The 115,343-nt window shown below is 72.8% G+C and carries 93 protein-coding genes and 1 riboswitch (1 of these 94 running past the window's edge); of the genes, 23 read left to right on the top strand and 70 right to left on the bottom strand.

Annotated elements, in window-relative coordinates; genetic code table 11:
- The 6 genes from ACFY8W_RS22110 to ureA all read right to left on the bottom strand — a co-directional run.
- Positions 1 to 865 carry the 5' portion of an MFS transporter gene (locus ACFY8W_RS22110; RefSeq protein WP_391107748.1) on the bottom strand. Its footprint begins 488 nt before the window's first position, so the window shows 865 of its 1,353 coding nt (coding positions 1-865); it begins with the start codon at positions 863 to 865; its stop codon lies beyond the left edge, outside the window.
- 81 nt (positions 866 to 946) lie between these two features.
- Positions 947 to 1,486 (bottom strand): TetR family transcriptional regulator C-terminal domain-containing protein, encoded by a 540-nt coding sequence (locus tag ACFY8W_RS22105; RefSeq protein WP_391108281.1) that lies wholly within the window; start codon positions 1,484 to 1,486, stop codon positions 947 to 949.
- 119 nt (positions 1,487 to 1,605) lie between these two features.
- Positions 1,606 to 2,049, bottom strand: coding sequence for a hypothetical protein (locus ACFY8W_RS22100; RefSeq protein WP_391107745.1), 444 nt, complete (start codon positions 2,047 to 2,049; stop codon positions 1,606 to 1,608).
- Positions 2,050 to 2,094: 45 nt separating this feature from the next.
- Entirely contained in the window at positions 2,095 to 3,114 is a 1,020-nt protein-coding gene (locus tag ACFY8W_RS22095; protein ID WP_391107742.1) for an agmatine deiminase family protein, read from the bottom strand.
- 20 nt (positions 3,115 to 3,134) lie between these two features.
- Positions 3,135 to 4,817, bottom strand: a complete 1,683-nt coding sequence (locus tag ACFY8W_RS22090) for an urease subunit alpha (RefSeq protein WP_391107739.1) — start codon at positions 4,815 to 4,817, stop codon at positions 3,135 to 3,137.
- Positions 4,817 to 5,515 (bottom strand): urease subunit gamma, encoded by a 699-nt coding sequence (gene ureA / locus ACFY8W_RS22085; protein WP_391107736.1) that lies wholly within the window; start codon positions 5,513 to 5,515, stop codon positions 4,817 to 4,819. The genes ACFY8W_RS22090 and ureA overlap by 1 nt, the downstream gene beginning before the upstream one ends.
- 193 nt (positions 5,516 to 5,708) lie before the next feature.
- On the opposite strand from ureA, the gene ACFY8W_RS22080 reads away from it, so the two are divergent.
- Positions 5,709 to 7,163 (top strand): cytosine permease, encoded by a 1,455-nt coding sequence (locus tag ACFY8W_RS22080; RefSeq protein WP_391107733.1) that lies wholly within the window; start codon positions 5,709 to 5,711, stop codon positions 7,161 to 7,163.
- A gap of 14 nt (positions 7,164 to 7,177) precedes the next feature.
- On the opposite strand, the gene ACFY8W_RS22075 is transcribed toward ACFY8W_RS22080, so the two are convergent.
- The 4 genes from ACFY8W_RS22075 to ACFY8W_RS22060 form a co-directional block, all read right to left on the bottom strand.
- Positions 7,178 to 8,269, bottom strand: a complete 1,092-nt coding sequence (locus tag ACFY8W_RS22075; protein ID WP_391107730.1) for a branched-chain amino acid aminotransferase — start codon at positions 8,267 to 8,269, stop codon at positions 7,178 to 7,180.
- A 252-nt stretch (positions 8,270 to 8,521) separates the two neighbouring features.
- Entirely contained in the window at positions 8,522 to 9,562 is a 1,041-nt protein-coding gene (locus tag ACFY8W_RS22070) for a 3-isopropylmalate dehydrogenase (RefSeq protein ID WP_391107727.1), read from the bottom strand.
- Positions 9,563 to 9,639: 77 nt separating this feature from the next.
- Entirely contained in the window at positions 9,640 to 9,765 is a 126-nt protein-coding gene (locus ACFY8W_RS22065; RefSeq protein WP_391107724.1) for a hypothetical protein, read from the bottom strand.
- Positions 9,766 to 9,999: 234 nt separating this feature from the next.
- Entirely contained in the window at positions 10,000 to 10,887 is an 888-nt protein-coding gene (locus tag ACFY8W_RS22060) for a LysR substrate-binding domain-containing protein (protein WP_391107721.1), read from the bottom strand.
- A gap of 101 nt (positions 10,888 to 10,988) precedes the next feature.
- Here ACFY8W_RS22060 and ACFY8W_RS22055 point away from each other — a divergent pair, with 101 nt between their 5' ends.
- A complete protein-coding gene (locus tag ACFY8W_RS22055; protein ID WP_391107718.1) occupies positions 10,989 to 12,008 on the top strand; it encodes a zinc-binding dehydrogenase in 1,020 nt (339 codons plus the stop codon).
- A 33-nt stretch (positions 12,009 to 12,041) separates the two neighbouring features.
- On the opposite strand, the gene ACFY8W_RS22050 is transcribed toward ACFY8W_RS22055, so the two are convergent.
- Positions 12,042 to 12,581 (bottom strand): GNAT family N-acetyltransferase, encoded by a 540-nt coding sequence (locus tag ACFY8W_RS22050; protein ID WP_391107715.1) that lies wholly within the window; start codon positions 12,579 to 12,581, stop codon positions 12,042 to 12,044.
- A gap of 101 nt (positions 12,582 to 12,682) precedes the next feature.
- Here ACFY8W_RS22050 and ACFY8W_RS22045 point away from each other — a divergent pair, with 101 nt between their 5' ends.
- Positions 12,683 to 13,573 (top strand): alpha/beta fold hydrolase, encoded by an 891-nt coding sequence (locus ACFY8W_RS22045; protein WP_391107712.1) that lies wholly within the window; start codon positions 12,683 to 12,685, stop codon positions 13,571 to 13,573.
- A 107-nt stretch (positions 13,574 to 13,680) separates the two neighbouring features.
- On the opposite strand, the gene pruA is transcribed toward ACFY8W_RS22045, so the two are convergent.
- Together pruA and ACFY8W_RS22035 are read right to left on the bottom strand one after the other, a co-directional pair.
- Positions 13,681 to 15,312 (bottom strand): L-glutamate gamma-semialdehyde dehydrogenase, encoded by a 1,632-nt coding sequence (gene pruA / locus ACFY8W_RS22040; RefSeq protein ID WP_391107709.1) that lies wholly within the window; start codon positions 15,310 to 15,312, stop codon positions 13,681 to 13,683.
- Between the two features lie 33 nt (positions 15,313 to 15,345).
- Positions 15,346 to 16,272 carry a proline dehydrogenase family protein gene (locus tag ACFY8W_RS22035; protein WP_391107706.1) on the bottom strand — a complete coding sequence of 309 codons (927 nt, stop codon included), beginning with the start codon at positions 16,270 to 16,272 and terminating at the stop codon, positions 15,346 to 15,348.
- Between the two features lie 193 nt (positions 16,273 to 16,465).
- Here ACFY8W_RS22035 and ACFY8W_RS22030 point away from each other — a divergent pair, with 193 nt between their 5' ends.
- On the top strand, positions 16,466 to 17,794 hold the full coding sequence (locus tag ACFY8W_RS22030) for a helix-turn-helix domain-containing protein (protein ID WP_391107703.1): 1,329 nt from the start codon (positions 16,466 to 16,468) through the stop codon (positions 17,792 to 17,794).
- 45 nt (positions 17,795 to 17,839) lie between these two features.
- On the opposite strand, the gene ACFY8W_RS22025 is transcribed toward ACFY8W_RS22030, so the two are convergent.
- The 9 genes from ACFY8W_RS22025 to ACFY8W_RS21985 form a co-directional block, all read right to left on the bottom strand.
- A complete protein-coding gene (locus ACFY8W_RS22025; RefSeq protein ID WP_391107700.1) occupies positions 17,840 to 19,018 on the bottom strand; it encodes a hypothetical protein in 1,179 nt (392 codons plus the stop codon).
- Between the two features lie 4 nt (positions 19,019 to 19,022).
- Positions 19,023 to 19,973, bottom strand: coding sequence for a hypothetical protein (locus ACFY8W_RS22020; protein ID WP_391107697.1), 951 nt, complete (start codon positions 19,971 to 19,973; stop codon positions 19,023 to 19,025).
- Positions 19,974 to 20,375: 402 nt separating this feature from the next.
- Positions 20,376 to 20,954: a TetR family transcriptional regulator gene (locus ACFY8W_RS22015; RefSeq protein WP_391107694.1), complete on the bottom strand. Its 579-nt coding sequence runs from the start codon at positions 20,952 to 20,954 to the stop codon at positions 20,376 to 20,378.
- Positions 20,955 to 21,034: 80 nt separating this feature from the next.
- Positions 21,035 to 22,624 carry a phosphoglycerate dehydrogenase gene (gene serA, locus ACFY8W_RS22010; protein ID WP_391107692.1) on the bottom strand — a complete coding sequence of 530 codons (1,590 nt, stop codon included), beginning with the start codon at positions 22,622 to 22,624 and terminating at the stop codon, positions 21,035 to 21,037.
- Between the two features lie 235 nt (positions 22,625 to 22,859).
- Positions 22,860 to 23,861: a ketol-acid reductoisomerase gene (gene ilvC / locus ACFY8W_RS22005; protein WP_391107689.1), complete on the bottom strand. Its 1,002-nt coding sequence runs from the start codon at positions 23,859 to 23,861 to the stop codon at positions 22,860 to 22,862.
- 125 nt (positions 23,862 to 23,986) lie between these two features.
- On the bottom strand, positions 23,987 to 24,514 hold the full coding sequence (gene ilvN / locus ACFY8W_RS22000) for an acetolactate synthase small subunit (protein WP_128978596.1): 528 nt from the start codon (positions 24,512 to 24,514) through the stop codon (positions 23,987 to 23,989).
- A gap of 29 nt (positions 24,515 to 24,543) precedes the next feature.
- Complete coding sequence (locus tag ACFY8W_RS21995) at positions 24,544 to 26,397, bottom strand: acetolactate synthase large subunit (RefSeq protein ID WP_391107686.1); 1,854 nt, start codon at positions 26,395 to 26,397, stop codon at positions 24,544 to 24,546.
- A gap of 241 nt (positions 26,398 to 26,638) precedes the next feature.
- Positions 26,639 to 29,392 (bottom strand): EAL domain-containing protein, encoded by a 2,754-nt coding sequence (locus ACFY8W_RS21990; RefSeq protein ID WP_391108278.1) that lies wholly within the window; start codon positions 29,390 to 29,392, stop codon positions 26,639 to 26,641.
- Between the two features lie 731 nt (positions 29,393 to 30,123).
- Positions 30,124 to 31,086, bottom strand: a complete 963-nt coding sequence (locus tag ACFY8W_RS21985; RefSeq protein WP_391107683.1) for an NAD(P)-dependent oxidoreductase — start codon at positions 31,084 to 31,086, stop codon at positions 30,124 to 30,126.
- Between the two features lie 74 nt (positions 31,087 to 31,160).
- On the opposite strand from ACFY8W_RS21985, the gene ACFY8W_RS21980 reads away from it, so the two are divergent.
- The 3 genes from ACFY8W_RS21980 (at position 31,161) to ACFY8W_RS21970 (ending at position 33,803) form a co-directional block, all read left to right on the top strand.
- Positions 31,161 to 32,162, top strand: coding sequence for an aldo/keto reductase (locus ACFY8W_RS21980; RefSeq protein WP_391107681.1), 1,002 nt, complete (start codon positions 31,161 to 31,163; stop codon positions 32,160 to 32,162).
- 121 nt (positions 32,163 to 32,283) lie between these two features.
- Complete coding sequence (locus tag ACFY8W_RS21975; protein WP_391107678.1) at positions 32,284 to 33,447, top strand: PQQ-dependent sugar dehydrogenase; 1,164 nt, start codon at positions 32,284 to 32,286, stop codon at positions 33,445 to 33,447.
- Positions 33,448 to 33,506: 59 nt separating this feature from the next.
- Positions 33,507 to 33,803 (top strand): DUF6191 domain-containing protein, encoded by a 297-nt coding sequence (locus tag ACFY8W_RS21970; protein WP_391108275.1) that lies wholly within the window; start codon positions 33,507 to 33,509, stop codon positions 33,801 to 33,803.
- On the opposite strand, the gene ACFY8W_RS21965 is transcribed toward ACFY8W_RS21970, so the two are convergent.
- The 18 genes from ACFY8W_RS21965 to ACFY8W_RS21880 all read right to left on the bottom strand — a co-directional run bounded on the left by ACFY8W_RS21965 (position 33,687) and on the right by ACFY8W_RS21880 (position 58,248).
- Positions 33,687 to 36,728, bottom strand: coding sequence for an AAA family ATPase (locus ACFY8W_RS21965; protein WP_391107675.1), 3,042 nt, complete (start codon positions 36,726 to 36,728; stop codon positions 33,687 to 33,689). The genes ACFY8W_RS21970 and ACFY8W_RS21965 overlap by 117 nt on opposite strands.
- 48 nt (positions 36,729 to 36,776) lie before the next feature.
- Positions 36,777 to 36,950 (bottom strand): hypothetical protein, encoded by a 174-nt coding sequence (locus ACFY8W_RS21960; RefSeq protein WP_391107672.1) that lies wholly within the window; start codon positions 36,948 to 36,950, stop codon positions 36,777 to 36,779.
- Positions 36,951 to 37,125: 175 nt separating this feature from the next.
- Positions 37,126 to 37,707 carry a GNAT family N-acetyltransferase gene (locus tag ACFY8W_RS21955; protein WP_391107669.1) on the bottom strand — a complete coding sequence of 194 codons (582 nt, stop codon included), beginning with the start codon at positions 37,705 to 37,707 and terminating at the stop codon, positions 37,126 to 37,128.
- Positions 37,685 to 39,934 (bottom strand): MMPL family transporter, encoded by a 2,250-nt coding sequence (locus tag ACFY8W_RS21950; RefSeq protein ID WP_391107666.1) that lies wholly within the window; start codon positions 39,932 to 39,934, stop codon positions 37,685 to 37,687. Before ACFY8W_RS21950 ends, ACFY8W_RS21955 begins: the two co-directional genes overlap by 23 nt.
- A gap of 162 nt (positions 39,935 to 40,096) precedes the next feature.
- On the bottom strand, positions 40,097 to 42,208 hold the full coding sequence (locus tag ACFY8W_RS21945) for a phosphocholine-specific phospholipase C (protein ID WP_391107663.1): 2,112 nt from the start codon (positions 42,206 to 42,208) through the stop codon (positions 40,097 to 40,099).
- Between the two features lie 124 nt (positions 42,209 to 42,332).
- Positions 42,333 to 44,021 (bottom strand): TROVE domain-containing protein, encoded by a 1,689-nt coding sequence (locus ACFY8W_RS21940; protein ID WP_391107660.1) that lies wholly within the window; start codon positions 44,019 to 44,021, stop codon positions 42,333 to 42,335.
- A gap of 400 nt (positions 44,022 to 44,421) precedes the next feature.
- Positions 44,422 to 45,933, bottom strand: coding sequence for an Asp-tRNA(Asn)/Glu-tRNA(Gln) amidotransferase subunit GatB (gene gatB, locus ACFY8W_RS21935; RefSeq protein ID WP_391107658.1), 1,512 nt, complete (start codon positions 45,931 to 45,933; stop codon positions 44,422 to 44,424).
- 15 nt (positions 45,934 to 45,948) lie between these two features.
- A complete protein-coding gene (locus tag ACFY8W_RS21930; protein WP_391107655.1) occupies positions 45,949 to 46,194 on the bottom strand; it encodes a hypothetical protein in 246 nt (81 codons plus the stop codon).
- Positions 46,191 to 47,693, bottom strand: coding sequence for an Asp-tRNA(Asn)/Glu-tRNA(Gln) amidotransferase subunit GatA (gene gatA / locus ACFY8W_RS21925; protein WP_391107652.1), 1,503 nt, complete (start codon positions 47,691 to 47,693; stop codon positions 46,191 to 46,193). The genes ACFY8W_RS21930 and gatA overlap by 4 nt, the downstream gene beginning before the upstream one ends.
- A gap of 6 nt (positions 47,694 to 47,699) precedes the next feature.
- The gene (gatC, locus tag ACFY8W_RS21920; protein WP_007266718.1) at positions 47,700 to 47,996 is read right to left on the bottom strand and encodes an Asp-tRNA(Asn)/Glu-tRNA(Gln) amidotransferase subunit GatC; all 297 of its coding nucleotides are present in this window, start codon (positions 47,994 to 47,996) and stop codon (positions 47,700 to 47,702) included.
- A 73-nt stretch (positions 47,997 to 48,069) separates the two neighbouring features.
- On the bottom strand, positions 48,070 to 50,193 hold the full coding sequence (locus ACFY8W_RS21915) for an EAL domain-containing protein (RefSeq protein ID WP_391107649.1): 2,124 nt from the start codon (positions 50,191 to 50,193) through the stop codon (positions 48,070 to 48,072).
- 355 nt (positions 50,194 to 50,548) lie between these two features.
- On the bottom strand, positions 50,549 to 52,726 hold the full coding sequence (gene ligA / locus ACFY8W_RS21910) for an NAD-dependent DNA ligase LigA (protein WP_391107646.1): 2,178 nt from the start codon (positions 52,724 to 52,726) through the stop codon (positions 50,549 to 50,551).
- 32 nt (positions 52,727 to 52,758) lie between these two features.
- On the bottom strand, positions 52,759 to 53,772 hold the full coding sequence (locus ACFY8W_RS21905; RefSeq protein ID WP_391107644.1) for a methionine synthase: 1,014 nt from the start codon (positions 53,770 to 53,772) through the stop codon (positions 52,759 to 52,761).
- 250 nt (positions 53,773 to 54,022) lie between these two features.
- On the bottom strand, positions 54,023 to 54,721 hold the full coding sequence (locus ACFY8W_RS21900; protein ID WP_391107641.1) for an SDR family oxidoreductase: 699 nt from the start codon (positions 54,719 to 54,721) through the stop codon (positions 54,023 to 54,025).
- 15 nt (positions 54,722 to 54,736) lie between these two features.
- The gene (locus ACFY8W_RS21895; RefSeq protein ID WP_391107638.1) at positions 54,737 to 55,213 is read right to left on the bottom strand and encodes a hypothetical protein; all 477 of its coding nucleotides are present in this window, start codon (positions 55,211 to 55,213) and stop codon (positions 54,737 to 54,739) included.
- A 101-nt stretch (positions 55,214 to 55,314) separates the two neighbouring features.
- The gene (locus ACFY8W_RS21890; RefSeq protein ID WP_391107635.1) at positions 55,315 to 57,114 is read right to left on the bottom strand and encodes an alpha/beta hydrolase; all 1,800 of its coding nucleotides are present in this window, start codon (positions 57,112 to 57,114) and stop codon (positions 55,315 to 55,317) included.
- Complete coding sequence (locus ACFY8W_RS21885; protein WP_391107633.1) at positions 57,111 to 57,530, bottom strand: hypothetical protein; 420 nt, start codon at positions 57,528 to 57,530, stop codon at positions 57,111 to 57,113. The genes ACFY8W_RS21890 and ACFY8W_RS21885 overlap by 4 nt, the downstream gene beginning before the upstream one ends.
- A gap of 184 nt (positions 57,531 to 57,714) precedes the next feature.
- Positions 57,715 to 58,248 carry a TIGR00730 family Rossman fold protein gene (locus ACFY8W_RS21880; protein ID WP_391107631.1) on the bottom strand — a complete coding sequence of 178 codons (534 nt, stop codon included), beginning with the start codon at positions 58,246 to 58,248 and terminating at the stop codon, positions 57,715 to 57,717.
- A 120-nt stretch (positions 58,249 to 58,368) separates the two neighbouring features.
- On the opposite strand from ACFY8W_RS21880, the gene ACFY8W_RS21875 reads away from it, so the two are divergent.
- Positions 58,369 to 59,184 (top strand): alpha/beta fold hydrolase, encoded by an 816-nt coding sequence (locus ACFY8W_RS21875; protein WP_391107628.1) that lies wholly within the window; start codon positions 58,369 to 58,371, stop codon positions 59,182 to 59,184.
- A gap of 215 nt (positions 59,185 to 59,399) precedes the next feature.
- Here the strand turns inward: ACFY8W_RS21875 and mnmA are convergent, their stop codons facing one another.
- Positions 59,400 to 60,560 carry a tRNA 2-thiouridine(34) synthase MnmA gene (gene mnmA / locus ACFY8W_RS21870; protein WP_391107625.1) on the bottom strand — a complete coding sequence of 387 codons (1,161 nt, stop codon included), beginning with the start codon at positions 60,558 to 60,560 and terminating at the stop codon, positions 59,400 to 59,402.
- A gap of 60 nt (positions 60,561 to 60,620) precedes the next feature.
- Between mnmA and ACFY8W_RS21865 the strand changes: the two genes are divergently transcribed.
- Entirely contained in the window at positions 60,621 to 61,361 is a 741-nt protein-coding gene (locus tag ACFY8W_RS21865; RefSeq protein WP_391107622.1) for an N-acetylmuramoyl-L-alanine amidase, read from the top strand.
- Positions 61,362 to 61,668: 307 nt separating this feature from the next.
- On the opposite strand, the gene ACFY8W_RS21860 is transcribed toward ACFY8W_RS21865, so the two are convergent.
- From ACFY8W_RS21860 to ACFY8W_RS21805, 12 genes are all read right to left on the bottom strand, one after another.
- The gene (locus ACFY8W_RS21860; RefSeq protein WP_391107619.1) at positions 61,669 to 62,832 is read right to left on the bottom strand and encodes an aminotransferase class V-fold PLP-dependent enzyme; all 1,164 of its coding nucleotides are present in this window, start codon (positions 62,830 to 62,832) and stop codon (positions 61,669 to 61,671) included.
- 68 nt (positions 62,833 to 62,900) lie between these two features.
- Positions 62,901 to 63,098, bottom strand: a complete 198-nt coding sequence (locus ACFY8W_RS21855) for a hypothetical protein (RefSeq protein ID WP_391107616.1) — start codon at positions 63,096 to 63,098, stop codon at positions 62,901 to 62,903.
- 45 nt (positions 63,099 to 63,143) lie between these two features.
- On the bottom strand, positions 63,144 to 64,001 hold the full coding sequence (locus ACFY8W_RS21850; protein WP_391107613.1) for an acyl-CoA thioesterase domain-containing protein: 858 nt from the start codon (positions 63,999 to 64,001) through the stop codon (positions 63,144 to 63,146).
- A gap of 23 nt (positions 64,002 to 64,024) precedes the next feature.
- Entirely contained in the window at positions 64,025 to 64,702 is a 678-nt protein-coding gene (locus ACFY8W_RS21845; RefSeq protein WP_391107611.1) for a TRIC cation channel family protein, read from the bottom strand.
- A 109-nt stretch (positions 64,703 to 64,811) separates the two neighbouring features.
- Complete coding sequence (locus ACFY8W_RS21840) at positions 64,812 to 66,125, bottom strand: oligopeptide/dipeptide ABC transporter ATP-binding protein (RefSeq protein WP_391107608.1); 1,314 nt, start codon at positions 66,123 to 66,125, stop codon at positions 64,812 to 64,814.
- On the bottom strand, positions 66,122 to 67,114 hold the full coding sequence (locus ACFY8W_RS21835) for an oligopeptide/dipeptide ABC transporter ATP-binding protein (RefSeq protein WP_391107605.1): 993 nt from the start codon (positions 67,112 to 67,114) through the stop codon (positions 66,122 to 66,124). The genes ACFY8W_RS21840 and ACFY8W_RS21835 overlap by 4 nt, the downstream gene beginning before the upstream one ends.
- Positions 67,115 to 67,116: 2 nt before the next feature.
- Positions 67,117 to 68,079, bottom strand: coding sequence for an ABC transporter permease subunit (locus tag ACFY8W_RS21830; protein WP_391107602.1), 963 nt, complete (start codon positions 68,077 to 68,079; stop codon positions 67,117 to 67,119).
- Complete coding sequence (locus ACFY8W_RS21825) at positions 68,079 to 69,083, bottom strand: ABC transporter permease subunit (RefSeq protein ID WP_391107600.1); 1,005 nt, start codon at positions 69,081 to 69,083, stop codon at positions 68,079 to 68,081. Before ACFY8W_RS21825 ends, ACFY8W_RS21830 begins: the two co-directional genes overlap by 1 nt.
- A gap of 93 nt (positions 69,084 to 69,176) precedes the next feature.
- Positions 69,177 to 70,847 (bottom strand): ABC transporter substrate-binding protein, encoded by a 1,671-nt coding sequence (locus tag ACFY8W_RS21820; RefSeq protein WP_391107598.1) that lies wholly within the window; start codon positions 70,845 to 70,847, stop codon positions 69,177 to 69,179.
- 226 nt (positions 70,848 to 71,073) lie between these two features.
- Positions 71,074 to 71,865, bottom strand: coding sequence for an enhanced serine sensitivity protein SseB C-terminal domain-containing protein (locus ACFY8W_RS21815; protein ID WP_391107595.1), 792 nt, complete (start codon positions 71,863 to 71,865; stop codon positions 71,074 to 71,076).
- Positions 71,866 to 71,979: 114 nt separating this feature from the next.
- Positions 71,980 to 72,717 carry an enhanced serine sensitivity protein SseB C-terminal domain-containing protein gene (locus ACFY8W_RS21810; RefSeq protein WP_391107592.1) on the bottom strand — a complete coding sequence of 246 codons (738 nt, stop codon included), beginning with the start codon at positions 72,715 to 72,717 and terminating at the stop codon, positions 71,980 to 71,982.
- A gap of 130 nt (positions 72,718 to 72,847) precedes the next feature.
- Positions 72,848 to 73,540: an AAA family ATPase gene (locus ACFY8W_RS21805; protein WP_391107590.1), complete on the bottom strand. Its 693-nt coding sequence runs from the start codon at positions 73,538 to 73,540 to the stop codon at positions 72,848 to 72,850.
- Between the two features lie 152 nt (positions 73,541 to 73,692).
- Positions 73,693 to 73,804, top strand: a riboswitch (glycine riboswitch).
- 159 nt (positions 73,805 to 73,963) lie between these two features.
- On the opposite strand from ACFY8W_RS21805, the gene gcvT reads away from it, so the two are divergent.
- The 4 genes from gcvT (at position 73,964) to ACFY8W_RS21785 (ending at position 78,438) form a co-directional block, all read left to right on the top strand.
- A complete protein-coding gene (gcvT, locus tag ACFY8W_RS21800) occupies positions 73,964 to 75,103 on the top strand; it encodes a glycine cleavage system aminomethyltransferase GcvT (RefSeq protein WP_391107588.1) in 1,140 nt (379 codons plus the stop codon).
- A 124-nt stretch (positions 75,104 to 75,227) separates the two neighbouring features.
- Positions 75,228 to 75,605 carry a glycine cleavage system protein GcvH gene (gene gcvH, locus ACFY8W_RS21795; protein ID WP_391107585.1) on the top strand — a complete coding sequence of 126 codons (378 nt, stop codon included), beginning with the start codon at positions 75,228 to 75,230 and terminating at the stop codon, positions 75,603 to 75,605.
- 24 nt (positions 75,606 to 75,629) lie between these two features.
- Positions 75,630 to 76,889, top strand: a complete 1,260-nt coding sequence (gene glyA / locus ACFY8W_RS21790) for a serine hydroxymethyltransferase (protein WP_384413395.1) — start codon at positions 75,630 to 75,632, stop codon at positions 76,887 to 76,889.
- Positions 76,890 to 77,067: 178 nt separating this feature from the next.
- Positions 77,068 to 78,438, top strand: a complete 1,371-nt coding sequence (locus tag ACFY8W_RS21785) for an L-serine ammonia-lyase (RefSeq protein WP_391107582.1) — start codon at positions 77,068 to 77,070, stop codon at positions 78,436 to 78,438.
- Positions 78,439 to 78,458: 20 nt separating this feature from the next.
- Here ACFY8W_RS21785 and ACFY8W_RS21780 read toward each other — a convergent pair whose 3' ends face one another.
- The 4 genes from ACFY8W_RS21780 to ACFY8W_RS21765 form a co-directional block, all read right to left on the bottom strand.
- Positions 78,459 to 79,100, bottom strand: coding sequence for a hypothetical protein (locus ACFY8W_RS21780; protein WP_391107579.1), 642 nt, complete (start codon positions 79,098 to 79,100; stop codon positions 78,459 to 78,461).
- Entirely contained in the window at positions 79,097 to 80,515 is a 1,419-nt protein-coding gene (locus tag ACFY8W_RS21775) for a hypothetical protein (RefSeq protein WP_391107576.1), read from the bottom strand. Before ACFY8W_RS21775 ends, ACFY8W_RS21780 begins: the two co-directional genes overlap by 4 nt.
- Before the next feature lie 116 nt (positions 80,516 to 80,631).
- Positions 80,632 to 81,543 carry a CopD family protein gene (locus ACFY8W_RS21770; protein ID WP_391107573.1) on the bottom strand — a complete coding sequence of 304 codons (912 nt, stop codon included), beginning with the start codon at positions 81,541 to 81,543 and terminating at the stop codon, positions 80,632 to 80,634.
- A gap of 99 nt (positions 81,544 to 81,642) precedes the next feature.
- Positions 81,643 to 81,858, bottom strand: coding sequence for an EF-hand domain-containing protein (locus ACFY8W_RS21765; RefSeq protein WP_391107571.1), 216 nt, complete (start codon positions 81,856 to 81,858; stop codon positions 81,643 to 81,645).
- A 73-nt stretch (positions 81,859 to 81,931) separates the two neighbouring features.
- Between ACFY8W_RS21765 and ACFY8W_RS21760 the strand changes: the two genes are divergently transcribed.
- Positions 81,932 to 82,570, top strand: a complete 639-nt coding sequence (locus tag ACFY8W_RS21760) for a GNAT family N-acetyltransferase (RefSeq protein ID WP_391107568.1) — start codon at positions 81,932 to 81,934, stop codon at positions 82,568 to 82,570.
- A gap of 12 nt (positions 82,571 to 82,582) precedes the next feature.
- Here ACFY8W_RS21760 and ACFY8W_RS21755 read toward each other — a convergent pair whose 3' ends face one another.
- The 6 genes from ACFY8W_RS21755 to ACFY8W_RS21730 all read right to left on the bottom strand — a co-directional run bounded on the left by ACFY8W_RS21755 (position 82,583) and on the right by ACFY8W_RS21730 (position 89,219).
- The gene (locus ACFY8W_RS21755) at positions 82,583 to 83,839 is read right to left on the bottom strand and encodes a YncE family protein (protein WP_391107565.1); all 1,257 of its coding nucleotides are present in this window, start codon (positions 83,837 to 83,839) and stop codon (positions 82,583 to 82,585) included.
- Positions 83,839 to 84,600: a polysaccharide deacetylase family protein gene (locus ACFY8W_RS21750; RefSeq protein ID WP_391107563.1), complete on the bottom strand. Its 762-nt coding sequence runs from the start codon at positions 84,598 to 84,600 to the stop codon at positions 83,839 to 83,841. The genes ACFY8W_RS21755 and ACFY8W_RS21750 overlap by 1 nt, the downstream gene beginning before the upstream one ends.
- A 424-nt stretch (positions 84,601 to 85,024) precedes the next feature.
- Positions 85,025 to 85,528, bottom strand: coding sequence for an ATP-binding protein (locus ACFY8W_RS21745; RefSeq protein ID WP_391107560.1), 504 nt, complete (start codon positions 85,526 to 85,528; stop codon positions 85,025 to 85,027).
- Between the two features lie 141 nt (positions 85,529 to 85,669).
- Positions 85,670 to 86,437, bottom strand: coding sequence for an enoyl-CoA hydratase-related protein (locus tag ACFY8W_RS21740; RefSeq protein ID WP_391107558.1), 768 nt, complete (start codon positions 86,435 to 86,437; stop codon positions 85,670 to 85,672).
- An 86-nt stretch (positions 86,438 to 86,523) separates the two neighbouring features.
- On the bottom strand, positions 86,524 to 87,771 hold the full coding sequence (locus ACFY8W_RS21735) for an Ig-like domain-containing protein (protein WP_391107555.1): 1,248 nt from the start codon (positions 87,769 to 87,771) through the stop codon (positions 86,524 to 86,526).
- Between the two features lie 230 nt (positions 87,772 to 88,001).
- A complete protein-coding gene (locus ACFY8W_RS21730; protein ID WP_391107553.1) occupies positions 88,002 to 89,219 on the bottom strand; it encodes an Ig-like domain-containing protein in 1,218 nt (405 codons plus the stop codon).
- A gap of 154 nt (positions 89,220 to 89,373) precedes the next feature.
- Between ACFY8W_RS21730 and glgX the strand changes: the two genes are divergently transcribed.
- The 3 genes from glgX (at position 89,374) to ACFY8W_RS21715 (ending at position 95,636) form a co-directional block, all read left to right on the top strand.
- Positions 89,374 to 91,686, top strand: a complete 2,313-nt coding sequence (gene glgX, locus ACFY8W_RS21725) for a glycogen debranching protein GlgX (protein WP_391107551.1) — start codon at positions 89,374 to 89,376, stop codon at positions 91,684 to 91,686.
- Between the two features lie 141 nt (positions 91,687 to 91,827).
- Positions 91,828 to 93,657, top strand: coding sequence for an ABC transporter transmembrane domain-containing protein (locus ACFY8W_RS21720; protein ID WP_391107548.1), 1,830 nt, complete (start codon positions 91,828 to 91,830; stop codon positions 93,655 to 93,657).
- On the top strand, positions 93,654 to 95,636 hold the full coding sequence (locus ACFY8W_RS21715) for an ATP-binding cassette domain-containing protein (RefSeq protein WP_391107545.1): 1,983 nt from the start codon (positions 93,654 to 93,656) through the stop codon (positions 95,634 to 95,636). The genes ACFY8W_RS21720 and ACFY8W_RS21715 overlap by 4 nt, the downstream gene beginning before the upstream one ends.
- Positions 95,637 to 95,870: 234 nt before the next feature.
- Here ACFY8W_RS21715 and ACFY8W_RS21710 read toward each other — a convergent pair whose 3' ends face one another.
- Positions 95,871 to 97,328, bottom strand: coding sequence for an MFS transporter (locus tag ACFY8W_RS21710; protein ID WP_391108272.1), 1,458 nt, complete (start codon positions 97,326 to 97,328; stop codon positions 95,871 to 95,873).
- Between the two features lie 303 nt (positions 97,329 to 97,631).
- On the opposite strand from ACFY8W_RS21710, the gene ACFY8W_RS21705 reads away from it, so the two are divergent.
- From ACFY8W_RS21705 to ACFY8W_RS21685, 5 genes are all read left to right on the top strand, one after another.
- Positions 97,632 to 98,531: a TetR/AcrR family transcriptional regulator C-terminal domain-containing protein gene (locus ACFY8W_RS21705; RefSeq protein ID WP_391107542.1), complete on the top strand. Its 900-nt coding sequence runs from the start codon at positions 97,632 to 97,634 to the stop codon at positions 98,529 to 98,531.
- 206 nt (positions 98,532 to 98,737) lie between these two features.
- Positions 98,738 to 100,759: a M4 family metallopeptidase gene (locus ACFY8W_RS21700; protein WP_391107539.1), complete on the top strand. Its 2,022-nt coding sequence runs from the start codon at positions 98,738 to 98,740 to the stop codon at positions 100,757 to 100,759.
- Between the two features lie 99 nt (positions 100,760 to 100,858).
- Entirely contained in the window at positions 100,859 to 102,364 is a 1,506-nt protein-coding gene (locus ACFY8W_RS21695; RefSeq protein ID WP_391107536.1) for a protein kinase, read from the top strand.
- Positions 102,365 to 102,419: 55 nt separating this feature from the next.
- On the top strand, positions 102,420 to 103,076 hold the full coding sequence (locus ACFY8W_RS21690) for a response regulator (RefSeq protein ID WP_391107534.1): 657 nt from the start codon (positions 102,420 to 102,422) through the stop codon (positions 103,074 to 103,076).
- Positions 103,069 to 104,652 (top strand): histidine kinase, encoded by a 1,584-nt coding sequence (locus tag ACFY8W_RS21685; RefSeq protein ID WP_391107531.1) that lies wholly within the window; start codon positions 103,069 to 103,071, stop codon positions 104,650 to 104,652. The genes ACFY8W_RS21690 and ACFY8W_RS21685 overlap by 8 nt, the downstream gene beginning before the upstream one ends.
- 159 nt (positions 104,653 to 104,811) lie before the next feature.
- Here ACFY8W_RS21685 and glgP read toward each other — a convergent pair whose 3' ends face one another.
- The 6 genes from glgP to ACFY8W_RS21655 all read right to left on the bottom strand — a co-directional run bounded on the left by glgP (position 104,812) and on the right by ACFY8W_RS21655 (position 114,024).
- The gene (gene glgP, locus ACFY8W_RS21680) at positions 104,812 to 107,385 is read right to left on the bottom strand and encodes an alpha-glucan family phosphorylase (protein WP_391107528.1); all 2,574 of its coding nucleotides are present in this window, start codon (positions 107,383 to 107,385) and stop codon (positions 104,812 to 104,814) included.
- 76 nt (positions 107,386 to 107,461) lie between these two features.
- Positions 107,462 to 108,790 carry an FAD-dependent monooxygenase gene (locus tag ACFY8W_RS21675; protein WP_391107525.1) on the bottom strand — a complete coding sequence of 443 codons (1,329 nt, stop codon included), beginning with the start codon at positions 108,788 to 108,790 and terminating at the stop codon, positions 107,462 to 107,464.
- A gap of 15 nt (positions 108,791 to 108,805) precedes the next feature.
- Positions 108,806 to 109,903, bottom strand: a complete 1,098-nt coding sequence (locus ACFY8W_RS21670; protein WP_391107522.1) for a monodechloroaminopyrrolnitrin synthase PrnB family protein — start codon at positions 109,901 to 109,903, stop codon at positions 108,806 to 108,808.
- Between the two features lie 62 nt (positions 109,904 to 109,965).
- On the bottom strand, positions 109,966 to 111,417 hold the full coding sequence (locus ACFY8W_RS21665; protein ID WP_391107520.1) for an MFS transporter: 1,452 nt from the start codon (positions 111,415 to 111,417) through the stop codon (positions 109,966 to 109,968).
- A complete protein-coding gene (locus ACFY8W_RS21660) occupies positions 111,414 to 112,844 on the bottom strand; it encodes a 4-hydroxyphenylacetate 3-hydroxylase N-terminal domain-containing protein (RefSeq protein WP_391107517.1) in 1,431 nt (476 codons plus the stop codon). The genes ACFY8W_RS21665 and ACFY8W_RS21660 overlap by 4 nt, the downstream gene beginning before the upstream one ends.
- 175 nt (positions 112,845 to 113,019) lie before the next feature.
- A complete protein-coding gene (locus ACFY8W_RS21655) occupies positions 113,020 to 114,024 on the bottom strand; it encodes a cupin domain-containing protein (protein WP_391108270.1) in 1,005 nt (334 codons plus the stop codon).
- A 127-nt stretch (positions 114,025 to 114,151) separates the two neighbouring features.
- Here ACFY8W_RS21655 and ACFY8W_RS21650 point away from each other — a divergent pair, with 127 nt between their 5' ends.
- The gene (locus tag ACFY8W_RS21650) at positions 114,152 to 115,081 is read left to right on the top strand and encodes an NmrA family NAD(P)-binding protein (protein WP_391107514.1); all 930 of its coding nucleotides are present in this window, start codon (positions 114,152 to 114,154) and stop codon (positions 115,079 to 115,081) included.
- Positions 115,082 to 115,343: the final 262 nt, after the last annotated feature.

Here is a 115,343-nt window from a genome sequence, read left to right as displayed (position 1 = left end):
CGAGCGGCTGGAGGCAGGCGAAGACGATCAGCGCGCAGAAGGAGACCAGGGTCGCGGTCTGCTTGGGCAGTCCGGCGGAGTTGGACAGGTATTTGGTGAGGTAGGTGGTGTACGTGTAGTAGGCCACCGTGCCGCCCATGGTGAGCGCGATGACGAGGAAGGCCTCGCGCCGGTGCGCCCACAGGGCCTTCACGGTGCCCTTGTCGCCGCTCGCGACGCCGGCGTCCGCGGTCTCCTCGTACACCTCCGTCTCCAGCATCGTGCGCCGCAGGTAGAAGACGACGGCCGCGCCGAGGGCGCCGACGATGAAGGGGATGCGCCAGCCCCAGCTGTGCAGAGCCTCGGTGGACATGGTCCGCTGGAGCACGATCTGCAGGCCGAGGCCGAGGACCTGACCGGCCGTCATCGACACGTACTGGAAGCTGGAGGCGAAGCCGCGGTGCTTCGGCGCGGAGGCCTCGGTGAGATAGGTGGCGCTGGCGGCGTACTCGCCGCCGACGGAGAGGCCCTGGAGGAGACGGGCGACGAGGAGGACCGCGGCGCCGCCGTATCCGGCGACGGCGTAGGTCGGGGCGACGGCGATGAGCAGCGCCGAGGCCGACATCAGCGTCACGGTGAGGGTCAGGGCCGCCTTGCGGCCCTTGCGGTCACCGACCCGGCCGAGCAGCCAGCCGCCGACCGGGCGCATGAAGAAGCCGACGGCGAAGATGCCGGCGGTGTTCATGAGCTTGGCGGTGTCGTTGCCCTCGGGGAAGAACGCCCCCGCGAAGTAGGTCGCGAAGCTCGCGTAGACGAACCAGTCGAACCACTCGACCATGTTGCCGGCCGACCCGACCCAGATCTTCTTCCAGTGTTCTCGTCCCATGGCCTCGAACCGTGCCGGAGGCGGCCGGGCGGCAACAAGGGTGCACGGGGCAACGATCAGGAGTACTTACGTGCCTAACGGTCACAGAAGCAGGGTTTCGGCGACGAACTCCCTGACGTGGGCGAGGACTTGATCGCGCCCAGTGCCCGGGATGCCGACGGCGACGTGCACGCTGAAGCCGTCGAGCAGAGCGCGCATCCGGTGTGCGAAGCGGTCCGGGTCGACGGGCCGGAACTCGCCGCGCGAGACGCCCTCGGCGAGGATCGCGACGAGGTCGCGGTGCCAGGCGCCCTCGATGGCGGCCTGCCGGGCGCGGGCGTCGTCGTCGGCGTTCTGCGAGCGGTTCCAGACCTCGAGCCACAGCGTCCAGTGCGGGTCGCGCGGCCCGTCCGGCACGTACACGTCGACGTATCCGTCGAGCCGCTCCCGCGCGGTGCCGGGAGCGGACAGCAGCGCGCTCCGCTCGGCCCCGAGCCGGCCCTCGCTCCACTCGAGCGTCTGCAGCAGCAGCTCGTCCTTGGTGCCGAAGTAGTAGAGCAGGTGCCCGCTGCTCATGCCGACCTGCCGTCCGAGCCCGGCCATGGTCAGCCCGTCGAGCCCGCGCTCGGCGATGGTGTCCATGGCCGCGGCGAGCACGTCCTCGCGGGGCGGGGCGGCCTGGTTGCGGCGGCGCGGGTGGGGGGCCGGGCTCGGGGTCGGGGTCGGGTCGCTGCTCTGACTCACTCGTACGTTCTACAGGATCAGCCGTTGTCCGGTATCTCGCCGCCGGGCCCGCGCCCGAAGGCGTGCAGCATCACGTCGGCCAGGTCGGCCTCGGGCACCCGGGCGCGCAGCCCGGCGAGCACGGGCGGCAGGTCCTCGTCGTCGATCACGCCCAGGTGCTCCTGCCGCAGTTCGTGGATGACCTCGACGATCTCGGGCCGGAGCTCCATCCAGTCCCGGGAGGTGCGGATCTCCTCGGCGACCTCGTCCATGAACCAGCGCAGGACGTCGTACGGGATCTCGCGCTCGCCCCCGCGTGCGTCGAACCAGACGCTCGGCTCGCGCGCCGGGTCCTCGTCCGGCACGGTCGCCACCACGAGCATCCGCTGTCCGGCCGCCTCGTCGAGTTCCAGGTACCAGGCGTCGTCGGCGACGGAGTACAGCCGGGTGATCGTGTACCGGCCGGAGGCGTGGGTGCTCATGGCCGCACGCTGTCACACGGCGTGCGGCCACGACCAGCGGGTTTCTCAGACCGCCGGCTGCTGCTGGGTGATGCAGTGGATGCCGCCGCCGCCCGCGAAGATCGGCCGCGCGTCGACCAGGACGACCTCGCGCTCCGGGAAGAGGCGGCGGAAGATCTCCGCGGCGACCTCGTCGTGGGGGTCGTCGAAGCCGCAGAGGACCACGCCGCCGTTGCACAGGTAGTGGTTGATGTACGAGTAGTCGACCCAGTCGCCCTCCTCGTCCTTCAGGACGGTCGGCGCCGGGACCTCGATGACCTCCAGGGGGCGGCCCTGGGCGTCGGTCTGGCCGCGGAGGAGGTTGACGTAGAGGCGGGAGCGCTCGTAGTCGGGGTGGTGCGGGTTCTGCTGGCTGTGGACCAGGACGGTGCCCGGGCGGGCGAAGGCGGCGACGATGTCGACGTGGCCCTGGGTGCCGAAGAGTCCGTAGTCGCCGGCCAGGCCGTGCGGGAGCCAGATCGCCTTGGTGGTGCCGAGCCTGGCGTGGATCTCGGCCTCGACCTCCTGGCGGTTCCACTCGGGGTTGCGGCCCGCACCGAGCTGCACGGTGTCCGTGAGCAGGACGGTGCCCTCGCCGTCCACGTGGATCGCGCCGCCCTCGTTCACCAGGGCGCTGCTCACCACCGGGACGCCCGCCGCGTCCGCCACATGGCGGGCGATCTTGGAGTCGTGCTCCCAGCGGGCCCAGTCCTGCGCGCCCCAGCCGTTGAACACCCAGTCCACGGCGGCCAGCCGGCCCTCCTCGTCCTTCACGAAGGTGGGTCCGATGTCGCGCATCCAGGCGTCGTCGAGCTCCCGCTCCAGGAGTTCCACGCCGTCGCCGAGGAGGGCGCGGGCGGAGTCCGCGTCGCCGGGCGCGACCACCATCGTCACCGGCTCGAAGCGGCGCACGGCGCGGGCCACGGTAGCCCACGCCTCGCGGGCCTCGGCCAGCTCCTCCTCGTTGGTGAAGGTGGGGTTGGTGCTGGGCCAGGCCATCCAGGTGCGCTCGTGCGGCGTCCACTCGGCGGGCATGCGGTACGTCATGGGATCAGGTCCTAGCGGGGTCAGAGGAAGTAGAGGCGGTTGAGGGAGACGGAATCGGCCGCCTCGGAGCGGATCGGCGAGCCGTCCAGCGAGACGAGGCCGGTGTGGCCGTCGACCTGGACGTCGCCGATGCGCGAGTTGAGCAGCAGGTCGGCGGGGCCGATGCCGCGGGTGCCGCGCACGGGGACGCGACGGCGCCGGGTCGGCATGCGGTCGGAGCCGAGGTCGACGGCGGCCTGGGCGACGAACGCGACCGAGATGTCGGCGGCGGTCGCGCCGTGCCCGCCGAACAGCGGACCGAGGACGAGCGGTTCGCAGGTGTCGGTGGCCGCGTTCGGATCGCCCACGACCCCCCACGCGGGGAAGCCGGACTTCAGCACCAGCTGCGGCTTGGCGCCGAAGAACTCCGGCCGCCACAGCACGACGTCGGCCAGCTTGCCGACCTCGATCGAGCCGATCTCGTGCGCGAGGCCGTGGGCGATCGCCGGGTTGATGGTGAGCTTGGCCATGTAACGCAGGACGCGCGCGTTGTCGTCGTGCGCGCCGTCGCCCTCCATGGGCCCGAGCTCGGCCTTCATCTTCCCGGCCATGGCGAAGGTCCGGCGTACGGTCTCGCCGGCCCTTCCCATCCCCTGCGCGTCGGACGACGTGATGCCGATCGCGCCGAGGTCGTGCAGGACGTCCTCCGCCCCCATCGTCCCGGCCCTGATCCGGTCCCGCGCCATCGCGGCGTCGCCGGGCAGGTCCGTCTTCAGGTCGTGGACGGACACGATCATGCCGTAGTGCTCGGCGACCGCGTCCCGCCCGAAGGGCAGGGTCGGGTTGGTGGAGGAGCCGATCACGTTCGGCACGCCCGCCATCTTCAGCACGTTCGGCACGTGTCCGCCGCCACAGCCCTCGATGTGGAAGGCGTGGATCGTCCGCCCCTCCAGGACCGCGAGGGTGTCCTCCACGGACAGGCACTCGTTCAACCCGTCACTGTGCAGGGCGACCTGCACGTCGTGCTCCTCGGCGACCCGCAGCGCGGTGTCCAGGGCCCGGGTGTGGGCGCCCATGTCCTCGTGGACCTTGAAACCGGACGCGCCGCCCTCGGCGAGCGCCTCCACCAGCGGCGCCGGGTCGGAGGAGGAACCGCGGCCGAGGAAACCGACGTTGACCGGCCACGCGTCGAAGGCGTTGAAGGCGTGGCGCAGGGCCCACGGCGAGTTGACGCCGACGCCCCAGACGGGGCCGAACTCCTGGCCGATGACGGTCGTCACGCCGCTGGCGAGGGACGCCTCCATGATCCGCGGCGACAGCAGGTGCACGTGGGTGTCGACGGCTCCGGCGGTGGCGATCAGGCCCTCGCCGGAGACGATCGAGGTGCCGGTGCCGACGACGACGTCGACGCCGTCGAGGGTGTCGGGGTTGCCGGCCCTGCCGATGGCGTGGATGCGGCCCTCACGGATGCCGATCGACGTCTTGCGGATGCCCTGGACGGCGTCGATCACGAGGACGTTGCTGATCACGACGTCACAAGTCTCGCGGACGGCGGCGGCCTTCAGGTGGAGCCCGTCGCGGGCCGTCTTGCCGAAGCCGGCGAGGAACTCGTCGCCGGGCTTCTGGGAGTCGGACTCGACGCGGACGACGAGGCCGGAGTCTCCGAGGACCACCCGGTCACCGGCGCGCGGGCCGTGTACGGAGGCGTACTCGTAGGGGTCCATCACTCACTCTCCTTCGGGGCGTCGGCGCCGAGATATCCGCAGGCCACGGCCCTGCGCAGGGCCTCCTCGCGCGCCCCGGGGGCGTCCAGCGGGCCGTCGACGAGGCCCGCGAAGCCGATGGCGACCCGGGCGCCGCCGATGGGCACGAGGCCGATCTCGGCCTCGCCGCCCGGGTCGAAGCGGAACGAGGCGCCGGCCGGGATCGCGAGCCGCATGCCGTAGGCGGCGGCGCGGTCGAAGTCCAGGCGCGGATTGGCCTCGAAGAAGTGGAAGTGCGAGGTCACGCTGACCGGCACGGCGGCGGTGTTGCGCACGGTCAGCGTGACCGCCGGCGCGGTCTCCTCGTACGCGGGCCCGGGCAGCAGCGCGCCGGGCGCGCCCGGTCCGAGGGTGCCCCCGCCGATGGGGTCGGAGACCACCGCGAGCCGGGACCCGTCGTCGAAGACCGCCTCGACGTGGACCTCGGTGACGACGTCGGCGACGCCGGGCAGCACGTCCTCGGGTCCGAGGACGGAGCGGGCCGCCTCGATCGCCTCGGCGAGTCGCTTGCCGTCGCGGGCCGCCTCGCAGACCGTGTCCGCGACGAGGGCCGTCGCCTCGGGCACGTTGAGCCGAAGGCCGCGGGCCCGGCGGGCCCGGGCGAGCTCGGCGGCACCGAAGAGCAGCAGCCGGTCGCGTTCCGTGGGGGTCAGTCGCACTTCCGTACACCTCCTGTTTGAGCGACACTCTAAATGTTGTCGCGGCATCTTCCAAGCATTGACGTGGCCGACAGGGATGAGTCACATTGGCTGACATTGAGCGGCACTCTAAATGGATCACGCACACGGCGGATCTCGCTCAGGAACCCCCCACTCCCCCGCCCCGCCCCCACCCCAGCCCCCGGGAGTCCCCATGGCGATAGAACAGCGCGGAGTCGACACCATCCCCGAGGTGGAACGCACCAGCGGCCCCCGCGACCTCGTCTCGATCCTGCTCGGCTCGAACCTCTGCCTCGGCGTGATCGTCTTCGGCTGGCTGCCGGTCTCCTTCGGTCTCGGCCTGTGGGCCTCGGTGACCTCCGTCGTCGCCGGCACCCTGGTCGGCGTCGCCGTCACCGCCCCGCTCGCGCTGATCTCGCTGCGCACCGCCACCAACCTGTCCACCTCCTCCGGCGCCTTCTTCGGCGTACGCGGCCGGCTGGTCGGCTCCGTCGTCGGCCTGCTGCTCTCCCTCGGCTACACCGCGCTGACCCTCTGGATCGGCGGCGACGTGATGGTCGGCACGCTGGAGCGGCTGGTCGGGCTGCCCACGGGCGGCGCGGCGCACGCCGCCGTGTACGCGCTGCTCGCCGCGCTCACCGTGGTCGGCGCCGTCTACGGCTACCGGCTCCTGCTCAAGCTGAGCCAGGCCCTGGCGATCGGCATGACCGTGCTGCTCGCGATCGGTCTCGTCGCGTACGCCGGGGACTTCACCACCGCGGCCGTGCCGGACACCCCGTACCTGCTCGGCTCGTTCTGGCCGACCTGGCTGCTCTCCGCGGTCGCCGCCGGGCTCAGCGGCCCGGTCGCCTTCATCACCCTGCTCGGCGACTACACCCGCTACATCTCGCCGGAGAAGCACAGCCCGAAGAAGGTCTGGCGGGCCACCTGTCTCGGCCTGCTCGTCGGCCTGCTCGTGCCCCAGCTCTTCGGCACCTTCACCGCGCTCGCGGCCGGCGCCGGCGCCGACTACGCCGGACCGCTGGTCGCGGCCTCGCCCGTCTGGTACCTGGTCCCGCTGCTGCTGGCGGCCACCGCCGGCTCCGTCGGCAACGCCGGGCTGATGCTCTACTCGATGGGCCTCGACCTCGACGCGATCCTGCCGAAGGCCACCCGGGCCCGCGCCACCCTGGTCGTCGCGGCCGTCGCCACCGCCTTCGTGTTCCTCGGCCACTTCGCCTCGGACGCGCAGACCGCGATGACCTCCTTCGTGCTGCTGCTCACCGCGATCGGCACGCCGTGGGCGGTCATCACGCTGATCGGGCACCGCCGTTGCCGTGGTACGTACGACGCCGAGGCGCTCCAGGTCTACAACCGGCGCTCGCGCGGCGGCGTCTACTGGTTCTCGGCCGGCTGGCACCCGCGCGCCACCGTCTCCTGGGTGATCGGCGCGGCGGTCGGCCTGGCCGCCGTCTCCACCCCGCTCTACGAGGGCCCGCTGCTCGCGCTCACCGGCGGCATCGACTGCAGCTTCGTGCTCTCCGGGATCGTCGGCGGCGTGCTGTACGCGGTGCTGACGCCGGCGCCGAAGGCCGCGGAGGACGCCCACGACGCGGAAGCGCCCGGGACGGTGACCGTCCCGGGCGCCCTGGTGGACTCGGAGTCGTGACTCCGGAACCCTGACTACCGGCCCAGCTCGTGCATCCAGCCGTGGACGTCCTCGGCCGTCCCGGTCTGGATGGCGAGCAGCGCCTCGCGCAGCTTCATCGTGACCTCACCGGGCTCGCCGCCCGACTGCTGCCACTCGCCCCGGGCGGACTTGACCGTGCCGACCGGGGTGATGACGGCGGCGGTGCCGCAGGCGAAGACCTCGGTGAGCGTGCCGTTCTCGGTGTCGGCCTGCCACTGGTCGATGGAGACGCGCGACTCCTCGGACTCGTAGCCGAGGTCCTTGGCGACCTGGAGCAGCGAGTCGCGGGTGATGCCCTCCAGGATCGAGCCGCTGAGGGTCGGGGTGACGATCCTGTTCCCGTACACGAAGTACAGGTTCATGCCGCCGAGTTCCTCGACCCACTTGTGCTCGACCGCGTCGAGGTAGCAGACCTGGTCGCAGCCCTTCTCCGCCGCCTCGGCCTGCGCGAGCAGGGAGGCCGCGTAGTTGCCGCCGGTCTTGGCGTCGCCCATGCCGCCGGGGACGGCGCGGACGCGGTCCTCGGAGGCCCAGATGGAGACGGGCTTCACGCCGCCCGGGAAGTACGGGCCGGCCGGCGAGGCGATGACGACGAAGAGGTACTCGTTGGCCGGGCGGACGCCCAGGCCGACCTCCGTCGCGATCATGAACGGGCGCAGGTAGAGCGAGGCCTCGCCGCCGTGCTCCGGGACCCAGGCCTCGTCCTGGCGGACCAGCGCGTCACAGGCCTCGATGAAGGTCTCGACCGGCAGCTCGGGCATGCCGAGCCGGTGCGCGGAGCGCTGGAAGCGGCGGGCGTTGGCGTCGGGGCGGAAGCTGGCGACGGAACCGTCGGGACGGCGGTAGGCCTTCAGGCCCTCGAAGATCTCCTGGGCGTAGTGCAGGACGTTGGTCGCCGGGTCGAGGGAGAGCGGGCCGTAGGGCACGAGCTGGCCGTCGTGCCAGCCGCGGCCCTCGGTCCAGCGGATGGTGACCATGTGGTCGGTGAAGTGCCGGCCGAATCCCGGGTTGGCCAGGATCGCCTCCCGCTCCGCGTCGGACAGCGGGCTGGAGGAGGGCTTGAGCTCGATGGTGGGCGTCGTCATGAGTGCTTGTCCTTCACCGGTTGTGTGGGTCGGACCGCGCTCACGCCGCTCCGCAGTCACGCAAGTCACTGCTAGGACGTCCGAGCTTTCCCGCATGCCGCGGCCCCACGTTCGATTATCGCGCGTGGGGGCCGGTGCACGAAACGGTGTGTACGCGGTCCAGGGTTCGATGGTGGCACCCCGCGACCGCACAGGTACAGCCGCCGGGTGCGAAGTGCGACCCGGCGGCTGGGTGAGAAGTTCAGCGGCGGGTCAGCTCGCTACTCGTACCGCGAGCGCGTCGCCGATCTCGTCCGTGCTGCGGACCGTGTCGCCGCGCTCGGTGAGGTCGGCGGCGACGGCCGCCTCGATCCTGGCGGCCTCGGACTCGTATCCGAGGTGGCGCAGGAGGAGGGCGACGGAGAGGACCGTGGCCGTCGGGTCCGCCTTGCCCTGGCCCGCGATGTCCGGCGCGGAGCCGTGGACCGGCTCGAACATGGACGGGAACTCGCCGCTCGGGTTGATGTTGCCCGAGGCGGCGACGCCGATGCCGCCGGAGACGGCCGCGGCGAGGTCCGTGATGATGTCGCCGAAGAGGTTGTCGGTGACGATGACGTCGAAGCGGGCCGGGTCGGTGACGAGGAAGATCGTCGCGGCGTCGACGTGCAGGTAGTCGGTCGTGACCTCGGGGAACTCGGCCGCGACCTTGTTGAAGATGTTCGTCCACAGGTGGCCCGCGAAGGTCAGCACGTTGTTCTTGTGGACCAGCGTCAGCTTCTTGCGGGGGCGGGCCTGGGCGCGGGCGAAGGCGTCCCGGACCACGCGCTCGACACCGTAGGCCGTGTTGACGGAGACCTCGGTGGCGACCTCGTGCTCGGTGCCCTTGCGGATGGTGCCGCCGTTGCCGGTGTACGGGCCCTCGGTGCCCTCGCGGACCACGACGAAGTCGATCTCGGGCTGGCCGGCGAGCGGGGTCGCGACGCCGGGGAGCAGCTTCGAGGGACGCAGGTTGACGTGGTGGTCGAACGCGAAGCGCAGCTTCAGGAGGAAGCCGCGCTCCAGGACGCCGGACGGGACCGACGGGTCGCCGATCGCGCCGAGCAGGATCGCGTCGTGCTGCTTGAGGGCGTCGAGGTCGGCGTCGGTGAGGGTCTCACCGGTGGCGTGGTAGCGCTTGGCGCCGAAGTCGTACTCCTTCGTCTCCAGCTTCACGTCCTGGGGAAGCGCGGCCGCGAGGACCTTGAGGCCCTGGGCCACGACCTCCTGGCCGATGCCGTCGCCGGGAATGACTGCGAGATCGATGCTGTGAGACATGTCGGCACCCTACTCTTCGTCCCATCGTCTGACACGCTCCGTCCACCATGTGGACGAACGGACAGCCGTACGGCGGATCAGTGGCCGGTGGAGCCGCCGTTGTCACGGCGGTCGAGGGAGCGCTGGAGGGCGGCGGCGGCGTTCTTGCGGGCCTCGTCGCTCGCGGCGGAGTGACGGACGCGGCGGGTGGTCTGAGCGGCCATGAGGGGTCGACTCCTTGAGATCAGTACTCCGGACGTGCGGGTACGGAGTGGCGTGGTGATCGAAGGCGCCGGAAAGGGGCGGGGAGCGCCGCCGCAGGGGTTGCCTGCCTGGGGGCGTCGCGCTCGCGTCCGCCTGCGCTCGATGGAGCGGGACGTTCGGCTCCTACAAAGCTAGGCGAGAACCCCGCATCTGTCTCCACAATTACTCGGACTTCCTACTATCTGAGACGGCGATCAGTCCGCCCGGCCGCGCAGCTCGCGGATCAGTGCCCGCACGGCGAGGGATCGCGCCAGCTCAGGGGTGGTGACATAGCCGACCGAGCGGGTGGGGCGGTCCGGTCCGAGGTCGGTGATCTCCACCGAGGGCGGTGATCCGATCAGGGACAGCTCCGGCATCACGGCCATGCCGAAGCCACTGCTCACCATCGAGAGCACCGCTCCGTCGTCCTCGGCCTCCACCGTCGCCGCCGGCAGCCACTCCTGGGCGGCCCACCACTCCCGGGTGTACGAGGTGCAGTTCTCCGCCCAGTCGACCAGCGGCAGCGAGCGGGGCGCCGGATGCCCGGCCGGGTGGACCAGCGCGTACCCCTCCTCCAGGAGGACACCCCCCACGAGTCCGGGCGGCACGGGCGAGGTGGTGCCGATGGTCGCGATGCCGATGTCGGCCCGCCCGTCGAGGACTTCGCCGGCGGTGCCGGGCCCCACCTCCCGGACGATCCGCACCTCGGGCACGAGCTCCGGGTGGCGGGCCGTCAGGCGCGCCAGGGCGCCCGGCAGCAGACGCAGGGCCGCGCTGCGGAAGGCGGCGATCCGCAGCGGCCCGGCGACGGCCCCGCTCCCGCCGCCGGCCGCGGCGCCCCGCACCTCCGCCGCCATCACGTCCAACAGCCGCAGCACCCGCCGGGCGTGCGCGAGCGCCCGCTCCCCGGCCATGGTCGGGGTCGCCCCGGTGCGGCCCCGGTCGAAGAGGACGGCCCCGAGCTTGCGCTCGCTCCCGCGGACGGAGTGGGAGACGGCGGACTGCGTCATGCCGAGCGCGGCCGCGGCGGCGGAGAAGCCGCCCTCGCGCCCGACGGCGAGCAGGACGCGCAGTTCGCCCGGGCCCGGGTAGGGGTCTGTCATCTCGGCTCTCACCTCGGAGTATGAGCAGGTTTCATGGATCGGCCTGTGCCATCGACGCAACCTACTGCCCGGCCGCCGGATTCCTTCCTACGGTCTGCGGCATGACGAACGAGACCATGATCACCGTCCAGCAGACCGCCCGCCCCGACGGCTTCCCCACCTCCGACCTCTTCCGATTCGTCGAGTCCCCGGTGCCCGCGCCCGAGCCGGGCACGGCCCTGGTCGAGAACCTGCTCTGGTCCGTGGACCCGTATCACCGCGAGGCGATGGACAGCGACGTCCTGTGGACCCTGAACGCGCCCATGGAGGGCCGCACCCTCGGCCGGGTCCTGGACTCCCGGGATCCTGCGCTGCGCCCCGGCGACCTCGTGCTGCACCGCGAGGGCTGGCGGACCCATGCGCTGGTCACGCGCACCGAGGTCCGCCCGGTGCCGGACCTCGGCCCCGGCGTCCCGCTCGCCGCGCACCTGAGCCTGCTCGGCGGCACGGGCCTCTCCGCGTACGTGGGCCTGACCCGGATCGCCCGGCTGCAGCCCGGCGAGGACCTGTTCGTGTCGGCGGCGGCCGGCGGGGTCGGCACGGCGGCCGGCCGCTTCGCGCGGCTGCTCGGCGCCGGACGGGTCGTCGGCAGCGCGGGCTCGGCGCGGAAGGTCGCGCACCTCACCGAGCGGATCGGCTTCGACGCGGCCTTCGACTACCACGACGGGCCGGTCGCCGAACTCCTGGCGAAGGCCGCGCCGGACGGTCTCGACGCGGTCCTCGACGGGGTGGGCGGCGATCACCTGGAGGCGTCGATCGCCTCCCTGCGCGAGTACGGCCGGATCGCCTGGGTCGGCGCGGTCGCCCAGTACCACTCCGCGGCCACTCCACCGCCGGCCCCGCGCAACCTCTTCGAGCTGGTGGAGAAGAGCATCCGTCTGGAGGGCTTCCTCGTGCGGAACCACAGGGACGCCCAGGAGGAGCTCCACGACTTCGCCGTGCCCCACCTCCGCTCCGGGCGGCTGGAGCTCGACACCACGGTCGTCGAGGGCTTCGAGCACATCGTGACGGCGTTCCTGGGGATGCTGCGCGGCGAGAACACCGGCAAGATGCTGGTCGCGCAGTCCAGCCGGCTCAACTGACCGGATCGGCCGGGAAATCGGCCCGGCACGGCCTCACAGCACGTCGCCGTTCCGCCAGTCGAAGACGAGCGGGTCGGCGGGGTCCGGAAGCGGGTGCCAGGCGGCCGGAAGGAGGTAGGTGGAGCCCTCCTCGTCGGGAAGCCGGACGATCCCGTCCGGGCTCAGCGTCTCGATCCGCCCTTCCCACGCCCGCCAGCCGCAGGCCGTGTAGAGCGCGGCCCCGTCGTCGGAGGCGGAGAGCGCCCCGAACGCGTACGCCCCGTCGATCACCCGCTCCAGCTCCACCATCACCGTGCCCCCGAGCCCTTGGCGCCGCACGTCGGCCCGGACGGCGACGCCTTCCACGTACCCGACGCGGTACGAGTGCCCCCGGTGCAGCACGCGCCGCTGGGTGACGGCCCCGTGCGCGACGAGGCCGCCCCGGTCGTCCTCGATCAGGACGTGGACGCCGCCGAGGGTGTGGTCCCAGTCCTCGTCCTCGAAGTCGCCCTCGAAGGCGACGTCGAGAAGGTCCCGGACGGCACGGAGCTGGTCGACGTCGAGTTCATGGGTGGGCACGGTCCACAGCTTCATCCACCCAGTCTCACACCTAACCCCCAATGATTTATTGACAGGTTAGTCACGGGACGCTTGACTCTCCCCATAACCACTCATCCTCACGCAAGGGGTTAGAGATGACGTCCCTGCTCCCGGTCCGCCACCGCACCGTCACCGTCCACGGCCACGAGATCCATTACCGGGAGGCGGGCCCCGCCGACGCGCCCGTGCTGCTCCTGCTGCACGGCTTCCCGACCAGCTCGCACATGTTCCGGGACCTGATGCCGCGGCTCTCCGGGACCTACCGCCTCATCGCCCCTGACCACCTGGGCTTCGGCCGCAGCGCCGCGCCCGACGCCGCCGACTTCGACTACACCTTCGCCGCGCTGGCCGCGCTCACCGACGCGTTCACCCGCGCACTGGGCCTCGACCGGTTCGCCCTCTACATCCAGGACTACGGCGCCCCCATCGGCCTGCGCCTCGCCCTCGCCCACCCCGAGCGGGTCACCGCGATCATCAGCCAGAACGGCAACGCCTACGAGGAGGGTCTCGGCGCCGAGGCCTGGGCCCCCGTCCTCGCCCTGATCGCCGAGCGCACCCCCGAGACCGAGGAGGCCGTCCGCGCCATCCGCTCCCCCGACGGCATCCGCTGGCAGTACGAGACGGGCGTTCCCGACGAGTACCGCGAGCTGCTCAGCCCCGACGCCTGGCACCACGACGCCGCCCTGATGGCCCGTCCGGGCCAGGACGAGATCCAGACCCGCCTGATCGCGGACTACGGCTCCAACTTCGCCCTGTACCCCGCCTTCCAGGAGTACTTCCGCAGCTCCCGGGTCCCGCTCCTCGCCGTCTGGGGCGAGGGTGACGAGGTCTTCGTCCCGGCCGGCGCCGAGGCCTTCCGCCGCGACCTCCCGGACGCCGAGGTCCACCTCCTGCCCACCGGCCACTTCGCCCTGGAGACCCACGCCCCGCGGATCGCCTCGCTGATCGACGACTTCCTCGCCCGGCGCGTGGTGAAGGGGGAATGAGCACCCCGGGGCGAACCGCCGGACATGAGAACCGCCCCCGTCCTCAGTTGGGGGACCGAGGAGGGGGGCGGTGATCAGGGCCGCCTCTGCGAGGCGGGGCGGAGGCGTCAGCCCATGTGCGGGTAGCCGTACTCCGTCGGCGGGACCAGCGTCTCCTTGATGGCGCGGGTCAGCGTCCAGCGCATCAGGTTCTGCGGGGCGCCCGCCTTGTCGTTGGTGCCGGAGGCGCGGCCGCCGCCGAAGGGCTGCTGGCCGACGACGGCGCCGGTCGACTTGTCGTTGATGTAGAAGTTGCCCGCCGCGAAGCGCAGCTTCTCCATGGTGTACGCGGCGGCGGCACGGTCGTTCGAGATGACCGAGCCGGTGAGCGCGTAGTCCGAGACCGACTCCATCTGGGCCAGCATCTCGTCGTACTTCTCGTCGTCGTAGACGTACACGGCGAGGATCGGGCCGAAGTACTCGGTCGTGAAGACCTCGTTCTCCGGGTCGGTGCACTCGATGACGGTCGGGCGGACGAACCAGCCCTCGGAGTCGTCGTAGGTGCCGCCGGCGACGATCGTGCAGCTGGCGTCGGCCTTGGCGCGGTCGATCGCGGCCTTGTTCTTGGCGAAGGCACGCTCGTCGATGACGGCGCCGATGAAGTTCGACAGGTCGGTGACGTCACCCATCTTGATGCCGTCGACCTCGGCCGCGAACTCCTCCTTGAAGCCCGAGTTCCAGATGGAGGCCGGGATGTACGCACGCGAGGACGCGGAGCACTTCTGGCCCTGGAACTCGAAGGAGCCGCGGGTCAGCGCGGTCTTCAGGACGGCGCGGTCGGCGCTCGGGTGCGCGACGACGAAGTCCTTGCCGCCGGTCTCGCCGACGATCCGCGGGTAGGAACGGTACGACTCGATGTTGTTGCCGACCGTCTTCCACAGGTGCTGGAAGGTCTTGGTCGAGCCGGTGAAGTGGATGCCGGCCAGGTCTCGGTGGTTCAGCGCCACCTCGGAGACGGCGATGCCGTCGCCGGTCACCAGGTTGATGACGCCCTTCGGCAGGCCGGCCTCCTCCAGGAGCTCCATGAGGAGCACGGCGGAGTGGGTCTGGGTCGGGGACGGCTTCCAGACCACCACGTTGCCCATGAGGGCGGGGGCGGTGGGCAGGTTGCCCGCGATGGCCGTGAAGTTGAACGGCGTGATCGCGTAGACGAAGCCCTCGAGCGGGCGGTGGTCCAGACGGTTCCACACGCCGGGGGAGTTCGCCGGCGGCTGCTCGGCGAGGATCTGGCGGGCGTAGGCCACGTTGAAGCGCCAGAAGTCGACGAGCTCGCACGGGGTGTCGATCTCGGCCTGCTGGGCGGTCTTCGACTGGCCGAGCATGGTGGAGGCGGCCAGCGTCTCGCGCCACGGGCCGGCGAGCAGCTCGGCGGCGCGCAGGATGATCGCGGCACGGTCGTCGAAGGACATCGCGCGCCAGGCCGGGGCGGCGGCCAGGGCCGCGTCGATCGCGTCCTGGGCGTCGGCCTGGGTGGCACCGCGGAAGGTGCCGATGACGGCCTTGTGGTTGTGCGGCTGGACGACCTTGAACTCCTCGCCGCCGCCCATGCGCTTCTCACCGCCGATGGTCATCGGCAGGTCGCGCGGGTTGTCGGCCAGCTCCTTGAGCTTGGCCTCCAGACGGGTGCGCTCGGCGGAGCCGGGGGCGTAGCCGTGCACCGGCTCGTTGACGGGAGTGGGGACCTGGGTCACAGCGTCCATGGTTCTCAAAACTCCTTCTGAGGGGTGTGGGGCTCAGCCCTTGGTGAGGATCGAGCGGACGAAGAAGAGCAGGTTGGCCGGCTTCTCCGCGAGGCGGCGCATGAAGTAGCCGTACCAGTCGGTGCCGTAGGCCGTGTAGACGCGCATCCGGTGGCCCTCGGCCGCGAGCCGGTTCTGCTCCTCGGTACGGATGCCGTAGAGCATCTGGAACTCGTACTCGTCCAGCTTGCGGCCGGCGCGGCGGGCCAGCTCCTGGCCGACGGCGATGAGACGCGGGTCGTGGGAACCGATCATCGGGTAGCCCTCGCCGTCCATGAGGATCTTCATGATCCGGACGTAGGCCTTGTCGATCTCGGGCTTGTCCTGGATGGCGACGGAGGCGGGCTCCTTGTAGGCGCCCTTCACGATCCGCACGCGCGAGCCGTTGGCGGCGAGGCGGCGGGCGTCCTCCTCGGTGCGGAAGAGGTACGCCTGGATGACGCAGCCGGTCTGCGGGAAGTCCTTCCGCAGCTCCTCGTGGATGGCGAACATCGAGTCCAGGGTGGTGTGGTCCTCGGCGTCGAGGGTGACCGTGGTGCCGATCCCGGCGGCGGCCGCGACGACCGGGCGGACGTTCGCCAGGGCCAGCTCGTGGCCGTTCTCCAGGGACTGGCCGAACATCGACAGCTTGACCGACATCTCGGCGCGCTCGCCGAGCCCGAGCTCCTCGAGGCGCCCGATCAGCTCCAGGTACGCGTCGCGGGCGGCGTAGGACTGCTCGACGGTGGTGATGTCCTCACCGACGACGTCGAGGGTGACCTCCAGGCCGCGGGCGGCCAGGTCCTGCACGATCGGGACGACGTCGTTCACCGTCTCGCCGGCGATGAAACGCGCCACGACCTGCTTGGTCCCGGGGGCGGCCGACACGAAACGGCGCATCTTGTCGCTGCGCGACGCGGCGAGGATCACGGGACCCAGCACGGGGACCTCCAGAGGGCAGGGCGACGAAAGGTGCGTACCCGGATTTTCGTAACCAACCGGGAACAGCACGGATAACCACCGTGAAACCTAAGGATCGCTCCGATCGTCCGCCATCTACAGCTGTCACGCATCCGTGGCCGCGCTCTCAGACATCTGTCTGAAGGATCGGCGGGATCGGTGCGAGAATGGCGCCGTGAAGGGCGATTACCAGGAGCTGGTCGACGAGATCTCGGCACTGCTCGGCACCCCGGCGACCCTGGAGAACCGCGACTTCGGGCTGATCGCCTTCGGCGCGCACGACAGCGACGACGACGAGGCCATGGACCCGGTGCGCACGCGCTCGATCCTGACCCGGAAGTCGACCCCGGCGGTGCGGTCCTGGTTCGAGGGCTTCGGCATCACCCGCGCGACCGGCCCGGTCCGCATCCCGGCCGCCCCGGAGGCGGGCGTGTTCCGGGCACGGATCTGCCTGCCCGTACGCCATCGGGGCATCGTGCTCGGGTACGTCTGGCTGCTCGACGCCGAGCCCGGGCCCTCGCACGAACGGCTGGGCGCCGCCATGGACGTCGCCGCGCGGATCGGCGAGCTGCTCGCCGACGAGGAGCGCGCCGGCGCCGACCTCTCCCGCGAGCTGCGGGCCACCCTGACGGCGGAACGCGGCTGGCAGTACGACATGGCCGTCGCCGCCCTGCGCACCGCCCTCGGCCCGGACGCCGACGGTCTCCACGCGCTGGTCTGCCTCGCGCCCTGGCCCGGCGAGGAAGCCCCGTCCCCGCGCGCGGTGCCGGCCGCGGCGGCCCTGTGCGCCGTGCCGTGGCGCCCGCAGGCCACCCCGGGCGCCGCGGTCACGGGCGGCCAGGACCCGGGCCGGGGTGCGGGCCCGGCCCGACGCCGGGGCCCGGCCCCGGCGTCCGCTGCGGGCGCCGGCTCCGGCCCGGCGGCCGCTGCGGGCGCGGTCCCGGGCGCCCCGGCCCCGTACGCCCCGGGCTCCGTCCCCGCCGGCGGCGAGGGCGGCGCGCACCGGGCGCTCGCCGTGCTCGTGCGGCTGCGGTCGGGCGACAACCTCTCCCCCGCCACCACCGCGGCCGGCCGCCTGCGCGGCACGGCGGGCCCCGCGGCCGTCGCCGGGATCGCCGCGCCCCGCCGCGGGCTCGCGGACCTCGACGCGTCCTGGCGCGAGGCCTCGTCGGCCGCCCGCGCGGCGACCGCGCAGCCGCATCTGGGGCCGCTCGCGGAGTGGGCCGCCATCGGCCCGTACCGGATGCTCACCGCGCTGCCCCCGGCCGAGCCGGACCCGGCCGTACGCGCCCTGCTCGCCCCGGCCCAGGCCGAACTGGCCCGCACGGCCGAGGTGTTCCTCGACCACGCGGGCCAGGCGGGGCGCACGGCCACCGCTCTCGGCATCCACCGCCAGACGCTCTACTACCGTCTCTCCCGCGTCGAACAGCTCACCGGCCTGGACCTGGACGCGGGCGAGGACCGCCTGCTGCTGCACATGGCCCTGAAGGCGGCGAAGCTGTAGGCGGTGGAGATCCCGGCCGCCGTCGGCGTTCCGCCGCCCGCCGGATCAGCGCCATTCGAGGAGCAGGCTCTGACCGTTCAGGGCCTCGGCCGGCACCTTCGCGGACGGCGCGCCCGGCTCCGTCCCCGCCACCCGGAAGCCGCGGAATCCCGCGTACGGGTCACCGGGCGGGTGCTCGACGAGGAGGAAGCGACTGCCGTCCGGGGAGACGACGAGCCCCTCGTTCCCGCCTCCGCCGGCCGCCGGCAGTGCGGGCCCCGGCGCGGCGCCCGGGGCGGTGCCGAAGGTCCTGAACGTGCCCTCCCGCGTGCGGCACAGCAGCCGGTCGGGGCCCGCCCAGCCGACCGCGTGCAGGCACTCCCCCAGGCTCGCGGCCCGCTCGGCGGCGGCCTCCGTCAGCGCCGTGGACCCCGCGGGGACGTCGAGCAGGACCTGGCCGCGGTCCTCGGTCGACGCCGTCGTCCGGCGCCCGTCCGGCGACACGTGCACCATCTCCGCCTGGACGGCGCGGGGCGGCCCGTCCAGGACCACGAGCGGCAGGTTCGCGGCGGCGGCCGGCCCCTCGTCGCGCAGGGCGGCGCTGCCGGTGACGGCGCGACTGCCGATGCGGGCGCGTCCGTCGGGCGCCTCGTACGTGAACCAGACGCGGCTCCCGTCGGGCGCGAAGACGGCGTTCTGCTCCCGTCGGCTCGCCCCGGGGCGACCGTCCCTCGCGGTGAGGTCGGTCAGTCCCTTCTCGTCCACGAAGCCGACGTGCGTCCCCTTGCCGTCGGGGGCCCGCAGGACCACGGCCATCCTGGTGAAGTCCCGGTCGAAGAGGGCCCGCACGCGGGGCACGACGCGTTCGAGGGCGTCGGACGTGTACACGGCGTCCGAGGGGTTCTCCCGGCAGAGGTCGAACAGCGGCGTCAGCACCGCCTCCCGTCCCGGCTCCTGCCAGAAGACGACGGACTCGGGGACGTCGAACGACCGCTCCGCGACCGGCTTCCAGGGACCCGGGTCCCATGACCGGACGCTGACCGCGACGAACCGGCCGCCCTTCATGCAGTCCGCGGACACCACCCGGTCCCGCCCCCAGGGGCCGGGCGCCGGCCGGGGCGAGGGGCTGTACGAAGGTGTGCGGGCGGAGTCAGGGGCGCGGCCCCGGCCCTCCTGGCTGCATCCCGCCAGGGCGAGGAGAGCGACGAGGGCGCCGAGCGCCGCCCTCACGCGTGTCGAGGCCATGCGGTCATCCCTCCGAGGCGGAGGCGTCGGCCGCGCGGCCCTCCCGCCAGGCCCGGCAGCTGGTGTCCTCCGGCCGGTCGTGGCAGGGCACCCACTGCTCCGCGTCCGGCTTGGACGCGTCCATGATCCAGAGCTGCTCCGGCCGGGCCGGGGTGGCCTCCGCGGCGAACGGCTTCTCGCCGTCCTTGAGCGTCACCGTGCCGAAACCCTGGTACGCGTCACGGTACTTGGCCTTGATCTCCCACGTGCAGGACCGCCCGCGGGTGAGTGCCTCGACCCGCAGCCCGCCGGGCGAGGCGCCGCCGCCCAGGTCGATCTTCCTGACCCCGAAGTAGGGCGCGCCCTGGTCGTCCCCCTCGTCGGTGATGACCGGAGTGGCGCCCGGAGTCGTCAGGTCGAAGAGCACGCCCTCGTAGGCGGCGCCGCCCTGGGACTGCCAGACGACGACCGTCTTCGCCGTGGGCGCGTGGCAGGAGACGTCGACGGCCTCCATGGACGTGATCGTCAGCTGGGCCTGCCGCTTGCTGAACAGATTGAGGTGGAGGGCGGTCGCGTCGGCCCCGGTGTACTTCATCGCCAGGTCCGTACGGTCCTCGAAACCCGACGGGTAGCGGATGGTGCGCCCGCCGAGCGACAGGAGATAGGCCCGCGCCTTCTCCGGGTCCCTCCTGGCGGCGAGTCCCTGTCGTTCCGCCTCGGTCAGGAGCCGGTCGAGGGCGACCTTCCAGCCCTGGGGCGGGGTCTGGTCGTAGTCGACGCCGACGGTGAACGGCGCTTCCTGCTTGTCCAGCGCGTCCTGGGCCTCCTGCTCCGACTTCGTCACGGCCGGCTGGGACATCACCTGCCATGACGTGGCCGCCACGGCAGCGACCACGGCGAGCCCGACACCGACGGCCACGCGCACGCCGATCGTCCGCCGCCGCTTGGCGGCCGGCAGATGGAGGGTGTTCGGCACCAGGGACTCGGCGACGAGGGCACCGACGGACGGCTCGGGCGGCTGCGAGGGCGCGGCTGCGGGTGCGGGGGACGGCGGGGGAGGCGCGGGCGCCTGTGCAGGAGGCCGGGGCGACGCGGGGGCGGGCGACGCGGGGGCGGGCGACGCGGACTGCGCGGGGGCGGGCGCCTCGGACTGCGCGGGAGCAGGCCCAGGCGCCGAGGCCGGCGCGTCGGCGGGCGTCCGGTCCGGCGGTGTCGGCGCCTGCGGTGTCGGTGCCTGATCCGGGTCCGGCGGAGTTCCCTGCGGTGGCGTCGCCGGCATGCGAGGCCTCTCTGTCGACGGGTCGGGGACGAGGAGCGGTGACGCCCCTCAGCCTAGACAAACGCCCGGGCAACTCCCGAGTGCCGCCCACGGGTTGACTCAGTCCCGCTCCCCCATCAGTACCCTGAGGCCTGCGGTGAGGTCGTCCGCCGTCGGGGCCGTGTCCGGGTCGACGACCCACTGGATCATCACCCCGGTCGCGAGGGCCTGGAGGAGCAGCCCGGCGACCCGGGCCTTCTCGGGCTCCGCCTCCGGGTCGACGCCGATCATGCCCTCGGCCATGCCGAGCCGGCCTTCCCGCTGCGGCTCCTTGATCGCCTCGCGGAGCTTCTCGTCGTCGTCGAGACGGGTGACGACCTCGGTCTGCAGCTTCCAGACGGGGCGGCTGGCCTCGGCGGCTCCGATCAGCGGCTCCCAGACGGCGCGGAAGCGCTCGTACGGATCGTCGGGAAGGCTCCCGGCCCCCTCGGCGTCGGCCCCGCCGACCCGGTCGCCCCACTCCTCCGTCAGTGCCAGGAAGGCCTGCTGGAGCAGGGCGTCCTTGGAGCCGTAGTGGTAGCCGATGGAGGCGAGGTTGGTGCCCGAGGCGGCCACCACGTCACGGGCGGTGGTGCGGGCGTAGCCCTTCTCCAGGAGGCAGCGCTTGGCGCCCTCCAGCAGGTCTTCCTTGTGTCCCATGACAGCACTGTACCCGGCCGATAAACGTCCGTGTAAGACGGATGTCTATCGACCGGGTACGAGGCGTGGAGCGGACCGGATCAGACCAGGTTGACGGAGCGGGCCGAGGCCGCGCCGATCTCCTCGGCGATCTCCGACAGGACGTTCGCCGGGACGGTCTCGTCGACGGTCAGCACGACCACCGCCTCGCCGCCCTCGTTCGTCCGGGAGACCTGCATGCCCGCGATGTTCAGACCGGCCTCGCCGAGGATCCGGCCGACCGTGCCGACGACACCCGGTCGGTCCTCGTACCGCAGCACCACCATGTGGTCGGCGAGCGCCAGGTCCACGTCGTAGTCGCCGACCGCGACGATCTTCTGCAGGTGCTTCGGGCCCGCGAGCGTGCCGGAGACCGAGACCTCCTGGCCGCTGGAGAGCGTGCCGCGCACGGTGACCATGTTGCGGTGGTCGGGCGACTCGGAGCTGGTCGTCAGACGCACCTCGACGCCGCGCTCCTGCGCGAACAGCGGGGCGTTGACGTACGACACGGTCTCGTCGACCACGTCCTCGAACACGCCCTTGAGCGCGGAGAGTTCGAGCACCTTCACGTCGTGCTGGGTGATCTCGCCGTACACCTCGACGTCGAGACGGGCCGCGACCTCGCCGGCCAGCGCGGTGAAGATCCGGCCGAGCTTCTCGGCCAGCGGCAGACCCGGCTTCACGTCCTCGGCGATGACGCCGCCCTGGACGTTGACCGCGTCCGGGACCAGCTCGCCCGCGAGCGCCAGGCGCACCGACCGGGCGACCGCGATACCGGCCTTCTCCTGGGCCTCGTCCGTGGAGGCGCCCAGGTGCGGGGTGCAGACGACCTCGTCGAGCTCGAAGAGCGGGGAGTCCGTGCAGGGCTCCTTCGCGTACACGTCGAGGCCCGCGCCGGCGACCCGGCCCTCCTTCAGCGCCGAGTACAGCGCGGCCTCGTCCACGATCCCGCCGCGCGCGGCGTTCACGATCCGGACGGACGGCTTGACCTTGTGCAGCGCCTCGTCGCCGATGAGACCGAGGGTCTCCGGGGTCTTGGGCAGGTGGACGGTGATGAAGTCGGCGACCTCGAGCAGCTCGTCCAGGGCCAGCAGCTTCACGCCCATCTGGGCGGCGCGGGCCGGCTGCACGTAGGGGTCGTACGCGACGATCTTCATGCCGAAGGCGGACATGCGCTGCGCGACCAGGACGCCGATGCGGCCGAGGCCGACGACGCCGAGGGTCTTCTCGCTGAGCTCGACGCCCGTGTACTTCGAGCGCTTCCACTCGCCGTTCTTCAGCGCGGTGTTGGCCTGCGGGATGTTGCGCGCGGTGGCGACGAGCAGGCCGCAGGCGAGCTCGGCGGCGGTGACGATGTTGGAGGTCGGGGCGTTCACGACCATCACGCCGGCCTTGGTGGCGGCGGAGACGTCGACGTTGTCCAGGCCGACACCGGCACGGGCGACGACCCGGAGCTTCTTCGCGGCGGCGATGGCCTCCGCGTCGACCTTCGTCGCCGAGCGGATCAGGATGGCGTCGACGTCGGCGATCGCGGGAAGCAGCTCGGCGCGGTCGGCGCCGTTGCAGTGCCGGATCTCGAAGTCCGGTCCCAGTGCGTCGACGGTGGCGGGCGACAGCTCTTCAGCGATGAGTACGACGGGTTTCGAGCTCACGTGAGTCCTCACAAAGGCAGTGCGGACGGCCGTCCCGACGGCCGCAGCGGTGGAGGGGGCTTGCCGCGTGAAAGCGCACGACGCTGTGGGCCAGACGCGATGTTGTTGAGCAGTGTAGTGGTGCGTCGACACGAGTCGTACGCCTCGTTGGAAGGATCACCCGTCCGTGGTTGGACGGGGTGTCCAACGATGTGGCGCGGGGCCGGACACCCTGCCCGGCCCCGCGCCGAGGGGCTTACGCCTCCTCGTCGTTCACCCAGCTCATGAGCTTGCGCAGCTCCTTGCCGGTGGTCTCCAGGAGGTGCTTCTCGTCCTGGGTCTTGTACTCGTTGTACTTCTTCAGACCGCCGTGGTACTCGTCCATCCAGTTCTGGGCGAAGGTGCCGTCCTGGATCTCCGCGAGGACCTTCTTCATCTCGGCCTTGGTGGCGTCGGTGATGACGCGCGGGCCGGTGATGTAGTCGCCCCACTCGGCGGTCTCGGAGACGGACCAGCGCATCTTCTCCAGGCCGCCCTCGTACATGAGGTCCACGATCAGCTTCAGCTCGTGGAGGCACTCGAAGTACGCGATCTCCGGCTGGTAGCCGGCCTCGACCAGGGTCTCGAAGCCCGCCTTCACCAGGGCGCTGGCGCCACCGCAGAGGACGGCCTGCTCGCCGAAGAGGTCGGTCTCGGTCTCCTCGGTGAAGGTCGTCTTGATGACACCGGCACGGGTGCCGCCGATGGCCTTGGCGTACGACAGGGCGAGCGCGAAGGCGTTGCCGGTGGCGTCCTGCTCGACGGCCGCGATCGCCGGGACGCCGCGACCCTCCTCGTACTGGCGGCGGACCAGGTGGCCCGGGCCCTTCGGGGCGACCAGGGCGACGTCGACACCGGCCGGGGGCTTGATGAAGCCGAAGCGGATGTTGAAGCCGTGGGCGAAGAAGAGGGCGTCGCCGTCCTTCAGGTTCGGGGCGATCGACTCCTCGTAGACCTTGGCCTGGATCGGGTCCGGGATCAGGATCATGATGAGGTCGGCCTCGGCGGCGGCCTCGGCGGGCGAGACCACGCGCAGGCCCTGCTCCTCGGCCTTGGCCTTGGACTTGGAGCCCTCGTGCAGACCGACACGCACGTCGACACCCGAGTCACGGAGCGACAGCGCGTGGGCGTGGCCCTGGCTGCCGTAACCGATCACCGCGACCTTGCGGCCCTGGATGATGGACAGGTCGGCGTCGGCGTCGTAGAAGAGCTCGGCCACTGGGAATCTCCTTGAGGTGCTGGTGTTGCTCCCACCGTACGGCGGGGTGCGGGAGGGAAGTTTTCGGGTCTCGACAGGCGGACCGGGGCGTGGACCCGTGGTCCGCCGTCGCCTGCGGACTGCTGTCAGGCGCTGCGGTCGAGGGCGCGCAGCGAACGGTCCGTGATGGACCGGGCGCCACGCCCTATGGCGATCGTGCCGGACTGGACGAGCTCCTTGATGCCGAACTGCTCCAGCATCTTGAGCATCGCCTCCAGCTTGTCACTCGATCCGGTGGCCTCGATGGTGACGGCCTCGGGCGAGACGTCCACGGTCTTGGCGCGGAACAGCTGGACGATCTCGACGATCTGGGAGCGGGTCTCGTTGTCGGCGCGGACCTTCACCAGGACGAGCTCGCGCTGGATCGCAGCACTGGGCTCGAGTTCGACGATCTTCAGGACGTTGACCAGCTTGTTGAGCTGCTTGGTCACCTGCTCCAGCGGCAGGTCCTCGACACTGACCACGATGGTGATGCGGGAGATGTCGGGGTGCTCGGTCACACCGACGGCGAGCGAGTCGATGTTGAAGCCGCGACGGGAGAAGAGGGCGGCGATCCTGGCGAGGATGCCGGGCGTGTTCTCGACCAGGACGGAGAGCGTGTGCTTGGTGGACATGGTGTGGGTCTCTTCCTTCGCTCTTCGTCTCAGTCGTCTTCGCCGTCGCCGAAGTCGGGGCGGACGCCCCGGGCGGCCATGACCTCGTCGTTCGAGGTGCCCGCGGCGACCATCGGCCAGACCTGGGCGTCCTCGTGGACGATGAAGTCGATCACGACCGGGCGGTCGTTGATGGCGTTGGCCTCCTCGATGACCTTGTCGAGGTCGGCCGGGTCCTCGCAGCGCAGGGCGACGCAGCCCATGGCCTCGGACAGCTTGACGAAGTCCGGGATGCGGGTGCCCCGCGCGTCCGGGTTGACGTCGTCCGGACCGGAGTGCAGCACCGTGTTGGAGTAGCGCTGGTTGTAGAACAGGGTCTGCCACTGGCGGACCATGCCGAGGGCGCCGTTGTTGATGATGGCGACCTTGATCGGGATGTTGTTCAGGGCGCAGGTGACCAGTTCCTGGTTGGTCATCTGGAAGCAGCCGTCGCCGTCGATCGCCCAGACCGTGCGGTCCGGCATGCCGGCCTTGGCGCCCATCGCGGCGGGGACCGCGTAGCCCATCGTTCCGGCGCCGCCCGAGTTGAGCCAGGTGGCGGGGCGCTCGTAGTCGATGAAGTGGGCGGCCCACATCTGGTGCTGGCCGACGCCGGCGGCGAAGATCGTGCCCTCGGGCGCCAGCTGGCCGACCCGCTGGATGACCTGCTGGGGCGACAGGCTGCCGTCCTCCGGCAGGTCGTAGCCGAGCGGGTAGGTCTCGCGCCAGCGGTTCAGGTCGCTCCACCAGGCGGTGTAGTCGCCCGTGTTGCCCTCGCTGTGCTCGGCCTGGACGGCCTGGACCAGGTCGGCGATGACCTCGCGGGCGTCCCCGACGATCGGGACGTCGGCGGTGCGGTTCTTGCCGATCTCGGCCGGGTCGATGTCGGCGTGGACGATCTTGGCGTACGGGGCGAAGCTGTCCAGCTTGCCGGTGACGCGGTCGTCGAAGCGGGCTCCGAGGGCGACGATCAGGTCGGCCTTCTGCAGCGCGGTGACGGCGGTGACCGCACCGTGCATGCCCGGCATGCCCACGTGCAGCGGGTGGCTGTCGGGGAACGCGCCCAGGGCCATCAGGGTGGTGGTGACCGGGGCGCCGGTGAGCTCCGCGAGGACCTTCAGCTCGGCGGTGGCGCCGGCCTTGATGACGCCGCCGCCGACGTACAGGACGGGCCGCTTGGCGGCGGTGATCAGCCTGGCGGCCTCGCGGATCTGCTTGGCGTGCGGCTTGGTGACCGGGCGGTAGCCGGGCAGGTCCGTCTGCGGGGGCCAGCTGAAGGTGGTCTTGGCCTGGAGGGCGTCCTTGGCGATGTCGACCAGGACCGGGCCGGGGCGGCCGGTGGAGGCGATGTGGAAGGCCTCGGCGATCGTCCGCGGGATGTCCTCGGCCTTGGTGACCAGGAAGTTGTGCTTGGTGATCGGCATCGTGATGCCGCAGATGTCCGCCTCCTGGAAGGCGTCCGTACCGATCGCCTTGGACGCGACCTGGCCGGTGATCGCGACCAGCGGAACGGAGTCCATGTGGGCGTCGGCGATCGGGGTGACCAGGTTGGTGGCGCCCGGTCCCGAGGTCGCCATACAGACGCCGACCTTGCCGGTGGCCTGCGCGTAGCCGGTGGCGGCGTGCCCCGCGCCCTGCTCGTGGCGGACCAGGATGTGGCGCACGCGCTTCGAGTCCATCATCGGGTCGTACGCCGGGAGGATCGCGCCGCCCGGGATGCCGAAGACGGTGTCGGCGCCCACTTCCTCGAGAGAGCGAATGAGGGACTGCGCACCCGTGACGTGCTCGACGGTGGTGGCGGGCTGTGCGCCGCTACGGGTCCGCGGCTGCGGATGGTGCCCGGTGGCCTGCTCGGTCATCAGCATTCTCTTCTCGAAGCAGAGGGTTTGTGCGAGGTGGTGTGCGAGGCGTTTTACGAGGGTTTAAGTCGATTTTGCGTTGATCCGGTGCAACAAAAAACCCCTCGTGCCGGGAGGCAAGCGAGGGGAGCGCGTCGGGTGCGTTTCAGGCGGGCCTTCTACCGGGCCTGCCTCAGCCGACGCGCTTTCCAAGTACGAGAATTCGGGTGCGCATGGCACTGACCCTCTCCCCGACGGACGGTCAGTGTCAAGTGGGTGGGACGGGAGTCTCAGAATGTGAGCGGGACGGGGGACGGTTTCCGCCGGTCAGCGCCACCTCGCCCGGCAGCGGGTACTCGTCCCGCACCAGCGCCCGGCGCAGCCGGTACTCGTCGAGCGGGCCCGAGAAGGCCATGCCCTGCCCGTGGGTGCAGCCCATGGAACGCAGGGCGAGCACCTGCTCGGGCATGTCCACGCCGTCGGCGACGGACTGCATCCCGAGGTCACCGGCGATGCGCAGCAGCCCGCTGGTGATCTTCCGCAGTCTGGCCGATTCCACGATGCCCTCGACCAGTCCGCGGTCCAGCTTCAGTATGTCGACGGGAAGCCGCCGAAGGGCGTTGATCGCGGCATGTCCGCTGCCGAATCCGTCGAGGGCGATCTTGACGCCCAGCCGGCGCAGGGCGGCCAGCCGCTGCTCCAGCTCGTCGAAGGAGACCCTCGGGTCCCGGGGGTCGCTGTCGGCCAGCTCGACGACCAGGGAGCCGGAGGGCAGCCCGTGCCGGGTGAGCAGCGACTCGACGGAGCCGAGCGGCATGGAGCGGTCGAGCAGGCGGCGCGCGGAGAGCCGGACGGTCACCGGCGTGCGATGGCCGAGACCGGCCCGCTCGGCGGCCTGCTCGACGGCCTCCTCCAGGAGCCAGCGGCCCAGCTCGGCGGTGCGCTCGTTGTCGTCGGCGACCCGCAGGAACTCGGCCGGCGTGAAGAGGATGCCCTGGGCGGAGCGCCAGCGGGCCTGCGCGGCGACGGCGGAGATCCGGCCGGTGTTCAGGTCCACCACCGGCTGGTGCAGCAGGGCGAACTCGCCGTCGTGCAGCGCCGTGCGCAGCCGGGCGGCCAGCTCCGTGCGGCGGACCACCTCGGCCTGCATCTGCGGGGCGTAGAGCTCGACCCGGTCCTTGCCGCCGGCCTTGGCCCGGTACATGGCGAGGTCGGCGTTGCGCAGCAGGTCGCCCGCGGTGATGCCGGGCTCGGCGAAGGCGACGCCGATGGAGGCCGCGACCCGCACCTCGCCGCCGTCGACGCGGTACGGCTGGGAGAGCCTGCCCCGCAGCCGGTCGGCGATCTCGTGCACCCGGCGCTCCCGCTCCGCCCGGTCGCGGGTGCCGTCGCCGAGGATGAGCGCGGCGAACTCGTCGCCGCCGAGCCGGGCGGCGGTGTCCCCCGCCCGTACCGAGTCGTGGAGCCGGCGGGCGGCCTGGACGAGCAGCTCGTCGCCCGCCTGGTGGCCGAGCCGGTCGTTGACGGCCTTGAAGCCGTCCAGGTCGATGAAGAGCACGGCGGTGCCCGGGTCGGAGGCCCGGCGGCCGCTCAGGGCGCCGCGCACCCGCTCGGTGAACAGCGCCCGGTTGGGCAGGTCGGTGAGCGGGTCGTGCTCCGCGTTGTGCCGCAACTGGGCCTGGAGACGGACGCGTTCGGTCACGTCACGGCTGTTGAAGATCAGCCCGCCCTGGTGGCGGTTGACGGTCGACTCGACGTTGAGCCAGTCGCCGCGGCCGGAACGGAAGCGGCACTCGATCCGGGTGGTGGGCTCCTCGGACGGCGACGCGGCCAGGAAGCGGCGCACCTCGTGGACGACGGCGCCCAGGTCCTCGGGATGGATCAGCGAGGCGAGCTCGGACCCGATCAGGTCCTCCGCCTCGCGGCCGTACACGCCGGACGCGGCGGGACTGACGTAGCGGAGTATCCCGGTGGGGGCGGCGATCATGATGACGTCGCTCGAACCCTGCACGAGGGACCTGAAGTGGTTCTCCTTCTGGGCCAGTTCATGGGTGAGGGCGATGTTGTCGAGCAGCATGATGCCCTGCCGGACGACCAGCGCGAGCACGACCGTGCAGCCGGTGAGGACGACGACGCGGTCCACTCTGCGCCCCTGGACGACGTTGTACAGGATGCCGAGCGTGCAGACGGCGGCCGCGAGGTACGGGGTGAGGGCGGCGAGCGACCCGGCGAGGGGGCGGCTGTGCGGCTGCCGGGCGCGCACGGCGGCGGGCGGCGCGTCGACGGGCCGGCGCACGCCCCAGGGCGCGTAGGCGAGCAGCAGCGAACCCGCGAACCAGCCGGCGTCGAGGAGCTGGCCCGAGCTGTAGTGCTCGCGCAGCAGCGGCGAGGTGAACAGCGCGTCGCACAGCACGGTGAGCGCGAGGGCGGCGATGGCCGTGTTGATCGCCGAGCGGTTGATGTGGGAGCGGCGGAAGTGCAGCGCGAGCACCATGCTGACGAGGACGATGTCGAGCAGGGGATACGCGAGGGAGAGCGCCGCCCGGGCCACGCTCTCCCCCGGCACGTACGCGGTGTGGGCGAGGGCGAGGCTCCAGGAGAGGGTCAGCAGGGAGCCGCCGATCAGCCAGGCGTCGAGGCCGAGGCAGACCCAGCCGGCCCGGGTGACGGGCTTCTTGGCGAGGACGAGCAGGCCGACGATGGCGGGCGGCGCGAAGAGCAGGAAGCACAGGTCGGCGACGGACGGGCTCGGCACCGCCTGGCCGAGCACGACCTCGTACCAGCCCCAGACGGCGTTGCCGGCCGCGGCCATGAAGGACGAGAAGGCGAAGAGGTACCAGGCGGGGCGGAAGCTGTGCCCGTGGCCCCGGGCATAGCGGAAGCAGGAGACGGCGGCGGCGAGCGCGGCGACGCTCAGGCCGAAGTCACCCATGACGAGGGCGAGTTGCTGCGAGCCCCAGCCGAGGGCGGCACCGGTGGCGTATCCGCCGCAGACGAGCCCGAGGCCGATCTGGGCGAGCACCCCGCCCGTGCCGGGGCCCTTCCGCTCGGACCCGGGCGCACCCGCGCGGGCCCGCGGCCCGGCTCCGCCGGCCAGGGGCCGTCGCCGGGCGAGCGTGCCGGTCGTCACCGCTTCCTCCGGCGCTTCGCCGGGGTGCTCGTGCGCGGGCTGCACGCCGATCCCGTTGCGCGACCGGTCCGGCTCGGCCACCTCGTGCCCGCCGCAGCCGCCGGAGACGTCGTCGTGCCCGCCGCAGAGGGTGTCGGTCGGGGAACCGCCCGGCGCGGGGTTGACGGCGGCCGCTCTTCCCGCGTCCGTGCCGATGTCCCAGCCGCCGTCCGCGCCGGGCGGGCCGTCGGCCGCGCGGGGGGCGGGGACGGCCACGGTGACCTGATCGGCGGGCCGGCGCACGGTGCCGGGCGCGGTCGGCGGCGGGCCGTCGGGCCCGGCGGCGCGGTCGGGCTGGTCTGGGACCGCCCGGCCCGGCAGGGCGGCTGTGAGGCGCGCGGGGATGGCCGGCGGCACCGCCGCGTCGGATCGTCGGTCACTCGGCCGTGCTTCACCCGTCGCCCCCCTCGGAATCTGATGTCCCGTCACTTCGCTCCCCAGCGTCTGCCCGTTCTCGACGCAGTCCCCCGCTCCGGGACCATACACCAGGATCGTCACTCAGGGACAGGGCCGCAGTACTCTCCGTGACGGCCAAGGGGCTTGTGAGGAGCGCATTCGGGGGGCGCACGCCGTCCGGTGCCGGGTCAGGTGGTCAGCACCACGTTCGCCGGCTCCTCGCCCCCGGCGAACCGGGTGACCTGCGCGGCGATCAGCCGCTTGGCCCGCGGCATGAACGCCGAGGTGGAGCCGCCCACATGGGGGCTGATCAGCACACCCGGAGCGTGCCACAGCGGGTGTCCGGCCGGCAGCGGTTCCGGGTCGGTGACGTCGAGTGCCGCGGTGATCCGGCCGGTCTCCACCTCCTTCAGGAGCGCGGCGGTGTCCACCACGGGGCCGCGCGCCACGTTGACCAGCAGGGCGCCGTCCTTCATCCGGGCGAGGAACCCGGCGTCGGCCAGGTGCCGGGTCTGCGGGGTGAGGGGGGTGGAGAGCACGACCACGTCGGCCTCGGGCAGCAGCGCGGGCAGCTCCGTGAGCGGGTGGACCGGACCGCGTCCGGTGGTGCGCGCCGAGCGCGCGACGCGTGACACCCGCGCGCACTCGAAGGGTGCGAGCCGGTCCTCGATGGCGGCGCCGATCGATCCGTACCCCACGATCAGCACGGACTTGTCGGCGAGCGCCGGGTAGAAGCCCGCCCGCCACTCCTCGGCGTCCTGGCCGCGCACGAAGCCGGGGACACCGCGCAGCGAGGCGAGGATCAGGGTGAGCGTCAGCTCGGCGGTGCTGGCCTCGTGCACGCCCCTGGCGTTGCACAGCCGCACGCCGGGGCGCAGCAGGCCGAGGCCGGGCGTGACGTGGTCGACGCCCGCGGAGAGCGTCTGCACGACCCGTAGCGAGGACATCCCGGCGAGCGGCCGTACGGCGATCTCCTCGCCCTTCATGTACGGCACGACGTAGAAGGCGCAGCGGGCGGGATCGGCCGGGAACTCCGGTCCGCCGTCCCAGAAACGGTAGTTCAGGCCGGACGCGCCCGGCGCGGGAAGTCCGTCGATCTCGTCCGCGGGAATCGGAAGCCACACGTCAGCGGCCGTGTCATCGAGTGTCATGACCGGGAGGCTATGCGAAGAACCCCGCGCGCCATTGGTTACTTTGGGGGCTGCACAGGGAGGGGTACCGGCAGGTGGAGCGCAGGACGATCGGGGCGGCGGCGCTCGGTGTGGGTGCGGTGGGCCTCGGATGCATGCCGATGAGCTGGGCGTACAGCGCTTCGCAGCGGCGGGGCGACCGCTCGCTGCGGACGGTGCACGCGGCCCTGGACGCCGGGGTGAACCTGCTCGACACCGCCGACATGTACGGTCCCTTCACCAACGAGCTGCTGCTCGGGCGGGTGTTGAAGGAGCGCCGGGCGGACGCCTTCGTGTCGACGAAGTGCGGGCTGCTCGTGGGCGACGGGCACGTGGTGGCCAACGGGCGCCCCTCGTACGTCCGCAGGGCCTGTGACGCCTCGCTGCGGCGGCTGCAGACCGATGTGATCGACCTGTACCAGCTGCACCGGGCCGACCCCGAGGTGCCGGTGGAGGAGACCTGGGGCGCGATGGCGGACCTGGTGCGGGCCGGCAAGGTCCGGGCGCTCGGTCTGTGCGCCGTGGGTGCCCGGTCGGCCCGGCGGGGCGCGCCGGGCGGCGGCTATGAGGGAACGATCCGGCAGCTGGAGCGGATGCAGCAGGTCTTCCCGGTGAGCGCGGTCGAGGCGGAGTTGTCCGTGTGGTCGCCCGAGGCCCTGGAGCGGCTGCTCCCGTGGTGCGCGGCACGCGGAGTCGGCTTCCTGGCCGCGATGCCGCTGGGCAGCGGGTTCCTGACCGGGACGCTGACCCCTGGCGGGGGTTTCGAGGCGGACGACCCGCGCGCCCGGCACCCGCGCTTCACGGCCGAGATGATGGCGGCCAACCAGCCGCTGGTGGCGGGGCTGCGCCGGATCGCGGCCCGGCACGGCGCCGACGTCACCCCGGCGCAGGTCGCGCTGGCCTGGGTGCTGTCCCGGGGTCCGCACGTGATCCCGGTCCCCGGCGCGAAGCGGGAACGGTGGGCGGTGGAGAACGCGGGGGCGGCGGGCCTGCGGCTCGACGCGGCCGACCTCGCGGAGATCGCGGCGCTGCCGGCGGCCAGGGGATCCTGGGACTAGGCGGTTCGGATCCGGCCAGGATCCGGAAGAAACGGCCTGGGGCCCGCCGGTGAGGGCGGGAACCTGATCGGGACGAGCGGTGTATCAAGAGTGGAGATCGCCGCTGGAAGGGGTCGGGAGCATGGGTCGAGACCGAGTGCGAGGCCGGGTCCGGATTCGGGGCCGGGTCGCCGTGGGAGGCGTGGCGGGTGCCGCCGCGCTGCTGCTGGTCGCCGGGTGTTCGTCGTCCTCGGGCGGGGACGGCGGACGGACGGCGACACCGCCCGCCACGTCGGCCCCGCCCGTCACGTCGACGGCGCCGGCGCCCGCCGCGGGCACGGCGCGGGTCGCGGGCACGCTGACCGAGGGACTGAGGTCGCCGTGGGGGCTCGCCGAGCTGTCCGGAGGTGACCTCCTCGTCTCCTCGCGCGACGAGCGGACGATCACCCGGGTCGACGGGCGGACGGGGCGGCAGACCTCGCTGGGCGAGGTGCCCGGGGTGGTGCCGGGCGGCGAGGGCGGCCTGATGGGCCTGGCCGTGCGGGACGGCTGGGTGTACGCGTATCTGACGGCGGCCGAGGACAACCGGATCGTCCGCATGCGGTACGGGGGCGGGGCGGGCGACCGGCTCGGGGCGCCCGAGCCGGTCCTGACGGGCATCCCGAAGGGCTTCGTCCACAACGGCGGCCGGATCGCGTTCGGACCGGACGGGATGCTGTACGCGGGGACGGGCGAGACGGGCCGGTCCGGGCTCGCCCAGGACAAGGGCTCGCTCGGCGGGAAGATCCTGCGGATGACACCGGAGGGCCGCCCGGCACCGGGCAACCCGTTCCCGGACTCCGTCGTCTACTCCTACGGCCACCGCAATGTGCAGGGCCTCGCCTGGGACGGGGACGGGCGGCTGTGGGCGGCCGAGTTCGGGCAGGACACGTGGGACGAGCTGAACCGCATCGAGCCCGGGCGGAACTACGGGTGGCCGGAGGCGGAGGGCCGGGCCGGCCGGACCGGGTTCACGGACCCGGTGGCCCAGTGGCGGACCGAGGAGGCCTCGCCCAGCGGCATCGCCTTCGCCCGCGGCGCGATCTGGATGGCCGGCCTGCGGGGCGAGCGACTGTGGCGGATCCCGTTCTCCGGGGCGGAACGATCCGGAGAGCCCAAGGCGTTCCTGAAGGGTGAGTACGGGCGGCTGCGCACGGTCCTGGCGACCGGCGACGGCTCCCGGCTGTGGCTGGTGACCAGCGAGACCGACACCCGGGGCACCCCGGAGTCAGGCGACGACCGGATCCTCCGGCTGGAGCTCGGTTAGGCCCCCGTCCGGGAGGGGCGGGGGCACCTCAGAGGGAGGCGGAGCACGTGTTCAACCTGATGGAAGAGCTCTTCGCGCCGGGCCGCAAGCACACCGAGGACGAGCGGCAGCGGCTCGCCCTGACCCGGGAGGACCTGGGCGACGGCGATCCGCACCGGGGCCCGATAGACCTGTCCTCGGGCAAGGTGACGATACGCGTACCGGCCCCTGCCCAGGACGCCTCCGCGCCGGCCTCGGCGTCAGACCGGGGCGTCGAGGAGCCGGAGGCGGTGGGCGAGGGCGGCGGCCTCGCCGCGGCCGGCGACGCCGAGCTTGGCGAGGATGTTGGAGACGTGGACGCTCGCGGTCTTCGGTGAGATGAACAGCTCCTCGGCGATCTGGCGGTTGGTGCGGCCCTCGGCGACCAGACGCAGGACGTCCTGCTCGCGCGGGGTGAGGCCGAAGGCGTCGTCCTCGGGCCCGGCGGTCTCCACCTGCGCCGCCGGGTCGGCGGTCAGCGGGGCGAGCCGGGCGCGGGCCGCGAGCAGTTCGACGTCCTCGCGCAGCGGGTGGGCGCCGAGCCGGGCGGCGGTGGCGTGGGCCGCGCGGAGCAGGGCGGCGGCCTCCTCGCGCCGGCCGCCCTCGGCGAGGAGGGCGTCGGCGAGCCGGTGCCGGACCCGGGCCAGGTCGTAGGGGCGGTCGAGGGCTTCGAAGGCGGTGACGACCTCGGTCCAGCGTTCGGCGGTGGCGCGGTCCTCGGCGCGGGCCAGCTCGGCGGACACGTACAGCGCGTAGGCCCGCCAGACGGGCGCGGGGGTGGCCAGGCCGCGGGTGTGGCGGCGTACCAGGTCGAGGGCGGCGGGGCGGCCCTCGGAGGCGGCCGGGAGGCCGCGGGCGTCGGCCTCCGCGGTGACGGCGGCGAGCATCAGCGGCCAGCCGTAGCGGTGGGTGCCGGGCGGGAAGCCCGCCTCGGCCGCGGCGGCGGCCTCGGTGCGTACGTCGGCGAGGCGGCCTTCGGCGGCGGCGACGAGCACGGCGGTCTCGGCCATCGGCAGGGTGTACTGCGGCATGGGGTCGCGGGCGGTGCCGTAGCGGGCGCCGGCCTCGGCGAGACGGGCGGCGGCCGTGGCCGGCTCGCCGCGGGTGACGGCGAGGACGGCGAGCAGCAGCAGGGCCGTGCCGCCGGGCTTGGTGCCGGCGGCTCCGGAGCGGAGCAGCAGTTCGGCCTCGTCCCTGGCCCGGTCCCACTCGCCGAGGGAGTGCAGCGATTCGGCGAGGTTGGCGCGGATCCAGCCGGCGCTGTCGGCGAGGCCGCGGACGCGGCACATCTCGATGCCCGCGGAGGCGACCTCCACGGCCTCGCGGGAGCGGCCGAGGCCTTCGAGGCAGGAGGAGAGGTTCACATGGGTGCGGGACGCCTCGTGGAACTGGCCGAGGGCCGTGGTCCGTTCGCGGACAGCGTGCAGCTCGGCGAGGCCGCGCTCGGTGTCGCCGGCGGCCACCATGATGGTGCCGAGGGTGCCGCGGGCGGTGAGTTCGATCGACTCCGCCTTGACCAGGCGGGCGTATTCCACGGCCCGTTCGGCCGCGGCGATGGCCTCGGGGCCGGGGTTGCGGAGCATGCCCCAGCCGGCGGAGACGGCGAGGACCACGGCGTGGACGGCGGACGGCGGAAGGCCGCGGACGAGTTCCTCGGCGCGGGCGATCTCGGGCCAGCCGTTCCCGCGGCCCAGGTTGGACTGGATGCGGGCGCGTTCGACGTAGAACCAGGCGGCGCGCAGCGGGTCGGGCTCCTCGTCGCCCTCGAGGATCCGCAGCGCGGTCTTGCCGATCTTCAGGGCGCGTTCGCGTTCGCCGCACAGCCGGGCGGCGACGGCGGCCTCGGCGAGCAGGTCGAGGAAGCGCAGCGGCGTGGTCTCGGGGTCGCAGCCGCAGGCGGGGTAGGCCTCGGCGTAGTCGATGGGGCGCAGCGCGCCGCGGACCTCGTCGGGGACCTTGTCCCAGAGTTCCATGGCCCGTTCGAGGAGCCGGAGCTGTTCGGCGTGGGCGTGGCGCTTGCGGGTCTCGACGGAGGCGCGCAGCACGGCGGGCAGGGCGCGGGCGGCGTCGTGGGCGTGGTACCAGTACGTGGCGAGCCGGTTGGCGCGCTCGTCGGGCCGGACGAGGCCGGGGTCCGCCTCCAGGGCTTCGGCGTAGCGCCGGTTGAGGCGGGAGCGTTCGCCGGGGAGCAGGTCGTCGCTGACGGCCTCGCGGACCAGGGAGTGGCGGAAGCGGTAGCCGTCGCCGTCGGGTGCGGCGAGCAGGATGTTGGCGCCGACCGCGGCGCGCAGGGCCTCGATGAGTTCGTCCTCGGAGAGCCGGGCGACGGCGGCGAGCAGGTCGAACTCGACGGTGGAGCCGCCCTCGGCGACGGTCCTGACGACCCGCTGGGCCGCTTCGGGGAGGGTCTCGACGCGGACCAGGAGGAGGTCGCGGAGGGAGTCGCTGAGGTGGGCGGCGGCGCAGCCGGACTCGTGGGAGGCGACGAGTTCCTCGACGAAGAAGGCGTTGCCGTCGGAGCGTTCGAAGACCTCCTCGAGGAGGCCGGGGTCGGGTTCGGCGGCGAGGATGCCGGTGAGCTGTCGGTGCACCTCGCCGCGGGTGAAGCGGGCGAGTTCGATGCGGCGGACGGAGCGCAGCCGGTCGAGTTCGGCGAGCAGCGGGCGCAGCGGGTGACGGCGGTGGATGTCGTCGGCGCGGTAGGTGGCGACGACGGTGACGCGGCCGTCGCGCAGGGTGCGGAAGAGGTAGGCGAGGAGGTGCCGGGTGGAGGCGTCGGCCCAGTGCAGGTCCTCCAGGACGAGGGCGACGGGGCGGTCGGCGGCGACGCGCTCCAGGAGCCGCACGGTCAGCTCGAAGAGCCGGGCGGTGGCGTCCTCGGCGGCGGGTTCGTGGCCGAGGGGGTCGCCGAGTTCGGGCAGGAGGCGGGAGAGTTCGCCTTCCTGTCCGTCGACGGCGGCGGTGAACTCCTCGGGGAGTTCACGGCGCAGGGCGCGCAGGGCGGCGGAGAAGGGCGCGAAGGGCAGTCCGTCGGCGCCGATCTCGACGCAGCCGCCGAGGGCGACCACGGTGCCCGCCGCGCGGGCGCGGGCGGTGAACTCCTCGACGAGGCGGGTCTTGCCGACTCCGGCCTCGCCGCCGACGAGAAGGGCCTGGGGCTCTCCCGCGCCCGCGCGGGAGAGCGCCTCGGTGAGGGCGGTGAGTTCGCCGGCCCGGCCGACGAAGACGGGGCTGACTGACCTGGTCTCCACGGCGCCGAGCATCGCACAGGCATCCGCCCTGCCGCTCGTACGGGGGTCCCGCATGCGGGTTCACGCGGCCCGGACGAAGCGGTGCTTCGCGGCGCTCACCCGCCCTTCCGGATCCTGGCGACGGCTCGCCCGGCGGATCTTGGCGATCCGGCCCGCCTCGCGGGAGAGGCGGTCGGTGGCGGCCTCGCGGACCAGCTCGGCGTGGCGGGCCTGGTGCAGCTCGTACTCGAACATGTCGTGCTCCCTCTGGGGTTTCGGTATCGCTCCTTGCGATGCCTCTACCTTCGTCTCCCAGAGGGGTGGGGCACATGGGGAGACTGCCTCATGTTCGGCGTACGGAGGGCCTTAGGCGTCTCCGTGAGGTCCTTAGGCCCTGTCCGGACAGGGCCTGGGCGGCGTCGACGGTGGCTCAGGACGGGGTCGCGGCGGTCCCGGGGACGTCCTTCGCGGCCCGCCACTCGGGGGCCAGGACGGACCAGATCTCCGTGTCGGCGCGCTTGCCGCGGTACGGGTAGTTCTCGCGGAGCACGCCCTCCCTGGTCATGCCGAGGCGGCGGGCGACGGCGATGCTGGGCGTGTTCTCGGGGGCGACGTGCCATTCGACGCGGTGGATGCCGCGGCGCTCGACGGCCCAGTCGACGATGGCCCGGCAGGCCCGGGTGACCAGGCCCCGCCCCGCGTATCCGGGCTCGATCCAGCAGCCGGCCTCGGCGACCCCGCTCGTGGTGTCGAAGTGGACGAAGAGGACGCCGCCGACGAGCAGTCCGCCGACGCGGATGCCGTAGAGGTAACCGGCGTCCCGTGCGGCCTTGTCGGCGTAGCGGACGAGGTGGGCGCGGGCCGTGTCGAGGTCGGTGACGATGTCGGGCAGTCCGACGTGGGCGCCGATGAACTCGCGGCCGCGGTCGATGTGGGCGAGGAACTCCCCGGCCTGCCAGGGCGCCAGCGGCGTCAGCTCGGCTCCGTCGTCACCCAGCGATATCGCGAACATCCTCGTTCTCCTCTGCCTGTCCGATGACCACTCGCTGCACGGGTATCTTCGCGGCGATCTTCGCACGGGCGTCGGCGGCGACCCGGGACTCGGGCGGCTCGATGCTGATCCGGGGCAGTCGCCGGTCGAGCCAGCGGGGCAGCCACCAGTTGGCGCCGCCGAGCATGTGCATGAGGGCGGGGACGAGGAGGGTGCGCAGGACGAAGGCGTCCAGGGCGACGGCGGCGGCCAGGGCGATGCCGAACATCGCGATGACCCGGTCGCCGGAGAGGACGAAGGCGAGGAAGACGGAGATCATGATGACCGCCGCCGAGTTGATCACCCGGCTGGTCTCGGCGAGGCCGACCCGGACCGCCCGTCGGTTGTCGCCGGTCTCCAGCCACTCCTCGTACATCCGGCTGACCAGGAAGACCTGGTAGTCCATGGAGAGCCCGAAGAGCACCGAGACCATGATCACGGGCAGGAAGGGTTCGATGGGCCCGGCGCTGCCGAGGCCGAGCAGCTCGCTGCCCCAGCCCCACTGGAAGATCGCGACGACGACGCCGAAGGCGGAGGCGACGGCGGCGACGTTCATCAGCGCGGCCTTGAGCGGGATGCCGATCGAGCGGAAGGCGAGGAGCAGCAGCACGCAGCCGAGGGCGATCACGACGCCGACGAAGAGCGGCAGCTTGCCGATGATGATCTCGGCGAAGTCGTCGTAGGAGGCGGTGACGCCGCCGACGTGGACCTGGAGCGAGGTGCCGTCCGCGGCCGTCGGCAGGACGTCGTCGCGGAGCCGGTCGACGAGCTCGCTGGTGGCCTTCGACTGGGGCGAGGAGTCGGGGACGACGGTGAGGACGGCGGTGTCGCCGCCGCTGTTGTACGTGACCGGCGAGACGGACTCGACGCCCTTGGTGTGCGCGAGCTCGGCCGGGAGCGCGTCGAGGGCGACCCGGTCGTCGGCGCCGTCGAGCTGGGCGACGAGGGTGAGCGGCCCGTTGACGCCGGGCCCGAAGCCGTCGGCGATCAGGTCGTACGCCTGGCGGGTGGTCGCGGTGGCCGGGTTGTTGCCCTGGTCGGAGGTGCCGAGGTGGAGGGCGAAGGTCGGCAGGGCGAGGACGGCCATGACGACGGCGGCGACCGCGCCGAGCAGCTTGGGGTGCCGCTCGACGAAGGCGGACCAGCGGGCGGCGAAGCCGGTGGGCAGCTCGGGCTGCGGCCCGTGCTCGGCGAGCCGGCGCCGCTCGCGGCGGCTGAGGGCCCGCATCCCGATGAGGGAGAGCAGCGCGGGCAGCAGGGTGACGGAGGCGGCGACGGTGAGGACGACGGTCAGGGAGGCGGCGATGGCGACGCCGTTGAGGAAGCTGAGCCGCAGGATCAGCATGCCGAGCAGCGCGATGCAGACGGTGGCGCCGGCGAAGACCACGGCGCGTCCGGTGGTGGCGACGGCGATCCGGGCGGCCTCGGCGACCGGCAGGCCGCGTTTGAGGCCCTTGCGGTGTCTGGTGACGATGAACAGCGCGTAGTCGATGCCGACGCCGAGGCCGATGAGCATGCCCAGCATGGGCGCGAAGTCGGCGACGGTCATGACGTGGCCGAGGAGCACGATCCCGGAGTAGGCGATGCCCACGCTGACCAGGGCGGTCGCGATGGGAAGCAGGGAGGCGGCGAGCGAGCCGAAGGCGAGGAAGAGGACGACGGCGGCGACGGCCACGCCGACGGCCTCGGCGATGTGCCCGCCGGGTGCCTCGGTGAGGGCGACGGCGCCGCCGCCGAGCTCCACCTGGAGCCGGTCCGTGGCGGCGGCCTTGGCGGTGTCGACGAGGGCCTGGGCCTGGGTCTCCGGGATGTCGTCGGCCTGGGCGTCGAAGGTGACGGCGGCGTAGGCGGTGCGGCCGTCCTCGCTGATCTGGCCCGGGGCGGAGCCGTAGGGGGAGGTGACGGAGGCGATGCCGGGCAGCGCCTCGACCTTCTTGAGCACGGCGGACATCCGCTGCTCGACGTCGGCGGCGCGCACGCTGCCGCGATCGGTGTGCCAGACGATGGTGTCGGTGTCGCCGCCGGCGCCGTGGAAGCCCTTGTCGAGGAGCGCCGTGGCGCGGCCCGACTCGGTGCCGGGGACCTCGTAGTCGTTGGAATACGCGCTTCCCGCGAGGGCCGCTCCGGTGACGACCCCGCCGAGGGCGAGGAGCCAGAGAAGGACGGCTACGAGGCGGTGCTTGACGCACCACCGGGCGATGGCTGCCAAAGGACGTGCTCCCTGGGTGGTTCGGTGCTCCGCCCACTGGAGTGGCCCGGCGCTCCGCCCACTGTCGCAGCCAAACGTGATCGTTTGCCCGTTTCGTGGCGATCCTCACAGAGATGCCCGGGAGGTCGGGACCGGAGTCCCGGCCTCCCGCGGACGGTGGACCTATCCGGAGACGCTGGGGCGCCCGTTCTCGATGTGGCCCATGAGGCGGCGGCGGAAGCCGTCGGGACCGGTCACCTCGACGTCGTACCAGCCGTGCGCGTCGGCGGCGGAGTGGACGACGGTACGGCTCTTCCCGGGCTTCACGGTCAGGGTGCGGGTCCACCGGCCGTGCTCGCCGAGGTCCTCGGGGTCGACGTAGCCGAGCGGCCTGACGGTGAAGACGGCCGGGGCCGTGGAGTCGTTGCGTACGGTGAGGTGCAGGTCACGGTCGTGGTGGTCGACGCGCGAGGCCAGCTCGGCGCCGCCGGCCGCCGGGCCCTCGAACTCGCGGCGGAAGCCGTTGGGGCCGGTGATCGTGAAGCGGTAACGATCACGCGTAAGGGGGACCGTCCACCGTCCCGTGCCCCTGACGTCCTGGTGCTGCGGGACGGCGAACTCCCCCGCGTAGGGGTAGAGCGCGAAGTGCGCGCTCGCCTTGCCGGTGTTCCTGAGGTCCACGGTGAGCGTCCCGTCGCCGACGGTGGCCACGGCGTCCGGCTGGTACGGCAGCGGCCGGGCGGGGCGGGTGCCGGGCTCCTGCTCGGGCATCGACTGGACCGCCGGGGGCTGCGGCCGCCAGCGGCCGGTGAAGGGCGGGATCGGGCCGGGCTGCTCGACGGGCGGCTGCCGCCGGGTCCGGCGGAAGTCGAAGGCGGAGGTCAGGTCGCCGGTGACGGCCCGGCGCCAGGCGGTGATGTTGGGCTCCTCGACGCCGGTCAGCTCCTCCAGGAAGCGGATCACGGAGGTGTGGTCGAAGGTCTCGGAGCAGACGTAGCCGCCGACCGACCAGGGCGAGATCACGAGCAGCGGGACCCGGATGCCGAGGCCGGTGGGCAGGCCCTTCCAGCGCTCCTCCGTGGTGCCGGCCGGCGGGACCGGCGGCGGCACGTGGTCGAAGAACCCGTCGTTCTCGTCGTAGTTGATCAGCACGACGGTGTGGCGCCAGACGTCCGGGTGCGAGCCGAGGGCGTCGAGCACCTGGTAGACGAGCGTGGCGGAGGCGACCGGCGAGGAGGAGCCGGGGTGCTCGGAGTCGACCGCCGAGGGGACGAGGTAGGAGACCTCGGGCAGCGCCCCGGCGGCCACGTCGGCACGGAAGGCCTCGGCGAGCGTGCCGGTCTCGACCCGGCGCAGGCCCCGCTCGAAGAGGGAGCGCTCGGCCGGGGCGAGGGTCGCGACGCCCTCTTCGAGGAGTCCGAGGAGCCGGGTCCGCTCGGCGGTGTCGGAGGTGTCCCGGACGGCCGCGTAGAAGGACTCCATGAAGGTGTGCGCCGTCCCGGCCCCTCCGGTCCTCGCGAGCGCCTTGCGGGCGATCTTCTTGAAGCTGGTGAAGAACTCGATGTTGTTGTCCGTGAAGTTCTCCCACTCCGTGTACGTCTTCCAGCTCCGCCCGGCGGCCTCGAGCCGCTCGGCGTAGGTGGACCAGCCGTAGCCGGGATGGGTGGCCTCGGCGTAGGCGGCGTTGGTGACGGCGCGGCTGCCGTCGGCCTCGTAGCCCGTCCAGCCGGACCACAGGTGGTTGCGGTTGGGACTGGTGGAGGTGTGGGTGGAGGAGTGGTAGGCGTCGCAGATGGTGAAGGTGTCGGCGAGTTCGTAGTGCAGCGGGATGTCGCGCCGGTCGTAGTAGGCCATGGTGGCGGCGGTCTTCGCGGAAACCCAGCCGTCCATCCAGCCCTCGCGCCAGGCCTTGGCGCCGCCGCTCCAGGAGTGGTCGAGGTCGCCGATGTACTGGAGGTCCTTCTGCTGCGTCTCGGCGGCTCCGCGGATCGGGAACGGGAGCACGGTCCGGCCGGGGGCGGCGGGCTGCTCGAAGACGGACGTGCCGGAGGGCAGCTCGATGGCGTTGCGGTCGCCGAAGCCGCGGACTCCGCGCAGGGTGCCGAAGTAGTGGTCGAAGGAACGGTTCTCCTGCATCAGGATCACGACGTGCTTCACCGCCGCCATCCCGCCGGCCGGCGGCTCGGCGGCCATCGCCTCCTGCAGCGACGGCGGCAGCAGCGATCCGGTGGCGGCGACGCCGAACGCGCCTCCGCCGAGTGCGAGCAGCCTTCTGCGCGAAATCTCCGGTGCCACGGCCCCGACCCTCCAGTCGACGGCCCACGGCTCGCCCTCGAGCCATGGGATCGGTACGGCGGGGACGCTAATCAGGCCGGATGACCGCGAGACGACCCGGTGAGGGCGGAACGGTGAACGGCAGTCACGCCCCGCGGCCGGCGCCGCCGGCCTCCCACGGCCAGGCCGCCGCGGCACCGGACTCGATGAGCGGTACGAGGCGGAAGGCGGCGTCGCCGAGCCCGCCGAAGGTGTGGCGGTGGGGGCCGGCGCCGGTGTGGCCGAGGGAGTAGCCGGCGAGGTTCCAGGTGTAGACGGGGACGTGCTCGGGGACCACGCCGAGCGGGTCGACGCGGGGCGTCCAGAAGGCCTGTTCGTCGGTGACGACGACGACGCGGTCGTGCCCGTCGTAGTGCCGCTGGACGGCCCCGGCGGTGTTGGTGCCACCGAGGTCGTGGAACCGGTCGAGGGCGCGCAGCACGGACTCACCGGGGGCGAGGGGCACGGCCTGGCTGGAGGTGCCGAACTCGACCAGGTCGGCGTGCTCGGCGCGCAGGGCGAGGGCGGTGCCGAAGATGGCGGCGGAGTCGGCCCGGTTGAGCCGGCTCCGCGCGCTCGGCTCGTCGAACATCGAGCCGGACCGGTCGACGAGGACGAGCGTACGGCCGGGGAGCTCGGGCACCTGCGACAGGGAGTGCTGCAGGGCCGCCTCCAGGGCCTCGTGCCAGCGCGCGGAGGGCGCGTTGCGGTGCGCGGCGAGGTAGCGGAAGGGGAACTGGCGGGAGCGGCGCACCTCGCCCGCGTCGGAGATCCGGCGGGCGACGTCGGCGGCGGCGCGGTCGCCGACCCCGGCGAGATCGAAGTTGCGCAGGTTCCGTACGAGGGCCATGGCGCCCATCGAGGGGATCAGCGCCTCCCAGACGGCGGCGTCCAGGGGTCCCTGGAGCCAGCCGGCGACCGACTCCCAGGTCATCCCGGCCTCCCGCAGCCGCTCGGCGCCGCCGGCCCCGGTCACCAGGGCGTGCCGCTCGGCGACCGGCACGGCGAGCAGGGCGTGGTGGGCGCCGAGGAGCGCGTCACCGGCAGGCGGCGCGGCACGGTCGGGGCGGTGCCGGCGGTCGAGCGCGTAGCGGAACAGCTCGCCCTGCCACGGGTGCGCGGGCGCGGGATGGGTCAGTTCGAGGACGTCGCCGAAGCGGAAGGCGCGACTGCCGGTGTCGTACTTGAGCAGGGCGCGGCCGGTGTAGAGGCGGCGCACGGCGTCGGCGACCCCGCGCCGCAGCGGCTGCGGCAGCCGCCGCCCGTAGCGGGCGGTCCAGTAGGCGAGCAACTCGCCCGGCTCGTCCGGCCGTTGCAGTACGGCGTCGACGGCCTGCCGGGAGAACCCGACGGCCCGCGCCTCGGTACGCGCCCGGACGAACTCGGCGGCACCGATGACGGAGGCGGTCCGCATGTGTGCCTCGGTCCGCAGCCAGCGCAGCAGCCCCAGCGTCCAGACCGGGTCACTGACCGCGAGCTGCCGCACCAGCCGCTCGTAGCGGAGGTCCCGCAGCGCGGCTCCCTCGTAGAAGCTCTCCTGCCCGGCCATGTGGCTGACGGCGAGCAGGAACAGCTCCTGCTTCGGCGTCCGGGCGAACCCGGCACCGCTCTCGTGGTTGCGGAGCACGGAAGACGGGAAGACGGTCAGCTTCCGCACGCTCCCGGGGGAGGTCGTCGTCCACTCCCCGTGCGTGGACAGCGGCAGCGTCACGCCCCGCCTGGTCAACCCCGGAACCTCGGTCTCGATCTCGTGTCGCGCTTCGACCTTGGCCCGCTGACGGTTGAACCGGGTCATGCAGAGAATCCCCCTGATTGGGAAACAGAAGTCAAAGATGAAGAGAGAAGAGAAAGGAGAGGGCAGAAGTCGGAGAACCGGCAGACACGACGACCGAAGGGACGTCTCCCGGGATCAGAGGTGTGCCACGGTGTGAGTTTTTGTCAGAAGTAACCGGGGCACGGCGCATCGGGAGACGTCATGGAGGACGCTACACGGGCGGCCCGGGCCGTGCATCCGAATTAACGGCGACCCTCCAGGAGGGCGAGTCCCAGGTCGGTGACCGAATGGAGCGTCGCGTTGCGGTGGCGTCGGCTGGACACCAGGCCGCGCGCGCCCGCCCCGCACGCACCCGCACGAAGGCGGCCCCGCACCGGAACTCCGGTGCGGGGCCGCCCTCTTGAGCTGTACGAGCAGAGGATCAGCCCTCGCTGACGCCCAGCTTCTCCAGGATCAGGTCCTTGACCTTCGCCGCGTCGGCCTGGCCACGCGTGGCCTTCATGACCGCGCCGACCAGGGCGCCGACCGCCGCGACCTTGCCGCCGCGGATCTTGTCGGCGATGGCCGCGTTGCCGGCGATGGCCTCGTCGACGGCCGCACCGAGCGCGCTGTCGTCGGAGACGACCTTCAGACCGCGCTTCTCGACGACCTCGTCCGGGGTGCCCTCGCCCGCGAGGACGCCCTCGATGACCTGACGGGCCAGCTTGTCGTTCAGGTCGCCGGAGGCGACCAGGGCCGACACGCGGGCGACGTCCGCCGGGGTGATCGGGAGCTCCTCCAGGGAGACGCCCTGCTCGTTGGCGTTACGGGCCAGCTCGCCCATCCACCACTTGCGGGCGGAGGCGGCGTCCGCGCCCGCCTCGGTCGTGGCGACGATGGCGTCGACCGCACCCGCGTTGAGGATGGCCTGCATGTCCAGCTCGGACACGCCCCACTCCTCGCGCAGCCGGTTGCGGCGCACGCGCGGCAGCTCCGGGAGGCCCTTGCGCAGTTCCTCGACCCACTCGCGGGCGGGGGCCACCGGCACCAGGTCCGGCTCGGGGAAGTAGCGGTAGTCCTCGGCGTTGTCCTTGATGCGGCCGGCGGTGGTGGTGCCGTCGTCCTCGTGGAAGTGCCGGGTCTCCTGGACGACCGAACCGCCGGCCTCCAGGATCGCCGCGTGGCGCTGGATCTCGAAGCGCGCCGCACGCTCGACCGAGCGGAGCGAGTTCACGTTCTTCGTCTCCGAGCGCGTGCCGAACTCCGTCGCGCCCTTCCGCATCAGCGACAGGTTGACGTCGCAGCGCATCTGGCCCTTGTCCATGCGCGCCTCGGAGACGCCCAGGGCGCGGATCAGCTCGCGCAGCTCGGCCACGTACGCCTTGGCGACCTCCGGGGCACGCTCGCCGGCACCGACGATCGGCTTGGTGACGATCTCGATGAGCGGGATGCCGGCCCGGTTGTAGTCGAGCAGCGAGTGCGAGGCGCCGTGGATGCGGCCGGTCGCGCCACCGATGTGGGTGGACTTGCCGGTGTCCTCCTCCATGTGGGCGCGCTCGATCTCCACGCGGAAGACCTCGCCGTCCTCCAGCTGGACGTCCAGGTAGCCGTTGAAGGCGATCGGCTCGTCGTACTGGGAGGTCTGGAAGTTCTTCGGCATGTCCGGATAGAAGTAGTTCTTCCGGGCGAAGCGGCACCACTCGGCGATCTCGCAGTTCAGCGCGAGGCCGATCTTGATGGCCGACTCGACGCCGACGGCGTTGACGACCGGCAGTGCGCCGGGCAGGCCGAGGCAGGTCGGGCAGGTCTGCGCGTTGGCGTCCTGGCCGAGCTCGGTGGAGCAGGCGCAGAACATCTTGGTCTTCGTGCCGAGCTCGACATGGACCTCCAGGCCCATGACGGGGTCGTACTCGGCGAGCGCCGCCTCGTACGACAGCAGTTCAGTGACAGTCACGGTGGAACTTCCCTCTCAGCCCAGCAGGACGTCGTCGTCGCCGAGGCGCTTCAGCTCGCGGTACAGGATCGCGAGGCCGGTGACGATGGCGGCGGCGGACACGACGGCGTCGACGAGCTTCAGCGTGTCGTGCTCGGCGCGCGCCTTCTTGATCTGCTTGGCCACGGTGATGGCGCCGAATGCGGTGGTGCCCATGGACAGGTACGTACCGGTCTTGGACTTCTTGAAGCCCTTGGCCTTCTGCAGTGCACTGGTACTCACAGCGACGGAGCCTCCTCGAGCAGCGGGTGGCCCCACTTTTCCACGAAGGCTGCCTCGACGGCGGCACCGACCTTGTAGAGGCGGTCGTCCTTCAGGGCGGGGGCGATGATCTGCAGACCGACGGGCAGACCGTCCTCCGGCGCGAGGCCGCAGGGCAGCGACATGGCGGAGTTGCCCGCCAGGTTGGTCGGGATGGTGCACAGGTCCGCGAGGTACATCGCCATCGGGTCGTCGGCGCGCTCGCCGATCGGGAAGGCGGTGGTGGGCGTGGTCGGCGACACGATGACGTCGACCTGCTCGAAGGCCTTCTCGAACTCGCGGGTGATGAGGGTGCGGACCTTCTGCGCCGAGCCGAACCAGGCGTCGTAGTAGCCGGAGCTCAGGGCGTAGGTGCCGAGGATGATGCGGCGCTTGACCTCGGGGCCGAAGCCGGCCTCGCGGGTGAGCGCGGTGACGTCCTCGGCGGACCGGGTGCCGTCGTCGCCGCTGCGCAGGCCGTAGCGCAGGCCGTCGAAGCGGGCCAGGTTCGAGGAGCACTCGGACGGCGCGACGATGTAGTACGCGGAGAGCGCGAGGTCGAAGGACGGGCAGTCCAGCTCGACGATCTCGGCCCCGAGCGACTTGAGCAGCTCCACGGACTCGTCGAAGCGCTGCACGACGCCGGCCTGGTAGCCCTCGCCGCGGAACTGCTTCACGATGCCGACGCGCATCCCGGCCACGGAGCCGTTGCGGGCGGCCTCGACGACCGGCGGGACCGGCGCGTCGATGGAGGTCGAGTCGAGCGGGTCGTGCCCGGCGATGGCCTCGTGCAGCAGGGCCGCGTCGAGGACCGTACGGGCACAGGGGCCGCCCTGGTCGAGCGAGGAGGAGAAGGCCACCATGCCGTAGCGGGAGACCGCGCCGTAGGTCGGCTTGACGCCGACGGTGCCGGTGACGGCGGCGGGCTGGCGGATCGAGCCGCCGGTGTCCGTGCCGATGGCGAGCGGGGCCTCGTACGCGGCGAGGGCGGCCGAGGAGCCACCGCCGGAGCCGCCCGGGATGCGGGTGAGGTCCCACGGGTTGCCGGTCGGGCCGTAGGCGCTGTTCTCGGTGGAGGAGCCCATCGCGAACTCGTCCATGTTGGTCTTGCCCAGGATGACCACGTCGGCGGCCTTGAGCTTCTTGACCAGGGTGGCGTCGTACGGCGGGATCCAGCCCTCGAGCATCTTCGAGCCGACCGTCGTGGGCACGCCCATGGTCGTGAAGATGTCCTTGAGCGCGAGCGGCACACCGGCCAGCGGGCCCAGCTTCTCGCCGCGGGCGCGCTTCTCGTCCACGGCACGGGCCTGGGCGAGGGCGCCCTCGCGGTCGACGTGCAGGAAGGCGTGGACCTTCTCGTCGACGGCCTCGATGCGGGCGAGGTGGGCCTCGGTCACCTGCACGGCGGTGAGCTCGCCGGAGGCGATCTTCGCCGCGATGTCGGCGGCGGTGAGCTTGATGATGGTGCTGTTGTCCGTCATGACGTTCTAGTCCTCCCCCAGGATCTGCGGCACCTTGAAACGCTGCTGCTCCTGGGCCGGGGCGCCGGAGAGCGCCTGCTCGGGGGTGAGCGACGGACGGACCTCGTCCGCGCGCATGACATTGGTCAGCGGCAGCGGGTGGGAGGTCGGCGGTACGTCTTGGTCGGCGACCTCGGAGACGCGGGCGACCGCGCCGATGATGTCGTCGAGCTGACCGGCGAAGTGGTCGAGTTCTTCGCTCTTCAGCTCCAGACGCGCCAGCCGTGCGAGGTGTGCGACCTCCTCGCGCGTGATGCCAGGCATGCGGATCCTCACGGGGTGAGTTTGATGGTGTTGGCCCAATCCTATGGGGCCTGCACCGCTACCCGTGAAACGGTTACTGCACCACGTGGCCGGAGGGGTGGTCCACCTCGGCGATCGCGGCGCTCGCGGCGATCTCCGACGGTCGGCGCCAGCCGTGCTCGCCGCGGGCGCGGAGCCAGGCCGTGGTCTCGGCGGGCGGCATGGCGGCGGCGACCAGCCAGCCCTGGACGGCGTCGCAGCCCAGGTCACGCAGGCGTTCCCAGGTCTCGTCGTCCTCGACGCCCTCGGCGACCACGAGCAGGCCGAGCGAGTGGGCGAGGTCGACGGTGCAGCGGACGATCTCGGCGTCCTCGGTGTCGACGGCGAGCCGGGCGACGAAGGACCGGTCGATCTTCAGCTCGCTCACCGGGAGGCGGCGCAGGTGTACGAGGGAGGAGTAGCCGGTGCCGAAGTCGTCGAGGGACATCTTGACGCCGTGGCCGGTGAGGCCCGCCATGGTGTCGGCGGCCCGCTGCGGGTCCTCCAGGAGCACGTGCTCCGTTATCTCCAGCTGGAGCGCGCCGGCCGGGACGCCGTGCCGGGCGAGGCGGGCGGCGACGGCACCGGCGAAGCCGGGCGTGTGGACGTCGCGCGGGGAGACGTTGACGGCGACGGGCACGTCGAGGCCCTGGGCACGCCAGCGGGCCACCTGGGCGAGGGCCGTCTCCAGGACGTACTCGGTGAGGTGCGGCATGAGGCCGGAGGACTCGGCGATGGCGATGAACTCGTCCGGCGGAACCTTCCCTCGCTCGGGATGGACCCAGCGGACCAGGGCCTCCAGGCCGGCGACCTGGCCGTCGAAGCGGACCTTGGGCTGGTAGTGCAGCTCCACCTCGCCGGCGTCGAGGGCGCGGCGCAGGTCGCCGAGCAGGCCGAGGCGGTCGGGCGTGTTCGAGTCGCGCTTGGACTCGTACACCTCGACGCCGGTGCGGTCCCGCTTGGCCTGGTACATCGCCACGTCGGCGCGGCGCAGCAGGCCCTCGGCGTCCAGGGCGTGGTCGGGGAAGACGGCGACGCCGGCGCTGGCCTCCAGGACGAGGGTGAGCCCGTCGAGGTCGAGCGGGGAGGACAGCTCGGCGACGAGGTGGCGGGCGACGCGCTGGGCGCTGGTGGTGGAGTCGGCGGTGGGCAGCAGGACGGCGAACTCGTCGCCGCCGAGCCGGGCGGCCTCGGCGCCGCGCGGCAGGGCGAGCCGGAGCCGCTCGGCGATCTGGAGGAGCAGCCGGTCGCCGGCGAGGTGCCCGAGGGTGTCGTTGACGGAGCGGAAGCGGTCGAGGTCGATCAGGACGAGCGCGGAGCGGACGCCCTCGCCCTCGGCCTCCTCCAGGGCGGTCCAGGTGCGCTCCAGGAGCCACTGGCGGTTGGGCAGCCCGGTGAGCGGGTCGCGCAGCTGCTCCTCGGCGCGGGCCCGGGCGATCCACAGGGTGGAGTCGAGGGCGATGAGCGGGACGGCGAAGAGCGGCAGGAGCGGCGGCCGGGAGGCGGCGACGACGCAGATGAGCGGGGCGATGCCGAGCAGCGCGACGGCGACCAGGCCCTGGCGGAGCAGGGCGGTGCGGGCGGCGGTGGGCAGTCCGCCGCCGTGCGGGGCGAGGGCGTACCACAGCAGGAGCCGGGTCGCCACGAGGTAGGCGACGGCGGCGAGCATCACTTCCGGTACGTCGGCGATCCCCCAGTCGAGGGGCTGCCAGGGTTCCGCGACGGTGGGGACGTCGCCGAAGGTGGCGAGCACGAGGGCGGCGGCGCCCGCGCCGATGACGTCCACGGCGCCGTGCAGCAGGCCCTGGCGCCAGCGGTGCCGACGGGCGGCGGCGACGAGGACGACGACGGTGAGGGAGACCAGGCAGGCCGGCACCCAGCCGTACAGGAGCAGGACGGCGAGGGTGAGGGCGGCGCCGGAGCCGGTGCCGCCCCACCAGCGGTCGCGGCCGAGCGCGACCAGGTGGCCGACGATGAGGCCGGTGAGGACGGCGAGGGACCAGCCGGCGGCACCGCCGGGGAAGAGGCCCTGACCGGTGCTCAGCGTCCGGTAGAGACCGGCGGTGAGCACGACGGCGGCGATGCCCACGAGCACTCCGGGCAGCCCGGACGTGATGCCCACGAACGCCGCACGGCCCTGGGGCCGTGCGACCGGGGCGGCACTCTCGGTCGGTTTCATTCCCGTCCCTCTCACAGCCGGCGGTGCCGTCGCAACGCGGGGGCCGTCGTGATGCCACTGTCATGCCACTGGTGTCATGCCACTGGTTCGTCGTGCCGTCGCGTGTCGTACCGCGTGTCCTGCTCCTGCGCGTCGGCAGGGGCCCTCACACGGCCGTGCGCGACGGACGCACGGTCACCACACTAGGCCGCGGAGGGCTGCTACGGGCAGCGCTCTCCATCTCTTGCCCGAATGCGACCCGGCCACCCGTAACGATCTGGTATGCGCCGAACGGGTGAACCTTCGCGGCCTTTTCGCGCCCCCCGCGCGCCCCTTCCGCGCCCGCCGCCGGCCCCCCGGGGCGGCGGGCCGACGGCTACTCAGGGACCGGCAGAGCGGCCTCCTGAGCGGCTTCGGGACCTTGTTCGAGCAGGATCACGAAGCCGTCCTCGTCGAGAACCGGAACCTTCAGCTGCATCGCCTTGTCGTACTTGGAGCCCGGGTTGTCACCGACCACGACGAAGGCGGTCTTCTTCGAAACGGAACCGGCGACCTTGGCTCCTCGGGATTGCAGCGACTCTTTTGCGCCATCCCGCGTGTAGTTCTGCAGGGTGCCCGTCACCACCACGGTGAGGCCCTCCAGCGGACGCGGACCCTGCTCCTCGCCGGCGCCCTCGTCCTCGAAACTCACCCCGGCCGCACGCCACTTGCGCACGATCTCCCGGTGCCACTCCTCGGCGAACCACTGCTTCACGGCGGCGGCGATGATCCCGCCGACGCCGTCGACCGCCGCCAGCTCCTCCTCCGTCGCCTGCTCGATCCGCTCCAGGGAGCGGAACTCGCGGGCCAGCGCCTCGGCGGCAACCGGGCCGACGTGACGGATCGACAGTCCGTTGAGGAACCGGGCCAGCGGACGCGTCTTCGCCGCCGCGATGTTCTCCAGCATCGCGAGCGCGTTCTTCTTCGGCTCGCCCTTCTGGTTGGCGAAGACGGAGACGATCTTCTCCTCGCCGGTCTTCGGGTCCCGCCTGGGCAGACCGCTGTCGGGGTCCAGGACGTACGCCCGGATCGGCAGCAGCTGCTCGATCGTCAGGTCGAAGAGGTCGCCCTCATCGAGGAGCGGCGGCTCCGCCGGCTCCAGGGGGCGGGTCAGCGCCGCCGCCGCGACCATGCCAAAGTTCTCGATGTCCAGGCACTGGCGGCCCGCCAGGAAGAACAGCCGCTCCCGCAGCTGGGCCGGACACGACTGCGCGTTGGGGCAGCGCAGGTCGATGTCCCCCTCCTTCATCGGCTTCAGCGGCGTCCCGCACTCCGGGCACTCGGCCGGCATCACGAACTCGCGCTCGGTGCCGTCCCGCAGGTCCGCCACCGGGCCCAGGATCTCCGGAATCACGTCACCGGCCTTGCGCAGCACGACCGTGTCACCGATCAGCACGCCCTTGGCCTTCACCACGTCCTGGTTGTGCAGGGTGGCGAACTCGACCTCGGAACCGGCCACCGTCACCGGCTCCACCTGCGCGTACGGCGTGACGCGGCCCGTCCGGCCGACGCCGACCTTGATGTCGACCAGCTTGGTGTTGACCTCCTCCGGCGCGTACTTCCACGCGATGGCCCAGCGCGGCGCGCGCGCCGTGGAGCCGAGCCGGCCCTGGAGCGCGATCTCGTCGAGCTTGACGACGACGCCGTCGATCTCGTGCTCCACCGAGTGCCGGTTCTCGCCGAAGTACGTGATGAACTCCCGCACGCCGTCCAGGGAGTCCACGACCCTGTTGTGCCGGGCGGTGGGCAGACCCCACTCGTGCAGCAGCTCGTACGTCTCCGAGAGCCGCGAGATGTCGAAGCCCTCGCGGGCGCCGATCCCGTGCACCACCATGTGCAGGGGGCGGGTCGCCGTCACCTTCGGGTCCTTCTGGCGCAGCGAACCGGCCGCCGCGTTGCGCGGATTGGCGAAAGGCTTGTCGCCGGCCTCCACCAGGCGCGCGTTCAGCCCCTCGAAGGCCTCCATCGGGAAGTAGACCTCGCCGCGGATCTCCACGAGCGCCGGGATCCGGTCGCCGCGCAGCCGCTCCGGGATGTCGGCGATCGTCCGCACGTTCGACGTGATGTCCTCGCCCGTACGGCCGTCGCCACGGGTCGCCGCCCGGGTCAGCCGGCCGTGCTCGTACGTGAGGTTCACCGCGAGGCCGTCGACCTTGAGCTCGCACAGGAAGTGGTGGTCGGAGGTGCCGACGTCCTTGGCGACCCGCTCGGCCCAGGCCGACAGCTCCGCGTCGTCGAACGCGTTGTCCAGCGAGAGCATCCGCTCCCGGTGCTCCACGGAGGTGAAGTCCGTCTCGTACGAACCCGCGACCTTCTGGGTCGGCGAATCCGGCGTCCGCAGCTCCGGATACTCCTCCTCCAGGGACTCCAGCGACCGCAGGAGCCTGTCGAACTCCGCGTCGCTGATGACCGGCTGGTCCTTCACGTAGTACCGGAAGCGGTGCTCCTCGACCTGCTCCGCCAGCTCGGCGTGCTTCTCCCGCGCCTCGGCGGGGGCCCCCTGTTCGACTGCCACCGTTCCTCGTCCTCCCGTGTCCTGAAACCCGGTCACTCTGGGTTGTCCGCGAGCGATCTCGCCGCCCGGGCGCAGTGCGCGAGCGCCTTGCGGGCGTACGCCGGCGAGGCACCCGCGAGACCACAGGTGGGAGTGACCACGACGGACTCGGCGAGAGTCCCCGGATTCAGCCCCAGCCTGCGCCACAGCGTCCTGACACCCATGACGCTACCTCCCGGGTCCGACAATGCCCCCGAGGCCGGGTCCGTGGACGGCACCACACCGGCGAAGAGCTTCGTCCCGGCCTCCACGGCCTCCCCGATCGGCTCCTCGTCACGCTCGGTGAGCAGGGAGAAGTCGAACGACACACCCGCGGCCCCGGCCCGCCGCAGCAGCCCGAAGGGCACGCCCGGCGCGCACGAGTGCACGACCACGGGCCCGTCGTGGACCGCGATCACGTCCCGCAGCGCGCTCTCCACGACCTGCCGGTCCACGGCCCGGTGAGTGCGGTAGCCGCTGGCCGTGCGGACCTGGCCGAGCAGGACCGCGGTCAGCGAGGGCTCGTCCAGCTGGAGCACGATCCGGGCGCCGGGCACGCGCTTGCCGAGCTCGGCGAGGTGCTGCCGCAGCCCCTCGGCGAGCGAACCGGCCAGGTCGCGGCAGGCCCCCGGGTCACTGAGCGCCGCCTCGCCGCCGCGCAGCTCCAGCGCCGCGGCCAGTGTCCACGGCCCCACGGCCTGCACCTTCAGCGCGCCCTCGTACCCCTGGGTGAACTCCTCCAGGGCGTCCAGGTCCTCCCCGAGCCACGACCGGGCCCGCCGGGTGTCCCGTCCGGGCCGTTCGCTGATCCGCCAGCCGCTCGGCTCCACGTGCGCGTACAGCTCGACGAGCATCCCGGCGGTCCGCCCGATCATGTCCGCGCCGGGCCCGCGGGCGGGCAGCTCCGCGAGGTACGGGAAGTCCTCGAAGGACCCGGTCACGGTCTTGGCGGCCTCCCGGGCGTCGCCGCCGGGCATGGACCCGACGCCGGTGGCGGGGCCCCAGGGAAAGTCGTTCTTCTCGCTCACTCCCGCAGGGTACGTGCCGGGCGCTCGAGGACGGCGCGGGTGGCGGCGGTGACGGCGTGAGGGGGGCGACGGGGCTACCGGACGACGGGGCGCGGGGCGACGGGGCGCGGGGCGTCAGAACGACGGGGCGCGGGGCGACGGGACGACTGGGCATCTGGACGACGGGGCGACGGGGCGACGGGGCCGAGAGCGCGGGAAGTCGCCGCCCCGACCCCCGTCATCGCGCAGTCATTGCGCCGTCATCGCGCCGTCAGCGCCCCGGCCGCACAGTCAGGTCGTTGACCTCGGCGTCGCGCGGCAGGTCGATCGCCATGACGATGGCCGTCGCCACCGACTCGGGGTCGATCCACTTCTCGGGGTCGTACTCCTTGCCCTCCTGCTGGTGCACCTTCGCCTGCATGGGGCTGGCGGTCCGCCCCGGGTAGACGGACGTGACCCGCACGCCGTTGCCGTGCTCCTCGTGGCGCAGCGAGTCGGCGAGTGCCTTGAGCCCGTGCTTGGAGGCGGCGTACGCGCTCCACTCGGCGTGCGCGTTGAGCCCGGCGCCCGAGTTGACGAAGAGCACGTGGCCCTTGGAGACCCGGAGTTGGGGCAGGAAGTGCCGGGTCAGTTCGGCGGGGGCGATCAGGTTGACGTTGAGCTGGTGGTGCCAGGTCTTCGGCGTCAGCTCGCCGACCGGGCCGAGGTCGACGACGCCCGCGACGTGCAGGAGCGTGTCGACCCGCTCGGGCAGCGACTGGTGCGAGAAGGCCCAGGACAGCCGGTCCGGGTCCGCCAGGTCCCCGACGAGCGTCCGGGCGCCGGGAAACTCCGCCGCCAGCTCCTTGGCCCGGCCGGCATCGCGCGCGTGCAGCACGAGCTCGTCCCCGCGGGCGTGCAGCCGCCGCGCGACGGCCGCGCCGATGCCGGAGCCGGCTCCGGTGATCACATGAGTAGCCATGGGGACCATGGTCTCACCGCCGGGTCAGGAGGAGGGGGTGGGCGAGGGCAGGGGCGCGGTGGCGGACCAGAAGTCGGAGCGGACGTTGGGGGTGGGGATCTGGCCGAGGGGGTAGGTGGGGCCGTTGGGCTTGCTGGTCGGCTCGGCGACTTCGGACTTCTCGACGCACGGGGTGACGACCTCGAAGAACGCCTGCCCCTTGTGTCCGATGAGGACACGGATCTGGAAGCCGTCGGATGAGACGGCGTAGATGGCCGGCATCTCCTTGTCCGGCCTGACGCTCTTGATCCTGTAGTCGCTCTCTTCCCAGTGCCGTTGGACCACGCCGAGGAAGTTACCTCGCCGCTGTTCGGAGATGAGCGTCATCACGGTGCGCCGCCGGGACAGGTCGCAGCTCCTGGCCGTCGTCGTGTCATGGACCCAGACGATCTCGGGAGCGACCGACTTCATGGTCGCGTCGAGCATCGCGTCCGCCCGGTCCGCCGCTTCCTGCATGTTCATGTCTGCCGTGCCCCCTCCGCCGTCCTGCATTCCGCATCCCGCCAGCACCACGCTCGCCAGGAGCATGGGTAGGGCAAACCGCATCCGCCGTCCTCGCCGGTTCACCGGTACTCCTCCGTGCTGATCTTCTCGGGCTTCCCGCCCACGATGAAGGCGATGTTGTCGGCGGACTCCTGGTCCTTGGTCGGCGTGAAGTACTGGGAGTGGGCCTTGGTGCCTCCCAGTTCCAGGACCGGGTGGGGTCCGTCGTCGACCTTGAAGCGCTGGGCTCCGAACGCCTCGCTCGCCGGATCCTTGCCGAAGTAGATGTCGTCGTCGCCCCAGTCGAAGACGTCCCCGTAGACCAACGAGCCGATCGGTCCGGCGAGTGCCACCTCGTCCTTCGTGGGCAGGTGGGTGACGGGGTCGTTCTCCGCGGAACCCACGAAGACATGGTTCTTGCCGACCCCCAGGTCCTGCGCCTTGTCGACACCGACGCCCGGGCTGCCGAGCAGGATGACGTCGTCGACGCCCGGAATTCCACCGGACTGCTTGGCTGCCGTGCCCACGGTGAGCGAACCGTAGGAGTGGCCGATGGCCGTCAAGTGGGGGTCGCCGTTCGTGTTGGTCGCCGCGAGCCCCGCCATGAACTGGTTGTACGCGGGGGCTCCCTTATCCGCATTGGCAGTGGACATGACCGTGACGAGGTTCGGGGCGTCGTATCCCAGCCAGACGATCGCCGCACTGGACGGATCCACTTGCCGCGCCCCGAGCGCCGTGTCCTGAGCGCGAATCATCGTGTCCTCGACGAACTCGTCGTCGAGCTTGGTCCCCAGACCCGGTACGTACGCGGACACGTTCTTCGACGTGTCCGGGTTCCCGTACGCCACGATCGCGCGCCCGTTGCCTTCGTCCCCGACGCCCAGCAGGAACATCGGTGGATCGCTCGGCTTGTTCAGCTTGTCCTGGATCATGCGGAGGGCGTCGAGCTTCGTCTCCGCGTCGTCGCCGCCCTTGTGCGCCAGGTCGTCGATCAGCAGCGGCAGGTACCGCCGGTTCGCCTCGTCCCGTGCGACCGCCGGGATGCCGTCCACGCCGCCGATCAGGTCCGGCGCGATGTCGAGGTACTCGCGGCGCTGTTCCTCGCTCAGGCCGTCCCACCAGGCCTTGTACTCGGCCGGGCTCTTGTCCTGCGGCATGGCCTCGTAGAGGTGCTTGCCGGCGGCCGACCGTACGGCCGCCGTGTCCCCGGCGACGTCCTTCAGCGTGGCCGCGGTGACGTCGAGGCCCTTCTCCGCCTTGAGGCCGTTCAGGGTCTTCGCGTAACGGACGTCGATCTCGGACGCGGACCGCAGGGCCCTGGCCACTCGGTCGGCCACGTCCTGTGCCTTCGCCGCGTTCGGGTTGAGCGGCTTGAAGCCCGAGTAGCCCGGGTACAGCGGCGACTGGCCCTTGGGGCCGAAGCCCGGCGGTTCCAGCGGCAGGCGGGCGCTGCCCTGCACCGTGCCACCCGGCGCCTCCTTCTTCGCGCCGGCCAGGTCCTCGACCTCGGCCGCCGGATAGCTCACCGATCCGTCGGCGTGGACGGTGAGGTTCAGGGCGGCGGCGTCCGCGAGGGCCTGCTTCAACTGGGTCTGCGGCTCGGCCAGGTCGCCGGCCAGGCCGTTGAGCGTCGTACGGACGAGCCCGCACTCGCTGTGCAGGTACTGGAAGTTCCGGCTGAGCCGCTGGAGCCGGCCGACGGCCGCCGCCGCGGACTCGCTCTCCTGGGTCTCGCGGAGCTTCGCGGACATCGCCCGGTCGACCCGTGTCCGGTCGGAGTCCGAGCGGCCGGAGACCTGGTGCCAGGCGTCGCCCGCCTGCTCGAACTCGGAGAGCTTCAGGTCGCGGAGCTGCTGCCAGGTGAGGGTGCCCGCCGTCATCGCTTGGTCTCCGGCTTCCCGTGGACCTTGGCGAACTCGTTCCGGACCCCGATGTCGGTCTCGCCCATCTCCTTGGCGACCTTCTGCAGGGCGCCCTGGAGCGCGTCGCACTCGTCGCGTACGGCCGCGAGACGCTCCTCCCAGGACGTGCGTACGGCCGCGAGCGCGGCGACGGCGGTCAGTCCCGCGCCGCCCGTCGTCACCCCCTCGTGGCCGGGGCCGAGGGCGGTCCGGCTCGTCTCCGAACCGGTGCGCAGATCGCCCGCCGTGCCGGCCGCGCTGGTCCAGGGGCCGCCGGTGTGCTTGAGGTTCCCCGGGCCGGAGGCACCGGGTTCGGGAGCCGTGGAGGCGAGGGTCATCCGGGCGTCGCCTTCGAGCGGGCCGAAAACCTCCTGCCAGCGCTGTGAATACGACATGGTCCCCCGTTCCCCCTCGTCCGCGACGTCCGCCGCCCGGAGAGATTAGCGAAACAGGATCACCCGAACGCAACCGCGAAGGGGATCCTCGAGCAGGAAAGGTCCCAACGCCATAGCACCCGCGCTGAGCAGGGCACAAGGGCTGCCCTGCTCAGCTCACGCGGCCCCCGGACCGTTCGCTGACTCAAACCGCGTAGGACTCCAGGAAGGCGAGCGCCTCCGCGCCGTCCTCCGCGAAGAAGACGAGGTCCGAGAGCGGGACGGGCAGGAAGCCCTCCTCTTCCATGCGGCGGAACTGGGTCTTCAAGCCGTCGTAGAAGCCGGCCGTGTTGAGCAGGACGACGGGCTTGGTGTGGTGGCCGTGCTTCTTCAGCTCCAGGATCTCGGTGGCCTCGTCGAGCGTGCCGGTGCCGCCGACCATGATCACGACCGCGTCGGACTTGGCGAGGAGGACGGCCTTGCGCTCGGCGAGGTCCTTGGTGACGACCATTTCGTCCGCGACCGGGCGGGTCTTGGCCGCGAGGAAGTCCACCGAGACGCCGACGAGGCGTCCGCCCGCCTCCTCGACGCCGTCCGCGACGACCTTCATCAGGCCGACGTCGGAGCCGCCCCAGACCAGGGTGTGGCCGGCCTTGCCGAGGCGGGCGGCGAAGTCGCGGGCGGGGGCCGTGTAGCGCTCGTCGAGGTCGGCGGCGGAGAGGAAGACGCAGATGTTCATGGGCTCCACGGTAGGGCCTGGCCGGGTGTCGCCCGCCGGTCGACCACCGACGCCCGGAACTTTCCCCGAAGTTCCCTCCGGGAGCGATGAGTTCCGCGCCCGGCTCCGGTCTGCCCTTCCATGGACGAGGAGAAGACGACGGTGTGCGCGGCCCGCGGCCTGGTCAGGTCGCCGGACGGGACGCGGATCGCCTACGAGCGGTACGGGGACGGGGACGGGACTCCGGTGATCCTGGTGAGCGGGGCGCTGGGCACTGCCGGGAGCGAGCGGGTGCTCGCCGGGCTGCTCGCGCGGCGGTTCCCGGTCGTGGCGTACGACCGGCGCGGCCGCGGCGCGAGCGGGGACAACGGGCCGTACGCGGTGGAGCGGGAGATCGCCGATCTGGCGGCGCTCGTCGACGCCGTGGGCGGCACTGCGGGCACGGCCGCGGTGCACGGCACCGCCTGCGGCGGTGCGCTGGCGCTCGCCGCCGCGGCGGCCGGGGTGCCGGTCGGGCCGGTGTCGGTGTACGAGCCGCCGTACGGCTCCGAGGCGGCGGAACGGCGCGGCCGGGTGCGGGCGCTGCTCGACCGGGGCCGGCGGGGCGAGGCGCTCGACCTGCTGCTCGGCGAAGGCGCCGGTGTGCCCGCGCAACCCCGGCCCGTCCTGGAGGCGTTGACGCACACCCTCGCGTACGACGACGCGGTCGTGGGCGACGGCTCCGTGCCCGCCGCCCGTCTGGGCCGGGTCCACGCGCGCGTGCTGGTGGTCGACGGCGGGGCGAGCCCCTCGTGGACGCGTCGGGTGGCCCGTACGGTCGCGGCGGCGGTCCCGCGCGGCCGGCACCGCACGCTGACCGGCCAGACCCACCAGGTGGCGCCGCACGTCCTGGCGCCGGTCATCGAGGACTTCCTGGAGGACTGCCTGGCGGACGAGGCGGCGGCGACGGGCACCTGAGGCGCCGCCGGGACCCCGGCCTGCTCAGTCGGCTCCGGTCGGGGCAGTCGGCCCGGACGGCTCAGGCAGACCCATGCCTCCGGCCGGCCCAGACCGACTCCGGGGTCGACTCAGGACAGGCCCAGGCCGACTTCGGGGTCGGTTCAGGACCGACTCAAGCCCACTCCAGCCATCCCAGGCCGGCTCCCCCGGCACAGGCGCCCACTCCGGTCGGCTCAGGCCGGCTGCTGTTCCTCCGCCGGGCGCCGGGCCGTCGTCGCGATCGTCGCGGAGCCGACCACGCGGGTGCCGTCGTAGAGCACGATCGCCTGGCCCGGGGCCACGCCCCGGACCGGCTCGTCGAAGGTGACGGTCAGCTCGCCGTCCTCCAGCGCCGCGCTCACCGGCGTCTCGCCGCCGTGGGCGCGCAGCTGGGCGGTGTAGCGGCCGGGGCCCTCGGGAGCGGTGCCGCACCAGCGGGGCTTGATCGCGGTGAGGCCGGTGACGTCCAGGGCCTCGGCGGGGCCGACGGTGACGGTGTTGTTCACGGGCGAGATGTCGAGCACGTAGCGCGGCTTGCCGTCCGGGGCCGGGTGCCCGATCCGCAGGCCCTTGCGCTGGCCGATGGTGAAGCCGTACGCACCCTGGTGGGTGCCCACCTTCGCCCCGGACTCGTCGACGATGTCGCCCTCCGCCGTGCCCAGGTGGGAGGCGAGGAAGCCCTGCGTGTCGCCGTCGGCGATGAAGCAGATGTCGTGGCTGTCGGGCTTCTTCGCGACCGCGAGGCCGCGTCGCTCCGCCTCCGCGCGGATCTCGTCCTTGGTGGTGAGGGTGTCGCCGAGCGGGAACATCGCGTGGGCGAGCTGCTTCTCGTCGAGGACGCCGAGCACGTACGACTGGTCCTTGGCCATGTCGGACGCGCGGTGCAGCTCGCGGCTGCCGTCCTTGTTGAGGACGACGGTCGCGTAGTGGCCGGTGCACACGGCGTCGAAGCCGAGGGCGAGCGCCTTGTCGAGGAGCGCCGCGAACTTGATCTTCTCGTTGCAGCGCAGGCACGGGTTGGGCGTGCGGCCCGCCTCGTACTCCGCGACGAAGTCCGCGACCACGTCCTCGCGGAAGCGCTCGGCGAGGTCCCACACGTAGAACGGGATGCCGATGACGTCGGCGGCCCGCCGGGCGTCGCGCGAGTCCTCGATGGTGCAGCAGCCCCGCGCGCCGGTGCGGAAGGACTGCGGGTTCGCGGAGAGGGCCAGGTGCACACCGGTGACGTCGTGGCCGGCCTCGACGGCACGGGCGGCGGCGACGGCCGAGTCCACTCCGCCGGACATGGCGGCGAGGACCCGGAGCGGGCGGGTGGGGGTGCTCTGCGACGGAGTCTGCGGCGGGGTCTGAGTCATAGCCCTACCAGGGTACGGGGCCGGGGAACCGTGGTCGCCCGGGTAAGCGTTCTCGATCACATGGGGAACATGGGGAGCGGCGGGGCTGGGAAGAAGACGGCCCGTAAGAAGGGCTCGGGGAAGGCTGCCGGGAAGGGTGCGGGCAAGGGCGCCGGGGACAAAGGGCCCTCGCGACGCGCCGTCCTGCTCGGCGGCACCGTCGCCGTCGCCGGTGCGGCCGTCTTCGCGCGGGACGAGCTGGCGCGCTTCTGGTGGCGTCTGCCCGGCATGGAGAAGAAGCGGGTCGAGGGCGAGCTCGACCACAAGGGCGCGGAGTGGACGGCGGCCTCGCGGGCGAACCTGCGGCGGGCCGACCGCCCGGACGACTACGCCGTCGACCGGGTCGTCATCCATGTCGTGCAGGGCAGCTACCGGTCCGCCGTGAAGGTCTTCAAGGACCCCGCGCACGGGGCCGCCGCGCACTACGTGGTCCGCAAGGACGGGCACGTCGCGCAGATGATCAGGGAGCTCGACGTGGCCTTCCACGCCGGGAACCGGGACATGAACGAGCGCAGCATCGGCATCGAGCACGAGGGCTTCGTCGACCGCCCGCAGGACTTCACGCGGGCGATGTACGAGGGCTCGGCCCGGCTCACGGCCGACATCTGCGCCCGGTACGGCATCCCCGTGGACCGGGAGCACATCATCGGCCACGTGGAGGTCCCGGGCACGGACCACACGGACCCGGGCCCGCACTGGGACTGGGACCGCTACATGGCGCTCGTACGGAAGGAGCGCGCGAAGCTCCCGTCCGGCGGGTGAGACCTGCGGCCACCGGCCCCGCCCGACGCCCACCCGCGTGGGCCGGTGCGCCCGACGCCCACCCGCGGGGCGGTTGCGCCCGACGCCCACCGGCTGAGGCCGGTGGTCCCACGCTCACCCGCTGGGGCCGGCGAGCCCCACGCCCACCCGCGGGGGCCGGTGGCGGTCGGGCGGACGGCCGGGCCTCACCTCACGGCAGCCGTCAGGGCGGGCACGGCAGCCGTCAGGGCGGGCACGCCGGCCGTCAGGGCGGGCGCGCCGGCCGTCAGGGCGGGTGCGCCGGCCGTCAGGGCGGGTGCGCCGGCCGTCAGCTGAGGCCCGCGCTGCGGGCCCGCTCCACGGCCGGGCCGATGGCCTCGGCGACCGCCGCGACGTCCTCCTTGGTGGAGGTGTGGCCGAGGCTGAAGCGGAGGGTGCCGCGGGCCAGGTCCGGGTCGGCGCCGGTGGCGAGCAGGACGTGGCTGGGCTGGGCGATGCCGGCGGTGCAGGCCGAGCCGGTGGAGCACTCGATGCCGGCGGCGTCCAGGAGCAGCAGCAGGGAGTCGCCCTCGCAGCCGGGGAAGGTGAAGTGGGCGTTGGCGGGCAGCCGGTCGACCGGGTCGCCGCCGAGGATCGCGTCGGGGACGGCGGCGCGGACGGCGGCGACGAGCTCGTCGCGCAGGGCGCCGACGCCGGTCGCGAACTCCTCGCGGCCCTCGGCGGCGAGCCGCCCGGCCACGGCGAACGCGGCGACGGCGGGCACGTCGAGGGTGCCGGAGCGTACGTGCCGCTCCTGGCCGCCGCCGTGCAGGACGGGTACGGGGGTGTGCTCGCGGCCGAGGAGCAGGGCGCCGATGCCGTACGGGCCGCCGATCTTGTGGCCGGAGACGGTCATGGCGGCCAGCCCCGAGGCGGCGAAGTCGACCGGAACCTGACCGAAGGCCTGCACCGCGTCGGCGTGCAGGGGCACGTCGAACTCGGCTGCGACATCGGCGAGTTCGCGGACCGGCATGATCGTGCCGATCTCGTTGTTGGCCCACATGACGGTGGCGAGGGCGACGGAGCCGGGATCGCGGGCGATGGCCTCGCGCAGGGCCTCGGGGTGGACCCGGCCGTACGTGTCGACCGGCAGGTATTCGACGGTGGCGCCCTCGTGCGTGGCGAGCCAGTCGACGGCGTCGAGGACGGCGTGGTGCTCGACGGGGCTGGCGAGGACCCGGGTGCGGCGCGGGTCGGCGGCGAGCCGTGACCAGTACAGGCCCTTCACTGCGAGGTTGTCGGCCTCCGTGCCGCCGGAGGTGAGGACGACCTCGCTGGGGCGGGCGCCGAGCGCCCCGGCGAGGGTCTCGCGGGCCTCCTCGACGGTCCGCCGCGCGCGGCGGCCGGCCGCGTGCAGCGAGGAGGCGTTGCCCGTGACGGCGAGCTGGGCGGTCATCGCCTCGATCGCCTCGGGAAGCATGGGCGTGGTCGCGGCGTGGTCGAGGTAAGCCATGGTGGGGACGATTCTACGAGGCGGTTCACGCGCCGGCCCCGGCCGGTCGGGCAGGCGGCCGGTTTGCGTCACCCCCGCCCGTGGAGCGCGACGGTCTCCGCGGCCACCGCGGCGAGGTAGCCCCTGGCGGCGGCCATGGCGAGGACCTCGAGGCCGGCGCCCATGGCGAGCAGCGGACGGAGTGCGCCGAGCTCGGCGACGGCGAGTTCGACGGTGGTCCATTCGGCCTCGGCCCTGGGCGGTGACAGCAGCCGGTCGGACTTCACCGCGCCACGCTAGCGGCCGTGCGGGGGCCGGGGCCCGTCCGCGGATCAGTCGCGCGGGGCGCGGGCCAGCTGGCGGGACTGGGCGACCAGTCGGCCGGCGCTGTCCCAGACCTCGGCGTCCTCCTCCAGGAAGCCGCCCGCGAGGTTGCGGGTGGTGATGGAGACGCGCAGCGGGCCGGGGGCCGGGCGGCAGCGGACGTGGGTGGTGAGCTCGACGGTGGGGGTCCAGCCCTTGAGGCCCAGCTCGAAGGAGGTCGGCGGGAGCGCGTCGACGGCGAGGAGCAGGGAGAACGGGTCGGGCTGGCGGCCGTCGGCGAGGCCGAACCAGGCGCGCATCTCGCCCTTGCCGGAGGGCGCCCCGACGGCCCAGCCGACGCAGGCGGGGTCGATGCGGAGGTCGAGCCGGTCGGCGATGGCGGAGGAGCCGGGGATCCGCGGGGCCGGGTTGTCGGCGGCGCTGAAGCACTGCTCGACGGGGGCGAACGCGGGCGGGGTCGCGGTGGTGCGGACGTCGTCCGTGAGGGCGTCGAGGTCGCCGTACGAGGCCAGGACGCGGATCCGCTCGACCTCGGTGCCGTCCTCGGCGTACTGGAAGAGGGAGGCCGTGCCGGTGGAGAGCGTGCGGCCGGTGCGGACGGTCTCGGTGCGGATCACCGCCGGGCCGGGCACGGACGGCGTGAGGTAGTGCGCCGAGATCGTGAACGGGTCCGGGTGCGGCAGGTGGTCGCCGAGCGCGCGGCCGAGGAGAGCGAGGAGGTAGCCGCCGTTGACGGCGTGGATGATCGTCCAGCCGGCGGAGAGTTCGGCGTCGTAGACGCCGGGCTCGCGGAGGGTGACGGCGGTGTCGCGGTCGAACTCGCTCGTGGCGGCGGCGCTCGACGTCTCGATGCTGCTCGTGCTCATATCAGCGACGGTACAGGATTCAGCTACTGAGCGGTAGCTTTTTCGGGTTCCTCACGGGCGGACGAGCGCCGGTTCCAGGCACGCGGCGCGCGCCAGTGGTAGCGCATCGCGAGCAGCCGCAGCAGGAAGGCGGCGAGCACGGCCGTCGCACTGGTGTACGCGTTGAGCACGTCGAAGCGGATGCACAGCACGACCATCGTCGCGCCCACGATCGCCGGCACGGCGTACAGGTCCCGGTCCCAGCGCAGCAGCGACGGCACCTCGTTGGCGAGCACGTCGCGCAGTACACCGCCGCCGACGGCCGTGGCGAGGCCGAGCGCGGCGGAGGAGGTGAGGCCGAGGCCGTAGTCGTACGCCTTGGTCGTGCCGGTGACGCAGAACAGTCCGAGGCCGGCGGCGTCGAAGACGTTGACCGCGGTCTGGGTGCGTTCGACCTGCGGGTGGAGGAAGAAGACGAGCACGGTCGCGACCAGCGGCATGAGGAAGTAGCCGAGATCGGTGAACGCGGCCGGGGGCACGGCCCCGATGATCAGGTCGCGCAAGAGCCCGCCGCCGAGCGCCGTGACCTCGGCGAGGACGGCGATGCCGAAGACGTCGAAGTTCTTGCGGACGGCGAGCAGGGCGCCGGAGATGGCGAAGACGAAGATGCCGACCAGGTCCAGGGCGTGCTGGACGGACGGATTGAACAGATCGTGGAGCACCGAACCATTGTCCCGGTTCGGAGCCCCCGGCTCGCGCCCCCCGTGGCGGGCACGGCGCCGGCACGGGTGAGGCCCCGCTGCCGGACGGCAGCGGGGCCTCACTCACGCGTCACGCCTTGGGCGCGTCGTCCACCTTCGCGTCGGCGGGCTCGGAGTCCGCCACCACGTCGGCGGGCTCGGAGTCCGCCACCACGTCGGCGGGCTCGGGGTCCGCCACCGCGTCGGCGGGCTCGGAGCCCTCGACCGCGTCGGCGGGCTCGGGGTCCGCCACCGCGTCGGCGGGCTCCGCGGCGTCCGTCGGCTCGGTGTCCTCCACCGGTTCGGCGTCCGCCCGCTCCCCCGTCGCCTGCGCCGGGATCTCTGCCGGGGCGTCGGCGGGCGTCTCCTCGGCGGAGGCGGGAGCGGAGGACTCCTCGCCCCCGCGGGTGATCGTGCCCTCGGCGATCTCGCGGGCGAAGTGGCAGGCCACCTTGTGGCCGTCGCCGAGGTCCGTCAGCTCCGGACGCTCCGTCGCGCAGCGCGTGGCCTGGGCCCACGGGCAGCGGGTGTGGAAGCGGCAGCCGGCCGGCGGGTTGGCCGGGGACGGGAGGTCGCCGTGGAGCAGGATGCGCTCGCGGCGTTCCTCGACCTCGGGGTCCGGGACCGGCACCGCGGACATCAGGGCCTTGGTGTACGGGTGCATGGGCTCCGCGTACAGCGCGTCGCTCGGCGCCTCCTCGACCAGCGAGCCGAGGTACATCACGCCGATGACGTCCGAGATGTGCCGCACCACGGCGAGGTCGTGGGCGATGACCAGGTAGGTCAGGCCCATCGACTCCTGGAGCTCCTCCAGGAGGTTGATGACCTGGGCCTGGATGGAGACGTCGAGCGCCGACACCGGCTCGTCGCAGATGATGACGTCCGGTTCGAGCACCAGGGCCCGCGCGATGCCGATGCGCTGGCGCTGGCCGCCGGAGAACTCGTGCGGGTAGCGGGAGAGGGCGTTGGCGGGCAGGCCCACCTTCGCCAGGATCTCCTTGATCTTCTCCCGGCGCTCGTCCTGGTTCGCGCCGATCCCGTGGGCGGCCATGCCCTCGCTCAGGATCGACTCGATGTTCTGCCGCGGGTTGAGGCTGCCCAGCGGGTCCTGGAAGACCATCTGGAGCCGGCGGCGGAAGGAGCGCAGCTCCTTCTCGGAGAGCTTGGCCACGTCGGTGCCGTCGAGCACCACCGAGCCGTCGGTGACGTCGACCAGGCGCAGCACCGCGCGCCCGAGGGTCGTCTTGCCGCAGCCCGACTCGCCGACCAGGCCGTAGGTCTGGCCCGCCTCGACCGACAGCGAGACGCCGTCGACGGCGTAGACGTGCCCCACCGTGCGGTCGAAGAGGATGCCCTTCCTGACGGGGAAGTGGACCTTCACTCCGTCGAGTTCCAGCAGGCTCATGCCGGGACCTCCGTGGTGGCCAGGACCGGGTTGACGCAGCGGGCGCGGTGTCCGGCCTCACGCGGTTCGGTCAGTGCGGGCGTGCCGGTGAGGCAGTCCATCTCGTACCGGTCGCACCGCGGCGCGAAGGCGCAGCCCTCGGCCCAGGCGATCTGGTCGTTGATGGACCCGCGGATGGGGTGCAGCGGCTCGCCGCGCGGGGCGTCGAGCCGGGGGATGGAGCCGAGCAGCCCGTGGGTGTACGGGTGCGTCGGGTGGGCGAACAGCTCGCGGCGGGCGGCGGATTCGACGACCTTGCCCGCGTAGAGCACGTTCACCTGGTCGCACAGGCCGGCGACGACACCCAGGTCGTGGGTGATCATCAGCAGCGCGGTGCCCTCCTGGTCGACCAGTTCCTTGAGGAGTTCGAGGATCTGGGCCTGGATGGTGACGTCGAGCGCGGTCGTCGGCTCGTCGGCGATGAGCAGGCGCGGGGCGCAGGCCACCGCCATGGCGATGAGCGCGCGCTGCCGCATGCCGCCGGACAGCTGGTGCGGGAACTCCTTGAGCCGCCGGTTCGGGTCGGGGATGCCGACCCGGTCGAGCAGGTGGGCGGCCTCCTTGCGGGCTGCCTCGCCCTTCAGGCCCCGGTGGCGCTGGAGGATCTCGGTGACCTGGACGCCGATGGGGACGACCGGGTTCAGCGAGGACAGCGGGTCCTGGAAGATCATCGCCAGGTCACGGCCGCGCATGTCGCGCATCTTGCCGGGGCTGAGCGTGAGCAGGTCCGTGCCGTCGAAGTCGGCGCGCCCGCCGAGCGTGACGCCCTTGGCCGGGAGGAGGCCCATGAGGGCGAGCGAGGTCACGGACTTGCCGCAGCCCGACTCGCCGACGAGGCCGACGACCTGGCCCTGGTCGACGCTGAAGGAGACGCCGTTGACCGCCCGGACGTCCTTGCGGCCGCGGCCGCCGAAGGTGACGGTGAGTTCGTCCACGGTGAGCAGTGGCATGACTAACCTCGCAGCTTCGGGTCGAGCGCTTCGCGCATGGCCTCGCCGAGCAGGGTGAAGCCGAGGGCCGTGATGATGATGCCGACCGCCGGGTACACGGACATCATCGGCGCGTTGTCGAAGAACCGCTGCGCCGAGGAGAGCATCACGCCCCACTCCGGGACCGCGGGGTCGGGGTTGCCGAGGCCGAGGTAGGACAGCGCGGCCGCCTCGATGATGGCGGTGGCGAGGCTGAGCGTGGCCTGGACGATCACCGGGCTCAGCGAGTTCGGCATGATCTGGGTGAGCACGATGCGCCGCTTGCGGATGCCGAGGGAGCGGGCCGCGAGCACGTAGTCGCTGCGGCCCTGGGCGAGCATCGAGCCGCGCAGCAGGCGGGCGAAGATCGGCACCTGCACCACGCCGACGGCGATCATCACGGTGGTCAGGGACTGGCCCATCACGGCGGCGATGGACACGGCGAGGAGCAGCGAGGGCAGCGCCAGCATGATGTCGGTGACGCGCATGATGAAGGAGTCGATGCGCTGGCCGGCGCGCCCGCCGAGGGTGGCTGCCGCGCCGGAGACCGCGCCGATGACCGCGCCCGCGACCAGGCCGATGAGCATGGAGACGACGCCGACGAGCAGCGTCTGCCGGGCGCCCACGAGGAAGCGGGAGAACAGGTCGCGGCCCAGGTGGTCGAGACCGAACCAGTTGTCGGCGCGCGCGCCGACGAACTTGCCCTGGTTGGGGAAGACCTCGCCGCGCCAGGTCTGCTCGACCGGCCCGTACGGGGCGACCCAGGGGCCGACGACCGCGACGACCACGAAGAGGGCGATCACGACGGCGCCGATGACGGCCATCTTGCTGGCGCGCAGCCGGCGCAGTGCCTCGCGCCAGAGGCTGGCCCCAGTCGAGTGCTCGGTCTTCGCCGTGAGTTCGGCGAGCCGGTCGATCTTCGACGTGTTGGTGGATATCAGGCTCATCAGTGCACCCGCACCCTCGGATCGATGACGCTGTACAGGAGATCGACCAGCAGGTTGATCAGGACGTACACCATCGCGATGAACATGATGAAGCCGACGAGCACCGGGTAGTCACGGGCGTCGATGGCGGTACGGATGAACTGGCCGATGCCGCCGAACGAGAAGACGGACTCGGTGAGGACGGCGCCGGACAGCAGGCTTCCGGTGAGCAGGCCGACGGCGGTGACGACGGGCAGCATCGCGTTGCGCAGGATGTGCCGGCCGCGCACGACGCGGCGCTCCAGGCCCTTGGACTCGGCGGTGCGGACGTAGTCCTCGCCGAGGACCTCCAGGACGCTGGCGCGGGTCATGCGCACGATGACCGCGAGCGGGATGGAGGAGAGGGCGATCGCGGGCAGCACCAGGTGCGAGATCGCGTCCCAGCTGGCGTCGAACTCGCCGGTGAGCAGGCCGTCGAGGACGGCGAAGCCGGTCACGTTCGTAGCGTCGAGTCCGGTGGACTGACGGCCGAAGCTGGGGAAGACGCCGAGCTGGACGGCGAAGACGCCCTTGAGGAGCAGGGCGAGGAAGAAGACCGGGATGCAGATGCCGACCAGCGAGCCGGAGACGGAGGCCACGTCGATCCAGCCGCCGCGCTTGCGGGCCGCCAGATAGCCGAGCGGGATGCCGACGACGGTGGCGATGATCATGGCGGCGATGCCGAGTTCCACCGTGGCGGGGAAGCGCAGCACGAACTCGTCCCAGACCGGCTGTCCGGTCTGCACGGAGGTGCCGAGGTCGAGGTTGAACAGCCGCTTCAGGAAGCGTCCGTACTGGATGTAGACCGGCTGGTCGAGTCCCAGCGTGCGGTTGATACGTGCCACGTCGGCTTCGGTCGCCCGCTCGCCCAGGATCGCTGAGGCGGGTCCGCCGGGCAGTCGGTTCAGCCAGAGGAACAGCAGGACCGACAGGCCGAGCAGGGTGGGTATGAGCTGGAGAAGTCGTCGTACGACGAGTCGCAACACCCCGCGTGCCCCTTTCTTGCGTGGTTCGGGAGTCGGATGCGCGGACGCCCGGTCACGGAGGAACGCGTGACCGGGCGGACCGCTTACGGGGTGTTACTTGAAGGAGACCTCGGCGAAGCTCTCCTGCGTGAGCGGGGAGACGTTCGGCGGGTTGACGTTCTTGCCGAACGCGATGGCCGGCGGCGAGGACGTCAGCGGGAGACCCGGCAGGTAGTCCATGATCGCCTCGTTGGCGGCCTTGTACAGGTCCGTGCGCTTGGTCGGGTCGCCCTGGAGCGAGCCCGCCTTCACCGCGGTGAAGACCTTGTCGTCCTTGAAGCCCCACTGCTTGTCGGGCTCGGCGAACCAGGTGCCGATGAAGTTGTAGCCGTCGTTGAAGTCACCGGTCCAGCCCAGCATGTGCAGGGCGCAGGAGCCGGCCTCGACCGCGTCCAGGTAGTCCGGGTTCCACTTCAGCGGCTTCGGGGTGACCTTGATGCCGGCCTTCTCGAGGTCGGCCTTGATCAGCTCGAAGATGTCCTGCGGAGCGGGCATGTACGGGCGGGTGACCTCGGTCGGGTAGCACATCTCGATCGAGAGGTTGCTCGCGCCGGCGGAGGCGAGGAGCTGCTTGGCCTTGGCCGTGTCGAAGGGGTACTTCTTCACGTTCTCGGACCAGCCGGCGACCGTGTCGGGCATGAACTGGGTCGCGACCTTGCCGCCCGCGGGCAGCTGGGTCTTGACGATGTTCTCGCGGTCCACGGCGTGCGCGATGGCCTGGCGGACCTCGGGCTTCTGCAGCGCCGGGTTCTTCGTCTGCGTCATACCGAGGTAGAGCAGGTTGAAGACGTCACGGGTCGGCACCTTGAAGCCGGCGCTCTCCAGCGTCTTGATGTCGGCGGGCGCGACCAGGTCGTAGCCGTCGATGTCACCGGCCTGCAGCGCCTGACGGCGGCCGTCCTCGGTGTCGATCGTGCGGATGACCAGGTTCTTCACCTTGGCCTTGTCGCCCCAGTAGTCGTCGAAGCGGGTGAGGGCGACCTCCTTGTTGCCCTTGTTCCACTTCGTGATCTTGTACGGGCCGGTGCCGGCGACCGTGCCGGCCTCCTGGCTGTACTTGGGGTACGTGATGGCGTCGCCCTTGGCGCTCGCCTCCTGCTTCTCGTACTCCTTGATCGCCTTCGGCGAGTGGATCGCGAGGGCCTGGAGCGAGAAGCCGCCGGGCAGGTTGGCCGAGGGCTTGAGGACCTCGATGACCGCCGTGTTCTCGTCCTTCGCGGTGCAGGACTTGTAGTTCGGCGCGGGGGCTTCCTTGTCCTCGTTCTTCGCGAAGCCACCCATGATGTCCTGCCAGTAGGTGGAGATCGCGGAGGACTGGTAGGTGCCCTTCCAGTTGAACCAGTGGTCGTAGTTCGCGCAGACCGCGGCGGCGTTGAACGCCTCGCCGTCGTGGAACTTGACGCCCTTGCGCAGGTTGAACGTCCAGACCGTGCCCTCAGGGTTGCTGGACCACTTCTCGGCGAGACCGCCGACCAGCTTGCTGCCGCCGGACTCGTGCTCGAGCAGCGCCTCGAAGGCCTGCCGGGTGACGCGGAAGGTCTCGCCGTCCGCGGCGAGGGACGGGTCGAGAGAGGCCGGGTCGCCGGGAGCGCCGAAGACGAAGGTGTCCTTCGCTCCGTCCTTGTCCCCGTCCTTGCCCCGCTCGCTCGCGCAGCCGGTGGCGATGAGGCCGACCGCGAGGGCCGCCGTCAAAGCCCGGGCTGACCGGGACGTGAATATTCGCATGGGTCCACCCCTGGGTCGCCATGTGTGGTCGGTCTGACCGGCCGAACGCTACTGGCGAGTGACGCGGCAGAGAACAGTCCGCATAGCGGTGATATCAAGCTGAGACCCGGACAGTTGGCAAATCGGGCGGATGCGGGACATCGCAGCGTCGCCGTCCGAAAGCGGAGCCAAAACCTCAGCTCGGCAAGGCATTTCGGCAGGGTTTCCGCGATGTGTCGGCGACGGTTCAGCGGTGGTGCGCGGGCGGGTAGCCGTAGCCCGACTGGTGAGACGCGGCGCCCGGTCCCGCGGCATGCGCGTCACGGTCGTAGAAGGGGCGGGCGTGGGCGTACAGCCACATCGCGACCGGGTCGTACGTGTCGGACATGGCCACCGTGGAGACGGGCAGCCCGTCGGGGACGGCGGAGACCGTCTGGTGCATCATCGCCCGGACCGCCTCCACGGAGGCCGGCGAGGAGTCGTACAGGTCGAGGCCGATGGCGAGGTACGGGGAGCCCAGCGCGGGCTGCACCCAGGCGCGGCGCAGCGAGCGGACGGCCGGGGTGCGGTGGGCGTTCTGCGTGAGCAGGGCGTAGAACTGGGGGATCTCGACGGCGGGTTCGGACAGCCGCAGCGGTCCCGCGGGCATCCGGTCGAGGCCGGTGGCGATGCGGCGCAGGTCGGCCCACGGGATGCCGACGCCGCCGCCGGGCGCGTGCGGGTTGAGCCAGATGCCCCAGCGGTCGGGGTAGAGGGCGCGGGCGATCTCGAGGCCGGTGACGAGCTCGTGGGCGCGGTTCCAGCCGGAGGCGGCCAGCTCCTGGGCGGAGGTGACGCACGGCGCGTAGCCGTAGCCGTCGACCTCCATGTTGCCGTACTGGGCGTCGGGCGAGCCGGGTGCGCCCTGCCAGAGCAGCATCCACACCTCGGAGCCGGCGAGGGCGTGCAGCAGCTGCTCGTAGGCGTCATGACGCCCGGGTGCCACCTGGCGCAGCATGTGCTCGACCTGTCCGGTCGCAGCGGTGCCTGACGCGCTCACCGTGGGTCCCGCCCCTCTTTCGTACGGCTCGGCTCGTGGATCGGTTCAGCTTGGTGTCCGGCCGGAGGTCCGGCTCGGGGTTCGACTGGCAGTTCAGCTTAGACGGGGGGTCTGTCACACGGCGGCGCGCTGGAAGAAGGGGCGCACCTTGTCCAGCATCCAGTCGCCGACCGGGTCCTGGGCCACGTCGAGGAGGATCAGGTTGACCGGCCAGGCGACCTCGACGCGGCCGAGGGCCCGGCCGAGGGCGTCGAGCGGGGCGTTCCGGTCGGCCTCGGGGCCGGTGAGCTGGACGCCGACGAAGAGGGCGGGTTCGGTGCCCTCGACGCTGGCGAGGGCCCGCCGTGCGGAGTGGACGACGCCGGTGGCCGCGAACTCGGCGGAGGCGGCGGCGAGGAAGTCGACCGGGTCGTCCTGCCAGTCGGGCTCGAAGAGGCGGACCCGGCCGCCGGTGGCGGGCCCGTCGAGGGCGGTGCGGCCGGCGCGGCAGAGTTCGGCGACGGCGGGCGGCGGCAGCGGGACGCCGACGGTGCCGCCGGGGTTCACGGCGATGCCGAGCTGCGGCGGCAGCCCGCGGGCGAAGTCGCGGGCCGGGGCGACGGTGTACGACATGTGCGCGCCGACGCAGGCGAGGAACTGCTGCTCGGAGCTGAAGACGGGCACGTAGGCGCCGCCCTCGATCTCCATGGTGGGCAGGTCGAGGTCGGTGCTGTCGGGTCCGCCGCCGTTGGGCAGCGGCACCCAGACGGGGCTGCGGCCGAGGACCTCGACGAGGCGCCCTCCGGCGGAGGGGCTGCCGAGGGAGGCGGCCAGTACTTCCTCGAGCTCATTGCCCGGCCACGTCACGTCCACGGTCCTCGTCGTCCCCTTTCCCGGCACTTCCCCGGCACCCGGCGCGGATCCGCCGGACAGGCCGTATGCACCTTAATGGCGCTCCGGCACCCCTGTGACCGGAAAGGACGCCCGAAGGGGCCGGAGTGGTTCACGCCACGTCGCGGAATCCGATCTTCCGCAGGGCGTCGGCGGCAGCGCGGTCGAGCAGGGTCACCGAGGCGCAGCCGGGCGGCAGCGCGCCCGCCTCGGCGGTGCGCACCAGACGGCCCACGGCGCGGCGGTGCCGGGCGAAGGCGTACGAGGAGACGCCGCGGCCGCGGTCCCGCTGGCCGGCCCGGGCGGTGTCCGGGTCGACGTCGAGCAGGATCAGGTGCAGGGCGGCGCCGCGCCTGCGGGCCTCGCGGGCGAGCCAGCCGCGCACCCAGGACTGGGTGCCGCAGTCGTGGACGATCACCCCGGCGCCGGTGCGCAGGGCGCGGCGCAGGCCCGCGTAGTGGGCGATCCGGGCGAGCGGGCGGTAGACGGCGTACGGCAGGAAGCGGGGCAGCCGGCCCTCCCAGCGCTCCCGGGTGTGCTGGGAGTCGACGGCGCGGCCCTCGGCGGCCCGGCTCATCAGCGTGGACTTCCCGGCGCCGGGGAGCCCGGAGACGACCACGACGTCACCGGTGGCGTAGGTGAGCACGCGGGGGCTGCGGCCCTCGCGCTCGCGAAGGTCGCGCAGCAGCCGCGCGCGGCGCCTGGTGCGGGCGCGCTCGCGTGTGCGGGCCCGGGCGACCGCCCGCTGCGGCGGTATCCCGGTGTTCGTGGCCGCGGCCGCGACACCGGTGCGCTGGATCGTCATCGCTTCTCCCCCTGTCGGGTCTGCGAAGACCCTTGCCCACGCAGTGTAAAGAGGCGGTAATGCGGCACAAGCGATTTGCCGCGCGGATCCGCCGTGCAATGATGGGCGCGCCACGCGCTCGCCCGAGCGCGCACAACCTCATACCGGCCGCTCGAATCCGCGCGGGAGAGTTCCGGTCGCCGGCGCAGTCGCGCCGCGTCGCCCGGGCGCCGAAGGAGCAAGTACCTCCCTTGAATCTCTCAGGCCCCGTACCGCGTGGATGAGGCAGATCTGAAAAGCGGGACGCCCTGTCGCGTCCCCACCCAAGGTGCAAGCCGAGGATGCCCTCGGTGAACCTCTCAGGTTCCATGACAGATGGGGAGGAACGTCCTCACCGTCTTGTCATGTCGTGCCCTGCACGCCCTGGGACCCGGGAGCCACCCGATGAGCACTGCCCCCCGTCTGACCGCCCTCGACGCGCTGCACCGTTCGCTGGGCGCGACCATGACCGACTTCGCGGGCTGGGACATGCCGCTGCGGTACGGCAGCGAGCGCGACGAGCACACCGCCGTCCGCACCAAGGCCGGCCTCTTCGACCTCTCCCACATGGGCGAGATCACCGTCACCGGGCCGCAGGCGGCGGAACTGCTCGACTTCGCCCTGGTGGGGAACATCTCCACGATCGGCGTCGGCCGTGCGCGCTACACGATGATCTGCCAGGAGGACGGCGGCATCCTCGACGACCTGATCGTCTACCGCCTCGGCGAGACGGAGGCCGCGTCTTCTCAGTACATGGTCGTCGCCAACGCCTCCAACGCCCAGGTCGTCCTGGACGCGCTGGTGGCCCGCTCCGGGGGATTCGACGCCGAGGTGCGCGACGACCGCGACGCGTACGCGCTGATCGCCGTCCAGGGCCCGGAGTCCCCCGGCATCCTGAAGCAGCTCACCGACGCCGACCTGGACGGCCTGAAGTACTACGCGGGCCTCCCGGGCACCGTCGCCGGTGTCCCCGCCCTCATCGCGCGCACCGGCTACACGGGCGAGGACGGCTTCGAGCTGTTCCTGAAGCCGGAGCACGCGGAGGGCGTGTGGCAGGCGCTCACCGAGGCGGGCCAGGACGTCGGCCTGATCCCCTGCGGCCTGTCCTGCCGCGACACGCTGCGCCTCGAGGCGGGCATGCCGCTGTACGGCCACGAGCTGACCACCGCGCTCACGCCCTTCGACGCGGGCCTCGGCCGGGTCGTGAAGTTCGAGAAGACCACGAACGAGGGCCGCTTCGTCGGCCGCGAGGCCCTGGAGAAGGCGGCCGAGCGCGCCGAGACCGCCCCGCCGCGCAAGCTGGTCGGCCTGGTCGCCGAGGGCCGCCGGGTGCCCCGCGCCGGGATGTCCGTGGTCGCGAACGGCGAGGTCGTCGGCGAGATCACCTCCGGCGCCCCGTCCCCGACCCTGGGCAAGCCGATCGCCATGGCGTACGTGGACGCGGCCTTCGCCGAGCCCGGCACGGAGGGCGTCGGCGTCGACATCCGCGGCGCGCACGAGCCGTACACGGTCGTGGCGCTGCCGTTCTACAAGCGCCAGAAGTGACCATGGGGCCGAGGCCCCGTCGGCGCCCGGACGCGAGCCGGACGTGACGCGTCCGTCTCAGTCCGCGTCTCACCCCGTAAGACCCACGTTCATCAGTACTCCCCCGATCCAGGAGAATCAGGTCATGAGCAACCCCCAGCAGCTGCGCTACAGCAAGGAGCACGAGTGGCTGTCGGCCGTCGAGGACGGCGTCGCCACGGTCGGCATCACCGAGCACGCGGCGAACGCGCTCGGCGACATCGTGTACGTCCAGCTCCCGGAGGTCGGTGCCACCGTCACCGCGGGCGAGGACTGTGGCGAGCTGGAGTCGACCAAGTCCGTCAGCGAGCTGTACTCCCCCGTGACCGGTGAGGTCGTCGCGGCCAACCAGGACGTCGTCGACGACCCGGCGCTGGTGAACTCCGCCCCGTTCGAGGGCGGCTGGCTGTTCAAGGTGCGCATCACGGACGAGCCGGGCGACCTGCTCTCCGCCGACGAGTACACCGCCTTCACCGCCGGCTAACCGAGACCCCCTAGGGATCGATTCATGTCGCTTCTGAACACCCCTCTCCACGAGCTGGACCCGGACGTCGCCGCCGCCGTCGACGCCGAGCTCCGCCGCCAGCAGTCCACCCTCGAGATGATCGCCTCGGAGAACTTCGCTCCGGTCGCGGTCATGGAGGCCCAGGGCTCGGTCCTCACCAACAAGTACGCCGAGGGCTACCCGGGCCGCCGCTACTACGGCGGCTGCGAGCACGTCGACGTGGCCGAGCAGATCGCGATCGACCGGATCAAGGACCTGTTCGGCGCCGAGTACGCCAACGTGCAGCCGCACTCCGGCGCCTCCGCCAACCAGGCCGCGCTGTTCGCGATCGCCCAGCCCGGCGACACGATCCTCGGCCTCGACCTGGCGCACGGCGGCCACCTCACCCACGGCATGCGCCTGAACTTCTCCGGCAAGCAGTTCAACGTGGTCGCGTACCACGTGGACGAGGCCGGTCTGGTGGACATGGCCGAGGTCGAGCGCCTCGCCAAGGAGCACCGCCCGAAGGTGATCATCGCCGGCTGGTCGGCGTACCCGCGTCAGCTGGACTTCGCCGAGTTCCGCCGGATCGCCGACGAGGTCGAGGCGTACCTGTGGGTCGACATGGCCCACTTCGCCGGCCTGGTCGCCGCCGGTCTGCACCCGAACCCGGTCGAGTACGCGGACGTGGTGACCTCCACCACGCACAAGACGCTCGGCGGCCCGCGCGGCGGCATCATCCTGGCGAAGAAGGAGTTCGCGAAGAAGCTGAACTCCTCGGTCTTCCCCGGCTTCCAGGGCGGCCCGCTGGAGCACGTGATCGCGGCCAAGGCCGTGTCCTTCAAGGTCGCCGCCTCGGAGGAGTTCAAGGAGCGCCAGCAGCGCACGCTGGACGGCGCCCGGATCATCGCCGAGCGCCTGGTCCAGGACGACGTCACGCAGCACGGCGTCTCCGTCCTGTCCGGCGGCACCGACGTCCACCTGCTCCTGGTCGACCTGCGCGACAGCGAGCTGGACGGCCAGCAGGCCGAGGACCGCCTCCACGAGGTGGGCATCACGGTCAACCGGAACGCCGTTCCGAACGACCCGCGCCCGCCGATGGTCACCTCCGGCCTGCGCATCGGCACGCCGGCCCTCGCCACCCGCGGCTTCCAGGCCGAGGACTTCCGCGAGGTCGCCGACATCATCGCCGAGACGCTGAAGCCCGGCTTCGACGCCGAGGCCCTGAAGGCCCGCGTGACCGCTCTGGCCGAGAAGCACCCGCTGTACCCCGGCCTGAAGTAATTTCGTACGCTTTAGTTCCAGGTTCCGTTCGTACGAAAGCTCCGGGGCACCACGCACACTGGACAGTGAGTGTGGTGCCCCACCGCTTTGCCCCCCTCGCAACACCCGCTTCCCGCTCTTCCTGCTTGTTCTGCACCACCCCGGCAGACAACGGCGTCCAGCCCCACAAGGAGTCCCCGTGGCCATCTCGGTCTTCGACCTGTTCTCGATCGGCATCGGTCCGTCGAGCTCCCACACGGTGGGCCCCATGCGCGCGGCCCGGATGTTCGCCCGTCGGCTGAAGAACGAGGGGCTGCTCGCCCACACGGCGGCGATACGGGCGGAGCTGTACGGCTCGCTGGGCGCCACCGGCCACGGCCACGGCACTCCGAAGGCGGTCCTGCTCGGCCTGGAGGGCCACTCGCCGCGCACCGTGGACGTGGAGACCGCCGACGACGAGTTCGAGCGGATCAAGGAGAGCGGCCGGATCAACCTGGTCGGCGCCCACGAGATCCCGTTCTCCTTCGACGACGACCTGGTCCTGCACCGCCGCAAGGCGCTGCCGTACCACGCCAACGGCATGACGGTCTTCGCATACGACGCCGAGGGCGCGCTGATCCTGGAGAAGACCTACTACTCGGTCGGCGGCGGCTTCGTCGTCGACGAGGACGCGGTCGCGGGCGAGAGCCCGATCATCCCGGACGACACGGTCCTGAAGTACCCCTTCCGCACCGGCGACGAGCTCCTCCGCCTCACCAAGGAGACGGGCCTCTCCATCTCCTCCCTGATGCTGGAGAACGAGAAGGCCTGGCGCACGGAGACGGAGATCCGCGAGGGCCTGCTGGAGATCTGGCGCGTCATGCAGGCCTGCGTCTCGCGCGGCATGGCCCGCGAGGGCATCCTGCCCGGCGGTCTGAAGGTCCGCCGCCGCGCCGCGACCTCGGCCCGCAAGCTGCGCTCCGAGGGCGACCCGGCCGCGCACGCGATGGAGTGGATCACTCTCTACGCGATGGCCGTCAACGAGGAGAACGCGGCGGGCGGCCGCGTGGTCACCGCCCCGACGAACGGCGCGGCGGGCATCATCCCGGCGGTCCTGCACTACTACATGAACTTCGTGCCGGGTGCCGACGAGGACGGCGTGGTCCGCTTCCTCCTCGCCGCGGGCGCCATCGGCATGCTCTTCAAGGAGAACGCCTCCATCTCCGGCGCCGAGGTCGGCTGCCAGGGCGAGGTCGGCTCCGCCTGCTCCATGGCTGCCGGCGCCCTCGCCGAGGTCCTCGGCGGCTCCCCCGAGCAGGTCGAGAACGCCGCCGAGATCGGCATGGAACACAACCTGGGCCTGACCTGCGACCCGGTCGGCGGCCTGGTCCAGATCCCGTGCATCGAGCGCAACGGCATGGCGGCGGTCAAGGCCGTCACGGCGGCGAAGATGTCGATGCGCGGCGACGGCAGCCACCTGGTCTCGCTCGACAAGGTCATCAAGACCATGAAGGAGACGGGCGCGGACATGAGCGTGAAGTACAAGGAGACGGCGCGGGGCGGTCTCGCCGTGAACATCATCGAGTGCTGACGCGGCCCACCACGGGCTGATCACATCGTGCTGACGCCCGGGACCGTCGGGGCCTCCGGGGGCCTCGGCGGTTCGTCCCGCAGCAGGGGCACCGGGCGGCGCAGGGCGAAGGCGGCGGGGAGGTCGAGGCGACCGCCCCGCCGTTCGGCTATCGGGGTGTTCTGGACCGCGAGGCTCACGTCGACCGAGCAGTCTCCCGCCCTGATCCCGGTCAGACAGGCGTCGCGGACCACGCAGACCAGGCCGGAGACCCAGAGGACGAGGTCCAGCTCCACCTCGAGGGTGCCGATCTTCGCGCCGTCCACGTAGAGGTCGACGTACGGCCGGTGCGTGGAGGTGATCTTGTGGCGGGCCAGGGCCACGACCTCCTCGCTGCCGGGCAGGTCCCGGGTGCGCCGGGCGGCGGACCGCAGACCCTCGTGGCCGCGCCAGCCGCCGGCCGCCAGGTCGAGCACGTCGAGCCCGAGGAAGTCGTCGACGACCGTCGCCAGCTCGTGCTCGACGGCCCGGTCGGCGGCGGGCGTCCTGCCGCGTACGGGTGCGAGCAGCGGGCCTGCCGTGCCGTGGGCGCGCAGCGGCCCCTCGATGCCCTGGCCGGCGTCGAGCAGGAACGAGCGGACGGAGGTGGGGGCCGCCACGGGCGGGATCACGGTCGTGGTCATCGCTCCTCCTCTTCGGAGCCGTCGCCTTCCAGGCGCTGGCGCCCGGGGTCCGTGTGCGGGTCGAGCCGGGTGGTGTGGGTCGGCGGATCGCCGGGCTGCCGGGTCTCGGTCAGCGCCGTGGCGCCGGTGGCGGGCCGCAGGGCGGCACGCACGTGCTTGTGCACCCAGCGCGGGCCGCGGTGCAGCCGTCCGAAGTAGACGAGCGCGGCGGCGGCGAGAGCGAGCGCGGCACCGGAGCTGCCGCCGACGACCAGGCCGACGGGGGTGGCGGACCCGCCGCCGGATCCACCGGATCCACCGCCGCTGTCGGTGCCACCGTTGTCCGTGCCGCCGTTGTCGGTCCCACCGTTGTCCGTGCCGCCGTTGTCGGTCCCACCGTTGTCCGTGCCACCGTTGTCCGTGCCACCGTTGTCGGTCCCACCGTTGTCCGTGCCACCGTTGTCCGTGCCACCGTTGTCGGTCCCACCGTTGTCCGTGCCGCCGTTGTCCGTGCCGCCACCCGTAGGCGTGACGGTGAACGGGGCATCGGCGTACTGCTCCGGATAGTCCACGCAGACCGCCCGTACGGTGTGCGGGCCCGGCTGGGCGTCGCCCGGCACGGGGACCTCGGTGGAGAAGGTGGCCTGTTCGGTGACGGCGGCCGTGGTCAGGGGCGCCTCGGCGCCGTCCCAGACGAGGTCGACGTTCGAGCACCGGAACCCGGTGCCCTCGGCGCGGACGGTGTTCCCCTTCGCGCCCTCCTCCTCGGCGAGAGTGAGCTGCGGGTCCGCCGGGGCTTCCACGACGAGGTCGTCGTCCGCGTAGAGGGACGCCTCATTGGTGCACTCGGCCCGGAAGGTGTACGTCTTGGCGACGGTGCCGGCCGGAATGACCTCCGTGTACGAGAAGGCTCCGGTCTCCGTCACGGGGATGCCGGACGCGATCTCGGGCCCTCCGTCGAGCACGTGGAGGTAGACGGTGCCGGCGGCGCACACGTCGAAGCCCGTGCCCCGGACGTCGATCGGGTCTCCGATCGATCCGTGATCGGGAGTGAGCGCGAGTGCGAGGGGCTCGTCGGGGGTGTTGCCGCCGCCGTCCCCTGTCACCGTGAAGGACGCCGAGCCGTAGTAGTAGTCGCCGGTGTCGGGATCCTCGTCGCACGTGGCCTCGATCGAGTGCTGCCCGGCCGGGGTGCCCTCCGGCACCGTGATGGAGCCGGAGATCTCGGGCACGTTCACCGTACCCGGCTCGCCATGCCCGCCGTCGAAGGTGATCGTCACCTCGCCGCACGCCTCGAAGCCCTGGCCGCCCACCGTCACGTCCGTCCCGGCCGGACCCGAATCCGGGGTCAGGTAGACCCCCGCGTTCAGCGGTGCGGCCTCCGCCGGTGACGTGAAAGCGACCGGCCCCACGCTGATCGCCGCGCTCAGAAGCACCGCCGTCAGCATTCGACGCGCCAGTCGCAGGGCAGTGAACATGAGGGTGAGAGGTGGGGGGGTCGCCTTCTATTCTCCTCCGGCCTGCGGATCTTCGCTCGTCGGGGACCCGCGGCTCACGGCAGCAGCCAGTGCGGGTCCGGGACGACCGTGAGGAGAGCCGAGACGACCATCACCGCCGCCAGAACGGACAGCTCGACCCGGGCCGGCGGCTGGGCGTCCTCGTCGCGGAGCATGCGGCGGCGGGCGGTGAGGGCGAGGAGGGCGGTCAGGCCGAAGAGGGCGAGCTTCACCAGGAGGACCCTGCCGTACGCGGTGGTGAGCACGCCGTCGAGCGGGAGGCGGCGCAGGGTGGAGCAGGTGCCGGTGACGGCGAGGGCGGCGAAGACCCAGGCGGCCATCTTCGCGTAGCGCATCAGGACGTCCCGGCCGCCGCCGCGCAGCCGCATGGTGCGCAGCACGTACAGGAGCGTGCCGAACCAGAGCGAAGCGGCCGTCAGGTGGACGACCGTGAGGGTGACGCCGATCGCCGGCGTGTACGCCTCCGGGTGGGCCCGCAGCGCCTCGGCGACGACTGCGGCGGCGAGCGGTCCGAGGGCGAGGGCGGGACGTCTGGTGGCCGCGCAGACGGCGGCGAGCGCGAGGGCGTTGGCGGTGACGAGGAAGAGGCGGCCTTCGCGCAGCCCGTAGACGGTGCTGAGCTTCAGTCCGCTGATCACGGCGAGGAGCACGAGGAGGCCCGCGGAGGCGGCGCAGCCGACGGCGGCGGCCGGGACGGACCAGCGGCGGGGCAGGGGGCCCGCTCCGGCGATCCGGACGCCGGCGATCTCGCCGATCTGGACGGCGAGCGCGGCGAGGACGAGGAGCCGCAGCAGGGTGGTGGTGCCGGCGGCGGGGATCTGCAGTTCGCCGGTGCCGGTCTGCGCGAGTGAGGCGCCGAGGAGGGCGACGGTGAGGACGGCGACTGCGGCGAGAACGGCTGCCGTCAGGCGGCGGGTCGGGGTGCCGAAGGGGCCTGGGAGCGTCACCTCATGATCGTCACCGGGTGCCGGACGGGCGGCAACTCACGTACGTACGCTTGGTCGTACGGCGCCGCCCGTCCGCGCCCCGGACGGTGGGTTCCGGGGTCAGGCCTTGCTGAGGTGGGCCCAGAACTCGTCCCAGGAGAGGACGCCGTCGCCGTTGTTGTCGCGCTGCTTGATGAGGGCCTCGGCGACCGTCTCGGTCACGTGGAAGTCGCCCATCTCGGCCATGACGTGCTTGTACTCGGCGGCCGTGATGAAGCCGTCCCCGTCCACGTCGAACTTGTTGAATGCCGTACGTGCCGACTCGATGTCCGCCACTGATTCCGCCCCTTCATGGTGCTTGATGTCGGGGGCCAGATTAGCGGGCGCCCCGGTGCCGGATGATGGGGGCATGAAGAGCGACGTGGCGGAGATACTCGCGGCGGCGGCCCGCGGGGAGTTCCCCCCGCCGGACGGATCGACGACGATCGTGCCGCAGCCCAACGGCCGGGACGCGGGAGTGCTGTCGTTCACGGCGCACTCGGTGGTGTTCCTGGACGAGGACCCGGAGTGGATCCGGGCGGAGCTGGCGACGGCGTCGACGGATCCTCTGGTGGCGAGCATGACCCCGCGCTTCCACGCGGCGCTGATGGCGCGCACGGGCCGGCACGTGAACACGGTCGACCTGATGACGGTCGCCGACTCGCTGCCGGGCGAGCCGGGCATCGAGCTGCGGGAGATCGAGGACCAGGGGCATCCGCGGGTGGCGCGGGCGCTGAAGTACCGCGACGACGTCCGGGTGTGGGCGGCGGACGGCGGCGTGCTGATCATGGGCCGGGGCGTGGCGGGCCGCATGGAGGTCGCGGTCGAGGTGGACGAGGACGTACGGCACCGGGGGCTGGGGCGGGCGCTCGCGACGGCGGCCCGGCACCTGACCCCGGACCCCGTGGTGTGGGCCCAGAACACCCCGGGCAACGCCCGCAGCGTCCGCACCTTCCAGGCGGCGGGATACCGCCCGGTGGGTGCGGAGGTGCTGCTCGTCGCGGGCTGAGCCGGACGGGCCTCAGCGGAAGATGCCCGTGTGGCCCAGCGAGTAGCGGCCCGGCTGCGGGTAGACCGCGAGGCCGTGCGGGCCGCTGCCGACCGGGATGCGGGCCAGCTGCTTCCCGGTCGTGGTGTCGATCGCGTAGACCTCGGAGTCGTAGCGGCCGGAGAGCCACAGCACCTTGCCGTCGGCGGAGACCCCGCCCATGTCGGGGGATCCGCCGTCGGGGAGCGGCCACTTCTTGGTGAGCTCGTTCCTGGTGAAGTCGAAGACGGAGATCGTGCCCTCGCCCCGGTTGGACACGTACATCTCCTTGGAGTCGCGGGAGACGTAGAGGCCGTGGCAGCCCTTGCCGGTGGGGAGCAGCCGCGGGGTGGTGAACTTCTCGCCGTCGAGGACCCACATGCCGTGGGCCATCATGTCGGCGATGTAGAAGGTCTTGCCGTCCGGCGAGATCTTCACGTCCTGCGGCATGGCGCCCTGGAAGGGCAGTTTCTGCTGTCCGACGACCTCCATCCTCTCGGTGTCGACCTTGAGCAGCTCGCCGGAGAACTCGCAGGAGACGACGAAGTAGCGCCCGTCGGCGGAGAAGTCGGCGTGGTTGACGCCGTAGCAGGAGACGGGGACGGTCTTCTTCCGGTCCATGGTGTGCGGGTCGCGGAAGACCAGCTCGCGGTCGAGCGAGGCCATGACGACGGCGTACCTGCCGTTCGGGGTGAAGTACAGGTTGTACGGGTCGTGGACCTCGACGGGCTTGCCGGCGACGCCGGTGGCCGGGTCGATCGGGGTGAGCGTGTGGCCGCGGTTGTTGTTGACCCAGAGGGTCTTCAGGTCCCAGGAGGGGACGACGTGCTGCGGCTGGACGCCGACCGGGATGGTCTCGACGACCTTGTAGGTGGCGGGGTCGATGACGGAGACCGTGTTGGAGTTGGTGTTGGGGACGTAGACCCGGGACGGGAAGCCCTTGACCACCGGGGAGAGCCGGTTGGGGCGGTCGGCGGCGTAGACGTCGTCGGGTTCGAGCAGGGGCGGCATGCCGGGCAGCCCGGCCGGCGCGGCGGCCGGCTTCGGTACGGCGGGCACGGCGGCGGCCTTCTTGGCGCCGCCGCCGGTGTCGGGGGCGGCCGGGCGGGGGCTGCCGCAGGCGGCGAGGCCGAGCGCGAGGAGGAGGCCGGCGGCGGCCAGGGACTTGGTGCGGCGGGAGTCCGTACGGGAGGCGTGCGGGCGGGCGGGGTTCGTACGGCGGGAGTCCGTACGGGCGGCGGGGGTCGGCATCAGGTCAGCAGCTCCGTGGTGGTGACCGCGGAGAGGCCGCGGCGGTCGAGGTCGGCGAGGAGGAGGGGCAGCGCGGCGACGGTGTCCGGGTAGCCGAAGTGGAGGCTCACGACCGAGCCTTCGCGGATCCGTCCGGTGACGTTGGCGACGACGGTCCCGGGTCCCGGCGAGGTGAAGTCGAGGGCGTCGACGTCGTACGAGAGCACGTGCGGGTATCCGGCGCGGCGGGCGGCCCGGCGGACGGTCTCGGTGGCGTGCCGCGTCCGGGAGGGCCGGAACCAGGTGCCGATGGAGCCGGTGAGGCGGCGCAGCCGACGGGCGCAGCCCTCGATCTCGGCGTGCGCCTCGGCCTCGGTCATGGCGGTGATGTCGAGGTGGCGCTGGGTGTGGTTGCCGAGGTCGTGGCCGCCGTCGAGGATCCGGCGGGCCAGGTCGGGGTGGCGGTCGAGCCACTCGCCGACGGCGAGGACGGTGACGTGGGCGCCGGCCCGCTCGGCGTGGTCGAGGATCGCGCGGGCGGTGGCGGGGTCGCCCTGGCCGTGGAAGGTGAGGGCGACCCGGGGGCGGTCGCGTGGGCCGTTGGTGATCTCGGCGGGACGGCCGGGCCAGCGGCGGGGCACGGGCGCGGCGACGGGTGCGGCGGGCGCGGGCTGCTGTCGCCGGGGTGCGGGGCGCGGCCCCGTGTCGCAGGCGGTGGCGAGGGCTCCCGCGAGGGCGGTGGCCGCGCCCGCCCGGAGGGCACCGCGGCGGTCGGTCGGCATCACGGCACCATTTAAGGGCCGGTATGCCCGAAAGATAACGATTGGGACGATTCAGGACGTTTGCGGGTCGCGCTCAGTCGTCCACTATGCGGACAGGTCGAGGAAACACGCGATGAACCCCATATTTATTCATGCTTTACAAGGTGGGTGCTGTAGGTCACCAACGATTCATCGGTGAACTGTCCAGGTTTGTCCAGTTCTGGCCCGGTAGGGACTTTTGGCACCGAGGCCCCCCGTCTGCCATAGTCGATGACACGACCCCCATTGACCCGGGCCAGGTCGCCGTAGCTGCCGCGGATACACCCCCCCCATTCCGCGGCGCACCACACGAAAGCCCCCACGCGCCCCATCCCGGCGGACGGGGGCTTTCGTGCATCCGCCACCCGGTCGCCCGGCGGCCGCTCAGCAGTCGCCCGGCGGTCGCTCAGCGGTCGCTCACCCGCATCTCGAACCAGGTGGTCTTGCCGCGCGGCGCGAGGTCGACGCCCCAGCGGTCGGAGAGCTTGTCGACGAGGAAGAGGCCGCGCCCGCTCGTGTCGAGCTCGTGCACCGGCATCAGACAGGGCAGGCCGCGCGAGGGGTCGCGGACCTCGACGCGGATCCAGCCACGGCGCCGCAGCATCCGCAGCGCGAAGACCCGGGCGCCGGTGTGCCGGACGGCGTTGCCGACCAACTCCGAGACGAGCAGCACCGCGTGCTCGGCGATCTGCGGCGTGAGCGCCCAGTGGCGCAGAACCACCCACTGGGTGAGCCGGCGGGCGACCGCGGCGGACTCGGGGCGGGACGGCAGCCGGGCGTCCTCCTCGGCCGGGTTCCCGTACAACCGCAGTGCCTCCGCGGCCTGTTCGTCCTCGGCGGCCGGTACCCACCGTGCGGCGGTCGCACCGCCACGCTGCCGCGGTTGTTCCATACCCTCCAGGCCCGCCATGCCCCCATCATGGCCGTGCGCGGCCTGGCGCGGGGCCGTTCCGGGGGATTCGCCCCCTCGGATCGGACAATTTCGCGTGACTGACTCTGGCATATGCCAAAGTCAGTCGGAACGCGATCACGGTCGAACGGATCCGGCCACTCAGACGAACTTGGCCTTGCCCGGGCCCTCCTCCACGAAGCTGCGCATGCCGCGCTCGCGGTCCTCGGTGGCGAACAGGCCCGCGAACCAGGTGCGCTCGATGGCGAGACCGGTGTCGATGTCCGCCTCCAGACCCTGGTCGACGGCCTCCTTGGCGGCGCGCAGCGCGATCGCCGGGCCCTGGGCGAGCTTCGCGGCCCAGGCGTGCGCCTGCTCGTAGACCTCGGCGGCGGGGACCACGCGGTCCACCAGGCCCAGCTGGAGGGCCTCGTCGGCCTTCACCATGCGGCCGGTGAAGATGAGGTCCTTGGCCTTGGAGGGGCCGATGAGACGGGAGAGCCGCTGGGTGCCGCCGGCGCCCGGGATGAGGCCGAGCAGGATCTCCGGCTGGCCCAGCTTCGCGTTGTCCGCGGCGATCCGGTAGTCCGCGCACAGCGCCAGCTCGCAGCCGCCGCCCAGGGCGTAGCCGGTGACGGCCGCGACGACCGGCTTGGGGATGCGGGCGATCGCGGTGAAGGAGTCCTGGAGCGCGCGGGACCGCTTGACCATGGCCGCGTGGTCCATGACCTGCATCTCCTTGATGTCCGCGCCGGCCGCGAACACCTTCTCGCCGCCGTACAGGATCACCGCCCGTACGTCGTCGCGGTCGGTCGCCTCCTGGGCCAGCTCGCGCAGCCGGTCCTGCGTGGCGACGTCGAGGGCGTTCATCGGGGGGCGGTCGAGGCGGATCGTGCCGACGCCTTCGGCGACTTCGAGGTTCACAGTCATGGTCCGAAGGTTAGCCGTCGTTAACGACAACGGACCCGGTGCCGTTGCTCACAGCACCGGGTCCCGTCACAGGGGCGGGAGGCCGCTTACGCCTTCCACTCCGACCAGGACATGTTCCAGCCGTTGAGGCCGTTGTCCGGCTGGATCTGCTTGTCCTTCGAGTTCTTCACGATGACCACGTCACCGATCAGCGAGCGGTCGTAGAACCAGGCGGCCGGCGTCGAGCTGTCGCCGGCGCCGCGCGCGTCCCGCAGACCGACGCAGCCGTGGCTGACGTTGGCCGAGCCGAACGTCGAGGCGGACGCCCAGTAGTTGCCGTGGACGAAGGTGCCCGAGGTGGACAGGCGCATCGCGTGCGGCACGTCCTTGATGTCGTACTCGCCGCCGAAGCCCACGGTGGCGCCGTTCATCCGGGTCACCTTGAACTTCTCGCTGATGACCATCTGGCCGTTGTACGTCGTCGTGGACGGTGCGCCCGCGGTGATCGGCAGGGTCTTGATGATCTTGCCGTCGCGCTCGATCTTCATCGTCTTGGCGCTGGCGTCCACCGTGGAGACCTGGCGGCGCCCGATGGTGAAGGAGAAGGTCTTCTTCTGCGTGCCGTAGACGCCCGGGCGGCCCTCGACGCCGTCCAGGTTGAGCTGCACGGTCACCTTGGTGCCCGCGGCCCAGTACTCCTCCGGCCGGAAGTCGAGACGGTCGTTGCCGAACCAGTGGCCCTCGATCTCCACCGCGGGGACGGCCGTGACCTTGATGGCGCGCTCGACGGCCTCCGGGTCGGTGATGCCGCGGGTGAAGTTGATCGAGACCGGCATGCCGACGCCGACGGTCTGGCCGTTCTCCGGCGTGTAGTGGCCGATGAAGGTGTTCTTCGGCGTGAGCGTCGAGAAGGTGGTGTCCTTCGCCGACTCACGGCCCTCGGAGTCCTGGGCGATCGCGTGCACCTTGTACTGGGTGCTCGCGGACAGGTGCCCGACCGGCTCCCAGCTGCTGCCGTCGGCGGCGAGCTTGCCCTCGACCTTGTTGCCCTCGTTGTCGGAGACCGTCACCGTGGTGAGCTTGCCCTGCTGGGCCGTCACCTTCAGCGCGCCGCTGGTGGCGACCGCGTCGGCGCCGTCCTTCGGAGCGATGGTCACGACGGCCTGGGAGGCCGCGATCTCCTGCTTGCCGCCGCTGCTGCCCGCGCCGTCCTTGCCGCCCTTGGCGCCGCCGTCGGCGTCGCCGCCGCCGCACGCCGTCAGGACGAGGAGCAGCGCTCCCGTCGCCAGGGCTCCCAGGCGGGTGCCACGACGCCGTCGTCCGGTGGTCGTTCCGGATATCGGCTGGCCGTTCACTATGGTGTTCTCCCCTCGCACGACCCGGCACTGCCTGGGCCCCACCCCCATGCGCATCCTCCCGCGCACACGGCGTTAATTAATCACACCGCAGGACACGAAAGTTCCTCGCGAATGTCACCGTTCAGTCCCAGTTGGCGTGATACGGCGGGCGCGCGGCCCCCGAGGGCCCCCGAGAAGGGTCTCCGGGGCCCTCCGCACGCCCCCGCCGCACGAGGGCGCGGCCCGGCTCAGTTCAGCGCCGAGCCGGCCTTCCAGCGGCTCCACTCCATGTTCCAGCCGCCGAGGCCGTTGTCGGGAGCCACCTGCTTGTCGCGCGAGTTGACCACCTCGACCACGTCGCCGACGAGCGTCCGGTCGAAGAACCAGCCGGCCGGGGTGTCCGAGCCGCCGCCCTTCACGTCCCGCAGGCCCACGCAGCCGTGGCTCACGTTGGCCGAGCCGAACGTCGAGGCGGACGCCCAGTAGTTGCCGTGCAGGAAGGTCCCCGAGTCGGTGAGGCGCATCGCGTGCGGCACGTCCTTGATGTCGTACTCCCCGCCGAAGCCGACCGTCCGCCCGTCCATCCGCGTCACGTCGAACAGCTCCGTGACCACCATCTTCCCGTTGTACGTGGTGGTCTTCGGCGCCCCGGCCGTGATGGGCAGGGTGGTGAGCAGCTCGCCGTTCCGGTGGATCTCCATGGTGTGCTTCTCGGCGTCGACCAGGGAGACCTGCGAGCGGCCGACCGTGAAGCCGACCGTCTTGCGCTGGATGCCGTAGACGCCGGGTGCGCCCTCGACGTCGCGCAGCGCCAGCTCGACGGTCACCTTCGTGCCCGCGGCCCAGTACTCCTTCGGCCGGAAGTCCAGCCGGTCCTTGCCGAACCAGTGGCCGACGACCTCCACGGGCGGGTCGGAGGTGATCCGGACGGCCCGCTCCACCTCCGCGCGGTTCTCGATCTCCCGGTTGAAGGAGAAGGAGACGATCATCCCGGTGCCCACCATGGACCGGTTCTCCGGCTTGAAGTAGCCGATGAACCGGTGCTCGGGGACCACGGTGGTGAAGGTGGTGTGCCGGGCCGAGCGGCGGCCGTGCCCGTCCAGCGCGACCGCGTCCACGCTGTACTTGGCGGCGAGCGCGAGCCGGGTGTCCGGGCGAGGCCGCCAGCGCAGTCCGTCCGCGGAGATCTCGCCCGCCACCTCGGTCCGCTGCGCGTCCTCCACCTGGACGACCGTCACCCGTTCCAGGCGTCCGCTGTCGACCTTCACTTCCAGGGGCCCGTCGGCCGGCACCCCGCGGACGCCGTCCTCCGGGCTGACCCGGATCACGTCGCCGGGGGCCCGTGCCTTCCCCGGCAGGGTGAGGTCGACGCCCCCGCCGCCGTCCGCTCCGGTGCAGCCCGCGAGGCCCGCGAGGAGGCCCGCCACCGCGAGCGCGTACCCGGCCCGCTTCAGTACATGTCTCACGCCCGGCCCAACGACGGCCCCCCTCCAGGGGAAACGTGCGTGCGGGGCATGTTGGGAGCACGGCCGCGCGGGCAGAACAGGTGGGAGGACCACGTGCGGGGCCGCGGCCGGGACGCCGCGGGTCCGAGCGGGGAGAGCCGCGGGAGGCCGGACGGTGTCGAGCGCAGCCGAGCAGGAGGCGGTACACGAGCGTGCCCGGGCCCGGAAGGCACCGGGCCCGGCGGGACGCCCGGACGCGCCGCCGGTGGTGGTGGGGCCGGAAGCGCCGCCGGCGCGGCCCGACCGGCCGGTGGTGTGGCCGGGTGCGCCGACGCCGCTGGGCGCCCGCTGCCGGGTCGGGCCCGACGGGGTCGCGGGCACCAACTTCGCGCTGTGGGCGGGCGGAGCGGAGGCGGTGGAGCTGTGCCTGTTCGACGCCGCCGGCCGCGAGACCCGGCTGGAGCTGACCGAGCTCACCCACGAGATCTGGCACGGCTTCGTGCCGGGCGTCGGGCCGGGGCAGCGCTACGGCTACCGGGTGCACGGCCGCTGGGACCCGTGGACCGGGGCCCGCTGGAACCCGGCGAAGCTGCTCCTCGACCCGTACGCGCGGGCGGTCGACGGGGACTTCGCCCGCCTCGGGCTGCCGCCCGAGGTGTACGGGCACGTGCGGGACTGGCCGCAGCAGCACGTCGCCGACACCGTCCGCGACGAGCGGGACTCCGCCCCGTACGTCCCGAAGGGCGTCGTCGTCCAGGACGACGACGACTGGTCCGACGACCGCAGGCCCAAGACGCCCTGGCCCGACTCGGTCATCTACGAGCTGCACGTCAAGGGCTTCACCGCGCGGCACCCGGGCATCCCCGAGCACCTGCGCGGCACGTACGCGGGGCTCGCGCACCCCGCCGCGGTCGAGCACCTGGTACGGCTCGGGGTGACGGCCGTCGAACTGCTGCCGGTGCACCAGTTCGCACACGAGGACCACCTGCTGCGGCGCGGCCTGACCAACTACTGGGGCTACAACTCGATCGGCTACTTCGCCCCGCACGCCGGGTACTCGTCGAGCGGCACGGCCGGGCAGCAGGTCGGCGAGTTCAAGCGGATGGTGCGGGCGCTGCACGCGGCCGGCATCGAGGTCATCCTCGACGTCGTCTACAACCACACGGCGGAGGCGGGCGAGCTGGGCCCGACCCTGTCGCTGAAGGGCATCGACAACCGCGGCTACTACCGCCTGCAGTCCGACGCCCGCCGGTACGCCGACTACACCGGCTGCGGGAACACGCTGCACGTGGTGCAGCCGCAGGTGCTCCGGCTCATCACGGACAGCCTGCGCTACTGGGTGACCGAGATGGGCGTGGACGGCTTCCGCTTCGACCTGGCGGCGGCCCTCGCCCGCTCCTTCCACGACGTCGACATGCTGTCCCCGTTCCTCGCCGTCATCGCCCAGGACCCGGTCCTGCGCCGCGTGAAACTGATCGCCGAGCCGTGGGACGTCGGCAACGGCGGCTACCAGGTGGGCGCCTTCCCGCCGCTGTGGACCGAGTGGAACGACCGCTACCGCGACGCCGTACGGGACTTCTGGCGCGGCGCGCTGCCCGACGTCCGCGACCTCGGCTACCGGCTGTCCGGCTCCAGCGACCTGTACGCCTGGGGCGGGCGCCGCCCGTACGCCTCCGTCAACTTCGTCACCGCCCACGACGGCTTCACGCTGCGGGACCTGGTGTCGTACGAGCGCAAGCACAACGAGGCCAACGGCGAGGGCAACCGGGACGGCACCCACGACAACCGCTCCTGGAACTGCGGCGCCGAGGGCGAGACCGACGACCCCGCCGTCAACGCCCTGCGCCGCCGCCAGCTGCGCAACCTGATGACCACCCTGCTGCTGTCCACCGGCGTGCCGATGCTCGTCGCGGGCGACGAGATGGGCCGCACCCAGGGCGGCAACAACAACGCCTACTGCCAGGACAACGAGATCGGGTGGCTCGACTGGAGCCTGCCCGACGACCCGGGGCGCGCCCAGCTCCTCGCCCTCACCCGCCGGCTGCTCGACCTGCGCCACCGCCACCCGGTGCTGCGCCGCCGCGCCTTCTTCTCGGGCCGGCCGCAGGGCGCGGACGGGCTGCGGGACCTGGCATGGTTCACCGCCGCGGGCACCGAGATGACGGAGGCCGACTGGTACGCGCCCGCCGCCACGCTCGGCCTGTACCTCTCGGGCCGCGACATACCGGGCCGCGACGCCCGCGGCGAGCAGGTCACCGACGACAGCTTCCTCGCGGTGCTGCACGCGGGCCCCCGCCCGGTGGAGTACCGGCTGCCGGGTCCGCCGTGGGCGGAGTCGTACGAACGGGTCGTGGACACCTCCCTGGAGGAGCAGTCCGGCGCGCCGGGCACGGTGCACCGGGGCGGGGAGACGGTCACGGTGGCGGGGCGGTCGGTGCTGCTGCTGCGGGTGGCGGACGGTCAGACCCGGCCGGACGTCTCCACGTAGCAGGTGTAGTCGCCCTCGACAGAGGAGGCCCTCCGCGAGCATGCGCTCGAGCGCGGGCGCGTAGTCGGCACCGGCGCGGCGGTGACGGCGGCCGGAAAACCACATGAGGGATGTCAGGGGTGAACCCTAGGCTCGGACCTGATGCCCGAAAAACATGCACCCACCAAGGAAAAGCGGCCGGCGAAGGCCTCCCCCGAGCACTCCGCCGTGCGCTCGCTGCTGCGCCTGTGGCCGTACGTACGGCCCGTGCGCGCCCGTCTCTTCACCGCCGCGTTCGTCGCGATAGTCGCGTCCTGCCTCTCGCTCGTCATCCCGCTCGTCCTGAAGTGGCTGGTGGACGGGCCGGTCACGGACCGCGACGGGACCGGGGTGTGGCTCGGCGCGCTGTACCTGCTGCTCCTCGGGATCGCCGAGGCCGTGCTCTTCGGCTTCCGGCGCTGGCTGGTGGCCCGTCCGCTGGCCGGGGTCGAGGCCGACATGCGGGCCGCGCTCTACCGGCGGCTCCAGCGGCTGCCGATCGCCTTCCACGACCGGTGGGCCTCGGGACAGCTGCTCTCGCGGGCCACGACGGATCTGATGATGGTCCGGATGTTCCTGGCCTTCCCGCTGACCTTCCTGCTCGTGAACGGCGTGACGATCCTGGCCGGTTACGGGGTGCTGTTCGCCCAGGACTGGACGCTCGGCCTGGTGCTGCTGACCCCGGTCGTGCCGATGGTGATCCTGTCCTCGGTCTTCGAGCAGCGGTACTCGGTCGTGGCACGGCGGGCGCAGGACCAGGTGGGCGATCTGACGACGGTCGTCGAGGAGAGCGTGCTGGGCATCCGCATCGTCAAGGGCTTCGGCCGCCACCGCAGCCAGGCGGAGGCGTTCCGGACCCTGGCTGAGCGGCTGCGCGGCACGGAGCTGGTCAAGGCCCGGCTGCTCGCGGGCATCTGGGCGTTCATCACGTTCCTGCCGGAGCTGGCGGTGGGGGCGGCGCTGGTGCTCGGCACGGTGCAGGTCGCCGAGGGCGAGCTCTCGGCGGGCACGCTGGTGGCGTTCCTGTCGACGGCGCTCGCGCTGCGCTGGCCGGTGGAGTCGATCGGCTTCCTGCTGGCGATGAGCCAGGAGGCGGCGACGGCGACGGAACGCTACTTCGAGGTGATGGACGCCGCCGAGGAGTCGGAGACGGCCGGGCCGGCGGCGCCGGACACGAGGCCGACGTCCGGCACCGCGGACGGGGTGCGGTTCGAGAACGTCACCTTCCGCTACCCGGACGCGCCGGCGGACGCGCCGCCCGTGCTCGACGGCGTCGACCTGCACATCCGGCCCGGCGAGACCATGGCCCTGGTGGGCGGGACGGGTTCCGGCAAGACCACGCTCACCGCGCTCGTACCGCGGCTGCACGAGGCGACCGGCGGGCGCATCCTGCTCGACGGCGAGGACATCACGCTGATGGCGCGGGACCGGCTGCGGTCCCTCGTCTCGGTGGCCTTCGAGGAGCCGACCCTGTTCTCGGCGAGCGTCGGCTCGAACGTGCTGATGGGCGCCGGGGCCGACGCCGCCGAGCCGGAGCTGCGGCGCGCGCTCGCCGTCGCCCAGGCGGACGGCTTCGTGGACCGGCTTCCCGACGGCACCGACACCGAGGTGGGCGAGCAGGGCCTGAGCCTGTCGGGCGGGCAGCGCCAGCGGCTCGCCCTGGCCCGCGCGGTCGTCGGCAGCCCGCGCTTCCTGGTCCTGGACGACCCGCTGTCGGCCCTGGACGTCCACACCGAGGCCCGCGTCGAGGCGGCCCTCCGGGAGGTGCTCCGCGACACGACGGCCCTGGTGGTGGCCCACCGGCCGTCGACGGTGCTGCTGGCCGACCGGGTGGCGCTCCTGTCCGCCGGCCGCATCACGGCGGTGGGCACCCACCACGAACTGCTGCGCACCAGCGCCGAATACGCCTGGCTGATGTCGGGCGGGACGGACGAGCACGAGGGGGCACGATGAAGGACGGCACCGACACCGCGTCCGAGCGCGAGGCGACCGGGCGGCGGACGCCGACGGCGGGAGGGGCCCCGGACGACGCCTCCACCGACCGGGCACCGGAACCCGGCACCACCGACCGGGCCCCGGACGACGCCTCCACCGACCGGGCCCCGGAACCCGGCACCGTCAATCCGGCCCCCGCCGCCCAGGACCCCTTCGACCAGGACGACCTGCCCGTGGCTCCCGGCGCCACCGGCCGCCTGCTGCGCTCGCTGCTCGCCGCGCACAAGGCGCGGGTCACGGTCGCCGCGCTGGTCCTGCTCGTGCAGCAGGCCGCGCTCCAGGCGGGCCCGCTGCTGGTGGCGTACGCGATCGACCGGGGCGTGCCGGCCTTCCGGAACGGCGACCACGTGCCGCTGGTCGTCGTGGCCCTCGGCTATCTGCTGAGCGCGGCGGGCGGCGCGCTGCTGCAGTACGTCTTCGTGCGGGCCGCGGCCCGGATCAACCAGGACGTGCTCCTCGACCTGCGCGGCCGGATCTTCCGGCACGCGCAGGTGCTCAGCGTGGACTTCCACGAGCGCTACACCTCGGGCCGGCTGATCTCCCGGTCCACCACCGACGTCGAGTCGCTGCGCGAGCTGCTCGCCGAGGGCCTGCAGGAACTCATCGGCGTCGTCCTGTCGTTCGTGTCGATCTCGCTGATGCTGCTCTGGCTCGACCTGGGCATCGGGGCGGTCGCCGTGGCCTCCTTCGGTCCGCTGTACCTGCTCGTACGGCTCTACCGGCGCCGCTCGGCCGTGGTCTTCGCGGAGCGTTCGACGGCGATCGCCGGGGTGATCGTGAAGTTCGCGGAGACGATGAACGGCATCCGGCCGGTGCGGGCGTTCCGCCGGGAGCGGGCCAACGACGCGGAGTTCGCCGCCCTGAACGACCGGCACGCGCGCAGCAACGGCGACGCGATGCTGGAGATGGCCCGCTACGTGGTGGGCTCGCGTCTCGTCGCCAACACGGCGGTGGCCGGAATGTGCCTGTGGGGCGCGTGGCGCGTGGCGGACGGGAGCCTGGAGCTGGGTGTGCTCGCGGCGGCCGTGCTCTACGTGCGGCGGCTCTACGACCCGATCGACCGGCTCGGCATGTTCCTCAACTCGTACGAGTCGGCGGCGGCCTCGCTCGCCAAGATCGCGGGACTGCTCGCGCAGGAGCCGGGTGTCCCGGAGACGGCGGCGCCGCGGGCGCTGCCGGAGCGGAGCGGGGACGCGCCGGGGCGCGAGGTCGTGTTCGAGGGGGTCCGGTTCGCGTACCGGACGGGCGGCGAGGTGCTGCCGCGCTTCGACCTGACGATCCCGGCGGGCCAGACGGTCGCGGTGGTCGGCGCGACGGGCGCGGGCAAGTCGACGCTGGCGAAGCTGCTCGCCCGGTTCTACGACCCGACCCAGGGCCGGGTGCTGCTCGACGGCGTCGATCTGCGGGACCTGTCGACGCCCGAGCTGCGGCGGGGCGTGGTGATGGTGACGCAGGAGGCGTTCCTGTTCTCGGGCACGGTCGCGGAGAACATCGCGATCGGCCGCCCGGACGCGAGCCGTGCGGAGATCGAGCAGGCGGCGAAGGCGATCGGTGCGCACGACTTCATCGCGGGTCTGCCGGACGGCTACGACACGGACGTCCGCAAGCGCGGCGGCCGGATCTCGGCCGGTCAGCGGCAACTGGTCGCCTTCGCCCGGGCGTTGCTGGCCGATCCGGCCGTCCTGATCCTCGACGAGGCGACCAGTTCGCTGGACGTGCCGGGCGAGCGGGCGGTGCAGCGCGCGATGGACACGGTGCTCGCCGGCCGTACGGCGGTGGTCATCGCGCACCGGCTGTCCACGGTGGAGGTCGCCGACCGGGTCCTGGTGATGGAGGCGGGCCGGGTGGTCGAGGACGGCCCGCCCGCCGAGCTGGTGGGCGGCGAGGGCCGTTACGCGGGCCTGCACCGGGCCTGGCGGGACAGCCTGGTGGGCTGACCACTCCCGTACGCCCTCACCTCACCGGCCGACTGACGTGCGTATGCCGGGCCCCCCGGGGCCGGCATACGCACGTTTTCGTGCACTCCCTTCGCGGCTCGATCAACCGGCGCTAGCTTCCAGCCGTGCCTGACCGTCGCCGCGCCCGGCAAGGGCAACCTGCGCCTGTACGTGCCCAGGCGGCCCCGACAAGATCGGCGTTGACGGCCCGTACCTCAAGCAGCCGCAGGGTGCTCAGTCACCAGGCTCCCCCGGCCGGGGACGCTGACAGCCTCCTCGGACGGCGGACTTGCGGTTCCGCAGCAGCCCGTACGCGAGGCCCGCGGCCGGCAGCACGAGCAGTGCGGCACCGGTCGCCGCCCCGGCCAACGCCTCGGTGAAGGCGGCGCGGGCCGCCGTCAGCACCGGGGCCGGGGCGGTCAGGGCGCCGCCGAGGGTCTCGCGGGCCGCGGGCGGGGCCCAGTCGGGCATGGCCGCGATGTAGACGGCGGCGCCGACGGAGCCGAGGACGGCCATGCCGAGGGCGCCGCCGAGTTCCTGGCCGGATTCCAGCACGGCGGCGGCCGCGCCGGCCCGCTCGGGCGGGGCGGCGCCGAGGGCGCGTTCGTTGCCCAGGGTCATGGCGGAGACGAGACCGGCCGCGTAGCAGGCACAGGCGACGAGCACGACCCACAGCGGGGTGCGCGGGTCGACGAAGGCCAGCCGGCCGAAGCCGGCCACGGCGACGAGCAGGCCGCCCGCCATCACGTGCGCCGGGTCGGTCCGCCGGGCGACTGCGGCCGCCGCGGGGGCGGCGGCCATGACGCCGACGGTAGGGACGAGGCTCCACAGGGCGGCCTCGAACGGGCTCTGGCCGAGGACGGACTGGAGGTACTGGGTGAGGAAGACCGCGAAGCCGACGGTCGCGGCCATGGCGAGCAGGTTGACCAGGACGGAGCCGCCGTAGGCGGGCCGGCGCAACAGGGCCAGGTCGACCATGGGGTGCGGGGTGCGGGCCTGGCGGCGGAGGAAGAGCGCGCCGAGGCCGAGTCCCCCGGCGACGGCGAGCGCGGCCCCCGCCGACCAGCCGTCCTGGGCGGACTCCTTGACGCCGTACACGGTCGGCAGCATCGCGCCGAGGGACAGCAGCGCGCTCCACCAGTCGAAGCGGCCGGGGGCGGCGGCGCCCCGGGAGGGGGGCAGCAGCACGGGGCCGAGGAGCAGCAGCAGGGCCATGGCGGGCAGGTTGACGAGGAAGACGGAGCCCCACCAGAAGTGTTCGAGCAGGGCGCCGCTGAGCACGGGGCCGAGGGAGATGCCGCCGGCCATGACGGCGGTCCACAGCGTGACGGCCTTGGCCCGCTGGGCCGCGTCCCGGAACAGTGTGCGGATCATGGCGAGCGTGGAGGGCATGAGGCAGGCCCCACCGACGCCGAGGAGGGCGCGGGCGGCGATGAGGGCGCCGGGGCTGCCGGCGAGCGCGGCGGCGCCGGACGCGACGCCGAAGAGGGCGGCGCCGCCGAGCAGGACCCGGCGCCGGCCGATCCGGTCGCCGAGGGCGCCCATGGTGATGAGCAGTCCGGCGAGCACGAAGCCGTACATGTCGAGGATCCACAGCTGCGCGGTGGCGCCGGGGCGGAGTTCGGCGGCGATGGCCGGGATCGCGAAGTAGAGGACGGAGACGTCCATGGAGACCAGGAGCAGGGGCAGCATCAGGACGGCGAGGGCGGTCCATTCGCGACGGCCGGCGGAGTCGGCGGCGAGTGCGGCGGGCCCGGCGGCGCGTGCGGCGGGCTCGGCGGCGAGTGCGGCGGAGTCGGCGGCGCGGTCGGTGTCACCACCGGCGGGCTCTTCGGGTCCGTCGGTGCGCGGTGGCGTGGTGAGCGTCATGCGAGGAGGGAAGCGCAGGGGTGGGCCGCGGTGCCGCACTCGCCCTAGTGCACCGACTGGCGCCTCGGAAACTGCCTGCTCAGAGGGGTGTACGGCGTGCCGGGCGCACTAGTACAGTGCGCGGTCATGACCGCCCGACCGCCCTACCTCGTCATCGCGGCCGAGATCGGCCGCCGGATCCGCTCCGGCGAACTCGCCCCGGGCGACCGGGTGCCGTCGACGCGGGCGATCACGCGCGAGTGGGGCGTGGCGATGGCGACGGCGACCAAAGCGCTCGCGGCGCTGCGCCAGGAGGGCCTGGTACGCCCGGAGCCGGGCGTCGGGACGGTGGTGGCGGCGCGGGCGGCGGACCGCGTCGCGGCCGGCCTGACGCGGGAGCGGGTCGTGCGGGCGGCGGTCGACCTGGCCGACGCGGAGGGCCTCGGTGCGCTGACCATGCGGCGGCTCGCGACCGTCCTGTCGGTGTCGACGACGGCGCTGTACCGCCATGTGCCGGGCAAGGGCGAGCTGGTGCGGCTGATGACGGACGCGGTCTGCGCGGAGGTGCCGCTGGGCGCGGTGCCGGCCGGCTGGCGGGCGGGCCTGGAGCTGGCGGCGCGCTGGCTGCGCGGGGTGTACACGCGGCACCGGTGGATGGCGCACGCCATGGCCGGCTTCATGCGGCCGGTCGCCGCGCCGCACGCGATGGCGTACACGGAGTGGGTGCTCACGGTGCTGCGGCCGACCCCGATGACCCCGGAGCAGAAGCTGCACACCCATCTGGCGATCTTCGCCTATGTCCAAGGGGTGGGACTGGCGGACGACTTCGAGGAGCAGGCGCGCCAGGAGACCGGTCTCTCCGGCGACGAGTGGATGGAAAAGAACGAGCCACGGTTCGACGCGATCCAGTCGGCCGGTTCCTATCCCCTGCTCAATTCCCTGGCCGAGGAAGGGGACTTCAGGATGGATTTGGAGTCGCTCTTCGAATTCGGCCTGCGGAGAACACTGGACGGCATCGCGGTCATGATCGGTGAAGCGTCCGCTTAACGAACACGCCCTTTCGGGCAACGGACGATTTCCGGTCAACTTGTTGACGCGCTCCTGACAGGCGCCGTCCACACCTGCCACTCTCTCTCCCCCGGCTCTTCGCAATCACGTTCGCCAGTTCACCCGTACGTGCTCCACAGCTCTGCTTGCTCTGCCCGGGCGGCCTCACCCAGCCACCCGGTACCCCCCTCGCAAAAGGAGTCTGCGTGAGATCCACGCCCAGCCGTCGCGCCACCGCGACCGGCGCTCTGATCGCTGCCGCCGCCATGATCGCCGTAGGCGTCCAGACCGGCACCGCCACCGCCGACCAGTTCGGCGCCGCGCCCAAGGCGCAGGCCGCGGGCAAGGCCAACCCGGGCAAGCTGCCGGCCGACCTCTCCCCGGCCCAGCGCGCCGCGCTCATCAAGGCCGCGCAGGCGGACACCGCCGCGACGGCCAAGCAGCTCGGCCTCGGCGCCCAGGAGAAGCTGGTCGTCCGCGACGTCGTCCAGGACCGCGACGGCACGACCCACACGCGATACGAGCGCACGCTCAACGGTCTGCCCGTCCTCGGCGGTGACCTGATCGTCGCCGAGACCAAGGCCGGCGCCACCGCCTCCGTCGCCAAGGCCACCCGCGCCGACATCACGAAGGTGGACACCGCCGCGGCGACCGTCGCCCCGGCCGCCGCCGAGAAGCAGGCGGTCGGCCTCGCGAAGGCCGAGGGCTCCAAGGAGACCAAGGCCGAGCGCGCCCCGCGCAAGGTCGTCTGGGCCGCGAACGGCACGCCCGTCCTCGCCTACGAGACGGTCGTCGGCGGGATCCAGCACGACGGCACGCCGAGCGAGCTGCACGTCGTCACCGACGCCAAGACCGGCGCCAAGCTGTACGAGTGGGAGGGTGTCCACACCGGCACCGGAAACACCATGTACAGCGGCCAGGTCACGCTGGGCACCGCCCCGTCGTACACCCTGACGGACACGGGCCGCGGCAACCACAAGACGTACAACCTCAACCGAGGCACCTCCGGCACCGGCACGCTGTTCACCAACAGCACCGACGTCTGGGGCAACGGTCTGCCGTCCAATCTGGAGACCGCCGGTGCCGACGCGCACTACGGCGCCGCGCTCACCTGGGACTACTACAAGAACGTGCACGGCCGCTCCGGCATCCGGGGTGACGGCGTCGGCGCGTACTCCCGGGTCCACTACGGCAACGCGTACGTCAACGCCTTCTGGTCCGACTCCTGCTTCTGCATGACCTACGGCGACGGCGCGAACAACTCCAAGCCGCTGACCTCCATCGACGTGGCCGCGCACGAGATGACGCACGGCGTCACCTCCAACACCGCCGGTCTGGTCTACAGCGGCGAGTCCGGCGGCCTCAACGAGGCCACCTCGGACATCTTCGCGGCGGCGGTCGAGTTCCACGCCAACAACGCCAACGACAAGGGCGACTACCTCGTCGGCGAGAAGATCGACATCCGCGGCAACGGCACCCCGCTGCGCTACATGGACAAGCCGAGCAAGGACGGCTCGTCCAAGGACGCCTGGTACTCGGGCATCGGCTCGATCGACGTCCACTACTCCTCGGGCCCGGCGAACCACTGGTACTACCTGCTCTCCGAGGGCAGCGGCGCCAAGACCATCAACGGCGTGAACTACGACTCGCCGACCTCCGACGGCCTGCCCGTCACCGGCATCGGCCGTGACAAGGCCTCGCTGATCTGGTTCAAGGCGCTCACCACCAAGTTCAGCTCCAACACCAACTACGCCGGCGCCCGCACGGGCACCGTCGCGGTGGCGACCGAGCTGTACGGGGCGGGCAGCGCCGAGGTCACGGCCGTCGAGAACGCGTGGGCCGCCATCAACGTCGGCTCCCGCCCCGGCGGCCCCGGCGGCGGCACGGTGTTCACCAACGACGCCGACGTCTCGATCCCGGACAACAGCACCGCGGTGACCTCGTCCCTGACGGTCTCCGGCATCAGCGGCAACGCGCCGAGCAACCTCTCCGTCGGTGTGAACATCGTCCACACCTACATCGGTGACCTCGTCGTCGACCTCATCGCCCCCGACGGCTCGGTCTACAACCTGCACAACCGGTCCGGCGGCAGCGCCGACAACATCAACCAGAGCTACACCGTGAACGCCTCCTCCGAGGTCGCCAACGGCGTCTGGAAGCTCCGCGTCCAGGACAAGGCCGCGATCGACACCGGCTACATCAACAGCTTCAAGCTGACCTTCCCGTAAGTCCGGTGAAGCCGGGTCAGGTTGACTGACACTGCGTCAGAATGGCGGTCCCCGGGGTGGGTTCACCCCGGGGACCGTCATCTGCATTCGGGGGTGCGCGTGAGCGAGCAGGGACAGGAGCGGGACACGGGCGCGGGCCGGGACCTCGGGCCGGACGATCCGCGCACGGTCGGGGACTACACGATCACCGGCAGGCTCGGCGAGGGCGGCATGGGCCGGGTCTACCGGGGCCGTTCGCCCGGCGGCCGGCCGGTCGCCGTGAAGGTGGCCCGTGCCGAACTCTCCGCCGACGAGGGCTTCCGCGCCCGCTTCCGCAGCGAGATCGCCGCCGCCCGCCAGGTCGGCGGCTTCCACACCGCGCAGGTCGTCGACGCCGACCCGGACGCCGACCCGCCCTGGATGGTCACCGCCTTCGTCCCCGGTCGCGACCTCGGCCGGACCGTCGCCGAGGACGGCCCGCTCGACGCACCCGCCCTCTACGCCCTGGGCGCGTCCCTCGCGGAGGCGCTGACCGCCATCCACGGCTGCGGTGTGATCCACCGGGACCTGAAGCCGGGCAACGTCATCATGTCCGACGACGGGCCACGGGTCCTCGACTTCGGGATCGCGCACGCCCTGTACGACACCCGGCTCACCCACACCGGGACCGTGATCGGCACGGCCGGCTTCCTCGCGCCCGAGCAGATCGAGCAGGGCACCGTCGGACCCGCCTGCGACGTCTTCGCCCTCGGCGCGGTCCTGGTGCACGCGGCGGGCGGCCACGCCTTCGGCGAGGGGCCGCCGATGAGCCTGCTCTACCGGGCCGTGCACGGAGAGCCCGACCTGACGGCGGTACCGGACGCGCTGCGCGGTGCGGTCGCGGCCTGCCTCGCGAAGGACCCGGCGGACCGGCCCACCGCCGCCGGGCTGCTCGCCGAACTCCGCGTCCACGCGCCCGTACCCGTCGCGGGGCCCCGGCGGGCCGACGCGCCGGCACCGCCGGACGCGGAACCGGTGCGGGCACCGGCCGCCGCACCCGCGGGCCCGGCGGCCACACCGGCCGCCCCGGCGCCCACGGCCGTGGCCGCGCCCGGGCCCGTGGCCTTCGAGGCGACCCCGGGGAGGAAGCTGACGGGCGTCGTCGGCAGCCTGATCGGCGCGCTGTCGGCGGGGTTCGTCACCCTCGGGTCCTGGCAGACCCAGTACGCGGAGAACGACGCCGGCGCGAGCCTGCGGCTCTGGGCGCCGCTGGTGCTCGCCGCGTTCGCGCTGCGGATCGGCCTCGCCCTCGCCCGCCCGCACACCGTCACCGTCGGAGCGGCCGGACTCACCGTCCGCAGCAGACGGGGCACGCACAAGGACGACCCGGTCGTCACCATCCCCTGGGCGGACGTCATCGCCGTCAGCCGCCCGCCCGTGAACTCCGGCCCGGGCGTGAAGCTGCTCCTGAAGCTGCGCTGGGGCGCGCCGCTCCCGCTGCCCCGGCAGGGCGTCGAACCCCGGTCGCCGGACTGGGTGACCGTCACCGTGCCCCGGCCCATGGGGACCGCCACCACCACCCTGCGCAAGGAGGTCAGGGAGGCCGTCGCACGCTGCGCGCCGCACGTGCACGTCGACTACCTCTGATGCCGGGGATCCCGCGGCGCCGGTGCCGTCGCCGGGCCGCCCGTAGGCTGGGCGGATGATCAGGGTGCTGCTCGCGGACGACGAGGCGATGATCCGGGCCGGAGTGAAGGCGATCCTCGCCACCGATCCCGGGATCGAGGTGGTCGCCGAGGCCGGGGACGGCCACGAGGCAGTCGAACTCGCCCTCGTCCACCGGCCCGACGTCGTCCTGCTCGACATCCGGATGCCCCGGCTCGACGGGCTCGGCGCCGCCGAGGAACTGCGGCGGGCGGCGCCCGGCGCGGCGGTGGTGGTGCTCACCACCTTCTCCGAGGACGCGTACATCGAGCGGGCCCTCGGCAGCGGCGTGAGCGGCTTCCTGCTGAAGTCCGGGGATCCGCGCGAGCTGATCGCCGGGGTTCGGGCGGTCGCCGAGGGCGCCGCGTTCCTCTCGCCGGCCGTCGCGCGACGGGTCATCGACACGCTGGGCGGCGCGCGGTTCAGCCGGGCCGCCGAGGCGCGCGACCGGCTCGCCTCGCTGACCGGCCGGGAGCGGGAGGTCGTCGGCCTGGTCGGCGCGGGTCTGTCCAACCAGGAGATCGCCGCGCGGCTGCACGTGGTGGAGGCCACGGTCAAGGCCCATGTGAGCGCGGTCCTGGGCCGGACCGGGCTGCGCAACCGGGTGCGGCTGGCGGTCCTCGCGTACGAGGCGGGTCTGGTCCCCGATGCGTGAGCCGGCCGCCGGGCCGGGCGCCGGCGGGCCCGGCCGCCGAGGCTCCGGACGGGGCTTCGAGCGGACCTTCGACGTCCTGCTGTGGCTGCTGCTGTCCGTGCCGGTGCTGCTGAAGTCCGATCCCAACGACGGTGGTTCGTGGTCCGCGGTGGCCGTGGGCGTGGTGGTGCTCGCGGTGTGCGTGGCGCTGGGCCGGCGGTGGCCGGTGGTGCCGCTCGCCCTGACGATCACGGTCTCGCTCGCCCTGGCGCCCGAGCTCTTCACTCCCTCGTCCGTGCTGCCGCTGGTCGCCTTCGGCTATCTCGCCGGGCGGCGGGAGGCGCGGACCCGCACGGCCCTGTGGCTGTTCGCGGCGGTGCCGGTGGCGGGGCTCGTCCTGGTCCTGGCGACCGGCGAGGCCCTGGTGTACTGGTTCGCGCTGCTGCTCTCGATGGCCCTGGCCGTCGTCGCGCCGTGGCTGATCGGGCGGTACGTGCGGCAGTACGACCGGCTGGTGCGCAGCGGCTGGGAGCTGGCCGACCGGATGGAGCGCGAGCAGGAGGCGGTCGCCGACCGGGAGCGGCTGCGCGAGCGGTCCCGGATCGCGGGCGACATGCACGACTCGCTCGGCCACGACCTGGCGCTGCTCGCGCTGCGCGCGGGAGCGCTCGAACTCGACCCGGCCCTCGGCCCCGACCAGCAGCGCGCGGCGGGCGAGCTGCGGCGGGCGGCGGCGGACGCCACGGGCCGGCTGCGGGACATCATCGGCGTACTGCGCGAGGACGGCGAGGAGGCTCCGGTCGCCCCGCCGGACGAGTCGGTGGCCGAGCTGGTGGCCCGGGCCCGGGCCTCCGGCATGACGGTCACCCTGGAGGACGCGGCGGAGCCGCCGTCGGAGATGGCCGCCCGCGCACTGCACCGTGTGGTGCAGGAGGGCCTGACCAACGCGGCCAAGCACGCACCGGGAGCGCCGGTGGCGGTCGTGGTGACGCGCGACGCGGCGGCCACGGTGCGGGTGAGGGTCACCAGCGGGCCGGCGGGGCCGTCCGGCGAGGGTCCGGGCCCGGCGGAGGGCGCGCGGCCGGTGTCCGGCGGTACGGGGCTCGTCGGGCTCGACGAGCGGGTGCGGCTCGCCGGCGGTTCGCTGCGGCACCGGGTCACCGACGGGGGCGGGTTCGAGCTGTCCGCCGTACTGCCGCTGCGGCAGCCCGCGCCCCGGCCCGCCGCGCCGCGGTCGGCGCGGGAGCTGGACCTGGCGCGGCGGCAGGTGCGGCGGGGGCTCGCGCGGGCGATCTGGATCCCACTGGCCCTGCTCGCCGGGCTCGGTCTGCTGATGGCGGGCGTCGCCCTGTACACCCAGCACCAGACGTATCTGGAGCCGGAGGACTACGCCCTGATCCGCGTCGGCCAGACGCGCGCTGAGGTCGCCGAGCACCTACCGGACCGCCATCTCGACGGACGCCCGCAGCGCGCTCCGGCCGAGCCGCCCGGCATGGACGAGTGCCTGTACTACCGCTCGACCATGCTGGCGGCGATCCCGGTGTACCGGCTGTGCTACGTGGACGGGCGTCTGGCGGACAGGACCGCGGTGCCGTGAGCGCCCGCCGAGGGACTCGGCGAAGGGCCCGGCGAACGGCCCGGCGAAGGGCCCGGCGACGGACTCAGTGCGGGTTCTCGGCGTGGGTCTGCATACGCGGCGCCCCCACCGGAGGCACGCCCGCGCGCACAGTGCAGCGCGTCACGTCAGCGCGTGAGTTCAGCGCATCAGCACTCCCGCCCCCTCCCCCGTCGTCTCCGCGGGCAGCGCCACCAGGCCCGGCTCCGCCGGGTGGTCGAGCAGCGGGTGCGAGGGCAGCACCCGGACCGTGCAGCCGAAGGGGCCGGTGCGGTCCAGGGACAGCGCGCCCGCGTACGGCAGCCGGCCCTCCAGGTCGGGCCCGCCCGCCGGCTTGAGGACCACGGTCCGCGGGTCGAGCAGCCGGTCGTCCGCGTCCACCCGCCCGGTCACCGCCTGCACCTCGACGTCCTCGGGGCGCAGCTCGCCCAGCGACACCCGGACCCGGACGGCCGGCGTCGCGCCGAGCTCCGCGTCCTGGAGGTCGTCGCCCACCTCCACGTGGTCGACCGACACCTTCGGCCAGGCCCCGCGCACCCGGGCCTTCCAGGCGGCGAGCGAGCGGGCCGCGTCCGGGCCGAGCGCCCGGTGGGCCGCGGCGGCCGGGGCGTAGAGCCGCTCCACGTACTCCTTCACCATCCGGTCCGCGAGCACCTTGGGGCCGAGGTCGGTGAGGGTGCGCCGGACCATCGCGGTCCAGCCGGCCGGCACGCCGTCCGGGCCGCGGTCGTAGAAGCGGGGTGCGACGCGACGCTCGATCAGCTCGTAGAGCGCGGCCGCCTCCAGGTCGTCGCGGCGCTCCTCGTCGAGCGCGGCGGCACCGTCGGCGGTCGGGATCGCCCAGCCGAAGTCGGGCTCGAACCACTCGTCCCACCAGCCGTCCAGGACCGACAGGTTCAGGCAGCCGTTGAGCGCGGCCTTCATCCCGCTGGTGCCGCAGGCCTCGAGGGGCCGCAGCGGGTTGTTGAGCCACACGTCGCAGCCCGGGTAGAGGCCGCGGGCCATGCCCATGCCGTAGTCCGGCAGGAAGACGATCCGGTGCCGCACCCGCGGGTCGTCGGCGAACCGCACCAGTTCCTGGACCAGCTTCTTGCCGCCGTCGTCGGCCGGGTGCGCCTTGCCCGCGACGACCAGCTGCACCGGCCGCTCGGGGTGGAGCAGCAGCGACCGCAGCCGGTCCTTGTCGCGCAGCATCAGGGTGAGCCGCTTGTACGACGGGACCCGGCGGGCGAAGCCGATGGTGAGGACGTCGGGGTCGAGGACGCCGTCGGTCCAGCCGAGTTCGGCGGCGGCCGCGCCGCGCTGCCGCCAGGAGGCCCGCAGCCGCCGCCGTACGTCGAGGACGAGCCGTTCGCGCAGGGTGCGGCGCAGCTCCCACAGCTCGTGGTCGCTCGCGTCGCGGCCGAGCCGGGCGACCTCCGGGGCGGTCCAGGTCGGGGCGTGGACCCCGTTGGTGACCGAGGTGAGCGGGATCTCCTCGGCGTCGAAGCCGGGCCAGAGACCGGCGAACATGGCGCGGCTGACGCATCCGTGCAGGGTGGAGACGCCGTTGGCGCGGCGGGCGAGCCGCAGCCCCATGGCGGCCATGTTGAACACCCCGGGCTCGCCGCGGAGCGGCGTCTCGTCGCCGAGCGCGAGGATCCGGCCGGTGTCGACGCCGGGCAGCACGCCGTCCTCGCCGAAGTGGCGGGCGACGAGCGCCCGGTCGAATCGGTCGATGCCGGCCGCGACGGGCGTGTGGGTGGTGAACACCGTCCCGGCGCGTACGGCCTCCAGGGCGGCGTCGAAGTCGAGCCCCTGCCCGAGCCCCCCGGGAGCCGGCCGCTCGCCGAGTTCGCGGATGCGTTCGAGCCCGAGGAAGCCGGCGTGGCCCTCGTTGGTGTGGAACACCTCCGGCTGCGGGGTGCCGGTGAGCCGGCAGTACGTCCGCACCGCGCGGACGCCTCCGATGCCGAGCAGCATCTCCTGGAGCAGCCGGTGCTCGCTGCCGCCGCCGTACAGGCGGTCGGTGACCTCCCGTTCGCCGGGCGCGTTCTCCTCGACGTCCGAGTCGAGCAGCAGCAGCGGGACCCGGCCGACCTGGGCGATCCAGACGTGGGCGTGCAGACTGCGCCCGCCGGGCAGGGCGAGGGCGACCCGGGCGGGAGCGCCGTCGGGCTCGCGGAGCAGGGTGAGCGGCAGCTCGCCCGGGTCGAGCACCGGGTAGTGCTCCTGCTGCCAGCCGTCCCGGGAGAGCGACTGCCGGAAGTAGCCGTGCCGGTAGAGCAGTCCGACGCCGATCAGCGGGACGCCCAGGTCACTGGCGGCCTTGAGGTGGTCGCCGGCCAGGATGCCGAGGCCGCCGGAGTACTGGGGCAGGGCGGCGGTGATGCCGAACTCGGGCGAGAAGTACGCGACCGAGGCGGGCGGCTCGCCCTGTTGCCCCTGGTACCAGCGGGGTTCGGTCAGATAGCGGTCGAGGTCCTCGGCCGCGGCGCGCAGCCGGGCCAGGAAGTCCTGGTCGGCGGCGAGCGCGGCGAGCCGTCCGCTGTCGATGGCGCCGAGCGCGCGGACGGGGTCGCCGTCGGCGGCGCGGACCCCTTCCGGGTCCACGCTCTCGAAGAGTTCGCGGGTGGGGTCGTGCCAGGACCAGCGCAGGTTCTGCGCCAGGTCGGCGAGGGGTCGAAGGGTGTCGGGGAGGACGGGACGCACGGTGAATCGACGGATTGCCTTCACGTGTTCCACCTTCGCAGGCCGTGACGGGGCGGAGCGGAAGCACCACGCTGTGCCTCCGCGGTTCCGTTCCGGGAGCCTAGGCGACGCCCGCCGGTCCCACCACGGCGCGCGAGGGGAGGTACGGCGGCCCGTAGGGGGAGCCCTGGTTGACGGTGGCCGGGTCGAAGGCGCCGGTCGTGGCGTAGCGGCGGGCGATGTCGGCCAGTTCCTCGGCGGGGATGACCTGGTGGACGTCGGTGAAGCCGTGCGGGGCGCGCCGGTGGGCGAGGTCGATGACGACCTCGGGTCCCTGTCGCCGGTTGGCCTCCTGGAGCGCGGTGGTCACCGGCCGCCGGTCCGCCTCGTAGGCGCGCAGGGCCTCGGCGGGGTCGCGGTGGGCGGCGAGCGCGTGGGCGAGGGCGCGGGCGTCGACGATCGACTGGCTGGCGCCGTTGGAGCCGATCGGGTACATGGCGTGGGCGGCGTCGCCGATGAGCGTGGTGCGGCCGTGGCTCCAGCGGTCGAGCGGGTCGCGGTCGACCATGGGGTACGCGTGGGCGGTCTCGGCGGCGCGCAGCACGTCGGTGACGCGGACGCCGTCGAACTCCCAGCCCTCGTAGTGGTGCAGGAAGGTCTCCACGCCGACGGCGCGGCTCCAGTCGCCGAGGTCGTCCGGGTCGGGCACGGTGGCGGCGGGCCCGGCGAGCGCCCAGTTGACGAGGACACGGCCGTCGGCGGGACGGCTCATCGGGTAGACGACGGCCTTCCGGCGGTCGTCGCCGGCGATGAGCATGAAGGGCGGGGCCGTCCGGGCGGGCATCGGGGAGACGCCGCGCCAGACCAGCATGCCGTTCCACGGCGGGCGGCCCTCGCCGGGGTTCAGCGCGGCCCGGACGGCCGAGCGGATGCCGTCGGCGCCGATCAGCACGTCGGGTTCGAGCGAGGCACGGCCGCGCCGGCCGCCGCGGTCGCGGTGCTCCAGGCGCAACAGGGGCTGCCCGCAGGGGCGGACGTCCACGCCGGTCACGCGGACGCCCGTGAGGACGGCCGCGGGGCCGAGCCGCTCGCGTACGGCGTCGCCGAGCACGCGCTGCAGGTGGGCGCGGTGGACGGAGAGCTGGGGCCAGCGGTATCCGGCGCCCAGGCCGCGCGGTTCGCGGGATATCAGGCCGCCGGAGCGGTGGTAGTAACGCAGCTCGCGGGTGCGCAGGGCGGCGCCCGCCTCCAGGGCGGGCAGCAGGTCGAGCGCGTCGAGTTCGCGGACGGCGCCCGGCATGAGGTTGAGCCCGGCGCCGGCCGGCCGGGGCGCGCGGGCGGCCTCGACGACGCTGATCCGGGGGAATCCGACGGCGTGCAGGGCGAGCGCGGCGGTGAGCCCGGCGATGCCGCCGCCGGCGATCACGACGTGCGGGGTGTGGGGGGCCATGGGGTTCTCCGGAGGTCAGAGGGTCTGGCGCACGAGCGTCTCGTTGGCGCGGGTGAGGTCGAGGAGCGTGCGGAGCAGGGCGACGGGGGCGCCGCCGCTGCCCTCCTCGTACAGGCGCAGGTCGTCGCGGTAGGCCTTGCGGGCCAGCGTGAAGTGGCGGGCGCGGAAGGACTTGAGGATGCGCAGGACGCGCGCGAGCGAGTCGGCGGAGGCGGCCAGCTGTGGCGGGATGCGGTCGCCGCTCTCCCAGCTGAGGGCGGCGGAGAGCTTGCTGACGGCGGAGACGCCGCCGTGGTGCCGGGCGTGGAACTCGCGCCAGGACGGCAGGGCGTACGGGATCGACTCGGCGAGGAAGGCGTCGTAGGCCGGGTCGGAGCGGTCGCACTGCCAGAGGGTCAGGTCGATCAGCCAGAGCGGGACCTGGGCGGCGGCGGGCCCGAGGTAGGCGCGCCCGGCCACGTCGATCTCCTCGAAGTAGGGGCGCAGGGTGCGGGCGAAGTACTCGGGCGTGACCTGGGCGACGGTGAGGTCGATGGCGTCGACCAGGGACTGGACGTGCTGGGCGGTGCGGTCGAGAGCGAGCGCGAAGCCGGGGTCGTACGGTTCGAGCCGGGCGGTCCTGGCGCAGGCGTCGAGGGCGGCGACGAGGGCCGGGAAGGACATCCGTACGGCTTCCTGGAGGTGGGCCTCCATCGGGTGCCCGGTGTACGTGCGGCGGCGTGGTCCCGGCGGGTTCCAGGTCGTGTAGTGGTGGACGGTGTCGCGGGGCACCATGTCGGTGCGGCGGCCGAGGAGTTCCAGGACCGGCAGGACCTCGGGGACGGCGCTGACGGGCTGGATGCCGTGCCGCTTCAGCGAGCCGAGGAGCAGGCCCAGGTCGCGCATCGCGGCGAGCGCGTCGACCACGCTCCAGCCGGCGGCGAGGTCCGGGTCGGGGACGAGGGCGCGCAGGGCGACGGCCAGCGCGGCGGTGTCGGCGTCGGCGTTCATCGCGGGCACGGCGGCCAGGACGGCGTCCGCGCCGAGCGGGTCGGCGGCGCGTATGTCGGCGACCCGGTAGCGCGGGTCGGTTCGTTCGTCGAGTCCGGGCACGACGAGTTCGTACAGCGTCACGGAAGCCCCCTCGGGAGAGGTAGGTGAGGTGTCGGGGTGGGCGGTGACCGCTGGGGCGGCGGTCAGCGCGGCTCGCCCACCCGGTCCCGGCGCGGTGGCGCCGTGACGGGGGCGGGCGGGCGCAGCCGTACGGCGAGGAGTGCGGCGCCGGCTGCGAGGGCCGCGCCGCAGAGCAGCGCGGCGCGGAAGCCGCCGGTCTCGGCGGCGGGCGTGGGGGTTCCGGTGGTGCCGGTGACGGCGGTGGCGACGGCGACGAGGACGGCGAGTCCGAGGACCGCGCCGAACTGCTGGCTGGTGTTGACGAGTCCGGACGCGAGCCCGGTCTCCTCGGGCGCCGCGTCGGCGGTGGCGGCGACGTTCGTGGTGACGACGACGAGCGGCAGGGCGAGGCCCAGGACCAGACTGGGCGCGAGCACGGTGCCGGCGAAGCCGCCGTCGGCGGCGAGCGCGAGCCCGAGCCAGGCCGTGCCGGCGGCGAGCAGCACGAAGCCGAGGGTCATGGTGCGGGCGAGCCCGAGCCGGAAGACGATCCGCCCGGTCTGCGGGGCGACGGCGACGACGACCAGGGACAGCGGGAGCAGCGCGAGCCCGCCGCCGAGCGGCGAGTGGTGGAGCACGTGCTGCATGTACAGGCTGACCAGGAAGAACATCGGGAAGAGCGCCGTCTGGGCCAGCGCTGCCAGCAGGTTGGCCCGTCGCAGGACGGGCCTGCGCAGCACGTCGGGCGGCACAAGCGGTGCGGCGGCGCGGCGCTCGACGAGGCCGAACACGCCGAGCAGGACGAGTCCGCCGGCGGCGGTGGCGAGGGTCACGGGCGCGAGCCACCCGTGCTCGCCGCCCCCGACGAGCGCGTACGCGAGGAGTCCGAGGCCGGCGGTGGCGGTGAGGGCCCCGGCGAGGTCGAAGCGCGCAGCACCGCGTCCCGTGGCCGGCGGCGGTCCGGCGTCGCCCGGTGCTCCTCGCAGCGCCGGGGCCAGGGCCGCCAGCGCCGCCGCCGCGAGGACGTTCAGCCAGAAGGTGGAGCGCCAGCCGAGGAGGGCGGTGAGGGCGCCGCCGAGGGCCGTGCCGAGGACGCCGCCCAGGCCGCCCATCGCCGCGAAGACGCCGAGCGCCCGGTGGCGGGCGGGCCCGTCGGGGAAGAGGACGAGCAGCAGGGCGAAGGCGGCGGCCGCGGCGAATGCGGCACCGACGCCCTGCGCGGCCCGGGCGGCGACCAGGACGGCCGGGTTCGGGGCGAGCCCGCCGGCCGCGGAGGCGGTGGCGAGGAGGGCGAGCCCGGCGAGGAAGAGCCGGCGGTGGCCCAGCAGGTCGGCGGCGCGCCCGCCGAGGAGCAGCAGCCCGCCGAAGGTGATGAGGTAGGCGTTGGCGACCCAGGACAGGCCCGCGGCGCCCGGGCCCAGGTCGGCGCCGACCGACGGCAGCGCGACGTTGACGATCGCGGTGTCCATGATCAGCAGCAGCTGGGTGGCGGCGAGCACGCCCAGGGCGCCCCGGGGCGCGGCGGCGGCCCTCACCGGACGGTCCCCAGGTCGTAGCCGTCGAGACAGGCGCGGGCCAGCGCCTCGCAGTCGTCGGCGCCGCCCGCCCAGGTCTGCATGGTGAGGTAGACGTGCGGGGCGCCCTGGTAGAAGCGCTCGTAGTGCCCGTGCCGTCCGGCGAACTCGGAGCCCAGCGCGTCCCACGCCAGCTTGAGGAGCTTGATCCGGTCCTCGGCGGTCCCGCCGGGCGTGCGGACGTACTTCCGCAGCACGGGACCGAGTTCGGGGTGGAGCAGGTCGCGGCCGCTCGCCGGGAGCTGGATCAGCGCGCCGCCCGCGAGCAGCCGGATGTCCTCCACGGCCCGGGGGTGGATCTCGCCCGCCATGATCCGCTGGGCGAAGGAGATCTCCTGCCCGGGCCGCACCCCGCCGCGCCCGCCGTCGACCTCCTCCCAGGAGGCCTCGGCGCCGAGCACGAAGGCCTTGGCCTGGGCGACCATGCCGAGGAGCCGGCCGACGGCCTGGGTGACGGCGGGCAGCCCGTCGGTGCCGTTGGACCGGACGATCAGGATGGCGAGGCCGGTGAGGAACTCCAGCTTGGTCCAGAAGCGGGTCGCGGACTGGTGGGTGAAGTTGAGGTAGGCGGGCGTGCGCCACCACATGCCGGCGGTGGCGGCCGGGTCCCGGTAGGTCAGCACCCGCTCCCACGGCACGAACACGTCGTCGCACACGAGCAGCGCGTCGTTCTCGTCGTAGCGGGCGGACAGCGGCTGGTCGAAGACGGAGCGGGCGCGCTGCTCGTAGGAGGTGCGGGAGACCAGCCGGAGGCCGGGGCTGTCGACGGGCACGGAGAAGCTGAGGGCGTGCTCGGTGTCGTCGGGCGCGAGCGGTTCGATCGTGCCGACGAGGATCTCGTCGGCGAAGACGGCGCCGGTGCCGACGGTCTTCGCGCCGCGGACCACGATCCCGTCGTCGCGCTCCTCGACCACCCGGACGAGCAGGTCGTCCTCTCCGGTGCCGGAGGCCGGGTTGGTGATGGTGAAGGCGCAGAAGAGGTCGGACTCGGCGAGCCGGCGGTGGAAGGCCAGGGCGTGCTCCGCGCCGTCGAAGCCGTCGCCGGTGAAGGCGCCGGGGACGGCCGCGAACCCGGCGGCGCCGGAGGCCATGTAGTCGGGCGTGCGGCCGAGGAAGCCGTAGCTGGCCTCCGCCCACAGTTTGTACGCGCGCCGCCGGGCGACCAGGTCCTCGTACGAGCGGGGGACGGCGTAGGCCCGGTGCACGCCGCCCGCGCGCAGGACGGAGCGGTGGGCCGGGTCGGCGGCGAGGTCGTGGAGCCGGGCGAAGGAGGCCGCCGCGGAGCGGAACGCGGGGTGGACGGTGACGTCCTTGACGCGTTCGCCGTCCAGCCACACCTCCCGCCCGTCGCGCAGGGCCTCCAGATACTCCTGCCCGGACCTGGTCACCGGTGGTCGCCTCTCCTCGGGGTGCACGGGGGTGGTGGTGCGGCTGTGCCGTCCCGAGCCTCCCGGCGCGTGCCCCCGAGGGCAATGAGCGTCCGTCCAGGGCTCCTTAAGAACCGGCCACGCCGAGGGGAGGAATCGGCCGGTTCGGGCGGAAGCCGCTGCACGCCCGCGTCGGTCAGGCCGCGCTGGCGACCCCCGACCGGTACTCGCCCGGTGTCACGCCGTACCACTTGCGGAAGGCGAGGTGGAATCCGACGGCGCTCTGGTAGCCGACCCGGGCCGGGACCGCCGACTGCGGGAGCGAGGTCTCGGTGAGCAGCCGGGCGGCCTCCTGCATGCGGCGGGCGGTGAGGTGCCGGGCGGGTGACTCCCCGACGAGTTCGCGGAAGGCGGCGGTGAACGCGGAGCGGGACATGCCGACCTCGCGGGCGAGCGAGTCGATGGTCCAGGGTTCGGCGAACCGGGTCGCGATCATCACCAGGGCCCGGCTGATGCCGGGGTGCCGCAGCACGGGCAGCGAGGCGGGGTTCCCGGCGAGTTCGCGGAGCAGCGGGCGCAGCGCGAGGACCAGGGCCATCTCGAAGGCGCGCAGGGTGATGAGCCGGTCGCCGGGTTCGACGGGCCGGTCGGCGGAGGCCAGCAGCCGCAGGGTGTCGCGGAGCAGCGGCTCTCGGTCGACCTGGGCACGGTCGAGGACGAGGGCCCAGGGCAGCGCGTGGTAGAGGCCGGTGGCGGCGCTGGCGTCGTAGTGGAGTCCGGCGCAGAGCAGCCGGCTCTCGTCGCCGGTGCCCTCGATGCGGATCTCGCCGGAGGTGCCGGCCTTGCGCTCGGGCAGCACGGCCTTGAGCGGGATGCCCTGGCGGTCGGGGCGGTCGGAGAGCCGGTGGGCGACGCCGGTGGGGAAGACGATCAGGTCTCCGGCGCGCAGTTCGATGGGGGCGTGGCCGTCGCCGGTGATCCAGCAGCCGCCCTCGACGATGTAGTGGAGCACGGCACAGCTCTGCTCGGCGTCGCCCTCGATGGCCCAGGGCGCGCTGACGTGCCAGCGGCTGTCGAAGACTCCGGTGAGGCGGAGCGGTTTGAGGAGTTCGCTCAGGAGGTCCTCGTGCTCGGCCTCGCTGCGCTCGGACCAGCTGGCGCGGTCGGCCTGACGGTCGGTGTCAGTGCCCTGGGTTCCCACGGTGGCCATGGACGATCCCTCAACTTCCGCCCCTGTTTGTTAATTGAACGGATGAAACGCCGCGACCAGCCTGGAAAGGAACCGGAACCGGCAGCGGTCACAGCCTATCGAAGGGCCTCATCGACACATGTCCAGTCAGAATCCGATGCGGGTGGCGGTCGTGGGGGCGACCGGTTTCCAGGGCGGTGCGGTGGCGCGGCTGCTGACTCAGCGGCATCACCGGGTCCGTACGCTGACGCGCCGTCCGGAGGGCGACCGTCCGCCGCTGCCGGGGGCGGAGTTCGTGGCGGGCGAGCTCGCCGACGCGCGGGCGGTGCACCGGCTGTTCGAGGGCGTGACGCACGCCTTCGTCACGCTGCCCCTGGTGTACGAGGCCGAGCGGGTCCGTGCGTACGCGACGCACATCGCGGACGCGGCGCTCGACGCGGGCGTCGAGCGGCTGGTCTTCAACACGAACACCCGGGTGCCGCAGGCTCCGACGACGGTGGCGGCGTTCGAGACCCGCCGGGTCGCGGAGGAGGTGTTCCGCGGCCGTGGGCTGCCGCTGGTGGTGGTCCGGCCGCCGGTGTACCTGGACAACCTGTTCTCGCCGTGGAACGGGCCGGGCCTGGTGAACGAGGGCGTGCTGGCCTATCCGCTGCCGTCGGCGGCGCCGACCGCGTGGATCTCGCACCGGGACCTGGCGGAGGCGGCGTACGGGGCGCTGACCCGGGAGGGCCTGGAGGACAGGGTCTTCGACATCGGCGGCGCGCTCTCGCTGACCGGCGCCGACCTGGCGGCGGCGTTCGGGCGGGGCCTGGGGCGCTCGGTGCGCTACGTGCCGCTGCGGCCCGAGCACTTCGAACGGGGCCTCGCACAGCTGCTCGGCCCGGAGACGGCAGCCGGGGTTGCGGGCATCTACCACTACATGGCGACGGGCGGCGACCCGCTTCTGATGGCGGGCGACGACGGGGTGTCGGCGGAGGCCCTGGGCGTGACGCCGGCCCCGGTGGAGGAGTGGGTGACCCGTCAGCCGTGGCAGGTGTGGTCGAGCGACACGGAGGACCAGCCCGCCTGACCGCCCGTCCGGCGCCGCCCGCCCGTCCGGCCACCCGGCCGCCGCCCGCGCGCCTGACCACCCGCCCGCCTGACCGCCCGTCCGGCGCCGCCCGCCGCCCGACCGGCCGTCAGACCGGCCGTCCCGTCAGACCGGCCGTCAGACCGGCCCTCCCGTCAGACCGGCCGTCCGCTCGACCGTCCGACGGACGTTCTCCCCTGGGCGCGACCGCGGCGCCGCGCGCCGGCCGCGCGGCGCCGCACACCTCCTGGGTCCGGAGCCA

This window comes from Streptomyces sp. NPDC012637, from assembly GCF_042954805.1.
Lineage (GTDB): Bacteria > Actinomycetota > Actinomycetes > Streptomycetales > Streptomycetaceae > Streptomyces.
This window is presented reverse-complemented; position numbering and strand designations above follow the sequence as displayed.

Coding starts and splice junctions, on each gene's coding strand:
- ACFY8W_RS21960 (WP_391107672.1), bottom strand. CDS start 36,950: ATGTTCGAGTACGAGCTGCACCAGGCCCGCCACGCCGAGCTGGTCCGC.
- ACFY8W_RS21995 (WP_391107686.1), bottom strand. CDS start 26,397: ATGCTGATGACCGAGCAGGCCACCGGGCACCATCCGCAGCCGCGGACC.
- ACFY8W_RS21890 (WP_391107635.1), bottom strand. CDS start 57,114: ATGACGGCGGGCACCCTCACCTGGCAGCAGCTCCGCGACCTGAAGCTC.
- ACFY8W_RS22015 (WP_391107694.1), bottom strand. CDS start 20,954: ATGGGACACAAGGAAGACCTGCTGGAGGGCGCCAAGCGCTGCCTCCTG.
- ACFY8W_RS22070 (WP_391107727.1), bottom strand. CDS start 9,562: ATGTCTCACAGCATCGATCTCGCAGTCATTCCCGGCGACGGCATCGGC.
- gatC (WP_007266718.1), bottom strand. CDS start 47,996: ATGCCTGGCATCACGCGCGAGGAGGTCGCACACCTCGCACGGCTGGCG.
- ACFY8W_RS22065 (WP_391107724.1), bottom strand. CDS start 9,765: ATGGCCGCTCAGACCACCCGCCGCGTCCGTCACTCCGCCGCGAGCGAC.
- ACFY8W_RS21745 (WP_391107560.1), bottom strand. CDS start 85,528: ATGGCGGGCCTGGAGGGTATGGAACAACCGCGGCAGCGTGGCGGTGCG.
- ACFY8W_RS21740 (WP_391107558.1), bottom strand. CDS start 86,437: ATGACTGTGAACCTCGAAGTCGCCGAAGGCGTCGGCACGATCCGCCTC.
- ACFY8W_RS22095 (WP_391107742.1), bottom strand. CDS start 3,114: ATGACGTACCGCATGCCCGCCGAGTGGACGCCGCACGAGCGCACCTGG.
- ACFY8W_RS21860 (WP_391107619.1), bottom strand. CDS start 62,832: ATGGCTTACCTCGACCACGCCGCGACCACGCCCATGCTTCCCGAGGCG.
- ACFY8W_RS21675 (WP_391107525.1), bottom strand. CDS start 108,790: ATGGCCCCCCACACCCCGCACGTCGTGATCGCCGGCGGCGGCATCGCC.
- ACFY8W_RS21880 (WP_391107631.1), bottom strand. CDS start 58,248: ATGAACATCTGCGTCTTCCTCTCCGCCGCCGACCTCGACGAGCGCTAC.
- ACFY8W_RS22080 (WP_391107733.1), top strand. CDS start 5,709: ATGGCGATAGAACAGCGCGGAGTCGACACCATCCCCGAGGTGGAACGC.
- ACFY8W_RS21715 (WP_391107545.1), top strand. CDS start 93,654: ATGAAGGACGGCACCGACACCGCGTCCGAGCGCGAGGCGACCGGGCGG.
- ACFY8W_RS22060 (WP_391107721.1), bottom strand. CDS start 10,887: ATGACAGACCCCTACCCGGGCCCGGGCGAACTGCGCGTCCTGCTCGCC.
- gcvH (WP_391107585.1), top strand. CDS start 75,228: ATGAGCAACCCCCAGCAGCTGCGCTACAGCAAGGAGCACGAGTGGCTG.
- ilvN (WP_128978596.1), bottom strand. CDS start 24,514: ATGTCCACCAAGCACACGCTCTCCGTCCTGGTCGAGAACACGCCCGGC.
- ACFY8W_RS21830 (WP_391107602.1), bottom strand. CDS start 68,079: ATGAGCCTGATATCCACCAACACGTCGAAGATCGACCGGCTCGCCGAA.
- ACFY8W_RS21650 (WP_391107514.1), top strand. CDS start 114,152: ATGTCCAGTCAGAATCCGATGCGGGTGGCGGTCGTGGGGGCGACCGGT.
- ACFY8W_RS21720 (WP_391107548.1), top strand. CDS start 91,828: ATGCCCGAAAAACATGCACCCACCAAGGAAAAGCGGCCGGCGAAGGCC.
- ACFY8W_RS21900 (WP_391107641.1), bottom strand. CDS start 54,721: ATGGTCCCCATGGCTACTCATGTGATCACCGGAGCCGGCTCCGGCATC.
- ACFY8W_RS21780 (WP_391107579.1), bottom strand. CDS start 79,100: ATGACCACGACCGTGATCCCGCCCGTGGCGGCCCCCACCTCCGTCCGC.
- ACFY8W_RS21835 (WP_391107605.1), bottom strand. CDS start 67,114: ATGCCACTGCTCACCGTGGACGAACTCACCGTCACCTTCGGCGGCCGC.
- ACFY8W_RS21940 (WP_391107660.1), bottom strand. CDS start 44,021: ATGACCCGGTTCAACCGTCAGCGGGCCAAGGTCGAAGCGCGACACGAG.
- ACFY8W_RS21875 (WP_391107628.1), top strand. CDS start 58,369: ATGGACGAGGAGAAGACGACGGTGTGCGCGGCCCGCGGCCTGGTCAGG.
- ACFY8W_RS21850 (WP_391107613.1), bottom strand. CDS start 64,001: ATGAGCACGAGCAGCATCGAGACGTCGAGCGCCGCCGCCACGAGCGAG.
- glyA (WP_384413395.1), top strand. CDS start 75,630: ATGTCGCTTCTGAACACCCCTCTCCACGAGCTGGACCCGGACGTCGCC.
- ACFY8W_RS21970 (WP_391108275.1), top strand. CDS start 33,507: ATGGAAGAGCTCTTCGCGCCGGGCCGCAAGCACACCGAGGACGAGCGG.
- ACFY8W_RS21895 (WP_391107638.1), bottom strand. CDS start 55,213: ATGAACATGCAGGAAGCGGCGGACCGGGCGGACGCGATGCTCGACGCG.
- ACFY8W_RS22045 (WP_391107712.1), top strand. CDS start 12,683: ATGACGTCCCTGCTCCCGGTCCGCCACCGCACCGTCACCGTCCACGGC.
- ACFY8W_RS21705 (WP_391107542.1), top strand. CDS start 97,632: ATGACCGCCCGACCGCCCTACCTCGTCATCGCGGCCGAGATCGGCCGC.
- ACFY8W_RS21685 (WP_391107531.1), top strand. CDS start 103,069: ATGCGTGAGCCGGCCGCCGGGCCGGGCGCCGGCGGGCCCGGCCGCCGA.
- ACFY8W_RS22100 (WP_391107745.1), bottom strand. CDS start 2,049: ATGAGCACCCACGCCTCCGGCCGGTACACGATCACCCGGCTGTACTCC.
- ACFY8W_RS21840 (WP_391107608.1), bottom strand. CDS start 66,125: ATGAGCCTGCTGGAACTCGACGGAGTGAAGGTCCACTTCCCCGTCAGG.
- ACFY8W_RS21955 (WP_391107669.1), bottom strand. CDS start 37,707: ATGTTCGCGATATCGCTGGGTGACGACGGAGCCGAGCTGACGCCGCTG.
- ACFY8W_RS21690 (WP_391107534.1), top strand. CDS start 102,420: ATGATCAGGGTGCTGCTCGCGGACGACGAGGCGATGATCCGGGCCGGA.
- ACFY8W_RS21820 (WP_391107598.1), bottom strand. CDS start 70,847: ATGCGAATATTCACGTCCCGGTCAGCCCGGGCTTTGACGGCGGCCCTC.
- ACFY8W_RS21915 (WP_391107649.1), bottom strand. CDS start 50,193: ATGAAACCGACCGAGAGTGCCGCCCCGGTCGCACGGCCCCAGGGCCGT.
- ACFY8W_RS21975 (WP_391107678.1), top strand. CDS start 32,284: ATGGGTCGAGACCGAGTGCGAGGCCGGGTCCGGATTCGGGGCCGGGTC.
- ACFY8W_RS21760 (WP_391107568.1), top strand. CDS start 81,932: ATGAAGAGCGACGTGGCGGAGATACTCGCGGCGGCGGCCCGCGGGGAG.
- ACFY8W_RS21865 (WP_391107622.1), top strand. CDS start 60,621: ATGGGGAACATGGGGAGCGGCGGGGCTGGGAAGAAGACGGCCCGTAAG.
- ACFY8W_RS22090 (WP_391107739.1), bottom strand. CDS start 4,817: ATGGACCCCTACGAGTACGCCTCCGTACACGGCCCGCGCGCCGGTGAC.
- ACFY8W_RS22025 (WP_391107700.1), bottom strand. CDS start 19,018: ATGGCCTCGACACGCGTGAGGGCGGCGCTCGGCGCCCTCGTCGCTCTC.
- gcvT (WP_391107588.1), top strand. CDS start 73,964: ATGAGCACTGCCCCCCGTCTGACCGCCCTCGACGCGCTGCACCGTTCG.
- gatA (WP_391107652.1), bottom strand. CDS start 47,693: ATGACGGACAACAGCACCATCATCAAGCTCACCGCCGCCGACATCGCG.
- ACFY8W_RS22055 (WP_391107718.1), top strand. CDS start 10,989: ATGACGAACGAGACCATGATCACCGTCCAGCAGACCGCCCGCCCCGAC.
- ACFY8W_RS22105 (WP_391108281.1), bottom strand. CDS start 1,486: ATGGACACCATCGCCGAGCGCGGGCTCGACGGGCTGACCATGGCCGGG.
- ACFY8W_RS21885 (WP_391107633.1), bottom strand. CDS start 57,530: ATGTCGTATTCACAGCGCTGGCAGGAGGTTTTCGGCCCGCTCGAAGGC.
- pruA (WP_391107709.1), bottom strand. CDS start 15,312: ATGGACGCTGTGACCCAGGTCCCCACTCCCGTCAACGAGCCGGTGCAC.
- ACFY8W_RS21805 (WP_391107590.1), bottom strand. CDS start 73,540: ATGACGATCCAGCGCACCGGTGTCGCGGCCGCGGCCACGAACACCGGG.
- mnmA (WP_391107625.1), bottom strand. CDS start 60,560: ATGACTCAGACCCCGCCGCAGACTCCGTCGCAGAGCACCCCCACCCGC.
- ACFY8W_RS22050 (WP_391107715.1), bottom strand. CDS start 12,581: ATGAAGCTGTGGACCGTGCCCACCCATGAACTCGACGTCGACCAGCTC.
- ACFY8W_RS21755 (WP_391107565.1), bottom strand. CDS start 83,839: ATGCCGACCCCCGCCGCCCGTACGGACTCCCGCCGTACGAACCCCGCC.
- ACFY8W_RS22075 (WP_391107730.1), bottom strand. CDS start 8,269: ATGACGACGCCCACCATCGAGCTCAAGCCCTCCTCCAGCCCGCTGTCC.
- ACFY8W_RS21985 (WP_391107683.1), bottom strand. CDS start 31,086: ATGACACTCGATGACACGGCCGCTGACGTGTGGCTTCCGATTCCCGCG.
- ACFY8W_RS21710 (WP_391108272.1), bottom strand. CDS start 97,328: ATGCTGCCCCTGCTCCTGGTCTCCATGGACGTCTCCGTCCTCTACTTC.
- ACFY8W_RS21965 (WP_391107675.1), bottom strand. CDS start 36,728: ATGCTCGGCGCCGTGGAGACCAGGTCAGTCAGCCCCGTCTTCGTCGGC.
- ACFY8W_RS21750 (WP_391107563.1), bottom strand. CDS start 84,600: ATGCCGACCGACCGCCGCGGTGCCCTCCGGGCGGGCGCGGCCACCGCC.